General features: G+C 71.8%; 114 protein-coding genes, 1 tRNA gene, 1 rRNA gene and 1 pseudogene (1 of these 117 running past the window's edge). 56 read left to right on the top strand and 61 right to left on the bottom strand.

Going from position 1 to position 111950, the window contains the following annotated elements; all coding sequences use genetic code 11:
• On the bottom strand, positions 1–581 hold the start of the coding sequence (locus tag MTF69_RS31030) for an extracellular solute-binding protein (RefSeq protein WP_243339531.1). The gene continues 736 nt to the left of window position 1, outside the view; 581 of the gene's 1317 nt are visible here — the first part of the coding sequence; its start codon is at positions 579–581; its stop codon lies off the left edge, out of view.
• A gap of 289 nt (positions 582–870) precedes the next feature.
• Here MTF69_RS31030 and MTF69_RS31025 point away from each other — a divergent pair, with 289 nt between their 5' ends.
• From MTF69_RS31025 to MTF69_RS31010, 4 genes are all read left to right on the top strand, one after another.
• Complete coding sequence (locus MTF69_RS31025; RefSeq protein WP_243339592.1) at positions 871–1764, top strand: ROK family protein; 894 nt, start codon at positions 871–873, stop codon at positions 1762–1764.
• Entirely contained in the window at positions 1764–2933 is a 1170-nt protein-coding gene (gene nagA / locus MTF69_RS31020; protein ID WP_243339530.1) for an N-acetylglucosamine-6-phosphate deacetylase, read from the top strand. Before MTF69_RS31025 ends, nagA begins: the two co-directional genes overlap by 1 nt.
• A 106-nt stretch (positions 2934–3039) precedes the next feature.
• Complete coding sequence (locus MTF69_RS31015) at positions 3040–3963, top strand: 1-phosphofructokinase family hexose kinase (protein ID WP_243339529.1); 924 nt, start codon at positions 3040–3042, stop codon at positions 3961–3963.
• A 125-nt stretch (positions 3964–4088) separates the two neighbouring features.
• Positions 4089–4436 carry a hypothetical protein gene (locus MTF69_RS31010; protein WP_243339528.1) on the top strand — a complete coding sequence of 116 codons (348 nt, stop codon included), beginning with the start codon at positions 4089–4091 and terminating at the stop codon, positions 4434–4436.
• A 51-nt stretch (positions 4437–4487) separates the two neighbouring features.
• Here MTF69_RS31010 and MTF69_RS31005 read toward each other — a convergent pair whose 3' ends face one another.
• Together MTF69_RS31005 and cdgB are read right to left on the bottom strand one after the other, a co-directional pair.
• The gene (locus MTF69_RS31005; RefSeq protein ID WP_243339527.1) at positions 4488–5543 is read right to left on the bottom strand and encodes a CBM35 domain-containing protein; all 1056 of its coding nucleotides are present in this window, start codon (positions 5541–5543) and stop codon (positions 4488–4490) included.
• Between the two features lie 68 nt (positions 5544–5611).
• Complete coding sequence (cdgB, locus tag MTF69_RS31000) at positions 5612–7339, bottom strand: diguanylate cyclase CdgB (RefSeq protein ID WP_243339526.1); 1728 nt, start codon at positions 7337–7339, stop codon at positions 5612–5614.
• A 328-nt stretch (positions 7340–7667) separates the two neighbouring features.
• Between cdgB and MTF69_RS30995 the strand changes: the two genes are divergently transcribed.
• Entirely contained in the window at positions 7668–8273 is a 606-nt protein-coding gene (locus tag MTF69_RS30995; protein ID WP_243339525.1) for a flavin reductase family protein, read from the top strand.
• An 88-nt stretch (positions 8274–8361) separates the two neighbouring features.
• On the opposite strand, the gene arfB is transcribed toward MTF69_RS30995, so the two are convergent.
• On the bottom strand, positions 8362–8787 hold the full coding sequence (gene arfB / locus MTF69_RS30990) for an alternative ribosome rescue aminoacyl-tRNA hydrolase ArfB (RefSeq protein ID WP_243339524.1): 426 nt from the start codon (positions 8785–8787) through the stop codon (positions 8362–8364).
• A 259-nt stretch (positions 8788–9046) separates the two neighbouring features.
• On the opposite strand from arfB, the gene MTF69_RS30985 reads away from it, so the two are divergent.
• Together MTF69_RS30985 and MTF69_RS30980 are read left to right on the top strand one after the other, a co-directional pair.
• Positions 9047–9622, top strand: a complete 576-nt coding sequence (locus MTF69_RS30985; RefSeq protein WP_243339523.1) for a TerD family protein — start codon at positions 9047–9049, stop codon at positions 9620–9622.
• Positions 9623–9707: 85 nt separating this feature from the next.
• Complete coding sequence (locus tag MTF69_RS30980) at positions 9708–10226, top strand: GNAT family N-acetyltransferase (RefSeq protein WP_243339522.1); 519 nt, start codon at positions 9708–9710, stop codon at positions 10224–10226.
• Between the two features lie 7 nt (positions 10227–10233).
• Here the strand turns inward: MTF69_RS30980 and MTF69_RS30975 are convergent, their stop codons facing one another.
• Together MTF69_RS30975 and MTF69_RS30970 are read right to left on the bottom strand one after the other, a co-directional pair.
• Positions 10234–11754, bottom strand: coding sequence for a M1 family metallopeptidase (locus MTF69_RS30975; RefSeq protein ID WP_243339521.1), 1521 nt, complete (start codon positions 11752–11754; stop codon positions 10234–10236).
• A 36-nt stretch (positions 11755–11790) separates the two neighbouring features.
• Positions 11791–12348 (bottom strand): heme-binding protein, encoded by a 558-nt coding sequence (locus MTF69_RS30970; RefSeq protein ID WP_243339520.1) that lies wholly within the window; start codon positions 12346–12348, stop codon positions 11791–11793.
• 605 nt (positions 12349–12953) lie between these two features.
• On the opposite strand from MTF69_RS30970, the gene MTF69_RS30965 reads away from it, so the two are divergent.
• The 4 genes from MTF69_RS30965 to MTF69_RS30950 all read left to right on the top strand — a co-directional run bounded on the left by MTF69_RS30965 (position 12954) and on the right by MTF69_RS30950 (position 16593).
• Positions 12954–14087: a sensor histidine kinase gene (locus tag MTF69_RS30965; RefSeq protein ID WP_243339591.1), complete on the top strand. Its 1134-nt coding sequence runs from the start codon at positions 12954–12956 to the stop codon at positions 14085–14087.
• Complete coding sequence (locus MTF69_RS30960) at positions 14084–14842, top strand: response regulator transcription factor (protein WP_243339515.1); 759 nt, start codon at positions 14084–14086, stop codon at positions 14840–14842. The genes MTF69_RS30965 and MTF69_RS30960 overlap by 4 nt, the downstream gene beginning before the upstream one ends.
• Before the next feature lie 339 nt (positions 14843–15181).
• Complete coding sequence (locus MTF69_RS30955; protein WP_243339590.1) at positions 15182–15685, top strand: hypothetical protein; 504 nt, start codon at positions 15182–15184, stop codon at positions 15683–15685.
• Positions 15686–15786: 101 nt separating this feature from the next.
• Entirely contained in the window at positions 15787–16593 is an 807-nt protein-coding gene (locus MTF69_RS30950) for a hypothetical protein (RefSeq protein ID WP_243339512.1), read from the top strand.
• A gap of 85 nt (positions 16594–16678) precedes the next feature.
• Here the strand turns inward: MTF69_RS30950 and MTF69_RS30945 are convergent, their stop codons facing one another.
• Complete coding sequence (locus MTF69_RS30945; protein WP_243339511.1) at positions 16679–17386, bottom strand: pentapeptide repeat-containing protein; 708 nt, start codon at positions 17384–17386, stop codon at positions 16679–16681.
• A gap of 58 nt (positions 17387–17444) precedes the next feature.
• Between MTF69_RS30945 and MTF69_RS43840 the strand changes: the two are divergent.
• A pseudogene (locus MTF69_RS43840) lies at positions 17445–17744 on the top strand (alcohol dehydrogenase catalytic domain-containing protein); the annotation flags it as partial.
• Between the two features lie 167 nt (positions 17745–17911).
• Positions 17912–18091, top strand: coding sequence for a zinc-binding dehydrogenase (locus tag MTF69_RS43835; RefSeq protein ID WP_374324422.1), 180 nt, complete (start codon positions 17912–17914; stop codon positions 18089–18091).
• A gap of 17 nt (positions 18092–18108) precedes the next feature.
• Here MTF69_RS43835 and MTF69_RS30935 read toward each other — a convergent pair whose 3' ends face one another.
• The 3 genes from MTF69_RS30935 to MTF69_RS30925 form a co-directional block, all read right to left on the bottom strand.
• Positions 18109–18582: a GNAT family N-acetyltransferase gene (locus tag MTF69_RS30935; protein WP_243339510.1), complete on the bottom strand. Its 474-nt coding sequence runs from the start codon at positions 18580–18582 to the stop codon at positions 18109–18111.
• Between the two features lie 9 nt (positions 18583–18591).
• On the bottom strand, positions 18592–19572 hold the full coding sequence (locus tag MTF69_RS30930; RefSeq protein ID WP_243339509.1) for an aminoglycoside phosphotransferase family protein: 981 nt from the start codon (positions 19570–19572) through the stop codon (positions 18592–18594).
• A 137-nt stretch (positions 19573–19709) separates the two neighbouring features.
• The gene (locus MTF69_RS30925) at positions 19710–20429 is read right to left on the bottom strand and encodes a thioredoxin domain-containing protein (RefSeq protein ID WP_243339508.1); all 720 of its coding nucleotides are present in this window, start codon (positions 20427–20429) and stop codon (positions 19710–19712) included.
• Positions 20430–20589: 160 nt separating this feature from the next.
• Between MTF69_RS30925 and MTF69_RS30920 the strand changes: the two genes are divergently transcribed.
• Positions 20590–21972, top strand: coding sequence for an FAD-binding oxidoreductase (locus tag MTF69_RS30920; RefSeq protein ID WP_243339507.1), 1383 nt, complete (start codon positions 20590–20592; stop codon positions 21970–21972).
• Positions 21973–22056: 84 nt separating this feature from the next.
• Here the strand turns inward: MTF69_RS30920 and MTF69_RS30915 are convergent.
• Positions 22057–22134 (bottom strand) — tRNA-Thr (locus MTF69_RS30915).
• Between the two features lie 104 nt (positions 22135–22238).
• Positions 22239–22907, bottom strand: a complete 669-nt coding sequence (locus tag MTF69_RS30910) for a hypothetical protein (RefSeq protein ID WP_243339506.1) — start codon at positions 22905–22907, stop codon at positions 22239–22241.
• 166 nt (positions 22908–23073) lie between these two features.
• Between MTF69_RS30910 and MTF69_RS30905 the strand changes: the two genes are divergently transcribed.
• From MTF69_RS30905 to MTF69_RS30895, 3 genes are all read left to right on the top strand, one after another.
• A complete protein-coding gene (locus MTF69_RS30905) occupies positions 23074–24162 on the top strand; it encodes an ABC transporter ATP-binding protein (protein WP_243339504.1) in 1089 nt (362 codons plus the stop codon).
• A 199-nt stretch (positions 24163–24361) separates the two neighbouring features.
• Positions 24362–24775, top strand: a complete 414-nt coding sequence (locus tag MTF69_RS30900) for a hypothetical protein (RefSeq protein ID WP_243339499.1) — start codon at positions 24362–24364, stop codon at positions 24773–24775.
• Positions 24776–24836: 61 nt separating this feature from the next.
• Positions 24837–25598: a nucleotidyltransferase family protein gene (locus MTF69_RS30895; RefSeq protein WP_243339498.1), complete on the top strand. Its 762-nt coding sequence runs from the start codon at positions 24837–24839 to the stop codon at positions 25596–25598.
• Between the two features lie 147 nt (positions 25599–25745).
• Here the strand turns inward: MTF69_RS30895 and MTF69_RS30890 are convergent, their stop codons facing one another.
• The 6 genes from MTF69_RS30890 to MTF69_RS30865 all read right to left on the bottom strand — a co-directional run bounded on the left by MTF69_RS30890 (position 25746) and on the right by MTF69_RS30865 (position 32135).
• Positions 25746–27305, bottom strand: coding sequence for a DoxX family protein (locus tag MTF69_RS30890; protein WP_243339497.1), 1560 nt, complete (start codon positions 27303–27305; stop codon positions 25746–25748).
• Positions 27306–27460: 155 nt separating this feature from the next.
• Entirely contained in the window at positions 27461–28432 is a 972-nt protein-coding gene (rlmB, locus tag MTF69_RS30885; protein WP_243339496.1) for a 23S rRNA (guanosine(2251)-2'-O)-methyltransferase RlmB, read from the bottom strand.
• Positions 28433–28554: 122 nt separating this feature from the next.
• A complete protein-coding gene (gene cysS / locus MTF69_RS30880; RefSeq protein ID WP_243339494.1) occupies positions 28555–29955 on the bottom strand; it encodes a cysteine--tRNA ligase in 1401 nt (466 codons plus the stop codon).
• Positions 29956–30060: 105 nt separating this feature from the next.
• Positions 30061–30648 carry a 2-C-methyl-D-erythritol 2,4-cyclodiphosphate synthase gene (gene ispF / locus MTF69_RS30875; RefSeq protein WP_243339490.1) on the bottom strand — a complete coding sequence of 196 codons (588 nt, stop codon included), beginning with the start codon at positions 30646–30648 and terminating at the stop codon, positions 30061–30063.
• Entirely contained in the window at positions 30638–31384 is a 747-nt protein-coding gene (gene ispD, locus MTF69_RS30870) for a 2-C-methyl-D-erythritol 4-phosphate cytidylyltransferase (RefSeq protein WP_243339488.1), read from the bottom strand. Before ispD ends, ispF begins: the two co-directional genes overlap by 11 nt.
• A gap of 268 nt (positions 31385–31652) precedes the next feature.
• Positions 31653–32135 carry a CarD family transcriptional regulator gene (locus MTF69_RS30865; RefSeq protein ID WP_003953493.1) on the bottom strand — a complete coding sequence of 161 codons (483 nt, stop codon included), beginning with the start codon at positions 32133–32135 and terminating at the stop codon, positions 31653–31655.
• 623 nt (positions 32136–32758) lie between these two features.
• Between MTF69_RS30865 and MTF69_RS30860 the strand changes: the two genes are divergently transcribed.
• Positions 32759–33439 (top strand): DUF461 domain-containing protein, encoded by a 681-nt coding sequence (locus MTF69_RS30860; protein WP_243339486.1) that lies wholly within the window; start codon positions 32759–32761, stop codon positions 33437–33439.
• A gap of 259 nt (positions 33440–33698) precedes the next feature.
• Here the strand turns inward: MTF69_RS30860 and MTF69_RS30850 are convergent, their stop codons facing one another.
• Both MTF69_RS30850 and MTF69_RS30845 read right to left on the bottom strand, forming a co-directional pair.
• Positions 33699–34379, bottom strand: a complete 681-nt coding sequence (locus MTF69_RS30850) for a response regulator transcription factor (RefSeq protein WP_007265514.1) — start codon at positions 34377–34379, stop codon at positions 33699–33701.
• Complete coding sequence (locus MTF69_RS30845) at positions 34376–35620, bottom strand: cell wall metabolism sensor histidine kinase WalK (protein ID WP_243339485.1); 1245 nt, start codon at positions 35618–35620, stop codon at positions 34376–34378. The genes MTF69_RS30850 and MTF69_RS30845 overlap by 4 nt, the downstream gene beginning before the upstream one ends.
• Before the next feature lie 236 nt (positions 35621–35856).
• Between MTF69_RS30845 and phoU the strand changes: the two genes are divergently transcribed.
• The 4 genes from phoU (at position 35857) to MTF69_RS30825 (ending at position 37582) form a co-directional block, all read left to right on the top strand.
• Positions 35857–36534 (top strand): phosphate signaling complex protein PhoU, encoded by a 678-nt coding sequence (gene phoU / locus MTF69_RS30840; RefSeq protein ID WP_030858619.1) that lies wholly within the window; start codon positions 35857–35859, stop codon positions 36532–36534.
• A gap of 117 nt (positions 36535–36651) precedes the next feature.
• Positions 36652–36804 carry a hypothetical protein gene (locus MTF69_RS30835; RefSeq protein WP_243339483.1) on the top strand — a complete coding sequence of 51 codons (153 nt, stop codon included), beginning with the start codon at positions 36652–36654 and terminating at the stop codon, positions 36802–36804.
• A gap of 100 nt (positions 36805–36904) precedes the next feature.
• Positions 36905–37231: a hypothetical protein gene (locus tag MTF69_RS30830; protein ID WP_243339482.1), complete on the top strand. Its 327-nt coding sequence runs from the start codon at positions 36905–36907 to the stop codon at positions 37229–37231.
• Between the two features lie 177 nt (positions 37232–37408).
• Positions 37409–37582, top strand: coding sequence for a hypothetical protein (locus MTF69_RS30825; RefSeq protein ID WP_243339480.1), 174 nt, complete (start codon positions 37409–37411; stop codon positions 37580–37582).
• 68 nt (positions 37583–37650) lie between these two features.
• Here MTF69_RS30825 and MTF69_RS30820 read toward each other — a convergent pair whose 3' ends face one another.
• Together MTF69_RS30820 and MTF69_RS30815 are read right to left on the bottom strand one after the other, a co-directional pair.
• On the bottom strand, positions 37651–39114 hold the full coding sequence (locus MTF69_RS30820; protein WP_243339479.1) for an FG-GAP and VCBS repeat-containing protein: 1464 nt from the start codon (positions 39112–39114) through the stop codon (positions 37651–37653).
• Between the two features lie 200 nt (positions 39115–39314).
• Positions 39315–40076 (bottom strand): phosphoglyceromutase, encoded by a 762-nt coding sequence (locus MTF69_RS30815; protein ID WP_243339478.1) that lies wholly within the window; start codon positions 40074–40076, stop codon positions 39315–39317.
• A gap of 164 nt (positions 40077–40240) precedes the next feature.
• Here MTF69_RS30815 and MTF69_RS30810 point away from each other — a divergent pair, with 164 nt between their 5' ends.
• Positions 40241–41542: an MFS transporter gene (locus tag MTF69_RS30810; RefSeq protein ID WP_243339476.1), complete on the top strand. Its 1302-nt coding sequence runs from the start codon at positions 40241–40243 to the stop codon at positions 41540–41542.
• Positions 41543–41659: 117 nt separating this feature from the next.
• Here the strand turns inward: MTF69_RS30810 and MTF69_RS30805 are convergent, their stop codons facing one another.
• Both MTF69_RS30805 and mshA read right to left on the bottom strand, forming a co-directional pair.
• Complete coding sequence (locus tag MTF69_RS30805; protein ID WP_243339474.1) at positions 41660–42205, bottom strand: YbjN domain-containing protein; 546 nt, start codon at positions 42203–42205, stop codon at positions 41660–41662.
• Positions 42198–43586 carry a D-inositol-3-phosphate glycosyltransferase gene (mshA, locus tag MTF69_RS30800; RefSeq protein WP_374324404.1) on the bottom strand — a complete coding sequence of 463 codons (1389 nt, stop codon included), beginning with the start codon at positions 43584–43586 and terminating at the stop codon, positions 42198–42200. The genes MTF69_RS30805 and mshA overlap by 8 nt, the downstream gene beginning before the upstream one ends.
• Positions 43587–43749: 163 nt before the next feature.
• Between mshA and MTF69_RS30795 the strand changes: the two genes are divergently transcribed.
• From MTF69_RS30795 to MTF69_RS30785, 3 genes are all read left to right on the top strand, one after another.
• Positions 43750–44559 carry a class I SAM-dependent methyltransferase gene (locus MTF69_RS30795; RefSeq protein ID WP_243339472.1) on the top strand — a complete coding sequence of 270 codons (810 nt, stop codon included), beginning with the start codon at positions 43750–43752 and terminating at the stop codon, positions 44557–44559.
• A 179-nt stretch (positions 44560–44738) separates the two neighbouring features.
• Positions 44739–45788: a C40 family peptidase gene (locus MTF69_RS30790; protein ID WP_243339471.1), complete on the top strand. Its 1050-nt coding sequence runs from the start codon at positions 44739–44741 to the stop codon at positions 45786–45788.
• Between the two features lie 261 nt (positions 45789–46049).
• Positions 46050–47318 (top strand): PP2C family protein-serine/threonine phosphatase, encoded by a 1269-nt coding sequence (locus MTF69_RS30785; RefSeq protein WP_243339470.1) that lies wholly within the window; start codon positions 46050–46052, stop codon positions 47316–47318.
• 62 nt (positions 47319–47380) lie between these two features.
• On the opposite strand, the gene MTF69_RS30780 is transcribed toward MTF69_RS30785, so the two are convergent.
• From MTF69_RS30780 to MTF69_RS30750, 7 genes are all read right to left on the bottom strand, one after another.
• On the bottom strand, positions 47381–47722 hold the full coding sequence (locus MTF69_RS30780) for a DUF2516 family protein (RefSeq protein WP_243339468.1): 342 nt from the start codon (positions 47720–47722) through the stop codon (positions 47381–47383).
• A gap of 120 nt (positions 47723–47842) precedes the next feature.
• Positions 47843–48385: a hypothetical protein gene (locus MTF69_RS30775; protein WP_243339467.1), complete on the bottom strand. Its 543-nt coding sequence runs from the start codon at positions 48383–48385 to the stop codon at positions 47843–47845.
• Positions 48386–48443: 58 nt separating this feature from the next.
• On the bottom strand, positions 48444–48896 hold the full coding sequence (locus MTF69_RS30770; RefSeq protein WP_243339466.1) for a helix-turn-helix domain-containing protein: 453 nt from the start codon (positions 48894–48896) through the stop codon (positions 48444–48446).
• Positions 48897–48964: 68 nt separating this feature from the next.
• On the bottom strand, positions 48965–49555 hold the full coding sequence (locus tag MTF69_RS30765) for a hypothetical protein (RefSeq protein WP_243339465.1): 591 nt from the start codon (positions 49553–49555) through the stop codon (positions 48965–48967).
• A complete protein-coding gene (locus MTF69_RS30760; RefSeq protein ID WP_243339464.1) occupies positions 49552–50358 on the bottom strand; it encodes a putative protein N(5)-glutamine methyltransferase in 807 nt (268 codons plus the stop codon). The genes MTF69_RS30765 and MTF69_RS30760 overlap by 4 nt, the downstream gene beginning before the upstream one ends.
• Positions 50359–50378: 20 nt before the next feature.
• The gene (locus MTF69_RS30755; RefSeq protein ID WP_243339463.1) at positions 50379–51623 is read right to left on the bottom strand and encodes a GNAT family N-acetyltransferase; all 1245 of its coding nucleotides are present in this window, start codon (positions 51621–51623) and stop codon (positions 50379–50381) included.
• Positions 51624–51697: 74 nt separating this feature from the next.
• Positions 51698–52351, bottom strand: coding sequence for an AmfC protein (locus MTF69_RS30750; RefSeq protein ID WP_243339462.1), 654 nt, complete (start codon positions 52349–52351; stop codon positions 51698–51700).
• A gap of 132 nt (positions 52352–52483) precedes the next feature.
• Here MTF69_RS30750 and dtd point away from each other — a divergent pair, with 132 nt between their 5' ends.
• Entirely contained in the window at positions 52484–52909 is a 426-nt protein-coding gene (gene dtd, locus MTF69_RS30745; protein WP_243339461.1) for a D-aminoacyl-tRNA deacylase, read from the top strand.
• A gap of 10 nt (positions 52910–52919) precedes the next feature.
• Here dtd and MTF69_RS30740 read toward each other — a convergent pair whose 3' ends face one another.
• The 13 genes from MTF69_RS30740 to MTF69_RS30685 form a co-directional block, all read right to left on the bottom strand.
• A complete protein-coding gene (locus MTF69_RS30740; protein ID WP_243339460.1) occupies positions 52920–53897 on the bottom strand; it encodes a folate-binding protein YgfZ in 978 nt (325 codons plus the stop codon).
• A gap of 90 nt (positions 53898–53987) precedes the next feature.
• A complete protein-coding gene (locus MTF69_RS30735) occupies positions 53988–54458 on the bottom strand; it encodes a Fur family transcriptional regulator (protein WP_308401476.1) in 471 nt (156 codons plus the stop codon).
• Positions 54459–54633: 175 nt separating this feature from the next.
• Entirely contained in the window at positions 54634–55206 is a 573-nt protein-coding gene (locus MTF69_RS30730; protein WP_243339459.1) for an FABP family protein, read from the bottom strand.
• A 295-nt stretch (positions 55207–55501) separates the two neighbouring features.
• The gene (locus tag MTF69_RS30725) at positions 55502–56428 is read right to left on the bottom strand and encodes a hypothetical protein (RefSeq protein WP_243339458.1); all 927 of its coding nucleotides are present in this window, start codon (positions 56426–56428) and stop codon (positions 55502–55504) included.
• Entirely contained in the window at positions 56425–57306 is an 882-nt protein-coding gene (locus MTF69_RS30720) for a hypothetical protein (protein ID WP_243339457.1), read from the bottom strand. The genes MTF69_RS30725 and MTF69_RS30720 overlap by 4 nt, the downstream gene beginning before the upstream one ends.
• Entirely contained in the window at positions 57303–57998 is a 696-nt protein-coding gene (locus tag MTF69_RS30715) for a hypothetical protein (RefSeq protein ID WP_243339456.1), read from the bottom strand. The genes MTF69_RS30720 and MTF69_RS30715 overlap by 4 nt, the downstream gene beginning before the upstream one ends.
• Positions 57999–58244: 246 nt before the next feature.
• Entirely contained in the window at positions 58245–58628 is a 384-nt protein-coding gene (locus MTF69_RS30710; protein ID WP_374324464.1) for a DUF3099 domain-containing protein, read from the bottom strand.
• 25 nt (positions 58629–58653) lie between these two features.
• Positions 58654–58944 carry a DUF1416 domain-containing protein gene (locus MTF69_RS30705; RefSeq protein WP_243339454.1) on the bottom strand — a complete coding sequence of 97 codons (291 nt, stop codon included), beginning with the start codon at positions 58942–58944 and terminating at the stop codon, positions 58654–58656.
• A 71-nt stretch (positions 58945–59015) separates the two neighbouring features.
• Positions 59016–59861: a sulfurtransferase gene (locus tag MTF69_RS30700; RefSeq protein ID WP_243339453.1), complete on the bottom strand. Its 846-nt coding sequence runs from the start codon at positions 59859–59861 to the stop codon at positions 59016–59018.
• A 203-nt stretch (positions 59862–60064) separates the two neighbouring features.
• Positions 60065–60148 carry a putative leader peptide gene (locus MTF69_RS43830; protein WP_350206375.1) on the bottom strand — a complete coding sequence of 28 codons (84 nt, stop codon included), beginning with the start codon at positions 60146–60148 and terminating at the stop codon, positions 60065–60067.
• A gap of 164 nt (positions 60149–60312) precedes the next feature.
• Positions 60313–61026, bottom strand: a complete 714-nt coding sequence (locus MTF69_RS30695; protein WP_243339452.1) for a DUF2993 domain-containing protein — start codon at positions 61024–61026, stop codon at positions 60313–60315.
• A gap of 193 nt (positions 61027–61219) precedes the next feature.
• The gene (locus MTF69_RS30690; protein WP_243339451.1) at positions 61220–62656 is read right to left on the bottom strand and encodes a hypothetical protein; all 1437 of its coding nucleotides are present in this window, start codon (positions 62654–62656) and stop codon (positions 61220–61222) included.
• Positions 62657–62666: 10 nt separating this feature from the next.
• Positions 62667–62921, bottom strand: a complete 255-nt coding sequence (locus tag MTF69_RS30685; RefSeq protein WP_215028275.1) for a MoaD/ThiS family protein — start codon at positions 62919–62921, stop codon at positions 62667–62669.
• A 510-nt stretch (positions 62922–63431) separates the two neighbouring features.
• On the opposite strand from MTF69_RS30685, the gene MTF69_RS30680 reads away from it, so the two are divergent.
• Together MTF69_RS30680 and MTF69_RS30675 are read left to right on the top strand one after the other, a co-directional pair.
• Entirely contained in the window at positions 63432–64202 is a 771-nt protein-coding gene (locus tag MTF69_RS30680) for a response regulator transcription factor (RefSeq protein WP_243339450.1), read from the top strand.
• 70 nt (positions 64203–64272) lie between these two features.
• Positions 64273–65295 (top strand): LacI family DNA-binding transcriptional regulator, encoded by a 1023-nt coding sequence (locus tag MTF69_RS30675; RefSeq protein ID WP_243339449.1) that lies wholly within the window; start codon positions 64273–64275, stop codon positions 65293–65295.
• Between the two features lie 91 nt (positions 65296–65386).
• Here the strand turns inward: MTF69_RS30675 and MTF69_RS43520 are convergent, their stop codons facing one another.
• Positions 65387–66016 (bottom strand): transposase, encoded by a 630-nt coding sequence (locus tag MTF69_RS43520; RefSeq protein WP_243339448.1) that lies wholly within the window; start codon positions 66014–66016, stop codon positions 65387–65389.
• Positions 66017–66069: 53 nt separating this feature from the next.
• Positions 66070–67206: a hypothetical protein gene (locus MTF69_RS30665; protein WP_243339447.1), complete on the bottom strand. Its 1137-nt coding sequence runs from the start codon at positions 67204–67206 to the stop codon at positions 66070–66072.
• A 293-nt stretch (positions 67207–67499) separates the two neighbouring features.
• On the opposite strand from MTF69_RS30665, the gene MTF69_RS30660 reads away from it, so the two are divergent.
• From MTF69_RS30660 to MTF69_RS30650, 3 genes are all read left to right on the top strand, one after another.
• Positions 67500–68741: a S1C family serine protease gene (locus MTF69_RS30660; RefSeq protein ID WP_243339446.1), complete on the top strand. Its 1242-nt coding sequence runs from the start codon at positions 67500–67502 to the stop codon at positions 68739–68741.
• A gap of 364 nt (positions 68742–69105) precedes the next feature.
• Positions 69106–69855, top strand: a complete 750-nt coding sequence (locus MTF69_RS30655; protein WP_243339445.1) for a response regulator transcription factor — start codon at positions 69106–69108, stop codon at positions 69853–69855.
• Positions 69852–71297, top strand: a complete 1446-nt coding sequence (locus MTF69_RS30650; RefSeq protein ID WP_243339444.1) for a cell wall metabolism sensor histidine kinase WalK — start codon at positions 69852–69854, stop codon at positions 71295–71297. The genes MTF69_RS30655 and MTF69_RS30650 overlap by 4 nt, the downstream gene beginning before the upstream one ends.
• On the opposite strand, the gene MTF69_RS30645 is transcribed toward MTF69_RS30650, so the two are convergent.
• Together MTF69_RS30645 and MTF69_RS30640 are read right to left on the bottom strand one after the other, a co-directional pair.
• A complete protein-coding gene (locus MTF69_RS30645) occupies positions 71277–72233 on the bottom strand; it encodes a phosphatidylinositol-specific phospholipase C (protein WP_374324461.1) in 957 nt (318 codons plus the stop codon). The two genes, MTF69_RS30650 and MTF69_RS30645, sit on opposite strands and share 21 nt — an antisense overlap.
• An 88-nt stretch (positions 72234–72321) precedes the next feature.
• Positions 72322–72891: a TetR/AcrR family transcriptional regulator gene (locus tag MTF69_RS30640; RefSeq protein WP_243339442.1), complete on the bottom strand. Its 570-nt coding sequence runs from the start codon at positions 72889–72891 to the stop codon at positions 72322–72324.
• Positions 72892–73015: 124 nt separating this feature from the next.
• Between MTF69_RS30640 and MTF69_RS30635 the strand changes: the two genes are divergently transcribed.
• Positions 73016–73795, top strand: coding sequence for an alpha/beta fold hydrolase (locus MTF69_RS30635; protein WP_243339441.1), 780 nt, complete (start codon positions 73016–73018; stop codon positions 73793–73795).
• Positions 73796–73859: 64 nt separating this feature from the next.
• On the opposite strand, the gene MTF69_RS30630 is transcribed toward MTF69_RS30635, so the two are convergent.
• Positions 73860–75683, bottom strand: coding sequence for a bifunctional UDP-sugar hydrolase/5'-nucleotidase (locus tag MTF69_RS30630; RefSeq protein ID WP_243339440.1), 1824 nt, complete (start codon positions 75681–75683; stop codon positions 73860–73862).
• 282 nt (positions 75684–75965) lie between these two features.
• On the opposite strand from MTF69_RS30630, the gene mshD reads away from it, so the two are divergent.
• Positions 75966–76898: a mycothiol synthase gene (gene mshD, locus MTF69_RS30625; protein ID WP_243339439.1), complete on the top strand. Its 933-nt coding sequence runs from the start codon at positions 75966–75968 to the stop codon at positions 76896–76898.
• 170 nt (positions 76899–77068) lie between these two features.
• On the opposite strand, the gene MTF69_RS30620 is transcribed toward mshD, so the two are convergent.
• Positions 77069–77353 carry a hypothetical protein gene (locus tag MTF69_RS30620; protein ID WP_243339438.1) on the bottom strand — a complete coding sequence of 95 codons (285 nt, stop codon included), beginning with the start codon at positions 77351–77353 and terminating at the stop codon, positions 77069–77071.
• Between the two features lie 638 nt (positions 77354–77991).
• Between MTF69_RS30620 and MTF69_RS30615 the strand changes: the two genes are divergently transcribed.
• The 11 genes from MTF69_RS30615 to MTF69_RS30565 all read left to right on the top strand — a co-directional run bounded on the left by MTF69_RS30615 (position 77992) and on the right by MTF69_RS30565 (position 93501).
• Complete coding sequence (locus tag MTF69_RS30615; protein ID WP_243339437.1) at positions 77992–80322, top strand: RNA degradosome polyphosphate kinase; 2331 nt, start codon at positions 77992–77994, stop codon at positions 80320–80322.
• Positions 80303–81259, top strand: coding sequence for a CHAD domain-containing protein (locus MTF69_RS30610; RefSeq protein WP_243339436.1), 957 nt, complete (start codon positions 80303–80305; stop codon positions 81257–81259). The genes MTF69_RS30615 and MTF69_RS30610 overlap by 20 nt, the downstream gene beginning before the upstream one ends.
• A gap of 443 nt (positions 81260–81702) precedes the next feature.
• Complete coding sequence (pstS, locus tag MTF69_RS30605) at positions 81703–82839, top strand: phosphate ABC transporter substrate-binding protein PstS (RefSeq protein WP_243339435.1); 1137 nt, start codon at positions 81703–81705, stop codon at positions 82837–82839.
• A gap of 133 nt (positions 82840–82972) precedes the next feature.
• Positions 82973–83962: a phosphate ABC transporter permease subunit PstC gene (gene pstC / locus MTF69_RS30600; protein WP_243339434.1), complete on the top strand. Its 990-nt coding sequence runs from the start codon at positions 82973–82975 to the stop codon at positions 83960–83962.
• The gene (gene pstA / locus MTF69_RS30595) at positions 83962–85044 is read left to right on the top strand and encodes a phosphate ABC transporter permease PstA (protein ID WP_243339433.1); all 1083 of its coding nucleotides are present in this window, start codon (positions 83962–83964) and stop codon (positions 85042–85044) included. Before pstC ends, pstA begins: the two co-directional genes overlap by 1 nt.
• A 28-nt stretch (positions 85045–85072) precedes the next feature.
• Positions 85073–85849: a phosphate ABC transporter ATP-binding protein PstB gene (gene pstB / locus MTF69_RS30590; RefSeq protein ID WP_243339432.1), complete on the top strand. Its 777-nt coding sequence runs from the start codon at positions 85073–85075 to the stop codon at positions 85847–85849.
• 248 nt (positions 85850–86097) lie between these two features.
• Positions 86098–87534: an FG-GAP-like repeat-containing protein gene (locus tag MTF69_RS30585; protein WP_243339431.1), complete on the top strand. Its 1437-nt coding sequence runs from the start codon at positions 86098–86100 to the stop codon at positions 87532–87534.
• A gap of 89 nt (positions 87535–87623) precedes the next feature.
• Entirely contained in the window at positions 87624–89072 is a 1449-nt protein-coding gene (locus tag MTF69_RS30580; RefSeq protein ID WP_243339430.1) for an FG-GAP-like repeat-containing protein, read from the top strand.
• Between the two features lie 32 nt (positions 89073–89104).
• Complete coding sequence (locus MTF69_RS30575; RefSeq protein WP_243339429.1) at positions 89105–90535, top strand: FG-GAP-like repeat-containing protein; 1431 nt, start codon at positions 89105–89107, stop codon at positions 90533–90535.
• A 49-nt stretch (positions 90536–90584) separates the two neighbouring features.
• A complete protein-coding gene (locus MTF69_RS30570) occupies positions 90585–92018 on the top strand; it encodes an FG-GAP-like repeat-containing protein (RefSeq protein ID WP_243339428.1) in 1434 nt (477 codons plus the stop codon).
• Between the two features lie 16 nt (positions 92019–92034).
• A complete protein-coding gene (locus MTF69_RS30565) occupies positions 92035–93501 on the top strand; it encodes an FG-GAP and VCBS repeat-containing protein (protein WP_243339427.1) in 1467 nt (488 codons plus the stop codon).
• A 70-nt stretch (positions 93502–93571) separates the two neighbouring features.
• Here MTF69_RS30565 and MTF69_RS30560 read toward each other — a convergent pair whose 3' ends face one another.
• On the bottom strand, positions 93572–94570 hold the full coding sequence (locus MTF69_RS30560) for an inorganic phosphate transporter (RefSeq protein WP_243339426.1): 999 nt from the start codon (positions 94568–94570) through the stop codon (positions 93572–93574).
• A gap of 5 nt (positions 94571–94575) precedes the next feature.
• Positions 94576–95196, bottom strand: coding sequence for a DUF47 domain-containing protein (locus MTF69_RS30555; RefSeq protein ID WP_243339425.1), 621 nt, complete (start codon positions 95194–95196; stop codon positions 94576–94578).
• 194 nt (positions 95197–95390) lie between these two features.
• Between MTF69_RS30555 and MTF69_RS30550 the strand changes: the two genes are divergently transcribed.
• Entirely contained in the window at positions 95391–95807 is a 417-nt protein-coding gene (locus tag MTF69_RS30550) for a metal-sensitive transcriptional regulator (protein ID WP_243339424.1), read from the top strand.
• Positions 95808–95870: 63 nt separating this feature from the next.
• Here MTF69_RS30550 and MTF69_RS30545 read toward each other — a convergent pair whose 3' ends face one another.
• Both MTF69_RS30545 and MTF69_RS30540 read right to left on the bottom strand, forming a co-directional pair.
• Positions 95871–96026 carry a hypothetical protein gene (locus MTF69_RS30545; protein ID WP_243339423.1) on the bottom strand — a complete coding sequence of 52 codons (156 nt, stop codon included), beginning with the start codon at positions 96024–96026 and terminating at the stop codon, positions 95871–95873.
• Between the two features lie 165 nt (positions 96027–96191).
• Positions 96192–97031, bottom strand: coding sequence for a hypothetical protein (locus MTF69_RS30540; RefSeq protein ID WP_243339422.1), 840 nt, complete (start codon positions 97029–97031; stop codon positions 96192–96194).
• A 145-nt stretch (positions 97032–97176) separates the two neighbouring features.
• Here MTF69_RS30540 and MTF69_RS30535 point away from each other — a divergent pair, with 145 nt between their 5' ends.
• Both MTF69_RS30535 and MTF69_RS30530 read left to right on the top strand, forming a co-directional pair.
• On the top strand, positions 97177–97398 hold the full coding sequence (locus MTF69_RS30535) for a hypothetical protein (RefSeq protein ID WP_243339421.1): 222 nt from the start codon (positions 97177–97179) through the stop codon (positions 97396–97398).
• 219 nt (positions 97399–97617) lie between these two features.
• Complete coding sequence (locus tag MTF69_RS30530) at positions 97618–97863, top strand: hypothetical protein (RefSeq protein WP_243339420.1); 246 nt, start codon at positions 97618–97620, stop codon at positions 97861–97863.
• Positions 97864–98004: 141 nt separating this feature from the next.
• Here the strand turns inward: MTF69_RS30530 and MTF69_RS30525 are convergent, their stop codons facing one another.
• From MTF69_RS30525 to MTF69_RS30510, 4 genes are all read right to left on the bottom strand, one after another.
• A complete protein-coding gene (locus MTF69_RS30525; RefSeq protein ID WP_243339419.1) occupies positions 98005–98718 on the bottom strand; it encodes a phosphatase PAP2 family protein in 714 nt (237 codons plus the stop codon).
• 212 nt (positions 98719–98930) lie between these two features.
• Positions 98931–99935: an NlpC/P60 family protein gene (locus MTF69_RS30520; protein ID WP_374324459.1), complete on the bottom strand. Its 1005-nt coding sequence runs from the start codon at positions 99933–99935 to the stop codon at positions 98931–98933.
• Positions 99936–100130: 195 nt separating this feature from the next.
• Positions 100131–100934 carry a thioesterase family protein gene (locus tag MTF69_RS30515; protein ID WP_243339417.1) on the bottom strand — a complete coding sequence of 268 codons (804 nt, stop codon included), beginning with the start codon at positions 100932–100934 and terminating at the stop codon, positions 100131–100133.
• Positions 100935–101037: 103 nt separating this feature from the next.
• Positions 101038–101646 (bottom strand): LysE family translocator, encoded by a 609-nt coding sequence (locus MTF69_RS30510; RefSeq protein WP_243339416.1) that lies wholly within the window; start codon positions 101644–101646, stop codon positions 101038–101040.
• 192 nt (positions 101647–101838) lie between these two features.
• Between MTF69_RS30510 and MTF69_RS30505 the strand changes: the two genes are divergently transcribed.
• Together MTF69_RS30505 and MTF69_RS30500 are read left to right on the top strand one after the other, a co-directional pair.
• On the top strand, positions 101839–102630 hold the full coding sequence (locus tag MTF69_RS30505; RefSeq protein WP_243339587.1) for a pentapeptide repeat-containing protein: 792 nt from the start codon (positions 101839–101841) through the stop codon (positions 102628–102630).
• A gap of 168 nt (positions 102631–102798) precedes the next feature.
• Entirely contained in the window at positions 102799–103086 is a 288-nt protein-coding gene (locus tag MTF69_RS30500; protein ID WP_243339415.1) for a hypothetical protein, read from the top strand.
• An 80-nt stretch (positions 103087–103166) separates the two neighbouring features.
• Here MTF69_RS30500 and MTF69_RS30495 read toward each other — a convergent pair whose 3' ends face one another.
• Positions 103167–103310 (bottom strand): hypothetical protein, encoded by a 144-nt coding sequence (locus MTF69_RS30495; protein WP_243339414.1) that lies wholly within the window; start codon positions 103308–103310, stop codon positions 103167–103169.
• A 685-nt stretch (positions 103311–103995) separates the two neighbouring features.
• Between MTF69_RS30495 and MTF69_RS30490 the strand changes: the two genes are divergently transcribed.
• From MTF69_RS30490 to MTF69_RS43825, 6 genes are all read left to right on the top strand, one after another.
• On the top strand, positions 103996–104304 hold the full coding sequence (locus tag MTF69_RS30490) for a hypothetical protein (protein ID WP_031145169.1): 309 nt from the start codon (positions 103996–103998) through the stop codon (positions 104302–104304).
• A gap of 85 nt (positions 104305–104389) precedes the next feature.
• Positions 104390–105202, top strand: a complete 813-nt coding sequence (locus MTF69_RS30485) for a hypothetical protein (RefSeq protein WP_243339413.1) — start codon at positions 104390–104392, stop codon at positions 105200–105202.
• Positions 105192–106487: a hypothetical protein gene (locus tag MTF69_RS30480; RefSeq protein ID WP_243339412.1), complete on the top strand. Its 1296-nt coding sequence runs from the start codon at positions 105192–105194 to the stop codon at positions 106485–106487. The genes MTF69_RS30485 and MTF69_RS30480 overlap by 11 nt, the downstream gene beginning before the upstream one ends.
• Positions 106484–108046, top strand: a complete 1563-nt coding sequence (locus MTF69_RS30475) for an SCO6880 family protein (protein WP_243339411.1) — start codon at positions 106484–106486, stop codon at positions 108044–108046. Before MTF69_RS30480 ends, MTF69_RS30475 begins: the two co-directional genes overlap by 4 nt.
• A 19-nt stretch (positions 108047–108065) precedes the next feature.
• Positions 108066–109481, top strand: coding sequence for an ATP-binding protein (locus tag MTF69_RS30470; RefSeq protein WP_243339410.1), 1416 nt, complete (start codon positions 108066–108068; stop codon positions 109479–109481).
• 1 nt (position 109482) lies between these two features.
• Positions 109483–111177, top strand: coding sequence for a type VI secretion protein (locus tag MTF69_RS43825; RefSeq protein ID WP_243339409.1), 1695 nt, complete (start codon positions 109483–109485; stop codon positions 111175–111177).
• Here MTF69_RS43825 and MTF69_RS30460 read toward each other — a convergent pair.
• Both MTF69_RS30460 and rrf read right to left on the bottom strand, forming a co-directional pair.
• Positions 111174–111731: a GNAT family N-acetyltransferase gene (locus tag MTF69_RS30460; protein ID WP_243339408.1), complete on the bottom strand. Its 558-nt coding sequence runs from the start codon at positions 111729–111731 to the stop codon at positions 111174–111176. The genes MTF69_RS43825 and MTF69_RS30460 overlap by 4 nt on opposite strands.
• 144 nt (positions 111732–111875) lie before the next feature.
• Positions 111876–111950: ribosomal RNA gene (rrf, locus tag MTF69_RS30455) — 5S ribosomal RNA — on the bottom strand; the annotation flags it as partial.

Here is a 111950-nt window from a genome sequence, read left to right as displayed (position 1 = left end):
GCGGCGGCCTCCAGGTCGGCCCAGCTCTTGGGCTGCCAGGGGGTCTTGCCGTCCTTGGGGATGACTCCGGCGTCGGCGAGCAGCTTCTCGTTGTAGAACATCAGCCGGGTGCTGGCCACGAAGGGCAGGCCGTACTGGACGCGCCGGACCTTGCCCGCTTCGGCGAGCGGTGCGAGGAAGTCGGCCTGGGTGTTCACGGAGAGCAGCTCGTCGGCGGAGTACAGCTTGCCCTCGGCCGCGTAGTCGGCGTAGGCGCCGATCTGGGCGATGTCGGGGGCCTCGCCGGCCTTGACCATCTCGGCGACCTTGGCGTCGACCTCGGACCAGGAGTAGACGTCGACCTGGACCTTGATGCCGGGGTGGCGCTTCTCGAAGGACGCGGCGAGGTCCTTCCAGTAGGGCTTGGAGGAGTTTTCCGGTTTGTCCCCGTAGTCGGCCGCCACGATCTTCAGGGTGACCTCGTTGTCCCCGGTGAGGCCCGACACGGCGCCGCAGCCGGTCAGCGTCACGGTGGTCAGGCACAGTGCGAGGCCGGACGCGGCGAGGTTCAGCTTTCTGGCCTGGACAGTTCGCGCCTTCAAAGTTCTCGTTCCACCCCAGGTTGTTCCGTACGATTCGCGTAAAGGTCTACACCACTTTTGAGCCTCGTCAACATCCAGGTCCAAACGTGCACACGGCCTGCACGTGCACACGCGCACGGACCCGCCCGCAGACCCGCGCACCGACCCGCTCACCGACGAAGGTCCCGAATTTGTATGGCTACTCAACAATCCCCCTCAGTGGACTAGACCTTTGCCCTCCGATCACGCGAGACTGTCACCCGTGAAACCCGTGAAACACGTCATCGCCCTCGATGTGGGCGGCACTGGGATGAAGGCCGCCCTCGTCGCCGCCGACGGCACCCTGCTCCACGAGGCGCGCCGCGCCACCGGCCGCGAGCGGGGCGCCGAAGCCGTCGTCGAGACGATCCAGGACTTCGCCGCCGAGCTCCTCGACCTCGGCCGGGAGCGCTTCGCCACCACCGCCTCCGCGGCCGGCGTGGCCGTCCCCGGCATCGTCGACGCCGAGAACGGGATCGCCGTCTACGCGGCGAACCTGGGCTGGCGCGACGTCCCCATGCGCGAACTGCTCGGCAGACGCCTCGGCGGGATCCCGGTCGCGCTGGGCCACGACGTCCGCACGGGCGGACTCGCCGAAGGCCGCATCGGCGCGGGCCGCGGCGCCGACCGCTTCCTGTTCGTCCCCCTCGGCACCGGCATCGCCGGAGCCATCGGCATCGCCGGCCGCATCGAGGCCGGCGCGCACGGGTACGCGGGCGAGATCGGCCACATCGTGGTCCGCCCGGGCGGCCCCGCCTGCGGCTGCGGCCAGCGCGGCTGCCTGGAGACCCTCGCGTCCGCCTCCGCCGTCAGCCGCGCCTGGGCGGCCGCCTCCGGCGATCCCGACGCGGACGCCGCGGACTGCGCCAAGGCCGTCGAATCCGGCGACGAGCGCGCCCTGGAGGTCTGGCTCGCCGCCATCGGCGCCCTCGCCGACGGGCTGGTCACCGCGATCACCCTGCTGGACCCGCGCACGCTGATCATCGGTGGCGGACTGGCCGAGGCCGGGGAAACCTTGTTCACACCACTACGGACGGCCGTCGAGGAACGCGTGACGTTCCAGCGGCTGCCCCACATCGTTCCGGCGGCCCTAGGGGACACCGCCGGATGCCTGGGCGCAGGGCTGCTCGCCTGGGATCTACTCGCCACGGAGGTACCTGCCTGATGTCCGGAAGCGCACATGTGGGCCGCAGTACCGTTCTCTCCGGCGCCGACGTGGTGCTGCCCACGGGCATCGTCAAGGGCGGGCGCCTCATCGTCGACGGTGAGCGCATCGCCGGCAGCGCGGAGGAGAACGCGGCCGTCGTCGACCTCTCCGGGTGCCTGATCGTCCCCGGCTTCGTCGACATGCACAACCACGGCGGCGGCGGCGCCTCCTTCACCTCCGGCACCGCCGAGGAAGTGCTCAAGGGCGTACGGACCCACCGCGAGCACGGCACCACCACCCTGGTCGCCTCCACCGTCACCGGCGACCTGGACGAGCTGGCCCGCCGCGCCGGACTGCTCGCCGAGCTGACCCAGCAGGGCGACATCGCGGGCATCCACTTCGAGGGGCCGTTCATCAACCCCTGCCGCAAGGGCGCGCACATGGAAGACCTCCTGCGCGACCCCGACCCGGCCGAGGTCCGCAAGCTGATCGACGCCTCGCACGGCGCCGCCCGCATGTTCACCCTCGCCACCGAACTCCCCGGCGGCCTGGACTCCGTACGCCTGCTCGCCGAGCACGGGGTCATCGCGGCGATCGGCCACACGGACTCCACGTACGAGCAGACCCTCGAAGCCATCGACGCGGGCGCGACCGTCGCCACCCACCTCTACAACGCGATGCCGGGCATGGAGCACCGCGCCCCCGGCCCCATCGCGGCCCTGCTGGAGGACGAGCGGGTCACCGTCGAGCTGATCAACGACGGCACCCACCTGCACCCGGCGATGCTGGAGCTGGCCTTCCACCACGCGGGCGCGCACCGGGTGGCGCTGATCACCGACGCGATGGACGCGGCCGGCTTCGGCGACGGGATCTACCACCTCGGCCCGCTGGAGGTCGAGGTCAAGGAGGGCGTCGCCCGCCTCGTCGAGGGCGGCTCCATCGCCGGCTCCACCCTCACCCTGGACACCGCCTTCAAGCGGTCGGTCACCCTCGACAAGCTCCCCGTCGAGTCCGTGGTCCAGGCGATCTCCGCCAACCCGGCCAAGCTGATCGGCGTCTACGACCAGGTCGGCTCGCTGGAGCCCGGCAAGTACGCGGACCTCGTCGTCCTCGACGCCGCCTTCGACGTCAAGGGCGTCATGCGGCGCGGCGAATGGATCGTCGACCCGCTCGCGGCAGGGACGTGACAGAGCCCCGGAAGGCGGTCGGCCCGGGGTACTGGGCCGACCGCTCCTTCTTTTGGCATGCTGTGTGCCCCGCGCGAGGCGGCACAGACCGAGACCGGGGCCCGCCATGATCCTGACCGTGACGCTCAACACCGCACTCGACGTCACCTACCGCGTACCGCGCCTGCTCGCGCACGCCTCCCACCGCGTCACCGAGGTCACCGAACGGCCCGGCGGCAAGGGCCTCAACGTGGCCCGCGTGCTCGCCGCGATCGGCCACGAGGTCACCGCGACCGGCTTCGCGGGCGGCCCCACGGGAGCCCTCGTACGCGAGCTGCTCGCCGGCTCCCCCGGCGTCCGGGACGAGCTGGTCCCCTGCGCGGGCACCACCCGGCGCACCCTGGCCGTCGTCGACGAGGCCTCCGGGGACACCACGCAGTTCAACGAACCGGGCCCGCTGATCACCGCCGCCGAGTGGACCGCGTTCCTCACCCGCTACGGGGCCCTGCTGGCGGGCGGCGCCCGCGCGGTGGCCCTGTGCGGCAGCCTGCCCCCGGGCGTCCCCATAGGCGCTTACGCGGCCCTCGTACGGACGGCCCGCGCGGCCGGCGTGCCCGTCCTCCTCGACACCAGCGGCGAGGCCCTGCGCCGCGGGGTCGCCGCCCGCCCCGACGTGATCAAACCGAACGCCGCCGAGCTCGCCGAGCTGACCGGATCGCGAGACCCGCTGCCCGCCACCCGGGACGCCCGCCGCCGCGGGGCCCACGCGGTGGTCACCTCGCTCGGCCCGGAAGGACTGCTCGCCGCCACCGCCCGGGGCACCTGGCGGGCGGCCCCGCCCCGCACCCTGCCGGGCAACCCCACCGGCGCCGGCGACTCCGCGGTCGCGGGCCTGCTCTCGGCCCTCACCGAGGGCCTGGACTGGCCGGACCGCCTGACCCGCGCGGTAGCCCTCTCGGCAGCCACGGTCGCCGCCCCCACGGCGGGAGACTTCGACCCCCGCACCTACGAGGAGGTACGGGGGTCGGTGAAGGTCACGGCGGGCACGTAGTTCGGCCATTCCCGCAGGTCAGACCGAGGGTTTCAGCCAATTCCGTGCAGCCCCGGGCTGTACCGAGACCTCACCCCTACATTGAATCGAACACATATCCGAGTTGCTAGTTGGAGTGTTCACTGATGAACTCACGAATCCGAGCCGCCCTGACATGCGTCGGCTTCACCGCTGCGGCAGTACTGGGCCTGTCGAACCCGGCAGCCGCTGCCGAAACGGCGGGCGTGTGGATGAACGGCAGCCATTCCTTCAACATCCGCACCAGCGCGAGCACGTCCGGAAGCCTCATCGCCACGGTCTCGAACACCTCGACCCGCGTCCCGTGCACCACGACGCCCTGTACACGCAACAACGAGGGCGGGTCTTACAGCTGTTGGTCGGGAGGTCCCTCGGGCAACGACTGGGTGAAGGTCAACTACAACGGGCGTATCGGCTGGGTCGCCATCTACTGCGTCGAGGCGGGCCGGATCTAACGGAAGCCTGACACGGTCGGGGCCCGACTGGGGCCCCGACCGCGCGAGGACTCAGCGCTTCTTCTCCAGGACGAACTGGTCGATGACCGCCTCGCAGGAGTTGCCCGCCTCGCAGGAGATCTTGATGGTGTTCGTGCCCTGCTTGAGGTTCACGTAGGAGTAGGTGTTGGTCCAGCCCTTGGCCCAGTCACCCTCGCCGGCCTTCGCGAAGTTCTTCATGTTGATCGGCCGGGTCTGCGCCTTGTCGTTGATCGCCAGCGTCATGCTGGCGTCCTTGCCCGGCACGCCGTAGTACATCCGGAAGGTGTACTCGCCGGCCTTGGGGACGTCCATCGTCCAGGTCACGGCGGCACCCTGCTGGTTGAAGCCGCCGACGTACTTGCCGCCCGCGCTCTTGGCCCCCGGCACCGCGTCCTCCAGCGTGGCACCCTCGGTGAGCACCATGCCGGAGCCGCCCGCGTCGCCCTTCGGCAGCGGGGCGTCCGGCGACGCGGAGCCGCTCGGCTGGCCCGAGGGGGTGTTCTGAGCGGGCGCCGAGGGGCTCTGGCCCGCGTTCGCGTTGTTCTTGTCCTTGTCGGCGTCGCCGTCCTTGCCGAAAATCACGGCCGCGCCGATGCCGATCGCCACCGCGGCGACCACCGCGACGGCCGCGACGAGCATGCCCCTGCGGCTGGACCCGCCGCTGCCGTGCCCGCCGCCGTGGCCGCCACCGCGCCCGCCGCCGGAGCCCGGCAGCGGAACGGACTGGGTGTACTGCGGGGGCTGCTGCTGCGGCGGGACGCCGTAGCCGCCCTGCTGGAGCGCTTCGGGGGCCTGGTACTGCGCCTGGTAGGCCGGGGGCTGCTGCTGCGGGCCGCCCTGCTGATAGGGAACGGGGCCGCGCTGGCCGCCCTTGGGCCGGTCACCGACCGTGCGGACCTGGTTGTACGAGGTCCGGGGCACACCCGGCTGGCCGCCGGCCGTGGCTCCCGGGTAGCCGTACCCGCCGCCCTGCCCGGGCGGGGTGGCCCCCGCGGCCTGGCCGTCCTCGTAGAGGTAGCCGAACGGGTCGTCATCCTCGGGCTGGTTCGCCCCGTTGTTCGGGCCGTGGTTCGCGGGCGTCGTCATCGCAGGTCACTCCTTTCGACCCCGGGGAGCCTACCCCGAACAGGTGCGCCCACGGGCGGCCCGAGAGCTTACCCGGCCCTGCGGTGCGCCTTCGAACGGGACCGCTTCTCGATGTACATGCGCTGGTCGGCGGAGCGCAGCACCTCGTCGGCCGACATGCCGCAGCTCGCCCAGCCGATCCCGAAACTGGCCCCCACGCGGACCGCGCGGCCGTCCACCCGGATCGGCGGGATGATCGCGTTGCGCAGCCGCACCGCGAGGTCGGCGGCGTCGGCGGCGCCCAGCCCGTCGGCGAGGACGACGAACTCGTCACCACCCAGCCGGGCCACCGTGTCCCCGTCCCGGACCCCGGTCGTCAGCCGCCGTGCCACCTCGATCAGGACCGCGTCGCCGGTGTGGTGCCCGAACCGGTCGTTGATCGACTTGAACCCGTCGAGGTCGCAGAAGAGCACCGCGAGCCCCTTCGTACCGTCGTCGATGTCGGTCGCCGGCGCGACCGTGTGCACATGGTGGTCGTACGGGCCCACCGCGGCCGAGCCGCCGCCCGGCGCGCCGCCGGGGCCGCCCATGCCCCCGGGGAACTCGAAGGGCTCCGGAAAGCCGTCGGGCCGGTACCCGTGCTCGCCGTGCGCTCCGTACTGACCGGGTGCGCCCTCCCCCGGGGGCCGCGTCTCGAAGGCGGCGTCCAGCGCCTCCACGGCGGTGGCGCGCACCGACTGCGGGCGGCGACAGAGCCGGGCCCCGAGCCGGGAGCGCAGCTCGGCGCTGTTGGGCAGGCCGGTCAGCGAGTCGTGGCTGGCCCGGTGGGCGAGCTGCAGCTCGTGCCGCTTGCGCTCCTCGATGTCCTCGACGTGCGTGAGCAGGAAGCGCGGCCCGTCGGCGGCGTCGGCGACGACGGAGTTGCGCAGCGAGACCCAGACGTACGTACCGTCGCGCCGGCCGAGTCTGAGCTCGGCGCGGCCGCCCTCGGCAGAGGTCCGCAGCAGGGTGCCGATGTCCTCGGGGTGGACGAGGTCGGAGAAGGAGTACCGGCGCAGCACGGAGGCGGGCCGCCCCAGCAGCCGGCACAGCGCGTCGTTGGTGCGCAGCAGCCGGCCGTGCTGGTCGCCGCCCATCTCGGCGATGGCCATGCCGCTCGGCGCGTACTCGAAGGCCTGGCGGAACGACTCTTCGCTGGCGCGCAGGGCCTGCTGCTCGCGCTCGAGGCGGACCAGGGCCCGCTGCATGTTCGCGCGGAGCCGGGCGTTGCTGATGGCAATCGCGGCCTGGAAGGCATACATCTGGAGCGCTTCGCGGCCCCAGGCGCCGGGCCGGCGGCCGTTGCGCGGGCGGTCCACGGAGACCACCCCGAGCAGTTCGCCGCCGGTCGCGTACATGGGGGCGTAGAGCCGGTCCTCGGGGTGCCACTCGTCCTCGAACCGCGGGTCGGGGCCCTCCGTGTGCCACTGCGGGACGTCGTCCTCGACGAGGACCCAGCCCTCGGTGTGCGGGATGAAGCGCAGTCCGTCCCAGTTCTCGCCCATCGTCAGGCGGCGTTCCCAGGAGGCGCGCGAGCCGACACGGCCGGTGATCAGGGCTTCTGCGGCGGGGTCTCCCGCGAAGGCGGCGACGACCAGATCACCGTCGGGGCGAACGAGGTTGACGCAGGCGAGTTCGTAGCCGAGGCCGAGGACGATGCCGTCCACGACGGTCTGCAGGGTGTCCGCCAGGCTCCGGGCCGTATTGAGCTCGGCCACCACCCGGTGCAGCTGCCGCAGGGTCGCAAGACGGACGTACGGCTCCGACTCGGTCTCCATTGCTCGCTCTCCCCGAGACCTCGACAGCAACTCCAGGTTTGCATCGGCGCTTCGTTGCGGTGTCCCGTCCACTGAATCACAGTGAGCTGTGCGGCAGGTACACAGGGTCAACAAATCTTGCTCTCTGTGACTCAAGTCACATGAGATGAATAAGGGGACCGCCGCGCCGCCCCACTCGGGTTCATTCCGGCCGGTTCGCCCAACCTGTTCCCGGAAGCAAACGATACGCCCGGACCCGGAGCGGCCCGGAGCGGCCCGGAGCGGCGTAGGCCATCGGACGGGGGCGCGCCTCGGCCCTGCGCCCGAGGCGCCGTCGGGCCTCCGCCCGATGCGCGGCGCGAGGGCTGACAGTAGCGTCCCGACCGTGCCCCCAACGACCCCCGTGACACCACTTTCCGCACCCGCACCCCATGCTGTGGGGGTGAGCAACGACGAGTTCCGGGCCGCGATGTCCCGACTGGCGGCGGGCGTGTGCCTGATCACCGCACAGGAACCCCCGCTGTCGGCGGGCGGCCCGCGCGGCGAGGACGTCGGCATGACGGCGACCGCCTTCATGTCCGTGTCCCTGGATCCGCCCCTGGTCCTCGTCAGCGTCCGCGAGGGCTCCCGGATGGACGACCTGCTGGCCGAGCAGCCCCTGTGGTCGGTGTCGGTGCTCGCCGACCACCAGCTCCAGATCGCGAGCCGGTTCTCGATGAAGAACCGCATCAGCGACCGGCTGCTGTTCGCGGACCTGCCCTACACGCGCGGCGGCGTCTCCGGCGCCCCGCTGCTCTCGGGCGCCCTGGCCACCCTGGAGTGCCGTACGGAGAACCGCGTCGAGGCGGGCGACCACACCCTGGTCATCGGCCACGTCCTCACCGCCACCCAGCCGGCGCCCGACTCCCCGCCGCTGACGTACTTCCGGGGGCGCTACCGGCACCTGGCGCCCTGAGTGCCGGCGGTCCGGTGGCCCGGCGGTCCGGTGGCCCGGCCGTCGGCCCGCCCCTGTCCCGCCGGCAGCCCGGCCGGCAGCCCGGTGGCTACCAGTCCCGCGCGTTGCGGCCCCGCTTGGTCTCGCCGCGGGCCTTCTTCTCGCGCAGCCGCCGCTCGTTGATGCCCCGGGGGATCTTCGTCGCCCGCCGCGCCTTGGGGGGCGGCGCCGTGGCCTCGGCCAGCAGCGCGGTCAGCCGGACCAGCGCCATCTCCCGGTTGCGGAACTGCGAGCGGTGCTCGGAGGCCCGTACGGTCACCACCCCGTCGACCAGCCGGGACGCGAGGCGCTCCAGCGCCCGCTCCTTCCACACGTCGGGAAGCGACTTCGTCGCCGCGACGTCGAAGAGGAGTTCCACGCGCGAGTCGGAGGTGTTCACGTGCTGGCCGCCCGGCCCGGAGGACCGCGAAAAACGCCAGGCGAGCTCGCCCTCGGGGAGCACGACCGAACCGCGGATGACATAAGGACCAGGCATGCCCCCTATGATCCGTGCCCGCCGGAGCCCCGTCACCCTCATTTCCCGGACCGGACCGCAGACCGAGCCGCCGACCGGGCCACGAACCGGACCGCGGACCGTCCGCCGACCATCCGCCGACCGAATCTTGGACAAATCCCCGACTGCGGAACCTGGCGCCCCTCTCCCCGCGTTATGGAGGTCAGCGGTAGCTTGGACATCCTCACGGTCGATACGACAAGTGAGACCAAGTGAGACATAGGAAGGGACACCAGTCACCATGGCAGTAAGCCTCTCCAAGGGCGGAAACGTCTCGCTCAGCAAGGAGGCCCCGGGCCTCGCGGCCGTCACGGTCGGCCTGGGCTGGGACACCCGCACGACCACCGGTGTCGACTTCGACCTGGACGCCTCCGCCATCGCGGTCAACGCGCAGGGCAAGGTCGTCTCCGACGGCCACTTCGTCTTCTTCAACAACAAGTCCACCCCGGACCAGACCATCGTCCACACCGGTGACAACCGCACCGGCGAGGGCGCCGGCGACGACGAGGCCATCAACGTCAACCTCGCGGGCCTGCCCGCCGACGTCGACAAGATCGTCTTCCCGGTCTCCATCTACGACGCCGAGACCCGCAGCCAGAACTTCGGCCAGGTCCGCAACGCGTACATCCGCGTGGTGAACCAGGCCGGCGGCGTCGAGATCGCCCGCTACGACCTCTCCGAGGACGCGGCGACCGAGACCGCCATGGTCTTCGGCGAGCTCTACCGCAACGGCGCCGAGTGGAAGTTCCGCGCCGTGGGCCAGGGTTACGCCTCCGGCCTGACCGGCATCGCCCAGGACTTCGGCGTCAACGTCTGACCCTGAGCGCCCGCGTCCACGGACGCGTCCCAGCTGAAGCCCCCTCCCGGCCGTCCGGGGAGGGGGCTTCGCTACCGTTCGGTACGTGATCCTCCTGCCGCTCGCTCCCGTCGAGGACGGCGCCCTGCCGGGCCCGGTCCTCACCGAAATCGCCACCCTCTACGCGACGAACCACGCGTTCTTCGAGCTCAGCGGCGATTTCCCCGACCCCGGCCGCATCACGGTCGAGCAGGTCGCCGCCGCCCTCGCCGACGAGCTCGCGCGCGAAGGCGCCGAGATCCTCCTCGCCCGCTCCGCCGGACGCCTCGTAGGCCTGGCCGCCACCCTCGCCCGACACCCGGACCCGGCGTCCGAGGACCCCGACCCGTGGATCGGCCTGCTGCTCATCGACGCCACCGCGCACCGCGAGGGATACGGCCGCGCCGTGGTCGCCCTGGTCGAGGACCGCTTCCGCACCGCCGGCCGGTCGGGCGTACGGCTCGCCGTGCTCGACGGCAACGAGAAGGGCCTCGCCTTCTGGCAGTCCCAGGGCTACGTCACCCTGCGCCGGGGCGCCGACCGCGAGGCGGGCCGCCCCTGCACGGTCCTGCGCAAGGCCCTGTAGGGCGGCGCTACGGCGTCTTCGGAGCCTGGGGGGCCTTCGGGTCCGTCGAGGCTTCCGGGGCCTTCGAGGCCTTCGAGGCCTTCGGGCGGTCCTTCCCGTACAGCCACACGTCCCAGACATCCGTCAGGTCACGGCCGGTCTTCCGCTCCGCATAGGCGGTGAAATCGGCCGTGCTCGCGTTCCCGTGCCGGTGGTCGGCGGCCCAGCCCCGCACCAGGGCGAAGAACTTCTCGTCGCCGACCTCCTGCCGGACCCGTTGCAGGACCATCGCCCCGCGCCCGTACACCGGGGACCCGGAGATCTCCTTCGGGTTGCGGGGGGCGGCCGGCGGGAAGGCGCCCCAGTCCGAGCCCGCCTCGCCGTCGACGCGGGTGTCCCCGGCGACGTAGGCGTCGAAGTGCTCCTGCGCGCTCGGCCCGCCGTGGTCCTCGGACCACAGCCACTCGGCGTAGGTCGCGAAACCCTCGTTGAGCCACATGTCCTTCCAGGACTTCGGCGACACCGAGTTCCCGAACCACTGGTGCGCCAGCTCGTGCAGCACCAGCTCCTGGCTGCCGGGCGCCCCCGGGAACACCGGCCGGGTCTGCGTCTCCAGCGCGTAGCCGAGGCTGTGCGCGGGCAGCACGATCGCGCCGGTCGTGGAGAAGGGGTACGGCCCGAACCGCCCGATGCCCCACTCCACCATCTCGGGCAGCCGCGCGAGCGCGGCCCCGCTCGCCGCCGCCTCGCCGGGCGCCACCGCCGTGTAGACGGGGATCCCGGAGGCGGTCCGCCCGGTCGTGACCTTGAACTTCCCGATGGCCACGGTCGCCAGGTAGCTCGCCATCGGCTCCGCGGAGTGCCAGGCGAACGCGGTCCGCCCGTCGCCCCCCTCCGTCTCCTCGGTCTCCTCCGTCTGCTCCGTCTCCTCCGTGCGGAAACGCAGCTCGCCGTTGGACACGGCCTCGTACCCGTGGGGGACGGTCACCGTGATGTCGTACGTGGCCTTGTCGCTCGGGTGGTGGTTCCCCGGGAACCAGGCCATCGACCCGACGGGTTCGCCGACACCAACCGCGCCCTTGCCGCCCGGGGTGACGATCCACCCCTCCTCGGACCCGTCGGGGTCGGTGAGCGCCTTGGGCCGGCCGGAGTAGTCGACCTCCGTACGGAAGACCTCCCCCCGCTCCAGGTCCTCGGCGGGGCGCACCGTCAGCTCGTTGCCGCTGCGGTTGAAGCGGGCCCCGACGCCCTGCACGCTCACGCCCTCCACCTCGAGTCCGCTGAGATCGAGGTTGAAGGAGCTGAGCCCCTGCTCGGCACGGGCGGTGATGACGGCGGTGGCGTGCAGCAGCCCGTCGGCCGGGTCGTAGTCGAGGTCCAGGGAGTAGTGCTCGACCTGGTAACCGCCGTTGCCGGCCTTGGGGAAGAACGGGTCGCGCACCCCCGACGCACCCGGCCGCCCCTGCACGGTCTCCCCCGTGCAGCCCGTGAGGGCGAGCAGGGTGGCGACGGCAGGGACGGCCAGGCGGAACGGAAAGCGATGATGCACGCGTCCGAGACTACGTCCCGCGACTCTCCACTTTGACTACTTGGCGAGGGCGTCCACGCCGGCCTTGGCGAACTTCTCGTCCAGGTCACCGCTCGGGGCGCCGGCCACGCCGATGCCCGCGACCGGGGCGCCCTCGGCCTGGACGGGGGTGCCACCGCCGAGGAAGAGGGTGCCGGGGATGTCCTTCAGGTTCGGGGCCTGCGCGAGGCGGCCGGCGAGCACCGAGGTCGGGGCGTTCCAGGACACGGCGGTGTAGGCCTTGCGCTGCGCGGACTCGTAGGACTGCGGGCCGGCGCCGTCGCCGCGCAGCGTGACGATGGTGTTGCCGTTGCGGTCGACGACCGCGACGGTCACCTTCTGGTTCTCCTGCTCGGCGGCGTCCAGCGCGGCCTGGGCGGCGCGGGTGGCGGCGTCGATGGTGAGGTGCGTGGAGGTGGTGAAGTTCTTCTTGTCGCCGTCCTTCTTCGCGACGGCGACGGGGGCGGCGGCCGGAGCGGAGGCCGGGGCGGCGTTGGCGCTGACCGCGCCGAGGGCTCCGGCGCCGAGGACGACGGCGACGGCGGTACCGGTGAGAACGCGGGTGCGGGTCTTCATGTCTGCTGCTCCTGTGAACGTCGGCACGGCGGGCTGTCCTGCCGTTGCTCCAACCCTCTCCCCGCCACCCCCACCACCCCGTCCCCGTACCGGCTCCGAACCCGCCCCCCACCGGTTGACCCAAGGGTCAACCGATCGGCTGATGCGCCCCGCCCCCACTGGGCGTTTACCTGACCCCACGGGCGGCTTCCCCGCCGCCCGGAGCCCAGCCACCGGGGCTTTCCCCGCAGCCGGGGCCCTTCCCACCCCACCGGGGCCAAACCCAGCCGTCCGGCGTTTGAGGACCGGGGTCTGGGGCGGAGCCCCAGGGGTTCCGGGCGCAGCCCGGGGCCGGGACAGGTCAGGGCGGAGCCCTGGGAACGGTGGAAGGGCGGGTAGGGGACAGCCCCGCGCAGCGCCACCCACCCGCACCACCCACCCGCACCACCCACCAAACCGGCACCATGGACAAACGCACCACCCCCAGGAGCACCCCCGTGACCAGCGCGCCCCCACCGAGCCCGCCCAGCCCGCCGAGCCCGGCAACCCCGCCACCCCCAGTGGCCCCGCCGAGCCGCCCGGCGACCACCCCACCCCCCAAAGACACCCGCGCCCTGGCCACGGTCATGCACACCGCCTTCTTCCTCCTCCTCGGCGCCTCCGTGGCCCGCTTCCTCCTCCGCCACCCCGACGAACCCCGCACCCCGTGGATCATCGCCCTCAGCATCACCCTGGCCCTGCTCTACGTACTCGGCCCCGCCCTCGGCGCCGCCCCCACCGTGCGCCGCCTCCTCTGGCTCGGCCTGGTCGTCGCCGTCTGGGTGGTCCTCGTCGTCCTCGCGCCGAGCTTCGCCTGGTGCGCCGTACCGCTCTTCTACACGGCCCTGCGCACCCTCCCGCCCCGCGCGGCCATCGTCCTCGTGGCCCTGCTCACCGTGTTCGTCGTAGCGGCCCAGCTCCGTCTCGCCCAGGCCTCCGGCTCCGAGCCCTTCGACCCCAACCTCCTGCTCGCCCCGCCCGCCGTCGCCGCGCTCGCCACCGCCGTGTTCGTCCACATGGAGCGCCAGGCGGCCGCCCAGCGCACCCTGATCGACGACCTGATCCGCACCCGCCGGGAACTGGCCGCCACCGAACGCCGCGCCGGCACCCTCGCCGAACGCCAGCGCCTGTCGATGGAGATCCACGACACCCTGGCCCAGCACCTGTCCAGCCAGCAGATGCTCCTCCAAGCCGCCGACCGCACCTGGGACACCGACCCGGGCACCGCCCGCGCGCACGTCCGTACCGCCACCGACATCACCGCCCGCGGCCTCGCCGAGGCCCGCCGCCTGGTGCACGACCTCGCGCCGCCCGAACTCGCCGACGGCGCCGGCCTCCCCGACGCCCTGCGCGCGCTGGACGCGGGCCCCGACATCGAGGTCCGCTTCCACCTGGAGGGCGCGCCGGTCCGCCTCCCCGACCGCGCGGAGCAGGCGCTGCTGCGCATCGCGCAGGGCGCGCTGGCGAACGTACGGGAGCACTCGGGGGCCCGTACCGCGGCCCTCACCCTGAGCTTCCTGGGCGACCAGGTCGTCCTGGACATCGCCGACGACGGCCACGGCTTCACCCAGACCACCCGCGGCGCCGCCGGGGAACGCGGCCACGGCCTCCCCGCGATGCGCGCCCGCGTCCGCCAGCTCGGCGGCACCCTGACCATCGAATCCACCGCGGGCGAGGGCACGGTCCTGTCGGCGTCGATCCCCCTGGAGCCCACCCCATGACCACGAACGAGAACCCGGCCGCCACGACCCCGGACCCGAAGGACACCCCTCCGGCCCCTTCGGCCCCGGCCCCTGCCGCCACCCCTGCCCCTGCCCCTGCCCCTGCGCCTGCCCCTGCCGCGGACACCAAGAAGGCGACCACGATCCTCCTCTGCGACGACCACGTCGTGGTCCGCGCCGGCCTGCTGGCCCTGCTCGGCAGCGAGCCGGACATCGAGGTGCTCGGCGAGGCGGGCAGCGGCGAGGAGGCGGTCGCCCTCGCGGCCAAACTCCGCCCCGACGTGGTCCTGATGGACCTCCAGCTCGGCGAGGGCATCGACGGCGTGGAGGCCACCCGCCGCATCACCGCCGCCCCGAACCCCCCGCACGTCCTGGTCCTGACCACCTACGACACCGACGCGGACATCACCCGGGCCATCGGCGCGGGCGCGACCGGCTACCTCCTGAAGGCGGAACGCCCGGAGGAGCTCTTCGCCGCGATCCACTCCGCCGCCCAGGGCCGCACCACGCTCTCCGCCCCCGTGGCCAGCCGCGTGATGGCCCACATGCGGGGCACCCGGCCCACCCTGACCGACCGTGAGCTCGACATCCTCGGCCAGCTCGCCCGCGGCCTCGGCAACCGCGACATCGCCCGCGCCCTGTTCATCAGCGAGGCCACGGTCAAGACCCACCTGGGCCGCATCTACGACAAGCTCGGCGTCGACACCCGCGCGGGCGCGGTCTCGGTGGCCAAGGAACAACGCCTCCTCCCCTGACCACGGAGCCATCGGCACCCGGCATCGGGCACCCAGCACCCAGCACCCAGCACCACCGTCCCTCCCCCACCCGGGGCGCTCTCCACCGTGGCCGTACCCCCCAGGTACGCGATGCCGCGGCGGCCCAGCAGCCGCAGCCCGTCCCCGCCCGGATGCCCGTCCCCGGCAGCGGCGGTCGCCTGCCGGACGCGCCGAGCTCGATCCGGCGAACCCGACACCCCCGGGGGCATCGGGAACTCCGATCCCCGGGCCCACACCGCCCACGGGGGGGGCGCCGTGCGGGACCCCCGCCAGGAGGTGCGGGACGCCCCCCGCCCCGCACGTGACACCATCGGGTACGTGCTCGACATCGGCTACTCCCTCTCCCGGCGCTTCCCCGACCCCCCGCAGACCGACTACCGCTCGGCGGACGTCCACTCGCTGCGCCACGACCTGTTCTGCGGGGACGTCTACCTCGCCGACACCAACGCGGACCGGGAAGTGTCCACAGCCTGGGGATGGGTGCCCGTACTGGACTTCGCCTGGGCGCTGTGCGACATCGTCGAGCAGCTCGACCAGGACCCGCGCGGCAGCCGCGCCGCCAACCGGCAGTATGCCGAGATCGACTTCACCGAGTCCTCGGACCGCATGCTCTTCGAGCGCCGCTTCGGATGGGTCGACGTCGAGGCCGACTGGATGCCGTCGGAGGAAGCCCCCCTCACCTTCAGCCACCGCCTGCTGCGCCGCGAAGCGCGGGACTTCCTCCACGACGTGATCGCGGACCTCGTCGACATGCACGACGGCCTGGGCGACAACCCCGTCATCTGGACCCTGCAGTCCCGCTTCCCCCGCGTCCCGGCCTGACCCGTCGGGCCTGACCCATCGGCCGCCCGGGCACGACCGGCCGGTAAGGTCTCACTCTTCGGGTCCGGACGGCCTGGAGTCCCCGTGAGGCACCGCCGACCATGACCAACGACGAGCACGACCAGGACCCGGCAGCCGCAGCCGCAGCCGCAGCCCGCGTACGACTGGACCGGGCACTGGCCCAGCTGGCCGTCACCTTCCACGGGATGACCGCCCGGGCCGACGAGAGCAATTGCGATTGCCACTGGGGCAGCCCCGAGGAGCTCGCCCTGCTGAAGCTCCCCGGCACGGAACTCGACCCCGACCTCCTGCACCGCACCTGGAGCGTCCCCGACTGGCGCGACCACGGCGCCGTACTGCGCCGCATCCTGCCGCAGTTCGCCCGCTTCCTGACCGGCGGCCTCGGCGACTACGCGTGGGACATCGACCGTGTCGGCTACTCGTTCCACCGCGCCGAGTGGTGGCAGCAGTGGCCCGCGCCGCAGAGCGCGGCCGTGGACGAGTTCCTGCACGCCTGGTGGGCCCGCTCCCTCCTCACCCCGGACCCCGCCCTCCCCGTGCACGAACTGCTCCAGCTGTGCACCGAAGCCTCCGGCACCATAGGCCCCTGGCTCGCGGACTGGGAGGCCCTCCACCACCCGATCGCCGACCAGCACCTCGCCCACACGGTCGACGCATGGGAACGGGATCTCCTGGGGGACTCGCTCCCCTGGACGACGTGGTCCTTCTGGCCGGACGAAGCGGAAGCCGTACGGACGGAACTGACCGCCTGGCTCGTGAGCCGGGCGCCCGAACGCCTGCGCGCCCACGGCGCCCCCGAACAGCTCCTCCACGCCGTGCGGCTGCTCGGCCTCACCGACGGCGACCGCTGGTACGACCCGCACTGGCCGAACCACCGCTACTCCTGACGCGCCCGGCACGCCGGTCGTGCTCGCCTCCGCCCCGGAGCGCACGGCGAGCACGCCCGGAGGGCGCCCGCTACGGAACCACCCACTACGGAACCACCCGCACACCCAGCTGCGCAGCCATCGCCGGAGCCAGCTCGAACAGCTGCCCCGCACTGATCACCGCCCCGGCCAGCGCATCCACGCCCCGCGCGATCTCCAGCGCGCTCGCGCCCCGCAGGTCCACGTCCGCCATCCGCGCCCCCGTGAAGTCCACGGCCCGCAGCTCGCAGTCCCGGAACTCCACCCGTTCGAGCACCGCGCCCCCGAAGTCCGGCTCCACCAGCACGCACCCCTCGAAGACCACGTCCTTGAGTCGCGCCGTCCGCAGGTTCAGGTAGTCGATCTTGCCGCCGCGCACGAGCACCCGCTCCAGCACCGCCCCGTGCAACTGCACCCCGCCCAGCCGGGCGTCCAGCAGTTCCACGTCGCGCAGCGAAGCCTCCGACAGGTCCGGCCCCACCCCGCGGACACCGTCCAGCACCGAGTCCAGGATCCGTGCCTTGGCCAGCCCGGTCTCGTCCAGCACGCAGCGCCGTAGCGCACAGTCCATGAACCGGGCCCCGCGCCCGTCCCCGCCCGTGAGGTCCACCTCGACGAGCTCCAGCCCGTCGTAGTCCCCGTCCGGCTCCAGCCCCGGCCCCGCGTCCTCCCAACCGCTCAGCTCCGGCAACCGCACCTCCGCCCGCCGCGCCGCCTTCACCGTCTGCGGCTGCTGCCGCTTCTGCGTCTTCCGCCCGTCCCGCGCCATCGCCATCCCCCCATCCTGGCCCACCCCTTGACCTCAAGCCCACTTGAGGTCCCAGGCTTCACCCATGCCCACACCCACCATGCGCGCCATCCGCCTCCACGCCTTCGGCCCCGCCGAGAACCTCACCTACGAGTCCGTCCCCCGCCCCGTCCCCGCCCCCGGCCAAGTCCGCATCGCCGTCGCCGCCGCCGGCGTCCACCTCCTCGACACCGCCCTGCGCCGCGGCGTCCAGGGCCCGCCCGCGCCCCTGCCCGAGCTGCCGACCGTCCCCGGCCGCGAGGTCGCCGGCACCGTCGACGCACTCGGCCCCGGCACGGACCCCGCATGGCTCGGGCAGCCCGTCGTCGTCCACTTCGGATTCGCCCCCGGCGGCTACGCCGAGTACGCCGTCGCCCACGCCGCCCGACTGCACGCCGTCCCGGACGTCTTAGGGCGTGTCTTTCGGATCAGGCCGGGCCCGCGTCGTCCGGCACCGAGCAGGCCGGCCTGGACGCCCGCGGCATCACCACGCAGCACGTCCTCGGCCCCGCCATGCTCCGGCGCACCGGCGGCGCAGACCCCCTGCGCCTCCTCGAAACCCGCGCCCTCGCCGAAGCCGCCACCGGCCGCCTGCGCCCCGCACTCCAGCGCTACCCCCTCGCCGAAGCCGCCGCGGCCCACCACGACCTGGAGACCCGCGCCACCACCGGCAAGGTCGTCCTGGAACCCTGACCGCCGGCCGGCCCCGGCTACGCGCCCCCGAGCTCCGCCAGCGCCCCGTCGGTCAGCCGGTACACCGACCACTCGTCCTGCGGCCGCGCACCCAGGGCCTCGTAGAAAGCGATCGTCGGCTCGTTCCACTTCAGGACCGACCACTCCAGCCGCTCGTACCCGCGCTCCACGCAGATCCGCGCCAACTCCCGCAGCAGCGCCTTCCCGTGGCCGCCGCCGCGCACGCCCGGACGGACGTACAGGTCCTCCAGGTAGATGCCGTGCACCCCGCGCCACGTCGAGAAGCTGAGGAACCACAGCGAGAACCCGACCGCCTCGCCCTCCGGCGTCAGCGCGAGGTGCGCGAACGCCGCCGGCCGCTCCCCGAAGAGCGCCTCCCGCAACTGCGCCTCGGTGGCGCGCGCCTCGTGCGGCACCTTCTCGTACTCCGCGAGCTCGCGGATCATGGCGTGGATGACGGGTACGTCGCTGACGACGGCGCTACGGATCATGCCTGCACCCTACGAGGCACCGCGCCCGCTCCTCCCCTTCCCCACCCGCCCCAGCAGCGACTCCGCGACCCTCAGCTGCACCGCCGCCGGCCGGTCCCCGTCCTCCACGTCCCACAGGCAGTTCTGCAGCACCCGCCCCAGCGTCCACGCCCGCGCCCGTTCCCGGTCCGTCCCCACCGCCTCCGCGAGCGACTCGAAGCGCCACCGCACCTCCCGCGCACGGAAGTTGTTGACCAGCGCCGGCAACAGCTCGAACCCCGGATCACCGGCCAGCGGCTTCGGATCGATGGCCAGCCACGGCTCGCGCCCGCCCGCCAGAACGTTGTCGTAGTGCAGGTCCCAGTGCAGCAACCGGTCCCCCGGCTCCCCCGCCACCTCCGCCAGCGCCGCCGCGCAGTCCGCGACCAGCCCCCGCTCCCGGCCGTCCCCCAGCTGCGCCAACGCCCCCGGCACCGCCTCCAGCATCGCCGCCGCCACGTCTGCGAGCCGCCGCAGCCCGGCCGGCGCCGGGACCGCCGTCAGCCGGGCCAGCAACCCGCCGACGAGTTCCACCGCCCGCCCGGAGTCCCGTACGGCCAGCGCCGACAGGTGCCTGCTCTCGTCGAGGCGCTCCAGCAGCAGCGTGCCGGTCTGCGCGTCGTCCGCCAGCAGCCGTACGCAGCCCTCCCCGGCCCACGCGCGCAGCGCGAGCGCCTCCCCCGCGTTCTCCTCGTCCAGCGCCGGCAGCTTCAGCGCCGCCGCCGTCCCGTCGGCCCGCACCACCGGCAGCACCAGGGCCGTCACCCCGTACATCCCGGGCCCGGTCACCCGTAGCTCCCACCGCTCCAGGAAGGCGGCCACCCGCGCGGGCAGCGCATCGACGAACTCCCGCCCGGCCGCCCCGTTGTCCCGCACCTGCGCCCGCACGAACCGCCTCGGCACCCCGCCGAACCGACCATCAACCCAGCCGCCCGAGCCGCCCGAGCCACCCGCCGCCGTCGCACTGTCCATGGCCCAACCCTAGGCCTACAGAGCCCAGTAGGGCTCCGGCAGACCGGCTGGGGCATCGGCCGCGCCACCGCCCGCCCCGGCAAGCTCTCCAGGTGAGCCGAGTTGAGCTTGGCCAGGCGCGATCCATTGAGGTCCTCCTAGGAGGAGCCCCCGATCCCGGCACCCTTCAACGCCTGTGTGAACGCCCCCGCGTCGAACAGCGACCCGTCCCTCGACCCGACCGGCTTCCCCTCCACCAGCACCATCGGCGTCGCCTGCGCACCCGTCGCCTCGAAGCCCTGCTCGGCCTCGGCGACCCACCCCTTGTACGTCTCGTCCTTCACCGCCGCGTCGAAGTCCGCCCCGCGCAGCCCCGGCACCCGGTCCGCGATCTTCAGGAGCAGCTCGTCGGTGAACTTCCCCCTCGGCTGACTGGCGAAGACCGCCGCGTGGAACTCCGCGAACTTCCCGGCGTCAGCCGACGCGCGCAGCGCATTGACCGCCTTGGCCGAACCGCTCGCCCCGTCCCGGTCCAGGAAGGAGGCCAACAGGTACTCGATCTTCACCTGGCCGGCCACCGCGAGCTTCAGCAGCGACTCCCCGCCGGCCTCCTCGAACCGCGCGCAGTGACCGCACTTGGGGTCCACCAGCACCTGCGCGGTACGCGGCGCGTCCGGCTTCCCCACGACGATCTTCGCCCCGTCCACCGTCGTGGGCAGCCCCGCGAGCTGCCCGGCGATCGGACTGGTCCGCACCGCACCCTCGGAGGCGGCCACCTCCCCCTGCTCTCCGGAGCCGCATCCGACGACCGCCCCACCCAGCAGCACCACGGACGCGACCGCCGCGACCAGCCGCCCCGCCACCACAACCCGCGCCATACGAACCCGTACCTCTCACACAAAAACCTGACAAAATCCCCGCCCCACCCTAAGGAGGGAACCACCCCGCCCACATCAGCCATTCGGCCACCCCCGAGCCCCCGAAACCCGACGTCACGCCCCTGGACACCCGCCCAAAACGCCGTGTACCAACTCCCCCATGACGATCAACGGCGGAATTTCCTTCTGGTACGCGACAGATGAGACCGCCCCCGCCCACCCACCCCGCGCCCCGCTCACCGGCAACACCACGGCCGACGTCGTCATCGTCGGCGGCGGCTACACCGGCCTGTGGACCGCCTACTACCTCAAGACCGCCGCCCCCGACCTGCGCGTCACCGTCCTGGAGCAGAAGTTCTGCGGCTACGGGGCCTCCGGCCGCAACGGCGGCTGGCTCTACAACGGCATCGCCGGCCGCGACCGCTACGCCGCCCTCCACGGCCGCCCGGCCGCCCAGCGCCTCCAGCACGCCATGAACGAGACCGTCACCGAGGTCATCGACACCGCCGCCAAGGAAGGCATCGACGCCGACATCCACCGCGGCGGCGTCCTCGAGGTGGCCCGCACCCCCGCCCAGCTCTCCCGCCTCAAGGCCTTCCACACCGCCGAACTCTCCTTCGGCGAAACGGACCGCGAGCTCTACGACGCCACCGACACCCGCGCCCGCATCAACGTCGCGGACGCCGTGGGCTCCTCCTGGACCCCGCACGGAGCCCGCATCCACCCCCTGAAGCTGGTCAAGGGCCTGGCGGCCGCGTGCGAACGCCTCGGCGTGGTCATCCACGAGTCCACCCCCGTCACGGAGATCGCCCCCCGCCGCGCCCTCACCCCGTACGGCACGGTCCGCGCCCCGTACGTCCTGCGCTGCACGGAGGGCTTCACCGCCGCCCTCAAGGGCCAGAAGCGCTCCTGGCTCCCGATGAACTCCTCGATGATCGCCACGGCCCCGCTCCCGCCGGAGATCTGGTCCCAACTCGGCTGGTCCGACGCCTCGACCCTCGGCGACATGGCCCACGCCTACATGTACGCCCAGCGCACGGCCGACGACCGCATCGCCATCGGCGGCCGCGGCGTCCCCTACCGCTACGGCTCCCGCACGGACAACGACGGCCGCACCCAGCCCGCCACCATCACGGCCCTCACCCACCTCCTCGAATCCTTCTTCCCGGCCCTCACGGGAGTCGAGATCACCCACGCCTGGTCGGGCGTGCTGGGCGTCCCCCGCGACTGGTGCGCCACGGTCACCCTCGACGCGTCCTCGGGCCTCGGCTGGGCCGGAGGCTACGTGGGCTCCGGCGTGGCCACGGCCAACCTCGCGGCCCGCACCCTCCGCGACCTGGTCCTGGGCGACAGGACAGACCTCACCACCCTCCCCTGGGTCAACCACCGCGTCCGCCGCTGGGAGCCGGAACCCTTCCGCTGGCTCGGCGTCCAGGCCCTCTACGCCGCGTACCGCGAAGCGGACCGCCGAGAATCCACCACCCACACCCCGACGACAACCCCGCTGGCCCGCCTGGCAGACCGCATCTCGGGCCGCCACTGACGACACGCAAAAGGCCCCGGGCAACCGCCCGGGGCCTTCCACTTCTGTACGAATTCCCTTGGTCATCAAGCTTCCAACCCGGGATGGAGCCCCCTGTCGGATTCGAACCGACGACCTACGCATTACAAGTGCGTTGCTCTGGCCGGACTGAGCTAAGGGGGCGTGGCGACCCTGCGCAAGGCACGGAATCGCCTTCACTCTACACATCGCCCCGACCCCTCAGCGAAGACCTTTCCGGTGTCCGGGGTCGCCGCCGGCGGCCCCCCTCACACCCCCGGATACCCCGCCCGCGCCAGCCGCGGCCCCACCGCCTCCAGCGGGAGGCCCGGGTTGAGGGCGTCCACGACCTCCTGGGTGAGCGGGAGCAGCGACCAGACGTGGCGGACCGCCTCCAGGGGGAGGTCCGTCTCGTAGTAGTCCTCGGCGAAGTCGCGGTAGGCCTCCGGGGTGCCCGCCACGAGCAGCTCGAAGAGGTAGTCCGCGCCGTCCGGGTCGGACTTGCCCTCCGGGAAGTCCACCGTGCCCGTACGCCACTGCGTGTCGGCGGTCTCGCGCCAGAAGACGGCGGTCGCGTTGAGCACGCCGTCCACGCAGAACGCCGGCTCCGTCAGGTACGGCCGGAAGGCCTCCGGTATGCCGTCGGTCAGGCCCGGCCAGCCGTCCTCCTGGTCGGTGTCCGCCCACGGGCTCATCACCGACTCGTGGTCGAAGCCGTGTCCGAAGACCCCGGCGGCCGTGAAGACGATCGCGTAGTCGTCGCCCGAGCCGTTGTCCATCAGTGCCGCTTCCTCGCCCGGGCCCCACTTCGGGTCGTAGGCGAAGTAGCCGTCGTCCTCCTCGCCGCTGATCACCAGTTCCAGCGCCGCCATCGCCCGGCAGCGGTCGCGCAGCGTCTCGATGTCGGGCAGCGCGCGGGTCACGTCGTAGATGGTCATGGCCGTGATCAAAGCAGCCGCCTCTGACAGCCGGGGAACTCACTCGCCTCCAGGTGCTGACAGGAGCGGCTCGGGCGGGTAGCGTCGGGCCGAGTCCAGGTCACTGGACTAGACCTTCCACTCGGATCGTCCGGCACGTTCCTGCCGGTAGAAGGGATTCATCACCATGGCTTCTGTCACATTCGACAAGGCGACCCGTCTGTACCCCGGCGGCGACAAGCCCGCCGTCGACCAGCTGGAGCTGGAGATCGCGGACGGCGAGTTCCTCGTCCTCGTCGGCCCCTCCGGCTGCGGCAAGTCCACCTCGCTGCGCATGCTGGCCGGCCTGGAGGACGTCAACGGCGGTGCCATCCGCATCGGTGACCGCGACGTCACGCACCTGCCGCCCAAGGACCGGGACATCGCGATGGTGTTCCAGAACTACGCGCTCTACCCGCACATGTCCGTCGCCGACAACATGGGCTTCGCGCTCAAGATCGCCGGCGAGGACAAGGCCACCATCCGCCGCAAGGTGGAGGACGCGGCGAAGATGCTGGACCTGACCCAGTACCTCGACCGCAAGCCGAAGGCGCTCTCCGGCGGTCAGCGCCAGCGCGTCGCGATGGGCCGCGCGATCGTGCGCAAGCCACAGGTGTTCCTCATGGACGAGCCGCTGTCGAACCTGGACGCCAAGCTCCGCGTGTCCACCCGTACCCAGATCGCGGCCCTCCAGCGCGACTTGGGCATCACCACCGTCTACGTCACCCACGACCAGGTCGAGGCCATGACGATGGGCGACCGCGTGGCCGTGCTGAAGGACGGTCTGCTGCAGCAGGTCGACACCCCGCGCAACATGTACGACCGCCCGGCGAACCTGTTCGTCGCCGGCTTCATCGGCTCGCCGGCCATGAACCTCGTCGAGGTCCCGATCGCCGACGGCGGCGTGAAGTTCGGCGAGAGCGTGGTCCCGGTGTCGCGCGAGGCACTGTCCGCCGCCGCCGACGCGGGCGACCGCACGGTCACCGTGGGCGTGCGTCCGGAGCACTTCGACATCGGCGACACGGGCGGTCTGACCATCACCGTGAACGTCGTCGAGGAGCTGGGCGCCGACGGGTACGTCTACGGTTCGACCTCGCACTCCGAGGGCTCGCAGGACATCGTGGTGCGCGTGAACGGCCGCCAGGTGCCCGAGAAGGGCTCCACCCTGCACGTGGTGCCGCGCGCCGATGAGATCCACGTGTTCTCGACGTCCTCGGGTGCCCGCCTCTCCGGCTGACCCGCACGCGCGAACCGCACGTACCGGAGGGGCGTCCCGTCAAGGGGCGCCCCTTCGGCGCGAGTTCCGGCGTGAGGTCCGGCAGATCGGGCCATTCGGCCCCAAGCGTCAACCCTTAATTCGAAAAGTCACGTCGAACCATCCCCCGACCGGGTGACTAAATGTCGCCATATCTTCACCGAGCGCTACTCTCGCCCTCGTGACCCATACTGCCCGCCGTATCGGCCGATCCCTCGCCCTGGTCCTGCCCGTCGTCCTGGTCCTGTCCGGGACCCTCGCGGTCACCATGGTTCCCTGGGCGGACAACACCCCCTCCCAGATCCTGACCGCGTCCGCCGAGGACGTCTCCGTCCCCGCCAAGCCCCGCGCCGCCCAGGACGTGCTGCGCGACAAGCTGTTGAGCGAGATCCAGCAGGGCGAGCAGCCGGGTGACGTCCTCACCCACCTCCAGCAGGAGGTCGACCGGCGGCCGTCCCTCGCCGCGCACTGCGTGGGCATCGCGCGCGCCCTCGGGCGGGCCGCGGTGGACGCCTACGGGCCCACGAAGGCCCAGTCGTACGCGCGGCCGGTGTGCGACACGGCGTACGCGTCCGGCGTCGCCTCCATGGGCTGACGGCCGCCGCCGCGCGCCCTTCTTCCGCACCGGACACGACGACGACAACGACGCCGACGACATGACCGATTCCGAGCGTTCCGACCGACCCCACGCGGCCGCGTTCCCGGCTTCCCCGACCCAGGCGGTTGTCCTGGCGGGGGGCCAGGGTTCGCGGCTGCGGCCTTATACGGACGACCGCCCCAAGCCGATGGTGGAGATCCCCGGAACGGGGATGCCGATCATCGGGCACCAGCTCGCGTGGCTGGCCTCGGAGGGGGTGACGGACGCCGTGGTCTCGTGCGGGCACCTCGCCGAGGTGCTCCAGAAGTGGCTGGCCGAGGCCCTGTTGCCGCTACGGGTGACCACCGTCGTGGAGAACGAGCCGCTGGGCCGGGGCGGCGGCCTGAAGTACGCCGCCCGGCACCTCCCGCATCCCGACCGGTCCTGGTACGCGACCAACGGCGATGTGTGGACCCGCTTCTCGCTGCGCGAGATGGCCGCGTTCCACGCCGAACGCGGTGCCACGGCCACCCTCGCGCTCGCCCGGCCGCGCATTCCGTGGGGGGTGGTGGAGATCAACGAGTACGGGCACGTACTGGACTTCATCGAGGCGCCGCAGTCCCCGTACCCGGTCAATGCCGGCGTGTACGTCTTCGGTCCCGAATTCGCCGATCTGCTCCCGGATTTGGGCGACCACGAGCGGACCACCTTCCCGCGCCTGGCCCGTGAGCGGCGCCTCGCGGGCTTCCCGCTGCCGCAGGGCGCCTACTGGCGGGCGATCGACACGGCGAAGGACCTGACCGAGGCGGCACGGGAGTTGGCCGCGCAGAAAGCCCCGTAGCGCCTCCGCCCGGCGGTACGGGCCCACGCGGCCCCCGTACGGGCCCGTACGGCCCTCGCACTGGCCCGTACGGGCCCCGCACGCCACACACGAAGAAGGCCCGGCACGCTCTCGCGTACCGGGCCCTTCGCCTTCGTGGGGCGGCTGTCAGCCGCCGAGGAGTCCGCCCAGCAGGTCGGGCTTCGACGGTGCGGAGCTCCCCGTTCCTCCGGTGGAGCCGCCGCCGCGCGTTCCCGTGGAGCTGGCCGGGGGCTTCTGCGGGGTGGACTGGCGGGGCGTCGTGCGGGGGGTCTGGCTGCCGCTGGTGGTGCCGCGGGTCGCGCTGGGCGAGCCGGAGCCGGCCTTCGGGGAGGCCGAACCGGCCGCCCCGCGCCCGGTCTTGGCCGCCGGAGAGGCGGCTCCGGCCGAAGGCTTCCCGGCCGGCTTCGAGGGGGCGGGCCGGGTGGGCCGCAGCTGCTTGGAGGTGCTCGGCAGGGGCCGCCCGGGGAGGTAGTTGCTCGGTGCCTCGCCCGGTCCGGGGACGGTGACCACGGTGGTGGAGCGGACGGCGCCGCCGAGGAGCGAGCCGATGAGCAGGGTGAGTCCGCAGATGACGCCGGCCATGATCGCTCCGCGGCGCAGGACCCGGCGGCGCAGCCGCCAGACCTCGGAGCGCGGGCCGAGGGTGCGCCAGGCCTCGCTCGCGAGGCGGCCGTCCAGGGAGTAGACGGGGGCGCCCGCGATGATCAGGGGGCTCCAGGCGGCGAGGTAGATGATGTCGGGGGCGTCGTAGGCGGGGACGGTCTTCCAGCTCACCGTCATCAGCAGCGCGGCGGACAGCAGCGCGCCGAAGCAGGCGGCGAACCGCTGCCACAGGCCGAAGACCGTCAGCACGCCCACGATGACCTGGAGGAAGGCCACGCTGAGACCGGCGCCGACCGGGTGGGCCAGTGCGAAGTCGCGCAGCGGTTCGGCGAGCGCCCAGGGCTGCAGGGTCTGCAGCCAGGTGACCATGGAGCCGCGCTCGCCGCCGTCGAAGTAGACGGGGTCGCACAGCTTGCCCATGCCGGCGTAGATGGAGATGAAGCCGAGGAAGACGCGCAGCGGGAGCAGCACGACGCCGAGGTTCATGCGGCGGCCGGGGTAGTACGAGGCCTGTGCGCGGGCGTCGCCCTGGGCCCGGCGGGAGTCCGCGGATCCGGTGCCTTCGAAGTGGGCGCCGTCGTAGGCCTCGTGGGGGTGGGAGAGGCCCCCCACGACGGGCTGCAGGCGGGTGTCGGTGTCCTCGGGGAAGGAGCCGTAGCTGCGCTGGCCGACGACGGTCGGGGTGGCGAGGGTGTCGTCCGCGAGGTCGTGGGCGAGGTCGATGCGCGGGATGACCTGGGTGGCCCCGCCGTCGTACGCCTCGTGGCCGCGCCCGTGCTCGCGCACCGCCTGGAGCAGGCCGCCCATGGCGGCGCTGGCGGCGGCGTCGCCGGGGGCGGACTTGCCGCTCCAGACGACGGGCCGGCGGCGGGCTGCGCCGGCTCCGGCGGCCACGAGGGCCCCGCCGAGTGCCGGGGCGAGCCCGGGGGCGCCCGAGGGCCTGGGACGCGCGCTGGGGCTCGGTGCGAGCCGCACGCGGAAGCTGGCGTGGTTGACGATGACCTGTGCGGGGTCGCACGGCACCTTGACCATGCTCAGCGCGGGCTGGTCGTCGAACCCTGGCGTTCTGGTGTCCACACTCATCTAACCGAGTGATGAGTGTTTAGGACACTGCCTTGACATCAGGGATGTGTCCGAGACCCGTCAAATCAAGCCACCCCGCCCGTAAGGGGCGGGGTGGCACGCTCACGTGTCACGTCCTGTGAGCCAAGTGGATCAAGCGGCGGCCGCGATGGTGCTCAGACCCGGCCGCGGGTGGCGCGGCGGCGGGAGGCCTCGTAGAGGACGACGCCCGCGGCGACGCCGGCGTTGAGCGACTCGGCGCCGCCCGGCATCGGGATGCGCACGAGGTAGTCGCAGTTCTCGCCGACGAGCCGGCCGAGGCCCTTGCCCTCGGAGCCGACGACGATGACGACGGGGCCGCCGAGCGCCTCGAGCTCGTGGACCTCGTGGGTGCCCTCGGCAGCCAGGCCGACGACGGTGATGCCGGCCTTCTTGTACTCCTGGATGGCGCGGGTCAGGTTGGTGACGCGCGAGACCGGGGTACGGGCGGCGGTGCCGGCCGAGGACTTCCAGGCACCGGCGGTCATGCCGGCGGCGCGGCGCTCGGGGATGACCACGCCGTGGCCGCCGAAGGCGGAGACGGAGCGGACGATCGCGCCGAGGTTGCGGGGGTCGGTGACGCCGTCGAGGGCGACGATCAGCGGGTCCTCGCCGTTGTCGTACGCGGAGGCGGTGAGGTCCTCCGGGTGCGCGTACTCGTACGGCGGGACCTGGAGGACCAGGCCCTGGTGGTTGAGGCCGTTGGTCAGCCGGTCGAGCTCGGGGCGCGGGGCTTCCATCAGGTTGATGTTGCCGCGCTCGGCCGCGAGCTGGAGGGCCTCGCGGACGCGCTCGTCGTTGTCGATGAACTGCTGTACGTACAGGGTGACGGCCGGCACGCCGTCGCGCAGCGCCTCGAAGACCGGGTTGCGGCCGACGACCATCTCGCTGGTGCCCTTGGGGCCGCCGCGGCGGGGGGCGGGGCGGCGCTTGGCGGCCTGGCGGGCCATGGCGTTGCTGATGCGGTTGGCCTTGTGCTTCTTGCGGTCCTCGGCCTTGGGCGTGGGGCCCTTGCCTTCCAGGCCCTTGCGCCGCTGGCCACCGCTGCCGACCGTCGCGCCCTTCTTGTTGGACGTGCGGCGGTTCCTGCGCTGGCTGTTCCCGGCCATGACCTCTACCTGATTTCGTTGGTGCTGCGATATGTACGTATGAAGAGTGTGCCGCCCGGAACGCCGGGCGGCCCAATCTGAGTGCGCCAGTGGGACGGCGCAGTGGGACTGCGCCGGTGGGCTCAGCGGGGGCCGAGCGTCCATCGGGGTCCGGTGGGGCTGTCCTCGATGACCAGGCCCGACTGCTGGAGCTGGTCGCGGATGGCGTCGGCGGTGGCCCAGTCCTTGCGCGCGCGCGCCGATTCGCGCTGCTCCAGGACCAGGCGCACGAGGGTGTCCACGGCTCCGTGGAGGTCCTCCCCGCGGTCCGCCTCGCCGGCCCAGTGCGGGTCGAGGGGGTCGAGGCCGAGGACGCCCAGCATGGCCCGTACCTCCGACAGGCGCGCGATGGCCGCGTCCTTGTCGTCGGCGGCGAGCGCGCTGTTGCCCTGGCGGACGGTGGTGTGGATGATCGCGAGCGCCTGCGGGACGCCCAGGTCGTCGTCCATGGCTTCGGCGAAGGCGGGCGGGACCTCGGCGGCGGGCTCGACGGAGCCGCCGGCCTTCTCGATGACGCGCTGGATGAAGCCCTCGATGCGCGCGAAGCCGGACTCGGCCTCGCGCAGGGACTCCACGCTGTACTCGATCATCGAGCGGTAGTGCGGGGTGCCGAGGTAGTAGCGCAGGACGATCGGGCGCCAGACCTTGAGCATCTCGGAGACGAGGACGGAGTTGCCCAGCGACTTGGACATCTTCTCGCCGGAGAGGGTGACCCAGGCGTTGTGCATCCAGTACTTCGCGAACTCGTCGCCGTAGGCCTTGGCCTGGACGATCTCGTTCTCGTGGTGCGGGAAGATCAGGTCGAGCCCGCCGCCGTGGATGTCGAAGGCGCTGCCGAGGTACTTGTGCGCCATCGCGGAGCACTCCAGGTGCCAGCCGGGACGGCCGCGGCCCCACGGGGTCTCCCAGTCGGGCTCGCCCGGCTTGGAGGCCTTCCACATGGCGAAGTCGCGCGGGTCGCGCTTGCCGGTGATGCCCGACTCGGCGGGCTGGCGCAGGTCGTCGAGGTCCTGGTTCGACAGCTCCAGGTAGCCGGGGAAGGAGCGCACGTCGAAGTAGACGCTGCCGTCGGCGACGTAGGCGTGGCCGCGCTCGATGAGCCCGCGCATCATCTCGATCATCTCGGGCACGTGGCCGGTGGCGCGCGGCTCGTACGTGGGCGGGAGGCAGCCCAGCGCGTTGTAGCCGTCGTTGAAGGCCCGCTCGTTCTCGTACCCGATGGACCACCAGGGGCGGCCCTGGGCCTCGCCCTTCGCGATGATCTTGTCGTCGATGTCGGTGACGTTGCGGATGAAGGTGACGTCGAGCCCGCGGTAGGTGAACCAGCGGCGCGCGATGTCGAAGTTCAGGTACGAGCGGACGTGCCCGATGTGCGGAGCCGCCTGCACGGTGGCGCCACAGAGGTAGATCGAGACGCAGCCCGGAACGAGCGGGGTGAAGTCACGGATCTGCCGGGCGCTGGTGTCGTACAGGCGAATAGTCACGGCATCCAGGGTAGTGCGCCTGTAGCAGTGCCCCGCGACCCTTTCGGCACGCGGGGCCCGCTTTGTTGTCGAAGAGCCGCGGGAGGGGTGTGTCCGTACGGGGTGCTAGGCCCGGTTCGTCCGGTAGACGAGGGCCGTGGCGATGGCGGCGAGGCCTTCGGCGCGGCCGGTGAGCCCCAGTCCGTCGGTGGTGGTGCCGGAGACGGAGACGGGGGCGCCCGCCGCGGCGGCGAGCGCCTTCTGTGCCTCTTCGCGCCGCTTGCCGATCTTCGGGCGTACGCCGATCACCTGAACGGCGATGTTGCCGATCTCGAACCCTTCGGCGCGGACGATCCGGGCGGCTTCCGCCAGAAGGGTGACTCCGGCGGCGCCGGACCACTCGGGGCGGGAGGTGCCGAAGTGTGCGCCGAGGTCGCCGACGCCGGCGGCGGAGAAGAGCGCGTCGCAGGCGGCGTGCGCGGCGACGTCCCCGTCGGAGTGCCCGGCGAGGCCGTCCTCGCCCTCCCAGAGCAGGCCGGCGCACCACAGCTCGCGGCCGGTCTCGAAGGCGTGCACGTCGGTGCCGATGCCGATCTGCGGAAGCACGGGCGCACCGGCGGTGCCGGCGGTGCCTGCCGGGCCGTCTGCGGTGGGGGCCACCGCGGCGGCGCCCGCTCCGGCCGCACCCTCGGAACCTGCGGAGCTAGTACGCATCGGTGGCCCTCCGGCGGGCGAGTACGGCCTCGGCGAGGACCAGGTCGAGCGGGCGGGTGACCTTGAAGGCCTCTTCGTGGCCGGGGACCACCACGACGGTGACGCCGAGCTGTTCCACCATCCCGGCGTCGTCCGTGGCGCCCTCGCCGTCGACGGCAATCTTCTCGTGGGCGAGGCGGAGCGTGGCGAGGTCGAAGCCCTGCGGGGTCTGTACGGCGCGCAGCCGGGCCCGTACGGGGGTGGCGACGACCGGCTCGGGCTCGCCGGGCCGGCCGGGCTCGACCTCCTTGACGGTGTCGGCCAGCGGCAGGGCGGGGACGACGGCGGGTGCGCCGTCGCGGACGGCCTCGACGACGGAGTCGACGGTGTCCACGGGGACCAGGGGGCGGGCCGCGTCGTGGATGAGGACGGCGGTGATGTCGGCCGGGAGCGCGTCCAGGCCGGCGCGTACGGATTCCTGCCGGGTCTCCCCGCCGGGGACGACGAGGATCTCCGTGCGCTCGGGCAGGGCGTGCTCGTCGAGCAGCCGGCGCACCTCGGTGGTGCCGTCGGCCGGGGCCACGACGACGACGAGGGCGACCGCGCGGGAGCGTGCCATGGCGCGTACGGCGTGGATGAGCATGGGGGTGCCGCCCAGGGTCCGCAGGGCCTTGGGGGCTCCGGGACCGAGACGGACCCCGCGGCCGGCGGCCGGGATCACCGCGGCGGTGCGGTGGGGGCGCGATTCGTCAGACATCAGTAGCTCCGAGCCAGGTTTGTGACTTCGGCCGACATGGGTATGGCCTGAAGGGTGCCGGGTGCGACGCCCTCGCCCCTTCCGTGACGACCGGTCGAGCCGGCTGCCCGGACCCGGCACGCCAGTGAAGTGCGTACGGGCCAGGACGTGCGTACAGGCCAGTGAGTACGGGCATGGGTCCAGACATGCCGCAGCGCCCGGCAACAAGTCTCCTTGTCATCGGGCACCGCGGCACAACTGTGTACGACAAAGCGCACGAACGATCGCGTCAGGACGCGAGCACTTCGTCGAGGAGGGCCTCGGCCTTGTCCTCGTTGGTGTTCTCGGCGAGCGCGAGCTCGCTCACCAGGATCTGGCGCGCCTTTGCGAGCATGCGCTTCTCACCTGCGGAGAGCCCACGCTCACGCTCACGACGCCACAGGTCACGCACAACTTCGGCGACCTTGATGACATCGCCAGAAGCGAGCTTTTCCAGATTTGCCTTGTAGCGCCGGGACCAGTTCGTCGGCTCTTCTGCGTACGGTGCGCGAAGCACCTCGAAGACCCGGTCCAGCCCGTCCTGGCCGACTACGTCGCGAACGCCTACGAACTCCGCATTGTCCGCAGGGACGCGAACGGTCAGGTCACCCTGGGCGACCTTGAGCACCAAGTAGGTCTTGTCCACGCCTTTGATCTGGCGAGTTTCGATGGCCTCGATCAGCGCGGCCCCGTGATGGGGATAGACCACGGTGTCGCCAACCTTGAACGTCATGTGACAGGTACCCCTTCCGTGGCTATCCAGGGTAACACGAGAATCGACCGTTATGAATGGCGTTTTCGCAGGTCAGGGCCCATCTCAGGGCTTGACAACAGCGACAGGAACGTGCTGCGGGAGGCTTCCGGAAGGGGGTATTCGCAGGTCGGAGGCGCTGTGCGGACCAGGCGAAACGGCTACGTTACACCTGCCCGGGACCCCCGACGATGTGGCGTACGTCCCGTTTTGACGGTTTCCAGGGCGGGAAACCGAACTACTCCGTTCGACTGGCGGCCACCCGTACGGCGCCGGTTCCGGCCCAATCCGGAATTGATCACCGGGCGGTGTTCGATGAAATCCGTAAATTGATCACCGGAGCAGCACGGGCCTTTGCGGGCGGTCCTTTTGCGAATGGAAGATCAACCGGCCCCGGCGGGGCGGTGACGGAACCCGCCGGTGCGGGGGCGGGTTCCCCGCCGAGGGTCGGCCAGGGCCCGGCCCCACACTGCGGAGGGTCGGGTGCGGGGGCGGGGCGGCGGCTCGGTAACCTAAGCGCGCTGACACATCCTTAGAGCGGCTTTACTTCGCCGCTCCGAGGCGTCCACCCTTCCGTTCCGTACGTCCAAGGAGTTGCCTCCCCCGTGAGCCGCAGCCTTCGACGCGGCGCCCTCGCCGCCACCGCCGTCGTGTTCTCGATCGTCTCGCTGGGCGCCTGCGCCGCGGGCCACGACGCTCCGACTCTCCAGGTCAAGCCGGACAATGCCGCCGTCACCAAGGGCGACATCAAGGTCCAGAACGCTCTGGTGATCACCCAGGAGAAGGACAAGAAGGGCCCGGCCGCAGTCTCCGCGACGGTGTTCAACACCGGCACCAAGGAGCAGACGCTCGAGGGCATCACCCTTCCGGGCGGCAAGGCCGTCGTGACACTGAAGCCCGCGGGCGGCGGCTCCAAGGTGATCATCCCGGCCGGCGGCTCCGTCGTCCTGGGCGGCAAGGGCAACGCCTCCGCCGTGATCGTCGGCGGGGACTCCGTCGTGGACGGCAACGTCCAGAAGATCGTCTTCCAGCTGAGCACCACGGGTGACGTCGAGCTCGAGGGCTTCGTCGTCCCGGCCACCGGCATGTACGCGGGCTACGGCGCGACCGCAGCCGCGGCCGTCCCGGGCGCCACCCCGTCCGGCAGCCCCTCGGGCTCCCCCTCGGGCCGCCCCTCCGGTTCCGCCTCGGCCTCGCCGTCCGGTTCCGCCTCGGCCCCGGTCTCGGGCGGCCCGTCCGGGTCCCCCTCCGGGTCCGCGTCCGCCTCCACCGGCACCGGTCACTGAGGCGCGCAGCACCGTACTCAACGGGAACGGCCCCCGTCCGCTCGATGCGGACGGGGGCCGTTGTCGTGTTCCGGGCCGGCTTACGGCTCGAACTTGTAGCCGAGGCCTCGCACCGTGACCAGGTAGCGCGGGGCACCCGGGTCGGGCTCGAGCCCCTCCCACACGCGCCCCTCGCACCGCTCGGCCCCAGGGGCCTCCCGGGCTTCGGGACGCTGCGCCGGCCTCCGACCGGCGACGGGACGGACCCCCCGTCTACGGCTTACGGCTCGAACTTGTAGCCGAGGCCTCGCACCGTGACCAGGTAGCGCGGGGCACCGGGGTCGGGCTCGATCTTGGCACGCAGGCGCTTGACGTGGACGTCGAGGGTCTTGGTGTCGCCGACGTAGTCGGCGCCCCAGACCCGGTCGATGAGCTGCATGCGGGTCAGTACGCGGCCCGCGTTGCGCAGCAGCATCTCCAGCAGGTCGAACTCCTTCAGCGGGAGGTCCACCTTGGCTCCGGCGACGGTGACCACGTGGCGGTCGACGTCCATCCGGACGGGGCCCGCTTCCAGGGCCGCCGGGGTGACCTCTTCCGGCTCGCCGCGGCGGCGCAGGACCGCGCGGATGCGGGCGACCAGCTCCCGCGAGGAGAAGGGCTTCGTGACGTAGTCGTCGGCTCCTATCTCCAGCCCGACGACCTTGTCGATCTCGCTGTCCTTGGCGGTCACCATGATCACGGGGACGTTGGAGCGGCCGCGGAGCTGCCGGCAGACCTCGGTGCCGGGCAGGCCGGGGAGCATCAGGTCGAGGAGGACGAGGTCGGCGCCGTTGCGCTCGAACTCGTCGAGCCCGTCGGGCCCGGTCGCGGCGATCGCGACCTCGAAGCCCTCCTTGCGGAGCATGTAGGACAGGGCGTCGCTGAAGGATTCCTCATCCTCGACGACTAGCACTCGGGTCACGGAAGGACCTCCGGGGCAGGGATGGCTGGTGCGGTGTGAGGTTCGAGCAGGGTGTTGGCGGGTGCTGAGGCCGTCGCCGGGGCCGGCGCGGCCGCTTCGGGGAGTCGCAGGGTGAACGTGGAACCCTGACCCTCCGAGCTCCATACCGACACCTCCCCGCCGTGCGAAGCCGCTACGTGCTTCACGATCGCAAGGCCCAGGCCGGTTCCTCCCGTGGCGCGGGAGCGGGCCGGGTCCACACGGTAGAAGCGTTCGAAGATGCGCTCGCGGTCCTTTTCCGGGATGCCGATGCCCTGGTCGGTCACGGCTATCTCGATCAAGTCTCCACCCGGCGCGGTGACCCGGCGCGCGGCGATGCCGACGCGGGTGCGGGCGGGGCTGTAGTTGACGGCGTTCTCGACCAGGTTTCCGAGGGCGGCCGCGAGCTGCCCCCGGTGGCCCCATACCCGCAGGTCGGCGGTGCCGCCGGCGGCCATGGTGATCTGTTTCGCGGAGGCCGTGTGGCGGCAGCGGTCGATGGCCTCGGCCACGAGCGTGTCCACGCGGACGGGCTCCGCGTCCTCCAGGGGGTCGTCGTTCTGTACCCGGGAGAGGTCGATGAGTTCTTGTACGAGGTTGATCAGGCGGGTGGCCTCGATCTGCATGCGGCCGGCGAAGCGGTGGACCGCCTCGGGGTCGTCCGAGGCGTCCATGACGGCCTCGGAGAGCAGGGAGATCGCGCCGACCGGGGTCTTGAGCTCGTGCGACACGTTCGCGACGAAGTCGCGGCGTACGGCCTCGATGCGGCGGGCCTCGGTGAGATCCTCCACGAGGAGGAGCACCAGGCGGGAGCCGAGCGGGGCGACGCGCGCCGAGACGGCGAGCGCTTCGCCGCGGCCGGTGCCGCGCCGGGGCAGGTCGAGCTCGACCTGGCGTATCTCCCCGTCGCGCCGGGTGTCGCGGGCCATGTGGAGCATGGGCTCCACGGCCAGCTTGCCGCCGCGGACCAGGCCGAGGGCATATGCCGCCGAGCTGGCCTTGACCACCGCGTCCCCTTCGTCGAGTACGACGGCGGAGGAGCGGAGCACGGAGAGGACGGTGTCCACTCCTGGTGGGAGCACCGCGTTGATGTCGGGGCGCATGGAGCTCCGGGTGGGGCGGGCTTGGTCGCGCTCGCTCCAGCGGAACGCCAGCATCGCGATCACACCGGTGCAAAGACCGGCGATCGCTGCAGCTGCGGCGACCGCCGCGTTCACGTCCATGACTCCAGGTTAAGCAGGCCGGGGGACACTTCCACAGCCGTTCGGGTGGCACCTCGAACAGTCGTCGCCCAGAGTTCACCCTGACGACCGTGCTGATTCACTTGTGGTGCCGGAGTCGGTCGCGTTCGGGGTTCACCGTGGCAACGTGGGGCCGATGGCCGCACCGGCCCGCTCCCCGGGCAGTACATGCAGTAGGCAGTAGTAGGTCGTAGTAGGTCGAGAGAGGGACACGAGACATGCGTGACGCGTACCACGAGGAACTGGACTCGATCGGTGAAGGCCTGGTCGAAATGGCCCGGCTGGTCGGTTCCGCCATCGGGCGGGCCACGACCTCCATGCTCGACGCCGACCTGAAGCTCGCCGAGAGCGTCATCGCCGCCGACCAGAAGGTGGACGACCTCCAGCACGACCTGGAGGCCCGTGCCATCGCGCTGCTCGCGCGCCAGCAGCCGGTCGCCACCGACCTGCGCATCGTCGTCACCTCGCTGCGCATGAGCGCCGACCTGGAGCGCTCCGGCGACCTGGCGCAGCACGTGGCCAAGCTCGCGCGGCTGCGCTTCCCGGACACGGCGGTCCCGCGCGACCTGCACGCGACCATCCTGGAGATGGGGCAGCTCGCGCAGCGGCTGATGGCGAAGGCGGCCGAGGTCATCATCACGAAGGACGTCGACCTGGCGCTCCAGCTGGAGCAGGACGACGACGAGATGGACCAGCTGCACCGCACGCTGTTCCAGCACCTGATGGACGACCGCTGGAAGCACGGCATCGAGACGGCGGTCGACGTGACGCTGCTGGGCCGCTACTACGAGCGCTTCGCGGACCACGCGGTGTCGGTCGCCAAGCGCGTGGTCTACCTGGTGACGGGTGAGCACGCGGACGAGCTCCAGGCACCCACGCAGGTCGAGGGCGTCTGAGCCCATCCGGAGGGCCGGCGGGGGCTGGATCGACAACGAGCCCCCAATGCGCCGTTGACGCGGGGGCCGGGCTGGGCATGAATGAGGGCGAAGGCACAACGCCTACGAGGAGGATCCATGCCCGATTCCCCCGTCCCCATCACCCCGGAGCAGGAAGCGCAGCCCCCGGAGGGCCTGCGCCTGCGCTTGCCCCTGCTCGCGGCCTGCGGCTGCGGCTCGGGCTGCGGCTGCGGCTGCCAGTCCGGCGCCCCCTGCCAGTGCGGCGGCTGAGGCCGCCCGCCTGGCCGCCCGTACACGAAGGGCCCCGTCCGACACCCCGTCGGCCGGGGCCCTTCGCATCGGTCCCATCGAGGAAGAGACGGAGACGGCCATGCGCTACGGCCACCCGAGCCAGGAGCAGTTACGGCGCAACTTCGAGAGTGTCCTGACGAACGTGCTGGCGGGGCGCGGCGTGCGCACCGAGACGGGGCTGGACACCCCGACGGAGAACGCCCTGTGGGCCATCGCCCGCGCCCGCCCGAACGCCCCGGATGCGCTCGTGGCCGCGGCCTACCGCGCCTTCGCCGGCCAGATCGACGGCAGCAACGCGGCCGCGTGGCGCGCGGAGACGGACCGCAGAATCGCCGAACGCGCGACGCGACCCGGCCCCGCCGGCCCCGCACCGTACCGGGGGCCGCTCCCCCGCCCCGCGCCGTGACGGCCGCCGGACACGGATGTCACACCGCTTCAGCGCCCCCTGGCCCCGTAACGCCGCCGACTGCGTCCGAATGCCTGCTCCGGAATGCCCGGCCCTCCCGGCCTGCTTAGCGTCGTCATGCCGTGCCGCGGCACCCGAGGTGACGGGGAGAAACCGCCGTGGCAATCGCGATGAACCTTGCATGGTCCGAGCTCACACCCGAGGGAGTCGGAGGACCACTTCACCCGGTTCATCGCCGACCGGATCACACCCGTGATCAAGGGGGAACTGGGCGTCCAGGGCGACCCTCAGGTGGCCGTCTCCCCCCTGCACAGGCGCTTCGTCGTCCCCGGCGTGACCGGCGGTGCCTGAGCGGGGCAACGAGAAGCCCCCCGTCCGCCGAGGACCGGCAGGTGGGGGGCTGCTCTGGGAGATCCCTGTCAGCGGGCCAGTACGCCGAACTGGAGGCCGGTCTTGACCTGCGGGTCGGTCGGCGGATTCACGACGCGGGTGGGCGAGGTCCCGGCGACCTTGCCGTCCTTCGTGCCGACGGACCAGAGCTGCGGGACCAGCGCTCCGACCGCGAAGGTGAGCTCGGGCTGCTTGTCGTTGTTCAGGTCCGTGATCTTGAGCTGCGTGGGGATGCGGTACGTGCCGGCGGGCGTGGGCAGGCCCGGCGCGTTGTGGGCGTACCAGGCGGCCCCGATGCCGGTGACGCCCTTGGACGTGCCCTTCAGCACGTAGAAGCCGCCGCCGGTGATGTAGCAGTGCTCGCAGGTGGCCTTCCGCTCACCCAGGGCGCCGATGATCAGCTCGGGGTAGCCGTCCAGGTTGAGGTCGGCCGCGGCGACGGAGTTGCCGAAGCGGTCGTACTTCTCCACGGTGCCGGGGAGGCCGTCGCTGTCCTCGGTGAACGTCCGGACGCCACGGGTGTCGTCCACACCGTTGGCGGAGCCGTAGTTGACCCGGACCACACCCGCGCCGTAGTCGGTGTCGATCTGGACCGCGGAGTCGCCCACCGCGATGTCGCCGTAGCCGTCCTTGTCGAAGTCCGCGATGGCGACGCTACCGCCACCGCGGATGGTGACCGGCGTGAAGCGCAGTCCGGACGTCCCGCCGAGGAGCACCCGGCCCCGCATCGCTTCGTCGTAGTTCCTGCGCTCGCCGAGGACGACGAGGTCGTCGATGGCGCCCTTGTTGATCCGGCCCACCGCGATCCGGTTCTGCGCGTCCTCCGCCCCGAAGACGGGGTACTCGCGGCCGAGGTCCACCGCCTGCGTCGAGAGCGGCGAACCGTCCGCCTTGAAGGGGCCCCGGAACAGCCGGAGCGAGGTGGAGTAGCCGACGACGAGGTCGGTCCTGCCGTCACCGGTGAAGTCACCGGCCTTCAGGACGACGCCGAAGCCGGGCGCCTTCCTCGGGTCGGCCATCGAGGTGGCGGACTGCAGGCCCGTGGCGCTGCCCCAGATCAGGGTGACCTGGTCGTCCCGCGTGCCCACGGCGAGGTCCGCGTAGCCGTCGCCGTTGAAGTCGCCGTTGGTCAGGACCGCCCCGAACTGCCGGCTCTGCGTCGGGTCGCCCGGGATCCCGGGGCTGTTCTGGGTGATGACCTTCAGGCCGGTCTTCTGGGCGCCGTACTTGCTGCCGTAGGAGACGGTCACGTAGCCCGCGGCGTGCACGGGGGTGGTGGCCCCGTCCGTGCCCGTGACGTTCACGGCGGCGTCCGGGGCACCGATCGCCAGGTCGTGGTGGCCGTCGCCGTTGAAGTCGTCGGCGTACCGGGTGGCCGCGGGCCCGGTGGTGGCCGCCTCGGCCGCCTGGGTGCCCGTGGCGGCCAGCAGGCCACCGGTGAGCGTGGTGAGCGCCGCGACGATCGCGACGGAGTGACGGATATGGCGCCTCACGGCCGGTTCCCCCCAAGGAAACTCGATCAATGTCCGCCCCTAAGACTCCCGTTGGGCCGGAACGGTTGTACGAGTCGCAGGAGTCGTACGAGTCGTACGACTCCTCGCACCGCTGCGCGCCCGGCACCCCAGTGGGCCCGGAACAGACGAACGCCCCCGGTCCGCGCCGTGTGCGCAGACCGGGGGCGTGATCGCTCGTGCTACTTCTTCTTGCCCTGGTTCTTGACGGCCTCGATGGCGGCCGCGGCGGCGTCCGGGTCGAGGTAGGTGCCGCCCGGGTTGAGGGGCTTGAAGTCGGCGTCCAGCTCGTAGGAGAGCGGGATGCCGGTCGGGATGTTCAGGCCCGCGATGTCGGCGTCGGAGACCCCGTCGAGGTGCTTGACCAGCGCGCGCAGGGAGTTGCCGTGCGCGGCGACCAGGACGGTGTGGCCGTCCAGCAGGTCCGGGACGATCGAGTCGTACCAGTACGGGAGCATGCGGACGACGACGTCCTTGAGGCACTCGGTACGCGGGCGCAGCTCCGGCGGGATGGAGGCGTAGCGCGGGTCCCCGGACTGCGAGAACTCCGTACCGTCTTCGAGCGCCGGCGGCGGGGTGTCGTACGAGCGGCGCCACAGCATGAACTGCTCCTCGCCGAACTCGGCGAGGGTCTGGGCCTTGTCCTTGCCCTGGAGGGCGCCGTAGTGGCGCTCGTTCAGGCGCCAGGAGCGGTGGACCGGGATCCAGTGGCGGTCGGCGGCCTCCAGCGCGAGCTGGGAGGTGCGGATCGCGCGCTTCTGGAGGGACGTGTGAACCACGTCGGGGAGAAGTCCGGCGTCCTTCAGGAGTTCGCCACCGCGGACTGCCTCCTTCTCGCCCTTCTCGTTGAGATTGACGTCCACCCAGCCGGTGAACAGGTTCTTCGCGTTCCATTCGCTCTCGCCGTGGCGGAGGAGGATCAGCTTGTACGGTGCGTCGGCCATGCGTACGAGCCTAATGGACGCACCCGTCCCCCCGCGCGCGGTGTGTACGGCATGTGGGACGGTCCCCCGATTGACGGCAGCCGTCAATCCAGTGGCTCTCGAGTGACCGGGTCCGTAGGGTCCGAACGAGTAGAGCGACGCTTACATCTCCGGGGGGATTCCTTATGTCCGTTGCCAGTGTGAGACGGGCCGCCCGCGAGAGCGTGGCGGGGCTGCCCCGGGAGTTCTGGTGGCTCTGGACGAGCACGCTGGTCAACAGGCTCGGGGCCTTCGTCGCCACATTCATGACCTTGTACCTGACCCTGGAGCGGGGCTATTCGGCCTCCTTCGTGGGACTTGTGGTGGCCCTGCACGGGCTCGGCGGCGTGGTGTCCTCGCTCGTCGCCGGGGTGCTCACGGACCGGCTGGGGCGGCGGCCCACGCTGCTGGCGGCGCAGGCGTCGACCGCGTTCTCGGTGGCGCTGCTCGGGTTCATGGAGCACCCGGCGGCGATCGCCGCGGTGGCGCTGCTGGTCGGCATGACCTCCAACGCCTCGCGGCCGGCGGTGCAGGCGATGCTGGCCGACATCGTCCGGCCGGAGGACCGGGTACGGGCCTTCGCGCTGAACTACTGGGCCATCAACCTGGGCTACGCCGTCAGCGCGAGCGTGGCGGGCTTCGTCGCGGAGTACAGCTACCTGGCCGGGTTCCTCGGCGAAGCGGCCCTGACGCTGGTCTGCGCGGTGCTCGTCTTCCTCAAGCTGCCGGAGTCCCGGCCGCACAGGACGGCGGCGGAGAAGGCGGCCGCCGGGCCGGAGGTCCGCCTGGGGACGGTGCTGCGGGACGGGCGGTTCATGGGTGTGGTCGGGCTGTCGTTCCTGATCTCGCTGATCTTCATGCAGGGCTCGTTCGGGCTGCCGCTCGCGATGGGCGCGGCCGGGTTCTCCACCGCCGACTACGGGCTGGTCATCGCCGTGAACGGCGTGCTGATCGTGGTGCTGCAGATCCCGGTCACCCGGTTCATCGAGCACCGCGATCCGCAGAAGCTGCTGGTCATCTCGGCGCTGCTGGCGGGGTACGGGTTCGGGCTGACGGCCTTCGGCGGCTCGGTGTGGAGCCTGGCGCTGACCGTCTGCGTGTGGACGCTGGCCGAGATCATCAACTCGCCGGTCCAGATGGGCCTGGTCGCGCGGCTCTCCCCGACGCACGGGCGCGGCCGCTACCAGGGCATGTACACGATGTCGTGGGCGGTGGCCTCGCTGATCGCGCCGCTGATGGCGGGCTTCGCGATCGAGCACTTCGGCGCGGCGTGGCTGTGGGGCGCGACGGCGGCCCTGGGGACCATCGCCGCGGCGGGCTACTGGCTGCTGATGCGGGGGCTCCCCCAGGGGGAGCCGGCAGCGGGGGAGGGCGGCGCCCCCGGGCTCACGGTCGCGTCGAAGCCGGCCTCGCCGGCCGCCGAAGCCTCCAGTCCCGCCGGCGCTTGAGGCGCGGGGTTCGGGTTCGGGTTCGGGGCAGAGCCCCGGGGCACTTCACCCCGCCGGCGTTTGAGGCGCGGGGGTCCGGGGGCGGCGCCCCCGGCAACGGCGCCGCACCTGCCGGCGTCAGCCCGACGGCTGCGTCAGGTTCTTGAAGGCGTCCAGGTTGCGCGTGGACTCGCCCCGCGAGACCCGCCACTCGTACTCCCGCCGGATCGCGCTCGCGAAACCCAGCTCCAGCAGGGTGTTGAACGCCCCGTCGGCCGCCTCCAGGACCGTGCCGAGCAGCCGGTCCAGATCGTCGGGGGTGATCACCGACAGGGGGAGGCGGGCCGTCAGGTAGACGTCGCCGAGCGCGTCGACCGCGTAGGCCATGCCGTAGAGCTTGAGGTTGCGCTCCAGCAGCCACCGGTGGACGCCGGCCTCGTTCTCGTCCGGGTGGCGGATCACGAAGGCGTTGACCGACAGGGAGTGCTTTCCGGCTTTGAGCGAGCAGGTGGTGCTCAGCTTGCGGGTGCCGGGGAGCTGGACCACGTACGAGCCCGGCGCGGGGCTCTCCCAGCTCAGTTCCGCGCCGGTCAGCGTCGCTTCGATGATCGCGGCGGTGTCGGTGTCGGTGCCGTCGATGCCGTCGATGCCGTCAGCGCCGTCGGTGAGGTGAGCGTCAGCCATGGTGGGAGCGTACGTGACGGCGGTGATCGTGCATCGCCCCCGTGTACACGTCGGCCGTGCCGCTCGCGGCGGTGTCCCAGCCGAAGAACTGCGCGTGCCGCGCGGCCGCCGCGCCCATCCGGTCCGCGAGGCCCGGCTCGTCCACGAAGCGCCGCAGCTGGCGGGCGTAGTCGACCGGATCGTGTCCGGGTACGAGGATCCCCGTGATCCCGTCGTTGACGGCGACCGGCAGCCCGCCGACGGCCGCGGCCAGCACCGGCGTGCCGGTGGCCTGCGCCTCTATGGCGACCAGCCCGAAGGACTCGCTGTACGAGGGCATGACCAGCACGGACGCCGCCCGGAACCAGTCGGCGAGCGCGTCCTGCGCCACCGGCGGATGGAAGTGCACGAGGTCCGCGATGCCGAGCTTCGCGGCGAGCTTCTGCAGCCCCTCGGGCTTCGCGAGCCCGCTGCCGCTCGGCCCGCCGACGACGGGCACGAACAGCCGGGTGCGCAGCGCCGGCTCCCGGTCCACCAGCTCGGCGACGGCCCGCAGCAGGATGTCGGGGGCCTTGAGCGGCTGGATGCGGCCCGCGAAGAGCGGGATGACGGCGTCCTGCGGCAGCCCGAGGCGGGCGCGGGCGGCGGCGCGGCCGTCGGCGACGGTGAACCGCTCCAGGTTCACGCCGGGGTGGACCACGGCGACCTTGCCGGGGTCGGCGGCGTAGTGGCGGACCAGCTCGTCGGCCTCCTCGGCGGTGTTCGCGATGAGCCGGTCGGCGGCGTCGACGATCTGCGTCTCGCCGATGACGCGGGCGGCGGGCTCGGGCGTGTCGCCCTCGGCGAGCGCCGCGTTCTTGACCTTGGCCATGGTGTGCATGGCGTGCACGAGCGGGACGCCCCAGCGCTCGGCGGCGAGCCAGCCGACGTGGCCGGAGAGCCAGTAGTGGGAGTGGACCAGGTCGTAGTAGCCGGGGCGGTGGCGGGCCCAGGCCTGCATGACGCCGTGGGTGAAGGCGCACAGCTGGGCCGGCAGCTCCTCCTTGGCGAGGCCCTCGTACGGGCCCGCGTCCACGTGCCGTACGAGGACTCCGGGCGCGAGCTCGACCACGGGCGGCAGGCCGCCGGCGGTGGCCCGGGTGAAGATCTCGACCTCGATGTTGATCGCGGCGAGGCGCCGGGCCAGCTCGACGATGTAGACGTTCATCCCGCCGGCGTCGCCGGTGCCGGGCTGGTGCAGCGGTGAGGTGTGCACGCTGAGCATCGCGACGCGGCGCGGCTTGCGGTGGCCGCCGACGGCGGCGGGCAGGCGCAGGCGCGGCGGCTCGTGCCGGGCGGCGGAGCGGGCCGCGGCGAACCGGCCGCCGATGCTGCCGCCGATGCGGGACACGTACTGGCTCAAGGGAGCAGTTCCTCTCGCTCGGACGGCATGACACGGAGAGCGCTGTCGGCGCTCTTCTAGGAGTGCAACCCGGGCAGCCGTGTCCCGCATTCCGGGACGGGCGGTTTTCCTGCTGCCGCGCCGGATTTTTATCGCGCGGGAACCCTCCGCTTACTCTCTGCACATGGCCTCCCGCTCCACCCCTCCCCCTCGTCGCCCCGTCGGCACGGTGACCCGCGGGACGACGAACCCGAACCGCCTGCGCCGCATGGACCGCTGGATCGCGGCGACGCACGGAGCGGCGCTGCGGCGCGCGGACGACCCGGTCGCGGTGGACCTCGGCTACGGGGCCGCGCCCTGGACCGCGGTGGAGCTGCTGGCCCGGCTGCGGGAGGCGGCACCGCGGGTGCGGGTGGTCGGCATCGAGATCGAACCGGCCCGGGTCGCGGGCGCGAAGCCGTACGAGCGGGAGGGCCTGAGCTTTCGGCACGGCGGCTTCGAGGTGCCGCTGGAGGGCGGGGTCCGGCCGACGCTGATCCGGGCGGCGAACGTGCTGCGCCAGTACGACGAGGAGCAGGTCGAGGCGGTGTGGGAGCGGCTCCGTGCCCGGCTGGCTCCCGACGGGCTGCTGGTGGAGGGGACCTGCGACGAGATCGGGCGGCGGCACGTCTGGGTCGCGCTGGGACCCGAAGGGGCGCGCACGGTGACCTTCGCGACCCGGCTGGGCTCCCTGGAGCGCCCCTCCGACCTGGCGGAGCGGCTGCCGAAGGCGTTGATCCACCGCAACGTGCCGGGCGAGCCGGTGCACAAGTTCCTGCGCGACTTCGACCGGGCGTGGGCGGCGGCGGCTCCGTACGCCTCCTACGGCGCGCGGCAGCGCTGGATCCGGACGGCGCGGGCGCTGGCCGGGGACTGGCCGCTGGCGGACGGGCCGGTGCGGTGGCGTCAGGGGGAACTGACGGTGCGGTGGGAAGCGTTGAGGCCTTCTGGGTGACGGTGATGACGGTCGCGGCCGTGGCTGCCGGGGCCAGAGGGGCCGCGGGGGGCCGCGGGGGCGATCGGGACGCATCGGATGGATATCCACAAGGGTGTTGGAATTCACCGACTCGTGGCACCATCCCGAAGGCAATCACAAGTTACTGACGAATAGTCAATTCGGTGTCTGGGGGGACCATGAGGAAACGACGACGGGGTTCGATCGCCCTCACTCTGCTCTGCGCGATGGCGCTGCTGTCCGCGCCCGGCGCACTGGCCGGTACCGCGTTCGCCGCGCCCGAGCCCCCGCAGGGCAAGTCCCTGGAGCAGGTCCGCAAGGAAATAGAGGGGCTGTACCGCGAGGCCGGCGCCGCCACGGACGCCTTCAACCTCGCGGAGAGCGAGACCAGGACGCAGTCCGACAAGATCGTGGAGATCGCCAACCTGGTCCTCGCTGGCCAGGACCGCATCACCGCCCTGAAGGGCCGCGCGGGCGCGGCCGCCCGCGCCCAGTACCGCTCGGGCGGGCTCCCGCCCGGCGCGCAACTGGCCCTGAGCAACAACCCGTCGCAGTTCCTGGACGGCAACGACCGGCTGCGCCAGGGCGAGAAGGCCACCTCGGACCTGCTCTCCGAACTGAACCGCACCCAGAGCGACTTGCAGCAGTACGCGAGGGACGCGAGCGCGCACTGGGAGACCCTCGAGGCCAACCGGATCAAGCAGGAAACCGCGAAGAAGCAGGTCGAGGACAAGATCAAGGCCGCGGAGGACCTCGAGAGCAAGCTGGAGGCCGAGGAGAAGGCCCGGCTGCTGGAGCTGGAGGCGGAAGCGCAGCGCAGGGCGCAGACCGACTGGCTCTCCACGGGCGCGATGACCGGCTCCTCGGGCGCGGCGGCCACCGACGCGGGCAAGCGGGCCGTGCAGTTCGCGGCCGCCCAGATAGGGAAGCCGTACGTGTGGGGCGCGGAGGGACCCGGTTCGTTCGACTGCTCCGGGCTGACCTCGCAGGCCTGGCTCGCGGCGGGCAAGCGGATCCCGCGCACCTCGCAGGAGCAGCTCCGGCTGCCGAAGATCGCGGTCAAGGACATGCGGCCGGGCGACCTGATCATCTACTTCGACGACGCGAGCCACGTCGGGATGTACGTCGGGGACGGCGCGATGGTCCACGCCCCCCGCCCCGGCCGCAACGTCACCATGGCGGGCGCGGGCTCCATGCCGATCAAGGCCGTGGTCCGGCCGGACGCGTAGCGACCGCCCGCTCACCGACAGGCAGCGCCGCCGGGACGGCCCGCCCGCGGGGACGGACCGCCCCCGACGGGGTGACGTCTCGGTGGGCGGGACGTCGTACCCCTGCGCCGTGACGTTGGTCATTCGCCGACGCGGACTTTCCCACCCGATAACGGCATATGCCGGAGCCCCGGGCCGGACCCGCCATTCCGCTTCCCTCGTCCCGCCGCTAGGGTCGCCGGACGAGCGAACCCCCGAGGGGGCGGGAAGGAACCGGAGACGATGCCCGTACCCGTACCGCGGCAGAGGGACATCCCGGGCACCGAGAGCGGACCGGGCGGCACGTCATCGCTCACCCTGCTGGTGATCGAGGACGACCCCGCCGGCGGCCTCACCGTCCCCGAGATCCTCGACGCCGACGGCCACCGCATCCGGCTGCGCAGCGCCCGCAACCTCACGGAGGCGGCCCGGCTGCTCACGCCCGACGTGAACTGCGTCCTGCTCGACCTCGCGCTCCCGCACGGGCCCGGTGCCGGTGCCGGAGGCTCCGGCTCCGGCTCCGGCGAGTCCGCCGCCGATCCGTTCGGAGCCCTGCGCCAGGTGCTCCGCATCGCGCCGCGGCACGCCGTCCTCGTCCTCACCTCAGAGGAGGACGCGGAGCGCGCCGCGGAGGCCGTCCGCGTGGGGGCCCAGGACTTCCTGTTCCGCGACGAGCTCGACGGGCGGCTGCTCAGCCGTGCCATCCGCTACGCCGTGGAGAGAAAACGGGCGGACATCGCCCAGTACAAGCTCGCAGAATCGAAACTTCGGGCCCAGGAGAACGCCCGCCTGGAGCGCGGGCTGCTCCCGCACCCGCTCCTGGAAGGTTCCGACCTCCGCTTCGCCGCCCGCTACCGCCCCGGCCGCAGCCGCGCGCTCCTCGGCGGGGACTTCTACGACACCGTCCGCACCCCCGACGGCACCGTCCACGCGATGATCGGCGACGTCTGCGGCCACGGCCCGGACGAGGCCGCCCTCGGCGTCGAGCTGCGCATCGCCTGGCGGGCGCTGACCCTGGCCGGCCTGTGCGGCGACGACCTGCTCGCCACCCTCCAGGAGGTCCTCGAAGTCGAGCGCCCCTGCGAGGAGATCTTCGCGACGCTCTGCACGGTGGACATCGCCCCCGACGGCCGGCGCGCGGGCCTGTGTCTGGCGGGCCATCCGGCGCCGCTGATCTCCCGGCCGGGCCGCCCCGCGCGACTGCTCCCGTACGAGAACAGCGGCCCGGCGCTCGGCCTGCTGCCCCGGGCCCGCTGGCCTCGCCGCCAGGTGGAGCTGGGCGGCACGTGGAGCCTGATGCTCTACACCGACGGCCTGATCGAGGGCAAGATCGGCCAGGGCAAGGAGCGGCTGGGGCAGGACGGCATGGTCGAGATGATCAACCGCCACCTGGCCGACGGGCTGAGCGGCGAAGGCCTGCTCGAAGCCTCCGTGACCGAAGCCCGCCGCCTCAACGGCGGGGAGCTGACGGACGACGTCGCCGTCGTCCTCCTCTCCCGCGCCGAGGGCTGACGGGCCGGGGCCTGGCCGGCCGGGCCGGACAAGCCGCCTACGGCCTGCGGCCGCCTACCCGCCTACCGTCCGCCGTTGTAGGGCCCGTACGGCCCGTCGCTGCTGCTGCCGCCCCGTCGGCCGCCACCGCCGCCCGACACCTGCTTGAGGGCGGGGCGCACGTCGACGAAGAACACGATGCTGGCGATCAGCCCGGCGATCTGCAGGAAGAGCATCCCGAGGAAGTAGTCCACGAGCACGGTGATGCCGAGGATGACCAGCCAGAAGGTCTTGGTCTGCTTGCCGGCCGCCCGGTACGCGTCCTCGCGCGCCATCACGGCCAGCACGAAGGCCGCCACGGCGAGCACGAGCATGGCGTACCCGAGCAACGGAAGTACTCCGGTATCGAACCCGTTCATCAACATCGCCTGACCGCCTTCTCGCGCCTCGCCCGCCGGATGCTGCCTCCACGCTACCGGCAGAGTCCCTTTCCCAAACCACAACGGACCGGACGCCCCGCGGGTGCCCGGTCCGTCGCGCGGATCTCAGCTCTCGTCGGCCGTCTCGGCGGCGGCCTTCTTGGCCGTGGCCTTGCGGGCCGGAGCCTTCTTCGCCGCGGGCTCCGCGACGGGCTCGGAGGCCTCCGGCTCCACGACCACGGCGATGTCGACGATCTCCTCGGAGACCTCGCCGCGCCAGGCCCGTACGGTCTGCTCACCGTGCTCGGCGACCTTGTCGTAGGCCTCCTTGGCCTTGACCGCGTACTCGGCGGCCACGCCGACCCCGCGCAGTGCCAGGTCCTGGGCGGTCTCCCCGAACTTCTTCGCGTCGATCGCCCCGAACACCTCGGCGACGGTGGCGGTGACCGCCTCCTGCGCCTCCTTGGCCTTCTCCCTGGCCTTCTCCTGCACGGCCTTCGGGTCGGTGTTCTTCACGGCCTCGATGCGCGCGGGGGCCTCGGCGCGCAGCTGCTCGATCAGCCCGGGCACCTTCTTGGCCTGCTGCACGGCGAGGTCGGCGGTGCCGGCGGCGAAGTAGAGGGGGGTCGGGTCGGTGAGGGTCTTCTTCAGGTCATCGGCGATGGCCATGTGGTGGTCCTCCCGGATCACGGTCTCAGTTCGTGCTCAGTGCGTACTCGGTGCGTACTCAGTTCGTACGGCGCGTCTCGGCATCGCCACTACCGCCGTCGGCAGCGGCTTCCGCTCCCGCCTCGGCCTTCGCCTCGGCGTTCACCTCGGCCTTCGCCTCGGCCTCTGCGGCGTTCTCCTTGCGGAAGGACGCGTAGATCTGGAGCAGCACCTGCTTCTGCTGCTCGCTGATGGACGGATCGGCGAGGATCACGGCCCTCGTCTCCACGGCGTCCCGGTCCCGCTCGTCCAGGATTCCGGCCTGCACGTACAGCGTCTCGGCGGAGATCCGCAGCGCCTTGGCGAGCTGCTGCAGGATGTCCGCGCTCGGCTTGCGCAGCCCGCGTTCGATCTGACTGAGGTACGGATTCGACACCCCCGCCGCATCGGCCAGCTGCCGCAGCGAAAGCTGCGCCTGCCGCCGCTGCTCGCGCAGGTACTCGCCGAGGTTCCCGACGTTGAGCGATGCCATGACCCGATCCTGCCGCACCTTGCTAACTATTGCAAGCAGCTGCTTGCAATAACTCCCACGGCCGTGGGCTACGGCGCCTGCGGCTCAGGGCGGGTCCAGAGGGTGAGGTCGCTGCTGGTGGCGACCGCCAGGGTGCGGCCGGAGGGGGAGAAGCCGGCGGCGCGGAGTTCCGAGTACTCGGAGTGCAGGACGTGCCACCACGTCCCGCCCGCCGGGCCTTCGTGCACCCCGCCGTCGGCGGAGAGGATCACACGGTCGTGGGGCCACTCGGGGCTGACGACGTCCAGGGTCCAGCCGTCCGGTGTGGTGCTGTGCAGGCCGCCGCCGAAGAGTCCGGCGATGTGGACCCGGGTGCCCTCGATCGGGCCGAACCCGGGGCAGGCCAGGTCCGGCGACGCGTCGGGGGTGCTGGTGTCGGGGTCGGGATCCCGGTCGCGGGCGATCTTCTCGCCGGTGACCGCGTCGAAGAGCCCGTGGCCGTCCCCCGACACGACCATGACGAGGTCGTGCCCGCTGTCGGGATGGACGGCGAAGCCGATGCCGAGCAGGCCCCCGACGGGAGTCCTGCGGTCCAGCACCGGCTGCCACGGCTCCGGGGCCTGCACGACGGGGGCGGCGAGGTAGCGCTCGCGCAGCTTCTGCTGGAACTCCGTGATCAACTCGCCTCCCCGGTCCCACCCGTGCCGGCGGCGCGCACCGGATGCGGCGCCGTCGCGATGATCACCGTCGCGTAGTACTCCTCGGAGGTCACCGCGCGTACCGACAGGCCCGCCGCCGTCAGGGCCGCGGCCGTGACCGGGGACTGGCGGGCGCTCGTCTCGATCAGCAGGCTGCCGCCCGGCGCGAGCCAGGGCGGGGCTCCCGCGGCCACCCGGCGGTGGACATCCAGGCCGTCCGCGCCGCCGTCCAGGGAGACGGGCGGCTCGTGGTCGCGGGCCTCCGGCGGCAGCAGGCCGATCTCCCCGGTCGGGACGTACGGGGCGTTGACCACCAGGACGTCCACCCGGCCCCGGAGCCCGGCGGGCAGGGGCGCGTAGAGGTCGCCCTCCCAGACCCGGCCGCCGTACGGGGCCACGTTGCGCCGGGCGTAGGCGAGTGCGGCCGGGTCGATGTCCGCCGCGTGCAGTTCGGCCCCCGGCACCTGCGCGGCCACGGCAGCGCCCAGCGCGCCCACCCCGCAGCACAGGTCCACGACCACCGCGCCGGGCCGGGCCGCCGCCACCGCCTCCCGCGCGAGGAACTCGCTGCGCCGGCGCGGCACGAAGGCCCCCTCGCCGACGGCCATGCGCAGCCCGCAGAACTCCGCCCAGCCGACGACGTGTTCCAGCGGTTCGCCCGCCACCCGCCGGGCCAGCAGCCCCTCCAGGTGCCCCGCGTCCTCGGCGGCGGCCGTCAGCAGCTCCGCCTCCTCCTCCGCGAAGACGCAGCCGGCCGCGCGCAGGGCTTCCACCAGTGTTGCCAACTACCTCAGTCCTCCACGCCTCAGAAGATGTCCGGGCACCACGGCCGGCGTGCCGTGCGGAACACCGCGTCCGCGAGCGCGAGCGCCCCGGGGCGCTCCTCCGTGATCCCGCCGAGCGCCGCCAGACGCACCGCCGACTCGTCGCCCAGGTACAGCGCCCCCAGTGTGCCCACGTCCAGGCGCAGGTCGGCCGGCTCCTCCGTGCGTACGCAGTCCCCCGCGCCCGCGTCCAGCCGGTAGCGCCCGCCCGCGGGACCGGTCTTGTCGACGACCTCCAGGACGAGGACCCCGGGCACCGCGTAGGTCCGCGCACCGAGGGCCCGTACGACGTCCAGCACCCGCACCCACAGCCAGTCGGCCGAGGTCACGATCCGCGCGGCACGCGCGTCGGGCAGCAGCCGGGCGACGAGGTCGTCGGGGGCGCGGTAGCCGGTGCGTACCTTCACCACCCAGTCGATGGAGCACAGGAAGTGCCAGAGTGCCCGCTCCGCTTGCGGGGTGACCGCGAGCAACTGCTGGACCCGCACGGTGTTCTGCGGCACCTTCGCGTCCGTCCAGTTGTCGTCCGCGGTGTACCGCACCAGGCCGGCCACCTCGCCCGCGGCCGTCCGGTACACCGCGTGGAAGGCCTTCTGGTACGGGCGGTGTGACATCTCCTCCGCGCCCGTGGCCAGCCGCCACCAGCGGGCATTGCGGCTCACCACGCCCGGCGTGGCCGCGCGCAGCCGCTCGTGCAAGGCCGGGCCCGCCTCCCGCACCTCGGCCTCGTCCACGAGCTCGATCGACCCTCCGTCCCCGGGGACCGGCTGCCGCGGGTCGAGTCCGGTGCGCGGTACGTCGATCTCCCACTCGGCGGCGGAGGTGGCGGGCCCGTAGCCGTAGCGCCCGTAGATCGGGTACTCGGCGGCGATCAGCGTCGACAGCACGTCGCCGCGGGCGTGGGCGGCGGCCAGTTCGGCGGTCATCATCCGGGTCAGCAGGCCCTGCCTGCGGTGCGTGGGCAGCACGGACACGTGCGTGACGGCACTCGACGGGACGAACGCCCCGCCGGGCACGGTCAGTTCCTGCGGGAAGGAGCGGAAGGTCGCCACGCACCGCCCGGTGTCCGCGTCGAACCCGCCCTGCGTCCGGGCGAAGTCGACGCTCTCGGCCAGCTGGGCGATGTCGGCGGGCGTGCCGTGCGTCGGGGCCAGGAAACCGGTGTGCAGGGTGCGCAGCCAGTCGGGAAGCTCGGATTCGGCGATCGGCCGGACGTCAGCGCTCATAGCAACCCACGCTAATCGGCCCGGCCCGCCCCCGTCGCCCGTATTTTCCGCGGGCTCCCGTGCCTTCCGCCTCCTCAGGCCAGCAGGTCGTCCACCTGGGCCTCGCCCTCCCGGTAGCGCCGGGTGATCTCCGCGCTGCAGTCGTCGGCCGTGCGCTGGAGCTGCTGGCGGCGACGCGAGACCTGCTGCTCGTAGCGCACCAACCGGCCCATGCCCTCGTGGAGTTCCTCGTCCGTGCGGGCACCCAGGTCCGACAGCTCCACGTCGGAGAGCATCTCGGCCGCCAGCAGCCGGTACTCCTCCCCGTGCGGGGTGCCGAGCGTGACGTGCCGGGCGGAGGCGCTGCGGCTGGAGGGGGCGTCCGCGAGGATCTCCGAGAGGCGGTCCACCACCGGCGCCTCGGGGTCCGTACGCCGGGCGAGCTCGGCGCGCAGGATGTCGATGCGGCCCTGGAGCAGCCGGCGCACGTAGCTCAGGTCGGCCTCGTCGCGCTGCGCGTCGCGGCGCAGCCCGCGCAGCTCCGGCAGGCCGAGCGCGGTGGTCGCCGTCGGCGGGGCGTCCGCGGCCCCGGTCCGCTGCGCGGGCGGGCGCGGCGCCGAGGTCTCGGCGGACGCCGCGGCCGCTGCGGACGCCATGGGTGCGACGGGCGCGCCCGAGCCCATGGGCCCCATGGAACCGATGGGCGCGATGGGCGCAGAAGCAGGTGCGGAGGTACCAGAAGTATTCATGCGTTCGTGTCCGTCCCCTCGACCGGTGCTGGGGGCACCGCCTGCGTGCATCGTGCCACTCCCCGTGGTACCGACGCAGTCCCACTCCACCCGATCGGCCCCGGACGGGTGCACGCCTGGTACACAGGTGTTATGCGAGCAGTGGTGCAGAGGGTGGACGGCGCGAGCGTCGTGGTGGCCGGCGAGACCGTCGGGGAGATCGTCGGAGAGGGGCTGTGCGTGCTGGTGGGGGTGACCCACGACGACACCCCGGAGAAGGCGGAGTTGCTGGCGCGCAAGCTCTGGTCGGTGCGGATCCTGGAGGCCGAGAAGTCCTGCAGCGACGTGAACGCGCCGCTGCTGGTGATCTCCCAGTTCACGCTCTACGGAGACGCCCGCAAGGGCCGCCGCCCCACGTGGAACGCGGCAGCCGGCGGGGCCTTCGCCGAGCCGCTCGTGGACGCGGTCGTGGCGCAGCTGCGGGCGCTGGGCGCGACGGTGGAGACGGGCCGGTTCGGCGCGGACATGAGGGTCTCGCTGACCAACCACGGCCCGTTCACCATCGTCATCGACATCTAGCGCGCGGCGGTCACGGCGCTACGACGACCTCCTGGGCGGCGGCCGTCTTGCCCACCAGCAGCGGGGCGTCCACGGGGACGTTCCGCTTGACCAGCGCGAGTGCGATCGGGCCGAGTTCGTGGTGGCGGACCGAGGTGGTCACGAAGCCCAGCTGGCGGCCCTCCTCCCCGTCCGCGGCCAGCCGTACGGGCGCGCCGTGCGCGGGGAGCAGCACCTCGGAGCCGTCCAGGTGCAGGAAGACCAGCCGGCGCGGCGGCTTCCCCAGGTTGTGGACGCGGGCCACCGTCTCCTGGCCGCGGTAGCAGCCCTTCTGCAGGTGCACGGCGGTGCCGATCCAGCCGAGCTCGTGCGGGATGGTGCGGTGGTCGGTCTCCAGACCGAGCCGCGGCCGGTGCGCCTCGACGCGCAGGGCCTCGTAGGCGAGCAGCCCGGCGGCCGGGCCGTGGGAGGCGGCGAAGGCCTCCAGTCGCTCGCGCGGCAGGAACACGTCGCGGCCGTGCGGGGTCTCCCGTACGGCGAGTTCCTTGGGGACCTCGGCGATGGAGCCGGCCGGCAGGTGCACGACGGCGAACTCGGCGGTCCGGTCGGCGACTTCCACCCGGTAGAAGAAGATCATCGACTCCAGGTAGGCGATCAGCGCCTCCTGGGTGCCGGGCTCGACGTGCATCCACATCGTCTCGCCGTCGTCGACGAGGTAGAGCGCGTGCTCGATGTGGCCGTTCGCGGAGAGGATCAGCGCCTCGGTGGCCTGGCCGGGCGGGAGGGCGGTGACGTGCTGAGTGATCAGCAGGTGCAGCCAGCTCAGCCGGTCCGAGCCGGTGACGGTGACGACCCCGCGGTGGGAGAGGTCGACGAAGCCGCGGCCGTCGGCGAGTGCGCGCTGTTCTCCGTACAGCTCTCCGTAGTGGGCTGCGACGCCCTCGTCGCGGCCTTCTGCCTGCACGGCGCCGGGGAGATGGAGCAAGGGGCTGAAGGGGCTGCTGGTCATGGCACCAGCCTACGACCCTGCCCCGGGCAGTCCTAGTGCTGCTCGGCGGGGCCAGTGCTGATCGGCGGGGCCAGTGCTGCTCTGCGGGTGCTAGGCCTGCTTGGCGGCGCAGGTCTTGCAGCGGCCGAAGATCGCGAAGTGCTTCATGTCGGTCTCGAAGCCGAAGGTGTCGCAGAGCTTGGAGATGAACTCGGCGGCGATGTCCACGTCCGCCTCGATGACCTCGGTGCAGTCGCGGCAGACCAGGTGGATGTGGTGGTGCCGGTCGGCGAGGTGGTACGTGGGGGCCCCGTGCCCGAGGTGGGCGTGCGAGACCAGCTTCAGCTCCTCCAGGAGCTCCAGCGTGCGGTAGACCGTGGAGATGTTGACCCCGGAGGCCGTCTTGCGCACCTCGGCGAGGATCTCGTCCGGGGTGGCGTGCTCCAGGGCGTCCACGGCTTCCAGCACGAGCTGGCGCTGCGGGGTCAGGCGGTATCCGCGCTGGCGCAGGTCGCTCTTCCAGTCGCCGCTGTCGGCGGCGGCGGCGTTCTCGGTGTGCTTGGTGCTGTCGGTGGTCACCACCCGGCCAGTGTAGGCCTCGGGCCCGCGCCCGGGGAGCGGGGAGGCCGTGCGGGAACCGGGAACGGTGCCGTGCGGGACGGCGCCGCGCGTGCGGAAGCCCCCGGCGGCCGGGGCGGCCGGGGGCTCCTGCACACGCGTGTCACGGGTCGCACGGCCGCGCGGTCCCGCCGGCGGCCTAGCGGAAGAAGGCGATGCCGTCGTCCGGCATGTCCGGAAGGTTGCGCGCCATCTCCGCGACCTCCTCGGGCGTGACGACCTTCTTCAGCTGGGCCGACATGTACGGGCGCAGCTCCACCTCGGGGGTGGCCTTCTCGCCGACCCACATCAGGTCGCTCTTCACGTAGCCGTAGAGCCGCTTGCCACCGCTGTACGGGCCGGAGGCCGCGGTGCGGGCGACCGCGTCGGTGACCACGTCGATCTGCGGCTTCTTGTCGGCGAGCTCGCCGTACCAGACCTCGACGACGCCCTGGTCGCGGACCATGACGATCTCGACCTTGCGGTCCTTGTCGATGCGCCAGTAGCCCGACTCGGACTCCAGCGGCCGCACCTTGCCGCCCTCGGCGTCGAGCACCCAGGTGTGGGAGGTGTACTCCAGGAAGTCCCGGCCGTCGTGGCTGAAGACGACTTCCTGGCCGAAGTTGCACTTCTCCTCACCGGGGAAGTCGAAGACGCCTGCGCCCTCCCAGTTGCCGAGGAGGAAGGCGAGGGGGACGAGACCCGGGTTCAGGTCGGACGGGATCTGGATCATGAATGGCTGCTCAGCTCAGGCGATCTGTGGGAGGGGTTCCGGAATCCGGGGCGGTCGGCGGCAGATCCGAGGGGATCAGCGCTGGCCCTGGTACAGCTTCTTCACGGCCAGGACGGAGAAGGCGAGGACGCCGACGCAGACCAGGACCAGCAGGGAGGTGAAGACTGCCTCAAGCACGGGGTGCTCCTCGGAGTGTTAAGGGTGGCGTTACGGGGCCGGTCCCCAAGCCTACTGGCCTGGGGACCGGGGCACGGTGTGAGGTGGGCCGTACGACGCGCTCCCCGGCGGCCGCGCGCTAGCCGAGGAGCTGGTGCTGGAGGATCACGGTCTGGTGGAAGGGCACGGTCGCGACCCCGCCCTTGCGGGACTGGAGGATCACGGCGACCACGTCACCGGAGGGGACGCAGCCGACCTTGGCCTGCGCGTCACCGAACGGGGCCGGCTCCGCGTAGAGCGACACGCCCGCGAGGTCGGGCCGGGACTGCCGGTTCCTGGCCTCGGCCCAGGACAGGTCCGGGGCCACCCGGGTCGCGTTCAGATGCATGTCGGCACTGCACTCCCGGAAGGTGTCCGCGAAGCCGGAGGAGTGGTAGCGCAGCAGGTAGACGCGTGTGAGGGTACCGTCCGGGGTGGTCCAGCCCCGGCCCACGATCTGCCGCAGGCCGTCGTTGGCGAACTGCGCCTTCATCTTCGCGTGCGCGGAGGCGTCGTACTCCGTCAGGAAGGAGTCCGGGGTCACCACCTCGTCCTTCTCCAGCTTCAACGTGGAGTCGGGGGTGGAACCGGCGGGCGGCGGCAGGAGCAACTGGGTGAGGCCGGCGTAGTGGATGCCGTCCTCGTTGTCCTTGGCGAACGGCAGCGCCGCACCCGCCGGCAGCGTCGGCTTGGCCAGGGCCGGGTAGGCCCAGCGGCCGTCGGCCTTGGTGGACAGGCCCGGGATGTCGGTGCGCGCGGGCTGGGCGACCTGGTACGCGACGCCCGTGCCGACGGCGCCGAAGACGAGTACGGCGGCGGTCCAGCGCAGCGCGGCGAACAGCTTGCGGCGGTCCTTGGGCGCGGCGGGGACCTCCGGGGCGGCGGACTCGGGGTCGGCGGGGACCTCCGGGGCGGCGGACTCGGGGTCGGCGGGGACCTCCGGCGCGGCGGACTCGGGCGCCGCGGAGGCCTCGCCCTCGTCCCCGGGGGCCACCGTGACGGCTCCGGTGGTGTTCTGCTCGGTCACGCGGACTCCCCGGGGGTCTTCAGGTGGCTCATCTGGTTCTTGAAGAACGCGACGGCGTCGGAGGTGGAGAAGGGCTTGGCCCCGTAGGCGCGGAAGGTGACGACCACATCGCCCTCGACGGCCGTGCAGTCGATCGAATCGATCGTCTCCTTGCCCTCCTCCCCCATCGCCATCAGCGAGCACTTGGCGTCCGGGAATCCGTCCACCTTCGGCGCCTCGCGCTTGTCGCCGGTGAGTTCGAGGATCTTCTTGACGATCTCGGCGTGGTTGCCCACGGCCTTCGGGTCGGCCTGCATGATGCGGACCTCCGCGACCCACTCGCCCTTGCTCCTGCCCTCGCCCTTGGTGTAGCTGCGCCCTGCCAAGCCCTTGAGCTTCAGCCCGGCCAGCATCTCGTCGCGCTTCTTGCGCTCGGTGGTGGACAGGCCGTCGCGGGACTCCTTGAAGCCGTCGACCGCCTTCTCCCCGGAGACGTAGAAGTCCTTGCCGTTCGCCCCCAGGTCGGGGCCGAGGGTGAAGCCGGCCGGGATCGGCAGCAGCTTGCCGGTGAGCTCGTTCGCCGGGACGGTGCCGGGCTCGACGGTCTCCCCCATGCGCTCGCCCGTGGGCACCCAGTAGGCGGTGGGGGCTTCCCGGTCCGCGTCCGCGATCGCGGAGGACGCGGCGACGCCACCGCCCACCAGCGCGGCGACGGTGAGGCCGCCCGCGACCAGGGCGACTGCCTTGCGGTTGATCCGGCGCGCGGGTTTCGCGGGCGGCTCGGGGAGCACCTCGGCTGCGGCCACGGCCTCGGCGGGGGACTCGGGCGCCGGACCGCCGCCCGCGGGGGCCTCGGAAACGGCGGCCGGGGTCACTTCGTTCTGCGTCGGCTCGGTCACAGTCGCTCCAGCTGTCGCTTGGCAAGCTCCATGACATCGCCTGCGGCGACCTTGCCCCGGTTGTTCATGTAGTGGATCTCGACGACGACGTCGCCGCGGCGGGCGTACGCCCGCGCGGAGCGCATCGGCAGGTAGCCCGGCTTCTCGTAGGCCTTCGAGTACACCCAGACGTGCCCGAGTTCCGAGGGAAGTCCGTCGATGGGCATGCCGTCGTTGCCGGCGTACTCCTTCGTGGACGTGTACGCGGACTGGTCTGTCTGGTAATCCTCCGCGGCACTGCGGTCGTTGAACTGCAGCAGCCTCACATCGACGAACGTCGTGTCGTCCTGCGACCACCGCACCGAGGCGGCCCGGCGGAGCCCGGTCGCGGCGAAGTTGCTCAGGGCGCGGTCGGGGTGCTTGAAGTCCAGCGCGAGGAAATCGGTGGAGACGTAGCCCGACCCGCCCTTCTTCGCCCCGCCCGGCACCTCGATCAGCAGCTTCGCGAGGTCGTCGTCCGTCTTGTGCCAGCGGTTGGCGTTGATCGTCTTGTTCGTGGTGGCGTCATCGGGCGCGAGTGCCTTCGGCGCCACCAGGTCCGCCTGCGCCAGCGGGGCCAGCGGCGTCGGTTCGCGGTCGTACTGGACCGCGTAGCCGGTGGCCGTGCCCGCCAGGACACCGAGTACGACGGCGCCCGCGATCAGGAGGACCATACGGCCGCCGCGGCGGCGGGGGGTGGCCGAAGGTGCGTTCGCAACCGCCACCGGCATCACGTCCGGAGTGCCCGATTCCGGGCCACTCTCCCCCTCTTTCCGCTGGTCAGGGATGGTCTGTTCGTGTTCCAAAAGAAGTCCCCCCACAGGACTGGAGTCGCGGATCGATTGCCCGCGTACACACAAGACACCCTGCCGGGGGGAGATGCTGCCGTCATCCTTATTACATTTTTATCTCGACTGGTTTCAATCCTCGTTACGCCGCTTTCCGTCCAGTTCGTCCCACCACTCGTCGGACTTCGGGTCACCCGAGGGGTCGTCCCACCAGCGGTCGTCCGGGCCCCGCCGGTTCGCGACCACCGCGGCGACCGGCGGAATGACCATGGCGACCACGCACAGCGCCACGGCGGCCTCCACCGACAGAAGGCGCACGAAGGACCAGGCGGAGACGAAGAGGAACAGACATCCACCCATGAGCAGGAAGTAGGCGCGCCGACGCCGGGCGGCGGACATGCCTCCAGGGTAGGACCGCCCCCCGCTCCCGGCGAGGCCCGGAACGACACGAAGGGCCGCACCCCGATCCGATGGCGTCCAACCCCCGGGGGTGCGGCCCTTCGGCCGGTCGTGCAGTCCTACGGTCACACAAACACGGTGCTCAGACCGCGATCGCCACGTCCGTCACGCCGCCGGACTCGACGACGACCACGGCGCGGTCGGCCTGGGCGCCGGGCACGAGTGCGCGCAGCGTCCAGGAGCCCTCGGCCGCGTAGAAGCGGAACTGGCCGGTGGCCGAGGTCGGGACCTCGGCGGTGAACTCGCCGGTCGAGTCCAGCAGGCGGACGTAACCGCTGATGGGCTCGCCGTCCTTGGTGACCTGGCCCTGGATGGCCGTCTCACCGGGCTTCAGCGTCGAGAGGTCGGGCCCGCCGATCTTTGCTCCACACATGTTCTCTGTCCTGTCCTAGAGAGGTATGACTACGGGGCGTCGCGTGCCCCGGGAATGCCGATGGGCCAGAACTACTTGTTGGCGCCGAGCTCGATCGGCACGCCGACCAGCGAGCCGTACTCGGTCCACGAGCCGTCGTAGTTCTTGACGTTCTCCTGGCCCAGGAGCTCGTGCAGCACGAACCAGGTGAGCGCGGAGCGCTCACCGATGCGGCAGTAGGCGATGGTGTCCTTCGCCAGGTCGACCTGCTCGGCCTGGTAGAGGGCGGTGAGCTCCTCGTCGGACTTGAAGGTGCCGTCGTCGTTGGCGTTCTTCGACCACGGGATGTTGCGGGCGCTCGGGATGTGACCCGGACGCTGCGACTGCTCCTGCGGGAGGTGCGCCGGCGCGAGCAGCTTGCCCGAGAACTCGTCGGGCGAGCGGACGTCGACCAGGTTCTTCGTGCCGATCGCGGCGACCGCGTCGTCACGGAAGGCGCGGATCGAGGTGTCCTGGGCCTTGGCCTTGTACTCGGTGGCCGGGCGGCTGGGGACCTCGGTGCCGTCGACCAGGTCGCGGGAGTCGAGCTCCCACTTCTTGCGGCCGCCGTCGAGCAGGCGGACGTCCTGGTGGCCGTAGAGCTTGAAGTACCAGTAGGCGTAGGACGCGAACCAGTTGTTGTTGCCGCCGTAGAGGACGACGGTGTCGTCGTTGGAGATGCCCTTGGCGGAGAGGAGCTTCTCGAAGCCCTCCTGGTCCACGAAGTCGCGGCGGACCGGGTCCTGGAGGTCGCTCTTCCAGTCGATCCGGACGGCGTTGGTGATGTGGTTCTTGTCGTAGGCGGACGTGTCCTCGTCCACCTCGACGATGACGACGTCTCCGTCGTTCAGGTGGGCCTCGACCCAGTCGGCGTCTACGAGGACGTCGCTGCGGCTCATGGTGTTCTCCTCCGGGGCAGTGTGCGGCGGGGTGGTGCTGATGGTGCGGGGTGCGTGCGTCCGGGTACTCCCCCAGCTACCGCTGGGAGGTGCCCCCTTGCGGATCCTGTTGCGGGGAGGCTTCAGGAGGGCGGGAGGCAGAGGTGGTCACACGGGAAAGCGGAAGGCCGTCGTCCGGCTATGGAGCGGGATGCGCTCACACGTCACATGGATCGACAGAGCATGGCGGCGACGCGACACAGGTCTACTGCCCGTCGCTTCGTGAGGTCCGCCTGCTGATGCTTCATAGCCATGGATCGTAGGGACGAATCGGCCGCCCTGTCACCGCCGTGTCATATTCCGAGACAGGATCGTCCGAATACTGGGATCGGGCCCCTTGTGGATCTCCCGGCGCGGGGCGCCCGGAGCCTCGTACGGCCCTCCCATCTGCGGATCGGACCTCCTCGTCTCACTATCCGGCCAGGGCCAGATTCTTACCGCCCAGGGTGAGCACCACACCGGCCTCGTCCGACGTCAGCGCCGTCAGCCGGACCCCCGACGGCAGGCCTTCGTCGATCCGGCGGTCGAAGTCGGTCTTCCGGCGGACCGCGGCCTCGATGCCGGGGAGGCCCTCGCCCGGCACCTCGTCGGCGCGGATCCGGACGGTCGTCGGGCCCTTCCCGTCGCCGGAGTCGACGAGGGAGACCGTCGACACCACGCTGCGGCTGAGGGTCCTGCCGAGGAACTCCACGCTCGCGGTGACCTTGAGCTTGCCCGGCGCCCCGCCGTAGGCGACCGTCACCCCGGGCTGGGCCGCCGCGGTCAGGTCGGCGTACGTGACGAGGGCCGAGCCCTTGGCCGACCGGGCGGTGCCGCCGTTGTAGTCGCCGTTCAGCTCCACCCCGCGGAAGGCGACCCGCAGCCGGGAGAGGTGCGTCGTACGGCCGTCCGAGGTCGCCACGTCGACGCCGGCCACCTTCAGGTCGACCTGGTCGAGGTCCCGGGAGAGCAGCTGGGTCAGGAAGGGGAACCCGTGGACGTCCGCCTCCACTCCGGACAGGCCCTGCCGGGCCTGGATCTCGTCCGCCAGCCGGTCCTCGGCATAGCCGGCCGCCCAGCGGTCCACCCCGACGAACAGGCCACCGAGGACCAGTCCGATGATCACAACGACACGCAGGACACGCACGTGCCCACCCCCCAGACGATTGGTACGTCGGCCCAGTGGACCATGTCCGGCCGTGAGGGCGCTGTGAGTTGGCGCGGGGCGGGGTGAGGCGCACTGCTGGTCGATGCGGGTCGACGCGGGGGCTGTGTGAGCCGGTGTGACGACGCCCGCCCCGGGCAAGCGGGGCGGGCGCTCAGGAGGGGAGGCGCGGGCCTCAGCCCACCACCCTGCCGATCAGGTAGACCGCCGGGGCCGCCGCGGCCAGCGGCAGCGCGACGCCGGCCGTCATGTGGACGAACTTCGACGGGTAGTCGTACGCCGCCACGCGCAGCCCGATCAGCGCGCACACCCCGGCCGCCAGGCCGATCAGCGCACCGCCCGCTCCGACGGACGTCAGCCCGCCCACGGCGATGCCCGCACCGGCCGCGGCGGCCAGCGAGACGCCGACCGAGGGCGCGGTGGGCAGCGGGAGCGCCCGCGCGAAGACGGCCACCGCCACGGCTGCGGCGCCCACGCTCACGGCGGCGGAGCCGGCCGCGAGGTAGCCCGCGCAGACGATGGCCAGCGCGGCCGAGGCCACCGAGGCCATCAGCCCGTACATCCGCTCGTCCGGATCCGCGTGGCTGCGCAGCTGGAGCACCAGCGTCAGCAGCACCCAGGCGCCGAGGGTGCCGATGATCGCGCCGGGGCCGTACGGCTCGTCCACCGCGAGCACCGCCACATCGGCGACGACCGCCCCGGCGAAGGCCAGGGCGATGCCCTGACGGGCCGGCCACATGCCGTTGAGCCGGAACCAGCCCGCCGCGGTGAGGCCCTGGAGCGCGATCAGGGGCGCGAGCAGCGCGAACTCGCTCAGCGCGGCGGCCGCAGCGATGACCAGCCCGAGGGCGGCCGTCAGTATGGCCGCCTGCGGACCGGGATCGATGATCGGAGAGCGGCCTTCGGCGCGGGCCTGGGCCGGGTCGACGGCGCGCAGCGTGTTGCCGGCGAGGGTGGGCGGCGACCAGGCGGGCTCCTCCTCGGCCGCCACGCCCTCCGCCGGGAGCGCGGCGGGAGCCCCGTCCGGGGCCTGGGCTACCTGCTGCGGCAGGTACGGGGCCGACTCCGCGGCCCACTCCTGGCCGGGGGCGGGAGCCTGGGCCTGCGCCTGGGCCGCCTGCGCCTCCGCCTGGAACGGGTCGGTCGGGCCGGGGTACGCCGGCGCGTACGCGGTCTCCCCCCACTGCTGCGGGGGCTCGCCCTGCGGGGCCTGCTGCGCCTGTGCCGCCAGCCCCTCGTCGCGGAACCAGTGGTCCGGTGCCGAGGTCTGCGGGTAGGCCGGAGCCGCGTAGGGGTCCGCGTACGGGTCCGGGTAGGGCTCCGCGTACGCCTGCTGCTGCCCCCACTCCTGACCGGGGACGGGCACCTGAGGCTGCGCCTGCCCCTGCCCCGGGGCCTGCGGCTCCTCGCGGAACCAGCCTTCGGGGGCGACCGGGTACTGCGCCGGTACGCCGTCCAGCGGGGCCTGCACCGGCTGGTACGAGGTGTCCCACGTAGGGGACTGCCAGGTCTGGGTCCCGTACGGATCCGGCTGCTGCTGTTGCTGCTGCTGTTGCTGCTGCTGCTGCTGCTGCTCTAGAAACTGCTGCTGCTGTTCCTCAGGCGTGCTCATGGGGCTCCGCTCACCCGCCCGCGAACGGCGGGAGCACCTCGACGGTGCCCCCCTCGGTCAGCTCGACGGCATCGTGCGGGCGCTTGCCCACGGGCTCTTCGTTCACGAGGAAGGAGCAGCGCAGCAGGACCCGGGTCAGCTCCCCGGGGTGGCGTTCCCGCACGGCGTCGAGCGCCTCGGCCAGTGTCCGCGCCGAGTACGGCTCCTCCGCCGTCTTGGCCGCGGCCTTCGCCGCCGCCCAGTAGCGGATGGTTCCGGTTGCCACTGCACGCTCCTCTCGTCGGCGCTCTGCCGTCGGCCTCCATCATGAACCCTCGCGCCCCCGATCCCGGCGTGCCTCCGCGCGCCCCGCGTGCGCCCAGGCGGCCCGCCCCGGGTCCACCGATACGGTGAAACCGGCGCATATGCAGGTCGCAGGGGTGGTGGGAACCACAGAAGTGGAACGCTCAGAAGCCTCGGCCCGGCCCGGGAGGGTGGGCTATTCTGCTGGCGAGAGGATCCGGGCAACGTAGCCCCCGGGTCCTTTTGTGCTTTCAGCACGTTGAACGGACCGAGAACAGTGGTGTCCATCCGGGCCTCAGGGCGCGGGGACGGACGGACACCTGGCAAGTCGTACGAAGCAGTGCCGCGAAAGTCCTCGACGGGACCGAGGAGGAACCGACGTGATGGACCAGCGAACCGTCGTGCAAGTGCAGGTGCGGGCAGAGGTACAGGCGCACGCACCTGCGCACGCACACCACCAGTACCACCGTCCGACCCGGGCGGGTGGTCGGGCATGAGCTCACTCCTGCTCCTGACCAATGCCCTGCAGCCTTCGACCGAGGTGCTGCCCGCCCTCGGCCTGCTGCTCCACAGCGTCCGGGTGGCGCCCGCCGAGGGCCCCGCCCTCGTGGACACCCCGGGCGCCGACGTGATCCTCGTCGACGGCCGCCGCGACCTGCCCCAGGTGCGGTCGCTGTGCCAGCTGCTCCGCTCCACGGGGCCCGGCTGCCCGCTGATCCTCGTCGTCACCGAGGGCGGCCTCGCCGCCGTCACCGCCGACTGGGGCATCGACGACGTCCTCCTCGACACCGCGGGACCGGCCGAGGTCGAAGCGCGGCTGCGCCTCGCCACCGGCCGCCAGCAGCTCGGCTCGGACGACTCCCCGATGGAGATCCGCAACGGCGACCTGTCGGTCGACGAGGCGACGTACTCGGCGAAGCTGAAGGGCCGGGTCCTGGACCTGACCTTCAAGGAGTTCGAACTCCTCAAGTACCTCGCCCAGCACCCGGGCCGGGTCTTCACCCGTGCGCAGCTCCTCCAGGAGGTGTGGGGCTACGACTACTTCGGCGGCACCCGCACCGTCGACGTGCACGTACGGCGTCTGCGCGCGAAGCTCGGGCCCGAACACGAGTCGCTGATCGGTACCGTCCGCAACGTCGGGTACCGCTTCGTCACCCCGGAGAAGGTGGAACGGGCGGCGGCGGAAGCGGCCGCTCAGGCGGCCACGAAGGCGGCCGCCGAGGCCTCCGCGCGGGCTGCGGCGGCACTCACCCGGATGGACTAGTGGACCTGTGGGAATGACCTCCTCCGGACGCCCTGCCCAGAGGTAGGTCACCCCGCGTAGACTTCCGCGCGTGGCCAAGGTGACGCGGGATGACGTGGCACGACTTGCGGGTACTTCTACCGCCGTCGTGAGCTACGTCATCAACAACGGACCCAGGCCGGTTGCCCCGGCCACGCGCGAGCGTGTCCTCGCCGCGATCAAGGAGCTGGGCTACCGCCCGGACCGGGTCGCCCAGGCGATGGCCTCGCGCCGCACCGACCTCATAGGCATGATCGTCCCCGATGCCCGCCAGCCGTTCTTCGCGGAGATGGCGCACGCGGTCGAGCAGGCCGCCGCCGAGCGCGGAAAGATGGTGCTGGTCGGCAACTCCGACTACCGCACCGAGCGCGAGGTCCACTATCTGCGAGCCTTCCTCGGGATGCGGGTCTCCGGCCTGATCCTGGTCAGCCAGGGCATGAGCGAGCAGGCCGCCTCCGAGATCGAGGCGTGGGACGCCCGCGTGGTCCTCCTCCACGAGCGCCCCGAGGCCATCGACGACGTCGCCGTCGTCACGGACGACATCGGCGGCGCGCAGCTCGCCACCCGGCACCTCCTCGAACACGGGCACGCGTACGTGGCCTGCCTGGGCGGCGTGGAGAACACCCCCGAGGTGGGCGACCCGGTGGCCGACCACGTCGAGGGCTGGCGGCGGGCCATGCTCGAATCCGGCCGCTCGGTGGAGGGCCGGCTCTTCCAGGCCCCGTACAACCGCTACGACGCGTACAAGGTCGCCCTGCAACTGCTGGCCGGGCCCGACCGCCCGCCGGCGATCTTCTGCGCTACGGACGACCAGGCGATCGGCGTCCTGCGCGCCGCGCGGGAGCTGCGCATCGACGTGCCCGAGCAGCTGGCGGTGGCCGGCTTCGACGACGTCAAGGAGGCGGCCCTGACGGACCCGCCCCTCACCACCATCGCCTCGGACCGCCCGGCGATGGCCCGCGCCGCGGTGGACCTCGTCCTGGACGACGCCCTGCGGGTGGCGGGCTCCCGCCGCGAACGCCTGAAGCAGTTCCCGTCGGCCCTGGTCATCCGCCGCTCCTGCGGCTGCCACTAAGACTTGATCCGTAACTCACCAGACGGTGAGCTGCGGATTGCGGCCGGGGCGGTGTCCGGGCTTTCCGGCGTGGTCACGCACAGGGCGTGGCTCATCCGGGGTTGCTCGGGACCGCTGTCCGGCGTTGCCGTGGAACTGCCACGCGACCAGCACCGCAAGCGGTGGTCTGGCTCGGTGCGGTTGACTCCCGCAGGGCTTCTTCCAGCCCTTCGGAGAATGTGATCTGTGCGTGCCGGGACGCGGTGGTGTCCAGGTACGCGGCCTTGGAGTCGTCCACGTCGGTGAAGCGGACGAACGCGGCCAGCGCGGCGGATACCAGGTCCCGCTTTCCGGTGAGCCCACAGGCGATGCACTTGTGTTCCCGATCCCGCAGGGTCTTCTTCATACGCTCGCCGCACAGGCAGTGCTGCGACAAGGCCGTGGACCAGGTGGAGGCCCGTACGAGTCGCCCGCCCGCAGCCTGGCACTCCCGCTCAAGGGCGGAGATCAGCAGGCCGGGAGTGGTCTGGGACAGGCGCTTGCCCCACAGCCGGTACCAGGTGCGGATGTCACAGTCCTCCACCACCAGCGCGGGGCCGTGCGCGGCGATGATCTGCCGGGCGAGAAGGCGGGTGCGGTGGCGTCGGTGCTCGGCGGCCGAGGCGGCGGCTTCGGCCTGACGGGCGCGCAGCTCCCGGTAGCCGGTGGAGATCCGGTCCCGGCGGAACGCCTGCTTCGGCACCCCGTCGACGCGAGCGGCACGAGCGCCGCCGGGCACGGTGACGCCCTTGGGCGTCAGACCATTTGCGGCCCGGTGCTCGGCGCGTCGGGCCTGCTTCTTCGACAGCCCGTACTGGGCGGTGTTGGTGGCCCGTCGGGACCGCTCCAGGGCCCGTGCACGGCCGCGCCGCTTCTTTGCATCCCGCTCCAGAAGGGCCTGTTCGGCGTGAGGGTGATCTCGGTGGAGGCCGGGGCTCCGTCGGCTGGGTCCAGGCTGGCGGGGAAGGAGACGATAGAGATGTTGGAGACGTTGCCGTCCACCCCGCCGATCCGGTCCAGGGCGGCAGCCTGCCCACGCATCTGTCGTACGGCGGGGGCGGTGTAGCCGGGGCCGAGGATCATCAGGTGCGCCTCGTACACCCAGCCGCCCGGGGCGGACGCCTTGCGGCGGCGTACAAGATCGACCTTGTGCCAGCGGCCGGGGTTGGCGAGGAAGTGTTCGACCCGTGACCACTGGCCGGGCTGCTGAGGTACCCGCACCGGGAGTACGAGGTCACCCCGGCTGGAGTCGGGACCGCCAGCGAAGACGACGGCGAGGGGGCCCGTGTGGTCCCGCCACGTCGCCCTCCGTGTGCCCGGCTTCCCGGACGCGGTGGTCGTGCCCGTGGGAACAACGCCTGACGGCGTCGCCGGCACTCCCGTCCGGCGGGGCTGCATCAGGGTGTGCTGGCCGCCGTCGGTGTGGGCCATGACATGACCGTGGAGGGTCCCGACGAGGCGGAAGGTCTCCCACTTGCGTTCGGTGGTGTGGGACCGGGCACGGCCGGGGATACGGGTGAAGCCGTACCAGCGGCCTGTTTTCGGACGGCCGTGCCGCTTGCCCGTGGCATCCGGGAACAGGTGCCGCTGGACACCGTTCCACACCTCATCGGCCATGTGCATGGCCAGAGCCTTGGAGGCGTGGTGCTTGAGGTGCCCGGAGTCTTCGAGGTGCTTGTACGCGCAGCGCTCCAGGGCCTCACGGGACAGCCCGAGGCGCTGCCCGACAGCCTTCGCCCCGTCGCGCTCCCGCTCGTGGAACGCGGTCCAGTAGGCATCGACCTTGGCTCGGGCATCGCGCTGGACGGCCCGCTTGATCGAGCCCATCGCCCGGAACAGCTTCTCCACGCGGGCCAGGTCCGCAGGGTCAGTGACGGCCAAGGGCAGCACCATCACCGACACCTGCCCGTCATCGGGCTTCTTCCACTTCGGAGCCTTGTTCTTACCCCGGAACCTGCGTGTCTGGTAGGCAGCGGTGCGGCTCAGGTTTCAGCCGTCCGGCGTCCAGCGGGCGGGTCCGGGCAGCGCCCGGGGAACGGGCGAAGGGCGGGCAGGGGACTCCGCCCCGCGCAGCAGCCCGGGAGCGGCCGGGCCCAGCCCGGCCTTATATCGGGCATACACGGTTCTGTCGGGCTTCTCAGCGGGGACTCAGGAAGCTCTCATCATCGGCGGACACAGTCGTAGTCATGACCGAGAACCTCCGCCGCGAAGGCGAGTACCCCCAGGAAAACCTCCCCCAGCTACCGCTGGGAGGTGCCCCCGGTCAGCAGCCCGCCCCCTGGGGCGAGGACTGGCAGCGCGGTCGTGACCGGCTCGCACAGGACGCCGCGTACCCGCCGCCGCCGGCCTACCCCCCGGCCGCACCCGCCCCCGGCTGGCACGAGGCCCACACTCCCCCGGTCATCCAGGGCGAGACCGTCCCCCAGAGCAGCGGGAGCGGCAACGGCGGCTGGGCCACCTGGGGCGAGGCCGCCCCGGCGGCTCCCGCCCCGCAGGGCCAGGGCCACGCCCGCGCCAAGCGCCCGGTCGCCCTCCTCACCGCCGTGGCGCTCGCGGCGGCCGTCGTCGGCGGCGGAACGGCCGCCGCCGTCCAGCAGATGCTGAACAAGACCAACGGCACCGGCACCGGCGTCAACGGCAGCACCATCTCCCAGTCGAGCAACGGCACCGTCTCCGGCGTCGCCGAGAACGTCAGCCCCTCCGTCGTGCGCATCGACACCCGCACCGCCTCCGGCCAGGGCACCGGCTCCGGCGTCGTGATCACCGCCGACGGCGAGATCGTCACCAACAACCACGTGATCGACGGCGCGAGCCAGATCCAGGTGACGATGAGCGACGGCAAGAAGTACAGCGCGAAGACCGTCGGCACGGACCCGGACAAGGACCTCGCCCTCATCAAGCTGGAAGGCGCGAGCGGCCTCAAGCCCGCCAGCCTCGGCAACTCCGACAACGTCAAGGTCGGCGACGAGGTCGTCGCCATCGGCTCCCCCGACCGCCTCACCGGCACGGTCACCAGCGGCATCGTCTCCGCGCTCGACCGCGAGGTGAACGTCCCGAAGTCGGAGCAGAAGCAGCAGTCCCCCGAGGGCGGCTTCCCGTTCTCGTACGGAGGTCAGCAGTTCAACGGGAACACCGGCACGGACACCACCTCGTACAAGGCCATCCAGACGGATGCCTCCCTGAACCCCGGAAACTCCGGCGGCGCCCTCGTCAACATGAACGGCGAGATCGTGGGCATGCCCTCCGCGATCTACTCCCCCTCCAGCGGCAGCGGCTCCGCCGGCAGCGTCGGCCTCGGCTTCGCCATCCCCGTCAACACCATCAAGGCCGACCTGCCCTCCCTCCGCAAGGGCGGCCCGGGTGGTGCCGGCAACAGCACCGGCACCGGCACCGGCAACACCGCGAACGGGTTCGGGACCTCCTTCTAAGACTTGATCCGCAATTCACGAACCGTGAGTTGCGGATTGCAGCCGGGGCGTGACCTGGGCTTTCCGGCGTGGTCACCCGCGAGCGGGTGGCTCATCCGGGGTCGCTTGGGGCGCTGGTCCGGCATTCGGGGAGCAGAGGCCCGGCCGAAACCTGGCTGCCGCGCGGACCGCTCCGGGGACCCGGAGGTCGGACCGCCATGCGGTTGACTCCCACAGGGCCTCTTCTAGCCCTATCCACAAGGGACTTGCTCAATTTACCAGCAAAGCCCGCAGGCCGGTCAATTACGGAACATCTCTTAGCCCGACTTCCAGCCCGCCCGTGCGAGCCTGGTAGGAGACCGACCACCACCTGGGGGGACCCCGTATGAGCGCCGAAGGCGACCAGCAGCGCATCCTCGTCGTCGACGACGAACCGGCCGTACGCGAGGCCCTGCGCCGCAGCCTGGCCTTCGAGGGGTACGGCACGCAGACCGCCGTCGACGGGCTCGACGCCCTCGACAAGGCGGACTCGTACGCCCCCGACCTGATCATCCTGGACATCCAGATGCCGCGGATGGACGGTCTGACGGCCGCCCGCCGGCTGCGCGCCGCCGGCAGCACCACGCCGGTCCTGATGCTGACCGCCCGCGATACGGTCGGCGACCGCGTCACCGGCCTCGACGCGGGCGCCGACGACTACCTGGTCAAGCCGTTCGAGCTGGACGAGCTCTTCGCCCGGGTGCGCGCCCTGCTGCGCCGCAGCTCCTACGCGGCCCCCTCCGGCGGCGACGGCGGGCCCGGGGACGCCGACGCGCTGACCTTCGGCGACCTGCGCATGGACCTCGCCACCCGCGAGGTCACCCGCGGCGGCCGCCCGGTGGAGCTGACCCGTACCGAGTTCACCCTGCTGGAGATGTTCCTCGCGCACCCGCGCCAGGTCCTGACCCGCGAGCAGATCCTCAAGACCGTATGGGGCTTCGACTTCGAGCCCAGCTCCAACTCCCTGGACGTGTACGTGATGTACCTGCGCCGCAAGACCGAGGCCGGGGGCGAGCCCCGCCTGGTCCACACCGTGCGCGGGGTGGGCTACGTCCTGCGCGCCGCGGGGGCCGGCGACACCGGCGGTCCGGAGTGAGCCCCACCGCCAGATTCCGCGCCCTGCCGCTCCGCTCCCGCCTCGCCCTGCTGGTCACCGTCGCGGTGGCGCTGGCCGTCGCGGCGGTCGCCTGCGTCAGCTGGTTCATGGTCCGCACGCAGCTGAACGACCAGCTGAACAGCTCCCTGCGCTCCACCAACGCCCAGGCGCAGGCGAGCCAGACGCTGACCGGGCTCGGGTGCCGGGAGAAGGCGCCCGGCCCCTGGGAGAACAACCTGAGCGCACCCGTGCAGATCGTGCTGCCCACGGGTGGGCGCTGCTGGGTGGACGGAAAGAACACGCTCCCCGTCACCGACTACGACCTCGAGGTGGCCAAGGGGCTGCGCGGCGCGGTCCTGTACGACGGCAAGACGACGGACGGCACCCCCGTACGCGTCTACACCCAGCCCGTGGAGCTGTCCGCCGGGCCGGCCGCACAGAAGTCCATCGCCGCCATCTCAGTGGCCAAGCCCCTCTCGGACATCACCGAACCGCTGTCCACCCTGGCCTGGGTGCTGGTCTTCGTCTCCGGCGTCGGCATCCTCGGCGCGGGCGTCGCCGGCCTGTGGGTGGCCCGTACGGGCCTGCGCCCGGTCGACGAACTGACCGGCGCCGTCGAGCACATCGCCCGCACCGAGGACCTCACCGTCCGCATCCCCGACGAGGGCGACGACGAGATCGCCCGGCTGTCGCGCTCCTTCAACTCCATGACGGCCGCGCTCGCCTCCTCCCAGGAGCGCCAGGCCCAGCTGATCGCGGACGCCGGGCACGAGCTGCGCACCCCGCTCACCTCGCTGCGCACCAACATCGAGCTGCTGGCGCGCAGCGAGGAGACCGGCCGGGCCATCCCGCCGGAGGACCGCAGGGAGCTGCTCGCCTCGGTCAAGGCACAGATGACGGAACTGGCCTCGCTGATCGGCGACTTGCAGGAGCTGTCCCGCCCGGACGCGGCCGCCCCGGGCCCCCTCGGGGTGGTGGCCCTGCACGAGATCGCGGGCACGGCGCTGTCCCGGGCCCGGCTGCGCGGTCCGGAGCTGGATTTCGACTCGGACCTGGCGCCCTGGTACGTACGCGGCGAGGCGGCGGCCCTGGAGCGGGCCGTCGTCAACGTCCTCGACAACGCGGTGAAGTTCAGCCCGCCGGGCAGCACGGTCACGGTGTCGCTGCGCGCGGGCGAGCTGACCGTACGGGACCGCGGCCCCGGCATCCCGGCCGACGACCTCCCGCACGTCTTCGAGCGCTTCTGGCGCTCCCCGTCCGCCCGGGCCCTGCCCGGCAGCGGCCTCGGCCTGTCCATCGTGGCCCGTACGGTCCAGCGCGCGGGCGGCACGGCCGCCCTGCGCGCCCCGGCGGACGGCGGCCCGGGAACGGAGGCGGTCCTCAGCATCCCGGGCGCCCCGGCTCCGCCGCCCGCGCAGTCGTCAGTTGTGCCGGATCAGTGAGGCGACCAGGCCGGAGCGGGTGTTCGGGAAGTCCATCGGGACGATCCCGAGCCCGGTCCGGCCGGCCAGTTCGGAGCCGTCGACGAAGGCGTGCACCTGCGGGTTCAGGCGGTCGGAGTTCCAGCGGGGCGGCAGGGCCGCGGCCGTGCTCGTGTAGTTCATGAAGAACCTGCCCGGCTGCTGGACGGCCTTGCGGAAGTGGTTCTCGATCTTTCCCCGTTTGGCGAAGGGCTCGGCCATGTAGTCGTCCTGGATGTCGAAGACGTTGCCGTCGCCGTAGCGCAGGCCGCCCGGAAGGCCGCCGTTGTCGGGGAGCAGCAGCACCTTGCCGCGGACCTGGCCGAGGGTGGGGAGCGAGTCCGCGATCTTGAAGAGCGGGCTCCAGCCCCGGTTGTTCAGGTAGTCGTCGAAGACGGCGCGGAAGGTCGCGTTGTTCTCCTCCGAGTACTCCTGCTTGAGCCGCATCAGCACGGTCTCGGAGGGGTGCGCGGCGAGGAAGTTCCAGCAGGCGGCGAGGACGTCGCCGAACATCAGGTTCTGGTAGTACGCGCCGTGGTGGATCGCGAACGATCCGCCGGTCACCCGGCAGCGGACGTCGAGGAAGCGGATCCCGGAGCCGAGCTGGTCGGCGATGGAGGTGTTCTGGCAGGCGACGTAGAGCCCGCCCCGGGTGGCGCCCGAGTCGTGGGTGCCGGGGATGGTCATCCGCTGGAGGGCGGTGGAGTCGCCCAGGCCGCGCATCCAGTCCTGGGTGGAGAGTGCGCTCGCTGCGCTGGCGCCCGCTGCCGTGCCGGTGGCCCCGGTGGCAGCCGAGGCGGTCCCGGCGCCCGCGCCGAGCAGGGTCGCGCCGCCCAGGGCCGCCGCCCCCGCCAGGAAGCCGCGCCGCCGCAGCCCCGTACCCGCGCCGCCCGCATCCGTGCCCGTGCCCACGCCCATGCCCGCGCCCATGCCCGCCCCTTTGCCGACCCAGTGGTGGCCCGGATTATGGCGTGCGGAGCCATCCATTACTACCCACGGGTAGTACTCAGCTTTCGAGCAACTCCGCCATCAGGCGCAGCCCTTGGGCGAGGGACCGGCCGTCCGGCGCATGTTCCGGGTCGGTCAGGCACTGCACCATCACCCCGGTCAGCAGCGCGATGTGCACCGACCCGAGGCTCTGTACGTCCTCCTCCGCGACCTCCTCGACGGGGACTCCGCGCAGCTGCGCGGCCACCATGCGCCGGTTGCGACGCTGGCCCTCGGCCAGGACCGCGAGCAGCTCCGGTGAGGACTGTGCGTGCACGAAGGCCTCGACGGAAGCGGTCCACAGCCAGCGCATCTCGCCGAAGTCCCGGATCTTGCGGTCCCAGGTGTCGGCGTAGCGCTCCCGCGCGGTGTCACCCTGCCCGACGAGCCGGCCCGATCCCGCGGCCCACTCGTCCATGGCCGCGAACAGCGCCTGGTTGAGCAGCACCTCGCGGGTGCCGAAGTGGTAGCCGATCGCGGCCATGCTCACCTGCGCGGCCGAGGCGATGTCGCGCACGGTCGTCCGGAGGTACCCCTTCTCCTCCAGGCAGCGCCGGGCTCCGGCCAGCAGGTCCTCGCGATTTCCCATGGCCGGATCGTAGCCGCGCCAGAGATTTGGGCATGCGCGCTACACGTGCGTATTGTGCGCTTGCCCAAATCCTGGCAGGCTGAACTCACGCCCACCGACCAGCACACACGGGGAGAGCAAAGCCATGCGCCACGAGCTGAAGATCGACGGCCGCACCTTGTCCTACCTGGACTTCGGCGGGCCCGGCCGCCCGCTGCTCGCCCTGCACGGCGGCATGTCCGAGGGCCTCGCCTTCGCCGCGCTCGCCGAGGCCCTGGGCGACACCTGGCGGGTCATCGCCCCCGACCAGCGGGGCCACGGGGACTCCGACCGGGCCGCCGACTACAGCCGTGCCGGTTACGTCTCCGACACCGTCGCCCTGCTCGACCACCTCGGACTGGACGCACCCGTCGCCCTCCTCGGCTACTCACTCGGCGGACTCAACGCCGTCCACCTGGCCGCCGCCCACCCCGAGCGGATCTCACTGCTCGTCGCCGTGGACGCCGCCATGGAGATCGACCCCGCCGACAGCGCGTGGATGGCCTTCCTGCGGGGCATGCGGTACACCGCCCCCACCCGCGAGGAACTCCTCGAGGCGGCCGGGCCGGTGGGCTCCCAGTTCGTGGCCCAGGCCCTGCGCCCGCTGGCCGCGGGAGGCTGGCGGCTGCCGTTCCACCCGCAGGACATGCTCGACTCCGTCGAGGCCTGCCGCGGCGACCACCGGGCCGCCTGGCTCGCGAGCGGCTGCCCGGCCCTGCTGATCCACGGCACGCGCAGCACCTCCCTGCCACAGGCGCAGGCCGACGCGATGGTCACCCAGCGGCCCGGGACCTCGTACACGCCCCTGGACGGCGACCACTTCCTGCCGTTCACGCACCCCGCCGAGTTCCACGAGGCCGTCCGCGCCTTCCTGGCAGCGCACTGAGGACTCCGGGAACGCCGAAGGGGCGGCAGGCCAGTGGCCCACCGCCCCTTCTCCCGCTCAGGTGTTACTTGATGACCGTGATCCGGTCCGCCACCGGCGGGGCCAGCGGCGCGGCCGCCGAGGAGTGCCCGGCCAGGTAGGCGTTGAAGATGTCCAGGTCGGACGCGCCGACCAGCTTGTTCTTGTGCTCCTTCAGGACGCCGAAGCCGTCACCGCCGCCCGCGAGGAACTCGTTCATCGCGACCCGGTAGGTCCGGGCGGGGTCGATGGCCTCGCCGTTCAGCTTCACCGAGTCCACGACGATGCGCTCGGCGCCCGCCTTGGTGGTGTCCAGGGTGTAGGAGAAGCCCTTGGAGACCTGAAGGATCTTCGGGCTCACCCCGTTGACCGGGCCGCTGACCTGCTGCTGCAGCGCGGTGATCAGCTGGGCGCCGGTCAGGTCGACGACCGTCATCATGTTGGTGAACGGCTGGACCGTGTACGACTCCCCGTACGTCACCACCCCGTCGCCCTCGGCACCGGCGGCCTTGTAGGCCAGGTCCGCGCGGATGCCGCCCGGGTTCATGATGGCGAGCTGGGCGCCGCCCTTGGCCTCCGGGGCCAGGGCCTCCAGCTGCGCGTCGGCGATCACGTCACCGAGCGGCTTCTCGTACTCCGACGAGCCGCGGCCCGGGATGTCGGCCGAGATGTAGCCCATCGGACGGTTCGCGATCGGCGCGGCCAGCGCGTTCCAGCGCTCGATCAGCGCGGTCAGGTCCGGGGCCTTGGGCTGGTCCCGGGTGACGACCTTCTGGACCGCCTTCGGCGACGTGACCGGCGTACGGACGATGTCCTTGGTCGCGCGGTCGTACGTCAGGGTGGTGTCCGTGAACAGCCGGCCGTACGAGGCGGCCGAGGTGACCGTGCGCGGCTTGCCCGCCGGGTCGGGGATGTTGCACGCGTACGCCTGGTGCGTGTGGCCGGTGACCAGGGCGTCGACCTTCGGCGAGATGTTCTTCGCGATGTCGACGATGGCCCCGGAGATGCCGGCGCCGGCACCCGGCACGTCACAGTCGTAGTTGTACGCGCCGCTCGCGGGCAGGCCGCCCTCGTGGATCAGCGCCACGATCGACTTCACGCCCTGCTTGTTCAGCTCCTCGGCGTACTTGTTGACCGTCTCGACCTCGTCGCCGAACTTGAGGCCCTTGACCCCGTCGGCGGTCACGATGTCGGGGGTGCCCTCCAGGGTGACGCCGATGAAGCCGATCTTCACGTCCCCCTTCTTCCAGATGAAGGTGGGGTTCATCATCGGGCGCTTGGTCTTCTCGTCCACCACGTTCGCGGCGAGGTACTTGAAGTCGGCGCCGCCGAACTCCTTGCCGTACTCGAAGCAGCCCTCGACCGGGTGGCAGCCGCCGTACTGCATGCGGCGCAGCTCGGTCTTGCCCTCGTCGAACTCGTGGTTGCCGACGCCGCTCACGTCCAGGTCGAGGTCGTTGAGCGCCTCGATCGCCGGCTCGTCGTGGAAGAGGCCCGACACCATCGGGCTGGCGCCGATCATGTCGCCGGCCGCGGCGGTGACGGAGTAGCGGTGGCCCTTGCGGGCCTCGCGCAGGCTGGTGGCGAGGTACTCGACACCGCCCGCGGGTATGGCCTTGGTGGTGCCGTCGGCCTGACGCTCGGTCACGGTGCCCGAGGAGCCCTGCGGGGGCTCCAGCGTGCCGTGGAGGTCGTTGAACGACAGCATCTGTACGTCGACGGTGCGGCCGTTGTCACGGCCGTATCCGTCACCACTCGCGGCTCCGGCCGGAAGGGCGGCGGCGATCATCGCACCGCCCGCCGTGGCAGCGGCGAGAGCGGTGAGGGCCAACCGGCGGTTTCGGCGGTGCCGTTGTGGCGTCGCTGACATTTGGTCCCCTTTGTGGACAGCGATACATCTTGGGAGGTCTGCCGAAGCCTAGAGTCAACGCGCGTAGCGCGACAGGGGTACCGGGTATCGAGCTGGTTACACGCAGGAGACGAGCACCCGGCGGCGGGGCTGTCCGTCGGCTGTCCGTCGGCTATCCGTCGGCTGTCCGCAGGCTGTTGGCGGGCCGTTGGCAGGCCGTTCGCGGCCGGTTCGCGCGGCCGTCCGGGCGCCCGTCCGGGCCGCACCCCACCGCTCCCCCACCGTGGTCGTAGGCTCGGTTCCATGACTGACGACGCAGCAGTGGTCCTGGAGCCGGGACGGCAGATCCAGACCCTCGACGAACTGACGGACGAACAGGCCGACGCCGTTCTCGCCCTGATCGAGGACGCGGCCCGCACCGACGGCACCACCGCCGTGTCCGAGCAGGGCCGGCTCCAGCTGCGCGGCGGAGCGCGGGAGGGGATCCGCCACTTCCTCCTCACCTCCGACGGGCGGCTCGCCGGATACGGGCAACTGGAGGACACCGACCCGGTGGAGGCCCCCGCCGCCGAGCTCGTCGTGCACCCCGCGATGCGCGGGCGCGGGCACGGGCGGGCGCTGGGCACCGCCCTGCTGGCCGCCTCCGGCAAGCGGATCCGGGTGTGGGCGCACGGCGGCAAGTCAGCGGCCCGCCACCTCGCTCAGGTGCTCGGCCTGACCCTGTTCCGCGAACTGCGCCAGCTCCGCCGCCCGCTCGGCGAGTACACAGCCCCCCTGCCGGAGGCCGTCCTCCCCGCGGGAGTGACCGTACGCACCTTCGTGCCCGGCACCGACGACGCCGCCTGGCTGGCCGTCAACGCGGAGGCCTTCGCCCACCACCCCGAGCAGGGCTCGCTCACGCAGCGGGACCTGAACGACCGCATCGCGCAGCCCTGGTTCGACGCCAACGGCTTCTTCCTCGCGGAGCGCGACGGCGAAGTGATCGGCTTCCACTGGACCAAGGTGCACGCCGAGCAGCAGCTGGGCGAGGTCTACGTCCTCGGGGTACGCCCCGGCGCGCAGGGCGGCGGCCTCGGCAAGGCCCTCACCGCGATCGGCCTGCGCCACCTGGCCGGGGCCGGCCTGCCCACGGCGATGCTCTACGTCGACGCCGACAACCCGGCGGCCCTCGCCGTCTACGCGGGCCTCGGCTTCTCCACCCACGAGGTGGACCTGATGTACCGCACGGAGAGCTGACCCACACCCGAGCCGGGAGCCGGGCCTCCCACCCGGACCCGGCTCCCCGGCTCCCCGGCTCCCCGGCTCCCCGGCTCCCCGGCTCCCCAGCTCCCCAGCTCCCCAGCTCCCCAGCTACTCGGCTACTCGGCTACTCGACTACTCGGCTCCCCGGCTACTCGGCTACTCGGCTACTCGGCGCCCAGCTTGCAGGCGCTCTCCGCGGTCGCCTTGGTCACCGCGCTGCCCTCGGTCAGGCCGGTCACACACTCGTCCTGGGCCCCGGTCAACGCGATGTAGCACGAGGCGCGGACGGATGCCGGAGCCTCGCCGCCCTTCAGCTCCCGCTCGACCTGGTTGATACAGGCCGAAACGTCCGCGGGAGCACCCTGGGCGGCGGGGGCCGTCAGGGCCGCACCTCCCAGGGCAAGGGTCAGACCGGTGAGGACACCTGCGATACGGATCGACGTGCGCATGGGACGAACCTGCTCTCCGGGATCACCACGCGGCCGACACCAGGGCCCGGACCTGGACCCGGATCTGGACCTGCCCGGACCTGCCCGGACCCGGACCCGACCCGGACCCGACCCGGACCCGGACCCGGACCCGACCCCGACCCGGACCCGGACCCGCCCCGGACCCGGACCCGGACCCGGACCCGGACCTGGACCTGGTCCTGGATCTGCCCGGACCTCGACCTGGCCTCCCCCGGGCCTGAGCTGCCGGTACCTGGACGTGGAGCTGCCCGGACCCGGACATGCCGGCCCACGCGGGAACGGCGCCGAGCGCGCGCGGCCGCGTACGGCCCCGGGCCCGGTCCCCGTACCGGACCGGCTCGGCAGGACATCCCTCCCTCCTAGCGACGCTAGAACACCCCCCGCCCCCACGCACCCGCTGCACCCGCTGGGGGCGTCAGCCCCGCTCCGCGGGCGCAGCCCCGGCTCCCCCGCTCCCGGTCGGCACCAGCCGACCCCCGCCCGGACCCTGGAAGCCATACGCCATTAACCGGGCATTAATGCGCGGTCGCGAAGCTGACCGCATGCAGCCCCGACTCCGACTGACGGCCGACACTTCCGACGCGCCTGTCCTCCCGCGCGCGCGGAAGAATGGAGTCATGAGCCACAAGCCCAGCGCAGCCCCTTCCGAGGTCCCCGCCCAGCAGCCGGCGCACAAGTTCGCCTCGCCGTCCGCACCCAGCGCCGCCGATGTCTCCGATTCCGCGGCCGCGCGCGCCGCCACGCCCGAGGCCGTCGCCGCGCGCGCCGCCACCGGCGCCCATGCCCGCCTGGGGTCGATAGCCGCCCACCGCCCGCACGTCGATCTGGAACCGGATCTCGACGCGGACCTGGACGCCTACGACGAGAAGGACACCGGAGAGCTGCCCCCGGGCCGCTTCCTCGACCGGGAGCGCAGCTGGCTCGCCTTCAACGAGCGCGTCCTGGAGCTCGCCGAGGACCCCGCCACGCCCCTCCTGGAGCGCGCGAACTTCCTGGCGATCTTCGCCAGCAACCTCGACGAGTTCTTCATGGTCCGCGTCGCCGGCCTCAAGCGCCGCATCGCGACCGGCGTCGCCACCCGTTCGGCCTCAGGCCTGCAGCCCCGTGAGGTCCTCGACCTCATCTGGACCCGCTCCCGCGAGCTCATGGCCCGCCACGCCGCCTGCTTCCAGCAGGACATCTCCCCGCAGCTCGCCGAAGAAGGCGTCCACCTCATCCGGTGGCCCGACCTCACCGAGAAGGAGCAGGCGCGCCTCTTCACCCTGTTCCGCAACCAGATCTTCCCGGTGCTCACCCCGCTGGCCGTGGACCCCGCGCACCCGTTCCCGTACATCTCCGGCCTGTCCCTGAACCTGGCCGTGGTCGTACGCAATCCCGTCAGCGGCCACCGTCACTTCGCCCGGGTCAAGGTCCCCCCGCTCCTCTCCCGCTTCCTGGAGGCCTCCCCGCAGCGCTACGTCCCCCTCGAGGACGTCATCGCCGCGCACCTGGAGGAGCTGTTCCCCGGCATGGAGGTGCTCGCGCACCACATGTTCCGCGTGACCCGCAACGAGGACCTCGAAGTGGAAGAGGACGACGCGGAGAACCTCCTCCAGGCCCTCGAAAAGGAACTGATGCGGCGCCGCTTCGGCCCGCCGGTGCGCCTGGAGGTCGAGGAGTCCATCGACCCCGGGGTCCTGGACCTGCTCGTGCAGGAGCTGAAGGTCAACCCGTCCGAGGTGTACCCGCTCCCCGGCCCCCTCGACCTCACCGCCCTGTTCGGGATCGCCTCCCTGGACCGCCCGGAGCTGAAGTTCCCGAAGTTCGTCGCCGGCACGCACCGCGACCTCGCCGAGGTCGAGTCCGCGTCCGCGCCCGACATCTTCGCCGCGCTGCGCGAACGCGACGTGCTCCTGCACCACCCGTACGACTCCTTCTCCACCTCCGTGCAGGCCTTCCTGGAGCAGGCCGCCGCCGACCCGGACGTCCTGGCGATCAAGCAGACGCTGTACCGGACCTCCGGCGACTCCCCGATCGTGGACGCCCTGATCGACGCCGCCGAATCCGGCAAGCAGGTCCTCGTACTCGTCGAGATCAAGGCCCGCTTCGACGAGCAGGCCAACATCAAGTGGGCCCGCAAGCTCGAAGAATCCGGCTGCCACGTCGTCTACGGCCTCGTCGGCCTCAAGACGCACTGCAAGCTGTCGCTCGTCGTCCGCCAGGAGGGCGACACGCTGCGCCGCTACTCCCACGTCGGCACCGGCAACTACCACCCCAAGACGGCACGCCTCTACGAGGACCTCGGCCTGCTCACCGCCGACTCCCAGGTCGGCGCGGACCTCTCCGACCTCTTCAACCGGCTCTCCGGCTACTCGCGCCGCGAGACCTACCGCCGGCTGATCGTGGCCCCGCGCTCGCTGCGCGACGGCCTGGTCTCCCGGATCGACAAGGAGGCGGCCCACCACAGGGCGGGCCGCCCCGCGTACGTCCGGCTCAAGATGAACTCGATCGTCGACGAGGCGCTCATCGACTCCCTCTACCGGGCCTCGCGGGCGGGCGTGCCCATCGACATCTGGGTCCGCGGCATCTGCGCGATCCGCCCCGGTGTCCCCGGGCTCTCGGACAACATCCGGGTCCGCTCGATCCTCGGCCGCTTCCTGGAGCACTCCCGGGTCTTCGCCTTCGGCAACGGCGGCGAGCCCGAGGTGTACATAGGCAGCGCCGACATGATGCACCGCAACCTCGACCGCCGCATCGAGGCACTGGTCAGGGTCGCCGACCCGGCCCACCGCGCGGCACTGGACCGGCTGCTGGAAACCGGCATGTCCGACGCCACCACCTCCTGGCACCTGGGCCCGGACGGCGAATGGACCCGGCACAGCACGGACGGCGAGGGCCAGCCGCTGCGGCACGTTCAGGAGATGCTCATTGACGCCCGGAGGCGCCGGCGTGGCTCAGCCAAATCATGACCTGACCGCGACGACGGCAGGCACCGTACTCGGTACGTACCTGCGTGCGCAGGCCACCGCGTTCCTGCGGGGCCTGCGCCTGCACGAGGAGGGCGCCGCGACCGGCGGCGCCGAGGGCAGCGAGGCGGCGCGCAGCCTGCGGGGGGCTGCGCGCCGGATCTCCTGCTCCCTGTCCACCTTCAGGGCGGTGGCCGATTCCTCCTGGGCGGATTCGCTGCGCACCGAGCTGGTCTGGCTCTCGACGACCCTGGCCGACGAGCACGCGTACGCGGCCCGGCTGTCACGGCTGATGGACGCCCTGCAGCGGCTGTCCGGGAGCCCCGAGGTACCGGCGCCCAGGGGTACGGCGGGCTCGCTGACCGTGGGCTCGGCGCGCGCGGGCGCCCTGCTGGAGCGCCAGCTCACCCTGGCCCGTACCCGGGCCCACTCCGCGACCCTGCACGCGCTCGGCTCCTCCCGCTTCCACGCGGTCGCGGACGCGGTGGCGGTACTGGCCTCCGAGGTCCCGCTGGACCCGGTCGCCGCCCGCGGCCGGGTGGACGACGTCCTGGCCCCTCTGGCCGAGGTGGCTCATTCCCGCCTGTCCACGGCGGTCCACTCCCTCCCGGCTCCCTCGCCCTCGCACCCGTACGACGCGGACCACGACGGCTCGTGGAACGAGGTACGCCGCCTGCTGCGCGTCCACCGCTACGCCCAGGAGGCCCTGGGCGGCGACGTGGCCCGCCTGACGGCCGCGGGCGAGGCCCTGACCCTTCACCGGGACGCCGCGGAAGCCGCCGCGGCCTCGGCCACGGCGGCCCGCACCCCCCGCATCGCCCCGGCGACGGCGTACGCCCTGGGCGTCCTGCACGCGGACCAGCGCCACGAGGTCGAAGCCTCCCGCGCCACCTTCCAGCACATCTGGCAGCCGGCCGATTCCAGCCACGCGGGGGTCTGACCCCACTGCCCGCCGACGCCGGCCAAATCCAGCCCCTCCGGCGTTTGAGGAGCGGGGGTCCGGGGGCTGGCCCCCGGCAACGGCGCCGCACGCACCCACGGCGCCGCACGCACCCACGGCGCCGCACGCACCCACGGCGCGGCACGCACCCGTGACGGCCACGCCACCCCCGACACCGCAACGGTCACGCCGCGATAACGGCGGGGTAACAGGAGATGACGCCGGGCCACGCCACCGGCCGGACACACCACCCCGTCCGCCACGGTTCACCATCCGTTCACTTACCCCGGTCGGCCGCTTCACCTGATCTGCCTAACTTCGTAGATGCAGGGAGCGAGTCGCCGCGAAGGCGGACGATTCCTCCAGGCAAACGACGTAGTCCTCTTCGCACGCCGCCCCGATTCAGAAAGCGGCCGGCGGCTTCTGGAAGGAAACACCCGAAAGTGAAGCTTCAGCGCAAGAACATGCTTCGTGCCTCCGCCCTCGGGGCGCTCGTCGTGTCCGGCGCCCTGGTCCTCACGGCGTGCGGCTCGGACGACAACACCAAGACCGACGCCGGCGCCTCGGGCAAGCCTTCCGCCGCCGTGGGCGACATCAAGTGCGAGGGCGCCAAGGGCAAGCTCCTCGCCTCGGGCTCCTCCGCGCAGAAGAACGCGGTCGACCTGTGGGTCAAGAACTACATGGCGGCCTGCCCCGGCGTCGAGGTGAACTACAAGTCCTCCTCCTCCGGTGAGGGCATCGTCGCGTTCAACCAGGGCACCGTCGGCTTCGCCGGCACGGACTCGGCGCTGAAGCCCGAGGCCGTCGAGGAGTCGAAGAAGATCTGCACCGGCGGTCAGGGCATCGACCTGCCGATGGTCGGCGGCCCCATCGCCATCGGCTTCAACGTCGCCGGCGTGGACAAGCTGACGCTGGACGCCCCCACCCTCGCCGCGATCTTCAACGACAAGATCAAGAAGTGGGACGACGAGGCGATCAAGAAGCTGAACCCCGGCGTCACGCTTCCCTCCACCGCGATCCAGGCGTTCCACCGCTCCGAGGACTCGGGCACCACCGAGAACCTCGGCAAGTACCTCAAGGCCGCCGCTCCCGAGGCCTGGACGTACGAGGCCGCGAAGAAGTGGCCGGCCCCGGGTGGCCAGGCCGCCTCCGGCTCCTCCGGCGTCGCCTCGCAGGTCAAGGCCGTTGACGGCGCGATCGGCTACTTCGAGCTCTCGTACGCCTCCTCGCAGAGCATCAAGACCGTGGACGTCGCCACGGGCGCCGCCGCTCCGGTCAAGGCCACGGGCGAGAACGCCTCCAAGGCCATCGCCGCCGCCAAGATCTCCGGCACCGGCGACGACCTGGCGCTGAAGCTCGACTACGCCACCAAGGCCGAGGGCGCCTACCCGATCGTCCTGGTGACCTACGAGGTCGTCTGCGACAAGGGCAACAAGGCCGAGACGCTCCCGACCGTGAAGTCCTTCCTGAACTACACCGCGTCCGACGCGGGCCAGAAGGTCCTGACCGACAACGGCTACGCCCCGATCCCGGCCGAGATCAACGCCAAGGTCCGCGAGATCATCGCGAAGCTCGCCTAATACAGACCCCCGGACCATCCGGTCCGCTCCCCCCGTCCGGGGAGCGGACCGGCCCGGGGACCCTCCCCTCCCACCCAGGGGATCCGGTGCACCGCCGCCAGGGGGCCTGCCCCCCATCCAGACCGGAAAGACCATGGCTTCCACCACACCCACCCAGATAGACACGGCTCCGCCTGTCTCCAAGAGCGGAAGGTCCACCGGCCGCGCCGGTGACAAGATCTTCGCCGGCCTCTCCAAGGGCTCCGGCATCCTGCTCCTGGTGATCATGGCGTCGATCGCCATCTTCCTCACCTACCGCGCCTCCATCGCGCTGGCCGACAACGAGGGCAACTTCCTCACCACGTTCGACTGGAACGCGTCGGCCAATCCCCCCGTCTTCGGCATCGCCGTCCTGCTCTTCGGCACCGTCGTCAGCTCGATCATCGCGATGGCCATCGCGGTTCCGATCGCTGTCGGCATCGCCCTCTTCATCTCGCACTACGCGCCGCGCAAGCTGGCCGCCCCCCTCGCCTACGTGGTCGACCTGCTGGCCGCCGTGCCGTCGATCATCTACGGCATCTGGGGCGCCCTCTTCCTCGTCCCGCAGCTCGCCGGGCTGAACCTCTGGCTCGACGAGTACATGGGCTGGACCTACGTCTTCGACAAGACCCAGGTCGGCGTCGCGCGCTCGCTCTTCACCGTCGGCATCCTGCTCGCGATCATGATCCTGCCGATCGTGACCAGCGTCAGCCGCGAGGTCTTCCTGCAGGTCCCGCGCATGAACGAGGAAGCCGCACTGGCCCTCGGCGCGACCCGCTGGGAAGTCATCCGCATGTCGGTCCTTCCCTTCGGCCGCTCCGGAGTCATCTCCGCCTCGATGCTCGGCCTCGGCCGCGCGCTCGGCGAGACGATGGCCGTCGCGACCGTCCTCTCCCCGAGCTTCCTGATCTCCGGCCACATCCTGGACGCGGGCGGCGGCACGTTCGCGCAGAACATCGCCGCGAAGTTCGACGAGGCCAACGAGTTCGGCCGCGACGCGCTGATCGCCTCCGGCCTCGTGCTCTTCCTGCTCACCCTGCTGGTCAACGGCGCAGCCCGGCTGATCATCGCCCGTCGCAAGGACTTCTCGGGGGCGAACGCCTGATGAGCCACGCACTCCAGGACCCGCGCCCCTCCCGGGCCGCCAAGTCCGCCGCCCCCGGCAGCCTGACGCAGGGCCACCTGCCCCGCTGGGCGCCGGCCGGCATCGCCGTCCTCTCGGTCGCCCTCGGCTGCGGCCTCGGCGTCCTCTTCGGCCTCCACAGCAAGATCCAGTGGGGTCTGTTCGCGGCCGCCCTGTTCGTGATCATCACGTACACGGCCAGCTCGATCGTCGAGAACCGCCGCCAGGCCAAGGACCGGGTCGCGACCTCCGTCGTCTGGGTCTGCTTCGTCCTCGCCCTCGTACCGCTGCTCTCGCTGCTGTGGACGACCATCAGCCGCGGCATGAAGGTCCTCGACGGGGACTTCCTCGGCCACTCGATGAACGGCGTGACCAGCTTCGAGCCCGGCGGCGGCGTCTACCACGCGCTGCTCGGCACCATCGAGCAGGTCGCCCTGGCCACCGCGATCTCGGCCCCCATCGGCCTGCTGACCGCCGTGTACCTGGTCGAGTACGGCAAGGGCCCGCTCGCCAAGGCCGTGACCTTCTTCGTCGACGTCATGACCGGCATCCCCTCCATCGTCGCGGGTCTGTTCATCCTGACGACCTGGAACCTGATGCTCGGCTTCGGCCCCTCCGGCTTCGCGGGCGCCTTGGCCCTGTCGATCCTGATGATGCCCGTCGTGGTCCGCTCCACCGAGGAGATGCTCAAGCTCGTCCCCAACGAGCTGCGCGAGGCGGCCCTCGCCCTCGGTGTGCCGAAGTGGCGCGTGATCGTCAAGGTCGTGCTCCCCACCGCCATCGGCGGTATCGCCACCGGCGTGATGCTGGCCGTCGCCCGTATCGCCGGCGAGACCGCGCCGATCATGCTGCTGGTCTTCGGCACCCAGCTGATCAACAACAACCCCTTCGAAGGTGCCCAGTCCTCGCTCCCCCTGTACATCTGGGAGCAGTACAAGGTCGGCAGTGAAGCCTCCTACGACCGGGCATGGGCCGCAGCGCTCGTCCTGATCGCCTTCGTCATGATCCTCAATCTGGTGGCTCGCGGCATCGCCCGCTGGAAGGCCCCCAAGACCGGTCGCTGACGCGATCAATGAAAGCGAAGTGACCACCATGGCAAAGCGAATCGACGTCAGCGGACTGTCCGCCTTCTACGGCACCCACAAGGCCATCGACGACATCTCGATGACCGTGGAGCCCCGCTCCGTGACGGCCTTCATCGGCCCCTCCGGCTGCGGCAAGTCCACCTTCCTGCGCACCCTGAACCGCATGCACGAGGTCACCCCCGGTGGCCGCGTCGAGGGCAAGGTGCTGCTGGACGACGAGAACCTGTACGGCCCCGGCGTGGACCCGGTCGCGGTCCGCCGCACGGTCGGCATGGTCTTCCAGCGCCCGAACCCCTTCCCCACCATGTCGATCTTCGACAACGTGGCCGCGGGTCTGCGCCTCAACGGCTCCTTCAAGAAGTCCGAGCTCGCCGAGATCGTCGAGAAGTCCCTCCAGGGCGCCAACCTCTGGAACGAGGTCAAGGACCGCCTGAACAAGCCCGGCTCCGGCCTCTCCGGCGGCCAGCAGCAGCGCCTGTGCATCGCCCGCGCCATCGCGGTCGAGCCCCAGGTCCTCCTGATGGACGAGCCCTGCTCGGCCCTCGACCCGATCTCCACCCTCGCCATCGAGGACCTGATCGGCGAGCTCAAGGAGCGCTTCACGATCGTCATCGTGACGCACAACATGCAGCAGGCGGCGCGCGTCTCCGACCGCACGGCCTTCTTCAACCTCTCCGCGGTCGGCCAGCCCGGCAAGCTGATCGAGATCGACGACACGGACCGGATCTTCTCGAACCCGTCCGTGCAGGCGACCGAGGACTACATCTCGGGCCGCTTCGGCTAAACCGGGATGTTGCGAGACGTCCTGCGGTGCTGCATGGCGGTGCCACCGCAAGGCGAAAGAAAGAAAAAGGGCCGGCTCCCCCTGGGTGGGGGGAGCCGGCCCGCTTCTTTTCCCGTCCCCCGCACGCCACCCACCGTGATCTGGATCACAACAACCCTGCCCCCTGCTCGTCGGTCATACGTACGCCAGCGACAAGTTGCGTACCGGAAGCGGCCCTTGCGGCCGCCACCGGACACCGGGGGGATCCTTTGCGTAGTACCAAGTACCTGACGGCCGCCACATGCACCGCGGCCGTGCTGGCCGTCACCGGCCTGTCCCCCGCCACGGCCGCGCCCGCCGCTCCGGCGGCCACGGCGAAGCCCGTGACCAAGGACGCCGCCGACTTCAACGGCGACGGCTACGCCGACCTGGCCATCGGCGCCCCCAAGTCCACCATCAACGGGCTCAAGCGGGCCGGCCTCGTCTCCATCGTCTACGGCTCCCCCACCGGCCTGCGCCACGACAAGCAGCAGCTGATCAGCCGCGCCACCCCCGGCATCCCGGGCGAGCCGACCGACGGCGCCGGGGGCGTCGAGTCCGCCTACGGCGACCTGAACGCCGACACCTACGACGACCTGGCGATCATCTCCTCCGGGAAGATCCTGGTGCTGTGGGGCAGTGCGTCCGGCATCTCGGGCGGCACCGACCTCCCGGCGGGCGCCGGCACCACCCAGTCACCCAGGATCGAAACGAACTCGCTGGCGATCGGGGACATCAACGGCGACGGCAAGGACGACCTCGTCCTGCCCGCCCAGGTCGGCGACCCGTACAAGGCGAACTGGGGCATGGCCACGCGGTTCGGCCCCTTCGACCGCACCACCGGAAAGCCCGCCTCCGCCCAGTTCCGGGACACCCAGGCCAAGGACGGGGTGTCCACCAGTGGAGTCCGCGTGGGCGACATGACCGGCGACGGCATCACCGACATCGTGACGATGGGTACGAGCACCCAGACGAGCGGGGGCTTCAAGGCCCTCCTCCTCAAGGGCACCCCCGCCGGCCTGGTCCAGGGCGGCGCCCTCAACTCGCGGCACGGCGGCTCGTTCGGAGACATCAACGGGGACGGATACCGCGACTTCGTCGGCATGCCCCAGGCGTTCGACTCGAACATGACCGGCGGCATCGCCGTCACCTACGGCGGCCCCGACGGCGTGAGCAAGACCCTGCCCGCCCGCATCTACGACCAGGACACCGCCGGCGTCCCGGGCGTCAACGAGAAGGGCGACCGCTGGGGCAACGACGTCACCCTCGGCGACATCGACCAGGACGGCCACGCCGACCTCGTCGTCGGCGCGTCCTGGGAGTCGGGCACGGACGCGACCAGCAAGGTGGCCGGTGCCGTCACCGTGCTGCGCGGCTCCAAGACCGGCCTGACCGGCACCGGTTCCCAGGTCTTCACCCAGAACTCGGCGGGCATCCCCAGCGCCTCCGAGGAGTCCGACCACTTCGGCGAGGCGGTCACCCTCCTCGACACGAACAAGGACGGCAAGCCCGAGCTGTACGTCGGCGGCAACGGCGAGGACAACTGGGTCGGCCGGGTCTGGCAGCTGCAGAACAGCGGAACCCGCCTGACCGGCACCGGCGCCACGTCCTTCAACCTGGGCGGCGGCTACGGCAGCGCCCACTTCGGCGCCTGGTTCGGCAAGTAGGCAACGCGACGCCTCCGGGCCGGCCCCTTTCGCCAAGGGGCCGGCCCGTACCTCACCGCCCATCGGTTCCACGGGGGGACACCCAGCCCATGCGCACGCGCACGTTCCTCACCACAGCCGCCTGCATCGCCGCCGTCCTGGGCCTCACCAGCCCGACCCCCGTCACCGCGACCCCGCCCGCCTCCCCGTCCACGGCCCGTGACACCGCCGACTTCAACGGCGACGGCTACGACGACCTCGCGATCGGCGCCCACACGGCCACCGTCGACAGCGTCAAGCGGGCCGGCGCCGTCACCGTCGCCTACGGCTCGGCCACCGGCCTGAGGTACGACAAGCCCGCCATCAGCCAGGCCACCCCCGGCGTCCCCGACAGCCCGGTCGAGGACGGCAAGTGGCACGAGGTCGCCGCCCACGGCGACTTCGACGGCGACGGCTACGACGACCTGTACATCCGCTGGACCGACAAGAACACGATCCTCTGGGGCTCCCCGAGCGGCATCACGGGCGCCTCCACCACTCTCCCCGCGGGCAGCCACACGGCCACCGACCCCACACTGCTCGAGGGCGCCTTCGGCAGCGGCGACGTCAACGGCGACGGCACCGCCGACCTCGTCATCCGCTCCCACGGCGGCCTCACCGTCGGCCTGAGCACCCTGTACGGGCCGCTCGACCGCGGCACGGGCCGGGCCGCGTCCACCGTCTTCCGCGACATCGAGAAGGAAGACCAGCTGGGCGGGCCCCGCGCCCTCTTCGTCGCGGACGTCACCGGCGACGGGTTCGCGGACGTCATCGTCAGCGGCGACCGGGACGGCAAGCCCAAGAGCAGAGTCCTCAAGGGCAGTCGCACCGGCCTGGTCAAGGGCAGCGGCACCTTCAAGCAGTACGCGGAGCACTCGAACGTCACCGGCTCCGCCTTCGGCGACCTCAACGGCGACGGGTACCCGGACCTGGCCGTCGGCCTCGCCGCGACGCGCAGCGACATCGAGCGGGATGCCGTCAGCGTGAACTACGGAGGCCCGAAGGGCCTCAACACCACCGCGCCCGCCCGGCTCCTCACCCAGGCCTCCCTCGGCGTCCCGGGCATCGCCGAGCTGGGCGACCTCTGGGGCAGCACCCTGGCGATCACCGACACCGACGGCGACGGATCCGCGGACCTGCTGGTCGGCGCCCCGTACGAGACCGCCGGCGACGAGGCCACCACCGCCCGGTCCGGCGCCCTCACCGTGCTGCGCGGCAGCAGGACCGGCATCACCACCACCGGCGCGCAGACCCTCACCCAGAACACCGTGGGCGTCCCCAGCACGTCCGACAGCAACGACCACTTCGGCTCCGCGCTCACCGCGATCGACACCGACAAGAACGGCGAGACCGAGGTCTACGTCGGCGGCAACGGCGAGGACGTCTACGACGGCCGCGTCTGGAAGCTGCTCACCGTGCCAGGCACCGGCCTCACCGGTACCGGCGCCACCAGCTTCGGCCTGACCGCCTTCGGCGGCAGCTCCGGCGCCTCCAACTTCGGCTACCGCTTCGCAGGCTGACCCTGCACCTCACGGACAAGGGACCTTCGCCCATGCGCAAACACACCCTGCTGACCGCCGTCGCCTGCACGGCCACCGCCCTCAGCCTCACCGGAACCGCCGTGGCGGGCGCCGCGGCACCCGCCACGCCTTCGACGACCGCCGCCACCCCGGCCAAGCCGGCCGACTTCAACGGCGACGGCTACCCCGACCTCGCCGTCGGCGCCCACACCGCCACCGTGAACGGCCTGAAGAGGGCCGGGGCGGTGTCCGTCGTCTACGGCTCGGCCACCGGCTTCCAGTACGACAAGGCCTCCGTCATCAGCCAGGCCACCGATGGCGTCGCGGGCGATCCCCGCGAGACCGGTGTCTGGAGCCACGTCAGTGGCCACGGAGACTTCGACAAGGACGGCTACGACGACCTGCTGGTCGCCGCCTACAGCCGCGTGGAGATCCTCTGGGGCGGCAAGCAGGGCATCACGGGCGCCTCCGCCACCGTCCCGGACGGATCCATGCCCACCGGACCGAACCGCCTCTACGCCGCCACCGCCATCGGCGACGTCAACGGGGACGGCACCCCGGACATCCACTCGGTGACCTGGGGCAACGGCCGCCTCGGCCACGGCCAGGTCACCGAGTTCGGGCCGTTCGACCGGACCACGGGCAAGCCGAAGTCCATCGTCCACCGCGCCACCGACGTCAAGGACGGCCACGACACCAGCTCCGTACACGTCGGCGACATGACCGGCGACGGCATCGCCGACATGGTGATCGGCGGATACACCAAGGAATGGGCGCCCAAGAGGACGCTGTTCAAGGGCACGCGCACCAGCGGCCTGGTCAAGGTGGGCGCCGTCCCCGACGTCACCCCCAGCACCTCCGGCGGCTTCGGCGACATCAACGGTGACGGCCACCAGGACTTCGTCAGGGGCGGCGGCGAGAAGGTGACCGTCACCTACGGCGGCCCGAACGGCCTCAGCACCACCCTCCCGTCCCGCACCTACAGCCAGAGCAGCAGCGGCGTCCCCGGCACCAGCGAGACCGGCGACCTCTTCGGCAACACGGTCACCGTCGCCGACACCGACCAGGACGGCTACGCCGACATCCTCATCGGCGCCCCCGGCGAAACCGGCACCGACCCCGCCACCACCGCCCGCTCCGGCGCCCTCACCATCCTGCGCGGCAGCAAGACCGGCATCACCACCACCGGCGCCAAGTCCTTCACCCAGAACTCCACCGGCATCCCCAGCACCTCCGAACTCGACGACAAGTTCGCCACCACCCTCCGCGTCCTGGACAGCGACAAGAACGGCAAGCCCGAGGTCTACGTCGGCGGACACGGCGAAGACAACTTCACCGGCCGCGTCTGGAAACTCACCACCGACACCACCGGCGTCATCGGCACCGGCGCCACCAGCTTCACCCTCACCGACCTCGGCGGCCCCAAGGGCCTCGCCTCCTTCGGCTTCCGCACCACCGGCTGACCCCGGGCCGACCCACACCTCAACCACTTCCACGGGGGACACCCAACCCATGCGCGCACGCACGCTCCTCACCACGGCCGCCTGCACGGCCGCGGTCCTCGGCGTCACCACCCTGACCCCCGCCACCGCGGCCCCGACGGCTCCCCGGGCGGCCACCGCCCGCGACACCGCCGACTTCAACGCCGACGGCTACCCGGACCTCGTCATCGGCGCCCCCGGGGCCACCGCGGGCGGCGTGAACAAGTCGGGGGCGATGTCCGTGGTCTACGGCTCGGCCACCGGCTTCCAGTACGACAAGGCCTCCGTGATCACTCGGGCCACTGCGGGTGTCCCCGGAGCCCCCAACGATGTCGGCGGATGGGGAAACCCGACCGGCCACGGCGACCTCGACCGCGACGGTTACGACGACCTGGTGGTCGCCTGGTACGACCTGGTGTACGTGTTCTGGGGCAGCAAGCGGGGCATCACCGGCGCCACCACCCTCGTGCCGACAAGTTCCGCCGACGCGATGCCGCCCGGACCGGGCCGCCAGCACGCCTGGGCCGTCGGTGACGTCAACGCAGACGGCGCCCCGGACATCATCTCCTCCACCAGGGGGGACGATCGCACGACCCAGGGGGTGGTGGTCGAGTACGGCCCGTTCAGCCGGACCACTGGCAGGCCCCACTCGTTCGTCACCCACAACACCCTCGCCCAGGAAGGCCAGTGGGCGGACGGGGGACGGGTGGGCGACCTGACCGGCGACGGCATCGCCGACGTCATGGTCTACGGCCTCACGGAGGACGGGAAGCGCAGGACGACGATCTTCAAGGGCACCCGTGACGGACTCGTCAAGTCCGGCAGCGTGGCGGATTACCTGAACGGCGAGATCGGCGACATCAACGGGGACGGATTCCAGGATCACGTCGGTTCGGGCCGCCCCCGCTACAACAACGACGGCGGACAGATCGTCGTCACCTACGGCGGCCCGGACGGTATCAGCACCACCATCCCGTCCCGCATGTACACCCAAAACAGCCCCGGCGTGCCCGGCGTGAACGAGCCCGGGGACCACTTCGGGACGGCGGTCGACGTCGCCGACGTCGACGGGGACGGCTACGCCGACGTCCTCATCGGCTCCCCGCGCGAGATCGGTTCGGGCCCCAGGGCCACCAGGTCCGGTGCCATCACCATGCTGCGCGGCAGCAAGACCGGCATCACCACCACCGGCGCCAAGTCCTTCACCCAGAACTCGGCCGGCATCCCCGACACCTCCGAGATCAACGACAAGTTCGGCCACAGCATCCGCGTCCTGGACAGCGACAAGAACGGCAAGCCGGAGGTCTACGTCGGCGGACCTGGCGAGTACTACTCCGCCGGCCGCGTCTGGCAGCTGAAGACGGACACCACCGGCGTCATGAGCGCCGGCGCCACCATCTTCGGCCTCACCAACCTCGGCGGCCCGAAGGGCTTCGCCGAGTTCGGCTATCGGATCCACGGCTAATCGGAAGGCCACACCCATGCGCAAGCAGAGCCTGACCCTCGCCGCCCTGTGCGCGGCCACCGTCCTCGGCCTCACCGCCCCGACCGCCGTGGCGGCAGCCGCCCCGGCCGCCGCCGGCACCCCGGCCCCGGCCGACTCGGCCGACTTCAACGGCGACGGCTACCCGGACGTGGCGACCAGCGCGCCCACCACCACCGTCTCGGGCCTGGCCCGGGCCGGCGCGGTCGCCGTCCAGTACGGCTCGCCCACCGGCCTCCAGAAGCCCGTACTGATCACCAAGAACACCCCCGGCGTGCCCGGGCTCCCGGCCGACGGCGGCCGGTTCGGCATCCTCCACGGCCAGGGCGACGTGGACGGCGACGGCTACGTCGACCTGCTGGTCGAGGGCGGCGCGGACGCCGAGCACCGCAGCACCGGAATCATGATCCTGCGCGGCAGCAAGGACGGCATCACCGGCCGCTACACCAGCCAGCTGCACAGCGGCGCCTACGCGGTCGGCGGGCCCAGCGTGCACGTCACGGACCCACACATCGGCGACGTCACCGGCGACGGGATCGCCGACATCGTCACCCCGTCCTACAACACCGACGGCAAGTCGGGGCTGGCCATCCTCCAGGGACCCCTCAGCCCCGCCACCAACGAGCCGGCCAGGATCCTGTTCCGCGACACCGAGACCCTGGACAACAGCCCTGCACGGAACCTGCACCTCGGGGACATGACGGGTGACGGCATCGCCGACATCGTCCTCGGCCCCTACGGCACGGGAACGCTCCTCAAGGGCACCCCCGGCGGGCTCGTCAAGGGCGGCTCCCTCGTGGGCTACGGCGCCGGCGGTTCCTTCGGCGACCTCAACAAGGACGGCTACCAGGACTTCGTCAGCGGCGACGGGGGCACCTGGAACACGGCCGACGGCGGCCGGATCGCCGTGACGTACGGCGGTCCGGACGGCGTCAGCACCACGATCCCCGCCCGTGTGTACACCCAGGACACCGCCGGCGTCCCCGGCGTGAGCGAGGTGGGCGACCGCTTCGGGGCCTCCGTCTCCGTCGGCGACACGGACCAGGACGGGTACGCCGACATCGTCATCGGCGCCTCCTACGAGACCGGCTCGGACACCGCGGCCACCTGGTCCGGCTCCGTCACCGTCCTGCGCGGCAGCGCGACCGGGGTCACCACCACCGGCGCGAAGGTACTCACCCAGGACTCGCCGGGCGTCCCCAGCACCTCGGAGAAGGACGACCACTTCGGGTCCGCGGTCAGCGTGATCGACACGGACAAGGACGGCAAGGCCGAGGTGTACGTCGGCGGCTACGGCGAGGACAACTACGCGGGCCGGGTCTGGAAGCTGAAGACCGACGCCACCGGCATCACCGGCACCGGCGCCACCGCCTACAACTTCGCCGACCTCGGCGGCGCGGCCGGCCGCGCACACTTCGGCTTCGCCTTCGGTTCGGGCGGCAGCTACCTCGACCTGCGCACCTGACACGAAAGCCCCGCCGGATCAGCCGATCCGGCGGGGCTCACTGGTGTCCGTACGACTGTGACTCGCGCGGTCACACGAAGGCGAGGTTGACCACCCAGAAGCTGAGCGCCGCGACCAGCGCCGCGGCCGGCATGGTGATGAACCAGCCCAGGATGATGTTCTTGGCGACGCCCCAGCGGACCGCGTTCACCCGCTTGGTCGCCCCCACACCCATGATCGCCGAGGTGATCACGTGGGTGGTGGAGATCGGCGCGTGGAAGAGGAACGCCGAGCCGAACATGATCGAGGCACCGGTGGTCTCCGCCGCGAAGCCCTGCGGCGGGTCCAGCTCGATGATCTTGCGGCCGAGGGTGCGCATGATGCGCCAGCCGCCCGCGTACGTACCCAGCGAGAGCATCACCGCACACGCGATCTTGACCCAGACCGGGATCGCGTCGCCCGCGGTCTGCACGTCGGCGATGACCAGGGCCATCATCACGATGCCCATGGTCTTCTGCGCGTCCTGCAGACCGTGGCCGAGCGCCATGCCGGCCGCGGAGACCGTCTGCGCGATGCGGAAACCGCGCTTGGCCTTGTGCGGGTTGGCACGGCGGAACATCCACATGATGGCGACCATCACCAGGTAGCCGACGACGAGGCCGACCACCGGCGAGATGAACATCGGGATGACGACCTTGTCGACCACGCCCGCCCAGAGCACCTCGGTGCCGCCCGCCAGCGCCGCGCCCACCATGCCGCCGAACAGCGCGTGCGAGGAGGACGAGGGCAGGCCGAAGTACCACGTGATCAGGTTCCACACGATCGCGCCGACGAGCGCCGCGAAGAGGATCCACATGCCCCGGTTGCCGTGGGGCGTCTCGATCAGGCCCTCGCTCACCGTCTTGGCGACCCCGCTGCCGAGGAAGGCACCGGCGAGGTTCATGACCGCGGCCATCGCGAGGGCGGCACGCGGGGTCAGCGCACGGGTCGAGACCGAGGTCGCGATCGCGTTCGCGGAGTCGTGAAAACCATTCGTATACGTAAAGCCGAGCGCGACACCGATGGTCACGACCAGAGCGAAGGTGTCCACGAGGTTCAGGACTCCTTGACCGCGATGGTCTCCACCGTGTTCGCGACGTGCTCGAACGCGTCGGCCGCCTCTTCGAGCACGTCGACGATCTGCTTGAGCTTCAGCACCTCGATGGCGTCGTACTTGCCGTTGAAGAGCTGGGCGAGCAGCTTGCGGTGGATCTGGTCGGCCTGGTTCTCCAGGCGGTTGACCTCGATCCAGTACTCGGTCAGGTTCTCCATCGTGCGCAGGTGGGGCATGGCCTCGGCGGTCAGCTCGGCCGCGCGCGCCAGTACCTCGATCTGCTGCTCGACACCCTTGGGGAGGTCCTCCACGTTGTAGAGGACGACCAGGTCGACCGCCTCCTCCATGAAGTCCATGATGTCGTCGAGGCAGGACGCCAGCTTGTAGATGTCCTCGCGGTCGAACGGCGTAATGAAGGAGGAGTTGAGCTGGTGGAAGATCGCGTGGGTGGCGTCGTCTCCCGCGTGCTCCGCTGCCCGCATCCGCTCCGCGATCTCGGCTCGGGCGGAGGAGTCCGCTCCGAGCAGTTCCATGAGGAGCTTCGAGCCCGTGACGATGTTGTCCGCGGATGCGGCGAACATGTCGTAGAAGCTCGTCTCCCTGGGGGTCAGACGAAATCGCACGTGAGGTCCTCGGGGTGCATTGGATTCGGTCAGGCTGATGCTAGGCGCATCCCCCGGCCACGGCTAACCGGCAGTTCCCCAGTGTCCTCCATCAGGCAGAGTGAGGACGACGGGCCCCTGCCCCTGCGGCCGGGGGCCGGTACCCTATACCCATGAGGGGTATAGGTCCCCCATTCCGGACCACGGGAGGACGCATGACTGCCATCCAGGCGGAGGGCTCCGGAGCCACCACGGCCACGGACACGAGCGCGGATACGGACACGGGCGCGGACACGGGCGTGGAGACGAGCGTGGAGACGAGCGCGGCCACGGACACGAGCGCCGGCGCGGTGCACGGCTACCACCACCAGAAGGACGAGCACCTCAAGCGCCTGCGCCGGATCGAGGGCCAGATCCGGGGGCTCCAGCGCCTCGTCGGCGAGGACGTCTACTGCATCGACATACTCACCCAGGTCTCGGCGAGCACGAAGGCGCTCCAGTCCTTCGCGCTCCAGCTACTGGAGGAGCACCTGCGGCACTGCGTCGCCGACGCCGCCGTCAAGGGCGGGGGAGAGATCGACGCCAAGGTCGAGGAAGCGACGAAGGCGATCGCCCGACTGCTGCGCACCTGACCGCTGGGCACCTGACTGCTGCGCACCTGACTGCTGGGCACCTGACCCCGGGGACGGAGGAGGTCAGCCGGAACAGACGCCCATCAGCACCTCGTCGATCCGGTCCTGGCTGAGTCTCTCCTCGGCCACGGCCGACGCCGCGATGATCAGCTCTCCGCACAGTTCGATCTCGGCGAGCGCCACGAGGTCCTGCACCGTCGAACCGCCTGCGGGAGTCACGCCTGTCACCTCAATCTGCCGTCGTCCGGTCGCCGGCGCTCGGCTTCTCAGCGTAGGGAGCGCGCGGCGCGGCGCACATGACACGGATGGACCATTTCCGGCCCCCCACACTGGGCCGACGGCCGGCCATGGCCCGATCGCGCCGCCCCCGGGGGCTCCGGCCGGCTAATCGGCGATCTTCCCGGCGTAAATGTCCCCTTCGGCCGGCAGAACGACGGTGACCGGGGTCCCGAAGCCGTAGAGCAGCGTGGTGGAGGACACATCGATCACGCCATCGTTGACGTACGTGAAGCGGTGGCTGACCTTCCGCAGCAGGCCCTCGGAGTCGAGGTAGGCGTCGAAGGGCACCGCACCCTTGCTGAACCCTTTCGCCGCCGCCTCCAGCGCCCCCTTCACCGCCGGTGAGGCCTGCGCCGCGGCCCGCGCGATGTCCGTCGTACCCCGGTAGTGCCGCACCTTGGTCCCCGCCACCTCGGTCTCGCCCACGTACGTCACCTCCCGCGCCCCGCGCAGCAACTCCGCGGCGGCCATCGGGTCGGTGGCCCCGCCGGTGACGAGGTTCCCGTCGGCGAGGGCCGTCGTGTCGATGCGGACCCACTTGTCGTCGGGGACGCCCGCGCCCCGGTTCTTCATGTAGAGCGCGCCGGGTACGAGCAGCTCGGTGATGGGCCGGTGTTCCGCCTTGCCCTTGGCGTCGTCGGGCAGCATGACCAGCAGCTGCCCCATCCGGTTCTTGAAGTCGACCCCGCCCTCGCCCCGGATCGTGACCCGGGTGCCGCCGGTCGCCATCTCCATGGCCGTACGGGCCTGCGCGCTCCCGGTCCTGACGAGCGCGTCGGCTGCTCCGCGGACCGTCGCCGCCGGGTCGTCGGCGGGCCGGGCGTCATCGCCCGCGACGGCGTCGCCACCGCATCCGCTCAACGCCGCCACCGTCAGGGCCAGGCCGACCGCGACCGCGGCCCGACCCGCGCGTCGCCGCCTGTGCCTGTGCTGGTGCACCACCATCGCCTGCCAACCCCCAACGCGTGACCGCTGTTTGCCCGAGGCCCCACCCGCTCCGCTTAACGAGGCCCCGGGCCTCCCGTCACGGCCGCGGCCTCCTCGCCCCGGGCCACTGCCCCACCCGCCCCCGGCCCGGTACCTTGGTCGAGTGGAACCGCACACCGAAGCGACTCTCGTCCCTCCGCTTGCCGCAGTGCCGCTGCCCCACGACCCCTCGGGCCCGGCGCCGGCATCACCCACCGGTCACGCCACAAGCACCTCGGACCGCGGCTCGTTCAGCCTGGCCGTCTGTACGTGCGGCTGGCGCGGCCCGGCCCGCCGCTCCCGCGACCTGGCCCGCAAGGACGCCACCGGCCACGCCTCGGACTAGCCCGGGGCTTCCCCTCACGGGCCCACACCCGGCCGCACCCCCCGGCACCCCGGCCCGCCACCGGCCGCACCCCCCGGCACCCCGGCCCGCCACCGGCCGCACCCTCCGGCACCCCCCGGCACCCCGGCCCGCCCCGGGCCCGGCACCCGGCCCGCCCCCGGTTCGCCCGATCGGACGGCCCGGCTGGCCGACGCGTCCGGCAGCGGTTGCCCTTGACTCATGCCCGGACCTGCGCCCCGACTCGCCGCCCTCCTCTGGGCCCTGCTGATCGCGTTCGCCCCCGCCACCCCGGCCCGGGCCAGCCCCGTGGGCACGGCCGACGGGCCCGGCGACGTCGCCCTGGCCATCGGGGTCACCACCACCGCGGCCGCCGCGACCGGCCTGTGGCTGCGCTCCCGCTACCGGAGCTCCGACGCGGAGGCGGATGCGGATGCGGACGCCGCGGACCACGGCGGCGATCCGTGACCCCGCCCCCGCGCTCCCGTCCGGCCGCGGTCCGCGTCTGCTTCGGGGCCGCGGCGCTGTGCCTGCTGGCGGCCGTGGTGCTGAGCGTCTGGGACTCGTACCGCATCGGCTGACGCTCCGGGCACCGCCCGGAGCAGCGCGTCAGGCGGCGAGGTCGCTCTCCTGCCCGCGCCCCGCCGGAGGGGTCGCCGCGAGGTCCACCGGCCGGGCCACCACGCGGTCGCGCGAGCGGACCAGTACGCCGAGCCGCGGGGACCGGGCCACCGCCCGCACCACCGGGGTCAGGAGCGCCATCGCGAGCGGCGCGAGCAGCAGCACCACCGCGGTGCCCAGGGCGAGTCCGCCGATGACGTCGGTCGGATAGTGCAGGCCCATGTAGACCCGCGTGAAACCCTCCAGCAGGGCCAGCCCGATCCCGATGAAGCCGAGCCCCCGGTGGGCGACGAACAGGCCGACGCCGAGCGCCATCGCCAGCGTCGCGTGGTCGCTGACGAAGGAGAAGGCGCTGGGATTGAGCCCGGCGCCCGGGTCCAGCACCTCGACCCCGCCGTGCTGCGCGGCCGGCCGCGGCCGGCCCACGAACTCCCGCAGCGGAACGTTCAGGAGCAGCGCGGCCCCGGCGGCGAGCGGGGCCCACACCAGCGCCGCGAAGGATTCGACGGCGGCGTGCTCGTCCTGCCGGCGCGCTCCGCGCCAGCACCACAGCACCAGGAGCAGCAGGAGCAGCAGGATCCCGTACTCGCCGAGGACCGCGACCGTCCGGTCGAGCCAGCCCGGGGCTTGCCGCGCCAGTCCGTTGATCTCGTACAGCAGGCTTACATCCACGTTCGGCCCACCTGTTGTGAGTCCAGCCATGGTGATGCGGCCCCTTGCCCTTGCCTTGGTACCCGTACGGCCGCACCCCGATGTGCGGCCCTTCGCCCCCCGGTGATCAATCCGGCGCTCTGCTCGTCCTGCCCCCAGTGACCATGGAACGCCCGTTCTGGCCACTACGTTCCACTCTCCACCGAATGATCACCCCAACGTTACCGAAGAGTGACTCATCGTCGCAGCTCAGGGCCTTCGCTTCACGCTGTGTTGCCGACGCCCTCGCGCCGGGGCAGCGCCTCCGCGCCGTCCTTCGTCACGCGCGTCGCCCCGAAGTAGTCGGGCGTGTCGATCTTGTCGAAGCGGATCACGGCTCCGGTGAACGGGGCGTTGATCATGTACCCGCCGCCCACGTAGAGCCCGACGTGCCGGATCTCCCGGGAGTTCGTCAGATCGTCGGAGAAGAACACCAGGTCCCCCGGCAGCAGTTCCGCGCGCGAGGGATGCGGACCGGCGTTGTACTGGTCGTTCGCCACACGCGGCAGATCGATCCCCACCGACTCGTACGCGGCCTTGGTCAGCCCCGAGCAGTCGAACCGCCCGCCCTGCTCGGGCGTCCCGTTCCCGCCCCACAGGTAAGGGGTCCCCAGCTGCTTCTGCGCGAAGTAGATCGCCCCGGCGGCCTGCTGCGAGGGCGCCACCCGCCCGATGGGGGCCTCGAAGCTCTTGGCGAGGGTCGTGATGGTCTTCACGTACCCCTGGGTCTCCCGGTACGGCGGCACGCCCCCGTACTGCTTCACCGCGCCCGGACCCGCGTTGTAGGCGGCCAGCATGTTCTTCACCGGGTCCCCGGGCACCTTGGACACGTAGCGCGCCAGCTCGCAGTCATAGGAAGCCGCCGACGGAATCGCGTCGTTCGGGTCCCAGATGTCACGGTCCCCGTCGCCGTCCCCGTCGATGCCGTGCGTCGCCCACGTCCCCGGAATGAACTGCGCGATGCCCCGCGCGTCGGCCGGACTCACCGCGCCCGGGTTCCAGCCGCTCTCCGAGTAGAGCTGGGCGGCCAGCAGCGCGGGGCTGAGCGTCGGGCAGAGGTTGCCCCACTTCTGCACGAGGGACTGGTACTTCCCCGGTACGGCCCCCTTCGCGAGCCCGCCGGCCCGCCCGCCCGCGCCCGTCGCGATGCCCGCGGCCGCCGAGTACGTACCGACCACGAGCAGGGCGAGAAAGCACAGGCACGCCCCGAAGCCGATTCCACCGATCACCCAGAGTCTGCGCACCCGCCAACCTTCCCCCATCGAACGGCTTTTCCCGGGGCTCCCGCCACCCCGTGTCGAATCATCCCGCCGGGGGACCGGCACAGGAACCGCTCCACCCGGAGCACTTGGAGCACAGACCGTGTCGGACGAGTGAACTCATAGGACGATACGACCTACTTGGCGATCTTGGGCCCCCGGCTCCTACCCCCGCGGAGCCACGAACAGGCTCTGCGCGCTCCGCCCGATCGGGCCCTTCTCGTCGTGCAGCCGCGCGTCCGCCAGCCCGATGCCCGCCGCGTCCACGCTCGTACGGGCCTCCACACACACCCATTCACCGGCCGGATGGCGGTGCAGGTGCACGCTGAGGTCGCCGTTGACGAAGAGGTACCGCCCGAAGTCCACGACCGAGCTGATGCCGCTCCCCGAATCCGCCGCGACCAGGACCCGGTCCAGCGGCCGGGGCTCCTCCCCGGCGACGAGCGGCACCCCCATCCGCATCCAGCAGGTGCCGGGACCGAGTTCGACGAACGCGCCCCGCGTGAAGCGGGTCTCCATCGCCGAGTGGTAGCCCTTCTCCCACGGCACCGGGAAGAACGGCGTGGGCCCCACCTCCCCGGGCGGCGGCAGCTCCGGCCCGGGCACGACGGACGGTACGGACTCCCCCGCCACCCGGATCCGCAGCGCCCGCGCCAGCATCACGGGCGCGGCCCCGGCGGGGGCGAGCGCGGCCTCGACCACCTCGGTACCGCGGCCGGCCCGCAGCACACTGGTCGTCAGCTCCAACGGGCCGATCGGCACCGGCCGGAGGATCTCGCAGGTGATCCGGGCGATCCGCATGTCGTCCCGGCCGCCCGGCCGCTCCTCGATCGCCCGCCCGAGCAGCGCGGCCGGCGGACCGGCGTGCTGCGAGCCCGGATCCCACGGGCCGCGCGTGTAGCCGCTCGCCAGGAACCGCCCCGCGTCGATCCGCTCGTAGAACCCCTCAACCGCGCTCTCGGCACCCATGGCCGCCACGCTACCGATTGGTAACCGGCGACCGCCAGCCCCACCGGCCGACGGACCCCACAACCTCGGACGGCGGAGCCCAGCGGCTCAGCGGCCCAGCAGCTCAGCGGGCGAAGCCCAGCCCCACCCCGAGCCCCACCAGGACCGACCCGATGGCCCGGTTCAGCGCCTTCTGCGCCTTCAGCATCCGGTCGCGCAGACGGGAGTTGGAGAAGAACAGCGCGACCGCCCCGAACCACCCCAGGTGCGCCGCCGACATGAACAGCCCGTACCCGGCCTGCTGCCACACCGGCGTCCCCGGCCCGACCACCTGCGTGAAGGTGGACACGACGAACAGCGTGGTCTTCGGATTGAGCACATTGGTCAGGAACCCGCTCCTGAGCGCCCCGAACGGCGTCAACCCGCCCTTCTCCTCCAGGTCCACGGCCACCTCGGCGCGCGCCCGGAAGGTCCGGATCCCGATCCACACCAGGTACGCGGCGCCCGCGAGCTTGATCACCGTGAACAGTTCGGCGGAGGAGGCGATCAGCAGACCGACTCCGAGCATCGTGTAAGAGACGTGGACCAGCACGCCGGCCGCGACCCCGGCGGCCGCGAACAGCCCGGTGGGCCGCCCGTAGAGGTAGCTGTTGCGGACGACCATGGCGAAATCCGCGCCGGGACTGATGACGGCGAGGAAGGTGATGACGGCTACTGCGATCACTTCGGTCATACGGCGATGCTCCCCGGACCCGCCCGCGACGATCAAGGGCTTTCCGCGTCCCGCGCACCCGCCGACCGCCCAACTCCCCCACCGGGAGACAATGAGGACGTGCCCAAGCCTCCTCCCGCCGGCCCCGACCGCTCCGACCGCCCTGCCGGCCGCCCCGCCGCCCCGGCCCCGGCCCCGCTCCCGCTCCCCCTCCTGCAAGCGGACTGCTCCCGCTGCTTCGCGCTCTGCTGCGTGGCCCTGCCCTTCTCCAAATCCACCGACTTCGCCGTGAACAAGTCCGCCGGCACCCCCTGCAAGAACCTCCGGCAGGACTTCCGCTGCGGCATCCACACCGGGCTGCGCGACCAGGGCTTCCAGGGCTGCACCGTCTTCGACTGCTTCGGCGCCGGCCAGCAGGTCTCCCAGGTCACCTTCGGCGGCCGCGACTGGCGCTCCCACCCCGCCTCCGCCGGCCCGATGTTCACGGTCTTCCCGGTGATGCGGAGCCTGCACGAGCTGCTCTTCTACCTCGCCGAGGCCCTCACCCTCCCCGCCGCCCGCCCGCTCCACGCGCAGCTGCGCACCGCCCTGGCCGACACCACGCGGTGGACCACGGCGACCCCGGAGGCCCTCGCGGAGTTCGACATCACCCCGCTGCGCCAGGAGGTCAACACCCTGCTCCTCAAGACCAGCGAGCTCGTACGGGCCAAGGTGGCGGGCCGCAAGAAGAACCACCGCGGCGCCGACCTGATGGGCGCCCGCCTCCCCGGCGCGGACCTGCGCGGCGCCAACCTCCGCGGCGCCTACCTGATCGCGGCCGACCTCAGCGGCGCCGACCTGCGCACGGCCGACCTGATCGGCGCGGACTTCCGCGACACCGACCTGCGCGATGCCGACCTCACGGGCGCCCTCTTCCTCACGCAGCCCCAGCTGAACGCGGCCCGGGGCAACCCCGCGACCCGCATCCCGCCCTCCCTCACCCGCCCCGCGCACTGGCTCCCGTAGGCACTGCTCCAACGACTGACGGCGCACAGCTGCCGCGCGTGCGCCCCTGGCGCATCCACACGCCCCTCCACGGCCGTCACCTTCCGCACTGGACCCCCTACGGTGAGCCACACAACCGGAAGATGATCGTCACCAGACGGCGACGGCCCCACTGGAGGTTCCCCCACCATGCGACGAACGACCACGACCCTCGGCACCCTCGCGGCCGCCGCCACCCTCGTCCTCGGCCTCGGCGGCTCCGCGCACGCGTCCTCGGGAGAGCTGGTCATCAACGGCCACGCGGTCCACGAACCGTCCGGCTGCATCCTGCACGACGGCCCCGCCGCGGTCACGAACCACACCGACAGCCCGGTCTTCATCACCAGCGGCCGCTGGTGCACCGGGGCCGTCATCGGCGTCATCCACTCCGGCGAGACCCGCTTCGCCCCGTTCGCCTCGAACATCTTCGTCCCCTAGGACCTGTCGCAGCCCGGACACCCCGCGGGTGCCGCGCCCGGCTCGTGCCCCGGGCGCGGCACCTGCGGGGAAGCCGGCCGTCAGGGCCTGACGACGGCCTGCCAGCCGAGCGGGCAGGCAAAGCCCGCGGCCGAGTAGTCGACGGTCCGCCGTCCGATGTACGCCTCCCTCCGGCTCAGCGCGGCACTGAGCTCCTGATTGCCCTGCGCCTTCACCGAGTCCATGTCCACACACGGACCGGCCGGTCCCCGGTCACCCTTGGGCCCGCGGTCACCCTTCGGCCCCTTCGGCCCCTGCGGACCACGCGGCCCCACACACCCGCCGCCGCCACCGCCGGCCACGGGCGCCGCCCGGCCATCACCCCCGCCCGGGGACACGCACGCACCGCTCCCGACAGCGACGGCCACCGGAGCCGAAGCCCCCGCGAGCACGAGCGCCAGCGGCACCGCGAACCCACCGGCCCACCGAGCCGCCCGCCGTCCCGCCCTGCCGCGAGAACCCATCCGCCACCACTCCTCGTGCCTCCGTACCGACCCACGGGGAGCATCACCCGCAACCATCCCCCGGTACCGACTGACTGACGGAATGTCGGAAAACATCATCGGTATGGTCGAACGAACCACGACCCGTTGCGCCAAACGGCGCCCCCACGACAGCCACCCAGCCCACCGGCACGACAATCATTGCCCGCAGTCACCCCCCGTGATACACAGAGTGACCGTGTGTTCTTTCCCCCACACGCCGCCCGACCCCAGGTCAGGACGTACGAACGGCACCCGGGGCGACAGATCGGGTAAAGAGAGCAGTCAAGTCGACATCCGACGGCGGTTTCATCAGGGAAGATAGAGCGTGACCCCTGCCGTCCGGGCACGGGCTACCGGAACTACCCATACAGGGGCGGTGAGTTACATGATACTGGCAGCCGAAAAGGGCGACATCACCACCATCATCGGCGGAATCGCCCCGAACTGGGGGCCGTTCGGCAGTCTCGGCAACGAGGCGAAGATCATGATCGAAGTGGTGATGGCCGTAGCGATCCTGCTCTGCCTGGGCATCGCCATCTGGGGCGCGGCCAAGCAGCGCATCGGCGCGACCGCACTGCGCGACACCTTCAGCGCGGAACAGGGCAAGGGCCTCATCGTGGCCGGCCTGACGGGCGTCTTCATCATCGGCTCACTGGGCACCCTCTTCACGATCGTCTACGGAATGGCCGTCTAGCCCGAGCCCTGATGAGGACTCACCACGCCGCGCCTGCGCGGATACCAGCGCTACCGTCGTACGACGCGGAGGGGGCGAACACCGAATGAGCACCGACGACCAATACGGTGGCGGCGAGGTCGGCGGCACCGGCCAGACCCGTACCCGCTTCGCAGAGCCCGCGGACCCGTACGCCCCGCCGCGCCGCACCTCCCGAGGCCTGATCACAGTCGTCGGCGTGGTGGTCCTCCTCATCGCGGCCATCGCCTTCGCCAACCAGTCCGGCAACCCCGAGGCCCCCCCGACCGCGGACAAGGCCCCCACCGCCACCAACCCCACGGCAGCCACGGGCGTGGCCCCGGTGGACGGCAAGTCCGCAGGCATCCCGAAGGGCTTCGCCCAGACCGAACAGGGCGCCCAGTCCGCGGCGGCGAACTACGCGGTGGCGCTCGGCTCTGACGGCATGTTCAGAAAGAACACCCGGCACGCGCTCGTGGACGGGATCTACACCCCGGACGCCGCATCCAGGATGAGAGCGCCTCAGGACGAGGCCTACTCCGTTCCGTTCCTCGCGAAGCTCGGACTCGACGCGAACGGCAATGCCCCCCAGGGAAGCTCCTTCGTCACCCGCGCTGTCCCCGTCGGCACCCGAGTCGACAGCTATGCGCCCACGAACGCGAAGGTCTCCGTCTGGTACACCGGCCTCATCGGCATGTCCGGTCCGAAGTCCACCGACCCGGTACGCACCACGTGGAAGACCTGGACGTTCGAACTGGTCTGGTCGGGCGGAGACTGGAAGGTCGTCTCCGACTCCCAGCAGGACGGTCCGGCACCGGTTCCCGGTGACGCGGTCGCCTCACCTTCCGAGGACATCAGCAAGGCCGTCAAGGAGTTCGGAGGCTTCACCTATGCCCGCTAGCCTCCGGCTCCGGGTCGGTGTGGTCGCCTCCGCCCAACTGGCCATCGCAGGCCTGGCAACCCGCGCCTTCGCCGCCCCGAGCCCAACGCCAACCCCGTCCCGGCTGCCCGGCAACGACCCTTGCGACCTGCTGATCGGCCCTGCGAAGCAATACTGCAACCGCGACGGCACCGCCCCCAGCGGCCCCGGCACGGGCCTGCCCAACGACCCCGCCGACGCCCTCAACCCCCTGTCCTCCCTGGCAAAGGGCTGCGCCGACGCCGCCGCCTGGATCGTCGGCGAACTCAGCAAAGCGGTCAACGGCACCGCCAACGTCGACTTCACCAACGGCACCTTCCTCAAGCAGTACGCCATCGTCTTCGCCGCCTCCACCATCCTGACCCTGATCCTCTGGCTCTTCGCCGTCGCCAAACGAGCCATCCGCGGCGTCCCGTTCACCACCGCCATGTCCGAAGCCATCGGCTTCCTCTGGCTCACCGTCCTCGCCTCCGCCTTCACCCCCCTCATCCTCTACACCGTCGTCTCCGCAACCGACGGCGTCACCGAGGTCATCGCCTCCGCCACCGGCGGCCAGACCGACGTCTTCTTCGGCTCCTTCGCCGAGGCCCTCAAGAAGGGCGACGACATCGGCGGCGGCCCGATCATGCTGATCGTCGTCGCCCTCGTCACCGTCCTCGCCGCCGGCATCCTCTGCCTCGAGCTCGTGATCCGCGCCGCGCTCCTCTACGTCGGCGCCCTGCTCGGCACCGTCGTCTACGCCGGCCTCGTCGACCGCAACCTCTGGGGCCACGTCCGCCGCTGGGCGGGCATCATGATCGCCGTCATCCTCGTGAAGCCGGTCATCGTCATCGTCCTCGGCCTCGCCGGAGCCCTGGCGGGCGACCAGGGCCCGAACGCCTTCTCCGCGGTCGTCTCCGGCCTCGCCATCATCCTCCTGGCGATCTTCGCCTCCGCGATGATCTACCGCTTCGTCCCCGGCTTCGGCGACGAGATCGCCTCCGCCCGCACCAACCGCAGCAAGGCCACCGACGGCGCCCAGGCGGCCGCCGTCATCAGCTCCCCGGCCTCCCTCGTCTCCCAGGGCATCAAGACCCACAGCAGCCGCGGCGGCGGCGGCAACAGCGGCGGCGGCGCCCACCGCGCCGGTGGCGACAACCAGATCTCCGGAGGCATGGCCGCACACAGCAGCCGCGGCTCCGGCGGCGGGAACAGCGGCGGCCCCGCCGCCGCACCCCCGCCCCGTACGGGCTCCAGCACGAGGAACACAGGAGGTGACGGGCGGTGACGACCCAGTCGCACCAGCTCCACCCGGTCACGCCCCGCCGCACGTATCTCATCGGCCGGGCCAGGCCGAACGCGATCGTCGGCAAGAACCGCGAGACCGGCGAGATCGCCCTGATCATCGTCGGCGCGTTCCTCGGCATGATGAGCGGACTGCTCGTCCCCTCCCTCACCCTGCGCATCGCCTCCCTCGCCGGCTTCCCGATGCTCGCCCTCGCCGCCGTCTACGTCCCCTACCGCGGCCGCACCTTCTACCGCTGGTTCGAGATCAACCGCAGCTTCAAGCGCACCCTGCGCCGCGGCACGACCTTCCGCTCCGGCTCCATGGAGGCCGGCATCCGCGCCGCCGACGGCCGCGAGGTCGAGATCGGCCCGCCCCCCGGCATCGGCCGCATCAACTGGCTCGCCGCCCCCTTCGGCCCCGACGAGATCGCCGTCCTGCTCCACGCGGACCGCAGAACCGTCACCGCCGCCATCGAGATCGAGGGCCCCGGCGTGGGCCTGCGCGACAGCGAGGACCAAGAGGCCCTCGTGGACCGCTTCGGCACCCTCCTCAAGCACGTGGCCAACGGCGACGGCTTCGTCACCCGCCTCCAGATGCTCGTACGCACCCTGCCGGCCGACCCGGAGGCCCACGACAAGGACGTGGCCGCCCGCGGCGACACCAACGCCCCCGTCTGGCTGCGCGATTCGTACGACCAGCTCCAGTCGATGGTGTCGACCTCCTCCGAGCAGCACCGCGCGTACCTCGTCGCCTGCATCCACTTCACCCGCGAGCTCGCCGCCGAGGCCCACACCATCGCCCGCGCGGCCACCCCGTACAAGGGCAGGAAGGTCGACCGCGACGCCGGTCTCGCCATCGTCATGGCCCGCGAGCTCACCGACATCTGCGCCCGCCTCGCCGAGGCCGACATCCGCGTCCGCCAGCCGCTGGGCCAGGGCCGCCTCGCCTCCCTCGTGCACTCCATGTACGACCCGGACCACCCCATCGACCACATCCAGGCCATGACCAAGCGCAACGCCTGGCCCGCCGAACTGGACGCCGTCGAACCGACCTACCTCCAGGCCAAGACCCGCGAGTCCTCCACCCGCGCCCCCTGGTGCCACGCCACCGCCTGGGTGAAGGAGTGGCCGATGACCCCGGTCGGCGTGAACTTCCTCGCCCCCCTGCTCGTCCACACCCCCGACGTCATCCGCACGGTCGCCGTCACCATGGACCTGGAGCCCACCGAGATCGCCATCGAGCGCATGCTCACGGAGAAGACGAACGACGAGGCCGACGCCAGCCGCGCCGCCAAGATGAACCGCACCGTCGACCCCCGCGACATCGCCGCGCACGGCCGGCTCGACCAGCGCGGCGAAGACCTCGCGAGCGGCGCCGCCGGGGTCAACCTGGTCGGCTACATCACGGTCTCCTCCCGCTCCCCCGAAGCCCTCGCCCGCGACAAGCGCACCATCCGCGCCTCGGCGGGCAAGTCCTACCTGAAGCTCGAATGGTGTGACCGCGAGCACCACCGCGCCTTCGTCAACACCTTGCCGTTCGCCACCGGCATCCGACGCTAGCTGGAGGGAATGGCCGCCCATGCGAGATCCCATGTCCGCCCTGACGGACGCCTTCACCAGCTTCCTGTTCGGCAAGGTCGAAACCACCAGACTCCCCGTGCGCACCTCAACGGGCCAGGCACAGGCCGTCTACCTCCCCACCGCCGCCCCCGGTCTCGGCGACTCCGGCGTCATCATCGGCCGTGAGGTCTACAGCGGCAAGGGCTACATCTACGACCCCTTCCAGCTGTACGGCCAGCAACTCCCGGCCCCCCACTGGCTGGTCCTGGGCGAATCCGGCAACGGCAAATCCGCCCTGGAGAAGACCTACGTCCTACGCCAACTCCGCTTCCGGGACCGCCAGGTCGTCGTCCTGGACGCCCAGGGCGAGGACGGCGTCGGCGAATGGAACCTCATCGCCCAGCAGCTGGGAATAACCCCCATCCGCCTGGACCCCATCGCCGCGAACGACGACGGGATCCGCCTCAACCCCCTCGACCCGGCGATCACCGCGACGGGCCAGCTCGCGCTGCTCCGCACGATCATCGAAGTCGCCATGGGCCACGGCCTGGACGAACGCTCGGGCTTCGCCCTCAAGGTCGCGCACGCCTACGTGGTGGAAACGATCCGCGACCGCCAGCCGGTCCTCATGGACATCGTCGAACAGCTCCGCCACCCGGAACCCGAATCGGCCCTCTCGATGAACGTCGCCATAGACGACGTCCGCGCCTGGGGCTTGGACGTCGCGCTCGTCATCGACCGCCTGGTCGACGGTGACCTGCGCGGCATGTTCGACGGCCCGACCACCGTGGGCATCGACCTCGACGCCCCCCTCATCGTCTTCGACCTCTCCCACATCGACCGCAACTCCATCGCCATGCCGATCCTGATGGCGATCGTCGGCGTATGGCTGGAACACACCTGGATCCGACCGGACCGCAAGAAGCGCATCTTCCTCGTCGAGGAGGCTTGGCACATCATCAACAGCCCCTTCGTGGCCCAGCTGTTCCAGCGCCTCCTCAAGTTCGGCCGGCGCCTGGGCCTGTCCTTCGTAGCGGTGGTCCACCACCTCTCGGACGTAGTGGACGGCGCGGCCGCCCGCGAAGCGGCAGCGATCCTCAAAATGGCCTCGACCCGCACGATCTACGCCCAAAAAGCAGACGAGGCCCGCGCCACGGGCCGAGTCCTCGGCCTCCCCCGCTGGGCAGTGGAAATCATCCCCACCCTCACCCCCGGCATCGCGGTCTGGGACGTGAACGGCAACGTCCAGGTCGTCAAACACCTGATCACGGAAGCCGAACGCCCCCTTGTCTTCACCGACCGCGCCATGACCGAATCCTCGGTCCAGCACCGCCTGCCCGACGACCTCCTCGCCGCCGAACTGGAAACAGAGGAGCGCGCCCTCCTGATGGAACGCCACCGCAACGCCGGCGGCTCGGCGACCACGGTGGCCTGACATGCCCAACAGCACGGACCAGCGCCACCAGGGCGGCATCCCGGACGGCCTCCTCGTGGGCCTCCTGGCCTTCCTCCTGGGCCTGGCCGTCCTCACCTGGACGTCCACCGGCCTGGCAGCCCTCTTCGCGAAGGGCGCCTGGCCGGACAAGGTCACCTTCACCCGCACCCCGACCGCGGTCCGCTCACTGATAGCTCAACCCCAGAACATCCCGGCCGCCTGGCCGGACACACCCGCCGAGGCCCTCTCCAACTGGGGCCTCTTCTGGGGCCTGCTCATCAGCCAGCTCCTCATCCTCCTGGTCCTGGCGATCTTCACCCTGGGCATCGTCGCCCGCACAAAATCCCGCCGCCACCTGGCACACCATCCGGACGCACCGGACCAGCAACCTCCAACTCCCCCGGCGACCTCCCCCATCCCCACCCCTTCATCGCCGCAGCCCCCCTCAGCCCCACCAACGCCGCAGCCATATTCAGCCTCGCCGGCGTTTGAGGCGCGGGGGCCCGGGGGCTGGCCCCCGGCAACGGCCCCGCACCCGTCCACGGTCCCCACCCCCACCAAGCCCCACCCGGCGGCCCCGCCGATCCCAGCCTCCCCGGCGTCGCAGCCATACTCAGCCCCGCCGGCGTTTGAGGCGCGGGGGCCCGGGGGCAGAGCCCCCGGCAACGGCCCCGCACCCGCCCCCACGGACGAGGCGTACCGCTACGGCTTCGGCTACGCCCCGAGCCCGCCGGTACCGGTACCGGGACCCACCCAACCTCCAAGCCACCGCCTGGCCTACGCCCCACCCGAGGCCCGAACCACGGCCGCCGCAGCGGCCATCGCAGCCGCCCCCGGCGCCATCCTCGTGATCACCTCGTCCCCCGCCCTCTGGTCGGAAACGAAGGACGCCCGCTCCAAACTGGGCCCCGTCCTCCTCTACGACCCGTCCCACCTCTGCGACACCCCGGCCCGCATCCACTGGAGCCCTACGGAAGGCTGCGCGGACCGCGCCACCGCCGCCGCCCGCGCCATCGCGCTCCTCGCCCCGGTCCGCCCCCAAGCCCGCATGGACTCCGCGCTCGCGGACACCGCGGAAACGCTCCTGCGCAGCTGGCTCCAGGCCGCCGCCCTGGACAACCGCCCCTTCAAGCAGCTGCACCGCTGGGCCCAGGGCACCAACGCCCAAGAGCCCGTCCGCATCCTGCGTACCCACCCCCAGGCGGCCACCGCCGCCCCCGGCGCGGCCGGCGAGCTGGAAAGCGCCCTCACCGCCCACCCCGACCGCCGCGAACAGGCCCAACACCTCACGGCCCGCGCCCTGACGGCCCTCTCCTCGATCCACATCCGGGAATCCTGCACCCCGAACCGAACCGATTCCCTCGCCCTCGCATCGTTCGTCTCCGAAGGGGGCACCCTCTACGTGGTGGGCGAACCCCTGGAAGACCCCCGTGCCCACCCGGGTGCGATGCCACTGCTGACCGCACTCGCCTCGAGCGTGGTCGAGCACGGCCGCCGCATGGCCGCACGGTCATCCGACGGTCGGCTCGACCCACCACTGACCCTGGTCTTCGAGGACGTCGCCGCCGTGGCCCCGGTCCCCCAACTGCCGCAGCTGCTCCAGGACACGACGCTCCCGCTCCTCGCCCTGTGCCGCAGCCGCGAACAGGCCCGCTCCCGCTGGCCGGAAGCGAACCTGCCCGTAGCCGCCCGCTAAGCGGGCCGCGGGAACACGTACTCCAGCTCCTTCGCGGACGGGTCGGTCGGCATCGGCACGACCTTCCCGCTGGGCACGAACCCGAACCGCCGGTAGAACGCCCCGGCCCGCGCGTTCTCCTCGTGCACGAAGAGCCGTACGCGCGCCAGCACCGGCTCCTCCAGCCCCCAGGCCCACTCCAGCGCGGCCGCGAACAGCTTCTCCGTCAGCCCGGTCCCCCGCTGCCCCGGCCGGACGAACACGCCCACGAGGTGCGCCTGGGCCTGCTCGATCTCCCCGTCGAAGATGTCGGTCGTGCCGGCCTCCTCGACGAGGATGCTCACGGTCCCGGCCCACACCCCATCGGGCCCCTCCGCGATGAACTGCCGGACACCCCGCCCCGCAGCAGCTCCGGCAGCCCGCTCCTGCCAGACTTCATCGCTCTTTCCCTCACCCTGCTCAAGCGTTTCAAGGAAGGCCACCGGCGCGGCCGGATCCCGCAGAGCCGCGATCCGCAGCTCCTTCACCTTGTCCCACTCTTCAGCCCGTACAGGACGTATCACGTACTGGTTCATACCTCGGGATCCTAACGAGCCGCCCAACCCCGCCTCATCCGAGTTTCCCCACCCCAAAACCCAGAGGACCAAAAGGTCCGTAAACGCAGAAAAGCCCCGCACCGAACCCTATAAGGGTTGGTGCGGGGCTTTCCCGCAATGATTGTTCGGCGGCGTCCTACTCTCCCACAGGGTCCCCCCTGCAGTACCATCGGCGCTGAAAGGCTTAGCTTCCGGGTT

The sequence above is a fragment of the Streptomyces sp. AP-93 genome, from assembly GCF_022808175.1.
In the GTDB taxonomy this organism is placed as follows: domain Bacteria; phylum Actinomycetota; class Actinomycetes; order Streptomycetales; family Streptomycetaceae; genus Streptomyces.
This window is presented reverse-complemented; position numbering and strand designations above follow the sequence as displayed.

Coding starts and splice junctions, on each gene's coding strand:
- MTF69_RS31025 (WP_243339592.1), top strand. CDS start 871: ATGAAGGCCGCCCTCGTCGCCGCCGACGGCACCCTGCTCCACGAGGCG.
- nagA (WP_243339530.1), top strand. CDS start 1,764: ATGTCCGGAAGCGCACATGTGGGCCGCAGTACCGTTCTCTCCGGCGCC.
- MTF69_RS31015 (WP_243339529.1), top strand. CDS start 3,040: ATGATCCTGACCGTGACGCTCAACACCGCACTCGACGTCACCTACCGC.
- MTF69_RS31010 (WP_243339528.1), top strand. CDS start 4,089: ATGAACTCACGAATCCGAGCCGCCCTGACATGCGTCGGCTTCACCGCT.
- MTF69_RS31005 (WP_243339527.1), bottom strand. CDS start 5,543: ATGACGACGCCCGCGAACCACGGCCCGAACAACGGGGCGAACCAGCCC.
- cdgB (WP_243339526.1), bottom strand. CDS start 7,339: ATGGAGACCGAGTCGGAGCCGTACGTCCGTCTTGCGACCCTGCGGCAG.
- MTF69_RS30995 (WP_243339525.1), top strand. CDS start 7,668: ATGCGCGGCGCGAGGGCTGACAGTAGCGTCCCGACCGTGCCCCCAACG.
- arfB (WP_243339524.1), bottom strand. CDS start 8,787: ATGCCTGGTCCTTATGTCATCCGCGGTTCGGTCGTGCTCCCCGAGGGC.
- MTF69_RS30985 (WP_243339523.1), top strand. CDS start 9,047: ATGGCAGTAAGCCTCTCCAAGGGCGGAAACGTCTCGCTCAGCAAGGAG.
- MTF69_RS30970 (WP_243339520.1), bottom strand. CDS start 12,348: ATGAAGACCCGCACCCGCGTTCTCACCGGTACCGCCGTCGCCGTCGTC.
- MTF69_RS30965 (WP_243339591.1), top strand. CDS start 12,954: ATGCACACCGCCTTCTTCCTCCTCCTCGGCGCCTCCGTGGCCCGCTTC.
- MTF69_RS30960 (WP_243339515.1), top strand. CDS start 14,084: ATGACCACGAACGAGAACCCGGCCGCCACGACCCCGGACCCGAAGGAC.
- MTF69_RS30950 (WP_243339512.1), top strand. CDS start 15,787: ATGACCAACGACGAGCACGACCAGGACCCGGCAGCCGCAGCCGCAGCC.
- MTF69_RS30945 (WP_243339511.1), bottom strand. CDS start 17,386: ATGGCGATGGCGCGGGACGGGCGGAAGACGCAGAAGCGGCAGCAGCCG.
- MTF69_RS43835 (WP_374324422.1), top strand. CDS start 17,912: ATGCTCCGGCGCACCGGCGGCGCAGACCCCCTGCGCCTCCTCGAAACC.
- MTF69_RS30935 (WP_243339510.1), bottom strand. CDS start 18,582: ATGATCCGTAGCGCCGTCGTCAGCGACGTACCCGTCATCCACGCCATG.
- MTF69_RS30930 (WP_243339509.1), bottom strand. CDS start 19,572: ATGGACAGTGCGACGGCGGCGGGTGGCTCGGGCGGCTCGGGCGGCTGG.
- MTF69_RS30925 (WP_243339508.1), bottom strand. CDS start 20,429: ATGGCGCGGGTTGTGGTGGCGGGGCGGCTGGTCGCGGCGGTCGCGTCC.
- MTF69_RS30920 (WP_243339507.1), top strand. CDS start 20,590: ATGACGATCAACGGCGGAATTTCCTTCTGGTACGCGACAGATGAGACC.
- MTF69_RS30910 (WP_243339506.1), bottom strand. CDS start 22,907: ATGACCATCTACGACGTGACCCGCGCGCTGCCCGACATCGAGACGCTG.
- MTF69_RS30905 (WP_243339504.1), top strand. CDS start 23,074: ATGGCTTCTGTCACATTCGACAAGGCGACCCGTCTGTACCCCGGCGGC.
- MTF69_RS30895 (WP_243339498.1), top strand. CDS start 24,837: ATGACCGATTCCGAGCGTTCCGACCGACCCCACGCGGCCGCGTTCCCG.
- MTF69_RS30890 (WP_243339497.1), bottom strand. CDS start 27,305: ATGAGTGTGGACACCAGAACGCCAGGGTTCGACGACCAGCCCGCGCTG.
- rlmB (WP_243339496.1), bottom strand. CDS start 28,432: ATGGCCGGGAACAGCCAGCGCAGGAACCGCCGCACGTCCAACAAGAAG.
- ispF (WP_243339490.1), bottom strand. CDS start 30,648: ATGCGTACTAGCTCCGCAGGTTCCGAGGGTGCGGCCGGAGCGGGCGCC.
- ispD (WP_243339488.1), bottom strand. CDS start 31,384: ATGTCTGACGAATCGCGCCCCCACCGCACCGCCGCGGTGATCCCGGCC.
- MTF69_RS30865 (WP_003953493.1), bottom strand. CDS start 32,135: ATGACGTTCAAGGTTGGCGACACCGTGGTCTATCCCCATCACGGGGCC.
- MTF69_RS30845 (WP_243339485.1), bottom strand. CDS start 35,620: ATGGACGTGAACGCGGCGGTCGCCGCAGCTGCAGCGATCGCCGGTCTT.
- phoU (WP_030858619.1), top strand. CDS start 35,857: ATGCGTGACGCGTACCACGAGGAACTGGACTCGATCGGTGAAGGCCTG.
- MTF69_RS30835 (WP_243339483.1), top strand. CDS start 36,652: ATGCCCGATTCCCCCGTCCCCATCACCCCGGAGCAGGAAGCGCAGCCC.
- MTF69_RS30830 (WP_243339482.1), top strand. CDS start 36,905: ATGCGCTACGGCCACCCGAGCCAGGAGCAGTTACGGCGCAACTTCGAG.
- MTF69_RS30815 (WP_243339478.1), bottom strand. CDS start 40,076: ATGGCCGACGCACCGTACAAGCTGATCCTCCTCCGCCACGGCGAGAGC.
- MTF69_RS30810 (WP_243339476.1), top strand. CDS start 40,241: ATGTCCGTTGCCAGTGTGAGACGGGCCGCCCGCGAGAGCGTGGCGGGG.
- MTF69_RS30805 (WP_243339474.1), bottom strand. CDS start 42,205: ATGGCTGACGCTCACCTCACCGACGGCGCTGACGGCATCGACGGCATC.
- MTF69_RS30795 (WP_243339472.1), top strand. CDS start 43,750: ATGGCCTCCCGCTCCACCCCTCCCCCTCGTCGCCCCGTCGGCACGGTG.
- MTF69_RS30790 (WP_243339471.1), top strand. CDS start 44,739: ATGAGGAAACGACGACGGGGTTCGATCGCCCTCACTCTGCTCTGCGCG.
- MTF69_RS30785 (WP_243339470.1), top strand. CDS start 46,050: ATGCCCGTACCCGTACCGCGGCAGAGGGACATCCCGGGCACCGAGAGC.
- MTF69_RS30780 (WP_243339468.1), bottom strand. CDS start 47,722: ATGTTGATGAACGGGTTCGATACCGGAGTACTTCCGTTGCTCGGGTAC.
- MTF69_RS30775 (WP_243339467.1), bottom strand. CDS start 48,385: ATGGCCATCGCCGATGACCTGAAGAAGACCCTCACCGACCCGACCCCC.
- MTF69_RS30770 (WP_243339466.1), bottom strand. CDS start 48,896: ATGGCATCGCTCAACGTCGGGAACCTCGGCGAGTACCTGCGCGAGCAG.
- MTF69_RS30755 (WP_243339463.1), bottom strand. CDS start 51,623: ATGAGCGCTGACGTCCGGCCGATCGCCGAATCCGAGCTTCCCGACTGG.
- MTF69_RS30750 (WP_243339462.1), bottom strand. CDS start 52,351: ATGAATACTTCTGGTACCTCCGCACCTGCTTCTGCGCCCATCGCGCCC.
- dtd (WP_243339461.1), top strand. CDS start 52,484: ATGCGAGCAGTGGTGCAGAGGGTGGACGGCGCGAGCGTCGTGGTGGCC.
- MTF69_RS30740 (WP_243339460.1), bottom strand. CDS start 53,897: ATGACCAGCAGCCCCTTCAGCCCCTTGCTCCATCTCCCCGGCGCCGTG.
- MTF69_RS30730 (WP_243339459.1), bottom strand. CDS start 55,206: ATGATCCAGATCCCGTCCGACCTGAACCCGGGTCTCGTCCCCCTCGCC.
- MTF69_RS30715 (WP_243339456.1), bottom strand. CDS start 57,998: ATGGTCCTCCTGATCGCGGGCGCCGTCGTACTCGGTGTCCTGGCGGGC.
- MTF69_RS30705 (WP_243339454.1), bottom strand. CDS start 58,944: ATGTGTGGAGCAAAGATCGGCGGGCCCGACCTCTCGACGCTGAAGCCC.
- MTF69_RS30700 (WP_243339453.1), bottom strand. CDS start 59,861: ATGAGCCGCAGCGACGTCCTCGTAGACGCCGACTGGGTCGAGGCCCAC.
- MTF69_RS43830 (WP_350206375.1), bottom strand. CDS start 60,148: ATGAAGCATCAGCAGGCGGACCTCACGAAGCGACGGGCAGTAGACCTG.
- MTF69_RS30690 (WP_243339451.1), bottom strand. CDS start 62,656: ATGAGCACGCCTGAGGAACAGCAGCAGCAGTTTCTAGAGCAGCAGCAG.
- MTF69_RS30680 (WP_243339450.1), top strand. CDS start 63,432: ATGAGCTCACTCCTGCTCCTGACCAATGCCCTGCAGCCTTCGACCGAG.
- MTF69_RS30665 (WP_243339447.1), bottom strand. CDS start 67,206: ATGGTGCTGCCCTTGGCCGTCACTGACCCTGCGGACCTGGCCCGCGTG.
- MTF69_RS30660 (WP_243339446.1), top strand. CDS start 67,500: ATGACCGAGAACCTCCGCCGCGAAGGCGAGTACCCCCAGGAAAACCTC.
- MTF69_RS30655 (WP_243339445.1), top strand. CDS start 69,106: ATGAGCGCCGAAGGCGACCAGCAGCGCATCCTCGTCGTCGACGACGAA.
- MTF69_RS30645 (WP_374324461.1), bottom strand. CDS start 72,233: ATGGGCGTGGGCACGGGCACGGATGCGGGCGGCGCGGGTACGGGGCTG.
- MTF69_RS30640 (WP_243339442.1), bottom strand. CDS start 72,891: ATGGGAAATCGCGAGGACCTGCTGGCCGGAGCCCGGCGCTGCCTGGAG.
- MTF69_RS30635 (WP_243339441.1), top strand. CDS start 73,016: ATGCGCCACGAGCTGAAGATCGACGGCCGCACCTTGTCCTACCTGGAC.
- MTF69_RS30630 (WP_243339440.1), bottom strand. CDS start 75,683: ATGTCAGCGACGCCACAACGGCACCGCCGAAACCGCCGGTTGGCCCTC.
- mshD (WP_243339439.1), top strand. CDS start 75,966: ATGACTGACGACGCAGCAGTGGTCCTGGAGCCGGGACGGCAGATCCAG.
- MTF69_RS30620 (WP_243339438.1), bottom strand. CDS start 77,353: ATGCGCACGTCGATCCGTATCGCAGGTGTCCTCACCGGTCTGACCCTT.
- MTF69_RS30615 (WP_243339437.1), top strand. CDS start 77,992: ATGAGCCACAAGCCCAGCGCAGCCCCTTCCGAGGTCCCCGCCCAGCAG.
- pstC (WP_243339434.1), top strand. CDS start 82,973: ATGGCTTCCACCACACCCACCCAGATAGACACGGCTCCGCCTGTCTCC.
- pstA (WP_243339433.1), top strand. CDS start 83,962: ATGAGCCACGCACTCCAGGACCCGCGCCCCTCCCGGGCCGCCAAGTCC.
- pstB (WP_243339432.1), top strand. CDS start 85,073: ATGGCAAAGCGAATCGACGTCAGCGGACTGTCCGCCTTCTACGGCACC.
- MTF69_RS30580 (WP_243339430.1), top strand. CDS start 87,624: ATGCGCACGCGCACGTTCCTCACCACAGCCGCCTGCATCGCCGCCGTC.
- MTF69_RS30575 (WP_243339429.1), top strand. CDS start 89,105: ATGCGCAAACACACCCTGCTGACCGCCGTCGCCTGCACGGCCACCGCC.
- MTF69_RS30570 (WP_243339428.1), top strand. CDS start 90,585: ATGCGCGCACGCACGCTCCTCACCACGGCCGCCTGCACGGCCGCGGTC.
- MTF69_RS30565 (WP_243339427.1), top strand. CDS start 92,035: ATGCGCAAGCAGAGCCTGACCCTCGCCGCCCTGTGCGCGGCCACCGTC.
- MTF69_RS30550 (WP_243339424.1), top strand. CDS start 95,391: ATGACTGCCATCCAGGCGGAGGGCTCCGGAGCCACCACGGCCACGGAC.
- MTF69_RS30540 (WP_243339422.1), bottom strand. CDS start 97,031: ATGGTGGTGCACCAGCACAGGCACAGGCGGCGACGCGCGGGTCGGGCC.
- MTF69_RS30530 (WP_243339420.1), top strand. CDS start 97,618: ATGCCCGGACCTGCGCCCCGACTCGCCGCCCTCCTCTGGGCCCTGCTG.
- MTF69_RS30525 (WP_243339419.1), bottom strand. CDS start 98,718: ATGGCTGGACTCACAACAGGTGGGCCGAACGTGGATGTAAGCCTGCTG.
- MTF69_RS30515 (WP_243339417.1), bottom strand. CDS start 100,934: ATGGGTGCCGAGAGCGCGGTTGAGGGGTTCTACGAGCGGATCGACGCG.
- MTF69_RS30510 (WP_243339416.1), bottom strand. CDS start 101,646: ATGACCGAAGTGATCGCAGTAGCCGTCATCACCTTCCTCGCCGTCATC.
- MTF69_RS30500 (WP_243339415.1), top strand. CDS start 102,799: ATGCGACGAACGACCACGACCCTCGGCACCCTCGCGGCCGCCGCCACC.
- MTF69_RS30495 (WP_243339414.1), bottom strand. CDS start 103,310: ATGGACTCGGTGAAGGCGCAGGGCAATCAGGAGCTCAGTGCCGCGCTG.
- MTF69_RS30490 (WP_031145169.1), top strand. CDS start 103,996: ATGATACTGGCAGCCGAAAAGGGCGACATCACCACCATCATCGGCGGA.
- MTF69_RS30485 (WP_243339413.1), top strand. CDS start 104,390: ATGAGCACCGACGACCAATACGGTGGCGGCGAGGTCGGCGGCACCGGC.
- MTF69_RS30480 (WP_243339412.1), top strand. CDS start 105,192: ATGCCCGCTAGCCTCCGGCTCCGGGTCGGTGTGGTCGCCTCCGCCCAA.
- MTF69_RS30470 (WP_243339410.1), top strand. CDS start 108,066: ATGCGAGATCCCATGTCCGCCCTGACGGACGCCTTCACCAGCTTCCTG.
- MTF69_RS43825 (WP_243339409.1), top strand. CDS start 109,483: ATGCCCAACAGCACGGACCAGCGCCACCAGGGCGGCATCCCGGACGGC.
- MTF69_RS30460 (WP_243339408.1), bottom strand. CDS start 111,731: ATGAACCAGTACGTGATACGTCCTGTACGGGCTGAAGAGTGGGACAAG.